Here is a 115,343-nt window from a genome sequence, read left to right as displayed (position 1 = left end):
GTCAGGGTGATCGCGAGCTGGAGCCCGGCCCGCCCCAGCACCGGCCGCACCCCGGACCCCGCGAGCCGGGGCCACAGCCACACCGTGGCCCCGAACACCGCGACCGCCACGAGGACGGCGAGGAACAGCGCCGGAGTGCCCCCGATGTCCCATTTCATGAGTGCGATCCTGCCAGGACCCGGGCGGGCGGGCCCGGCCGGCCGTGACGCGCCGCTCCCGTAGGGGGAACGAAAAACCCGTGGGGGTTACGAGGAAAACTCGTAACCCCCACGGGATCAACAGGGTGAGTGACGGGACTTGAACCCGCGGCCACCTGGACCACAACCAGGTGCTCTACCAACTGAGCTACACCCACCACGAAGGGCGGCGGACCACCCGTTCGATGTGCAAGCACAGCATAGCTGATCAGCGGGGTGCTCCCGCGACGCCTTTTCCGGGGGCCCGGGGGAGGCGACCTGGAGCGCCGGGTCCGGGTGAGGGCGCAGGCAACCCCGCGCCCCGGATCGTCATCACTACCCGTATGGGAACAAACCGACTCACCGGCCTGGACGCCGCCCGCGGCATCGCCGTCCTCGGCATGTTCGCCGTACACGTCGGCCCGCCGCCCTCGCCCGAGGGCCCCGGCTGGCTGCTCGTCGCCGCCGACGGCCGGGCACCCGCCGTCTTCACGCTCATCGCCGGGTTCTCCCTCGCGCTCGCCCGCGCCCGAGCCGCCGGACCGCCACCCCTGCGGGCCACCCTGACCCGCTGCGCGATCCTCGCCGTGCTCGGCCTATGCCTCGCCGCGCTCTCGCCCGGCATTCTCGTGATCCTGGCCTTCTACGCCGTCTACTTCCTGGCCGCCGAACCCTTCACCCGGCTCGGCACCCGCACCCTGGCGGCCGTCGCCGGCGCCTCGGTGGTGCTGGGACCGGTCCTCTCGTACCTCCTGGGCCCGGCGCTCGGGCTGCGCACCGGCGGGCGCGGGGCCACACCGGTCCCCGCCGACCTGGCGAGCTGGGCGGGGGCCGGGGGGATGCTGCGGGAGCTGCTGCTCTCGGGCGCGTACCCGCTGCTCACCTACTTCCCGTACATCCTGGTCGGCATGGCCCTCGGCCGCCTCGCCGACCTGCGGAGCGGGCGGTCGCTGCGGCGGCTGACCGGCTTCGGGGCGGCGGCCGCCGTCGCCGGCTACGGCGCCTCCTGGCTCGCGCTCGGGCCCGGGGGCCGGCGCGGTCCGCTGCTGGAGGCCATCGCACGGGAGCACCCCTGGGCGGCGGCGGAGCCCGACCCGGTCGCGGCGGTGCTGGGCGGGCAGTTCGGTGCCGTCCCCAGCACCTCCTGGGACTGGCTGCTGGTGGCCGGCCCCTACAGCCAGACCCCGCTGGAGACCCTCGGCAACTCCGGGGTCGGGGCGGCCCTCATAGGCCTGCTCGCCCTGGCCGCGCACGGCGCGGGCCGGGCGGCGACGCGGCTGCTGCGGCCGCTCGCCGCGGTCGGGGCGATGGCCCTCACGGTGTACGTGGCGCACGCGCTCGCGCTGGCGGTGTTCCTGCGGGGCTGGAGCGGGTGGGGCGTGCTGGTCGTGTTCTCGGGGGTCGCGGTGATCGGCTGCGTGGCCTGGGGCCACTTCCTGCGCGGTACGGAGCTGCGGCGCGGGCCGCTGGAGTGGGCCCTGCGGGTGGTGACCCCGACGTGACGCGAATCCCTGCGGGGCCGTCCCCTACCCGCCCTTCGCCCGTTCCCCGGGGCTCCGCCCCCGACCCCGCGCCTCAAACGCCGGCGAGGCTGGATTTGCCGCTGCGCGGCAAAATTCAGCCCGTCCGGCGTTTGAGGACCGGGTCCGGGCAGCGCCCGGGGAACGGGCGAAGGGCGGGTGGGGGACTTCGCCCCGCGCAGCGGCAAAGGGCACTGCGGGGACTTCGCCCCGCGAAGCGGTCGGCGCGGCCCCTGCCGTCCGGGGGCGGGGCGCGGGAGGATCGGAGTCATGGACCATGACTCCGATCCCTTCACGACCGCCGACTACGCCGCCCGGATGGACGCCGCAGCGCAGGCCGCCGCCGACGCGGGGCTGGCCGGCCTGCTGGTCGCCCCCGGGCCCGACCTGGCCCACCTCACCGGGTACCGGCCCGTCGACACCGAGCGGATGACCCTGCTCGTCCTCGCCGCCGGGCAGGACCCCGTCCTCGTCGTCCCCGCGCTGGAAGCCCCCGACGCGGCGAAGTCCCCCGGCGCGGGCGCGCTGACCCTGCGGGACTGGGCCGACGGGAAGAACCCGTACGCCGTGGCCTCCCCGCTGCTGGACGTGGCCGGCCGCTTCGGGGTCAGCGACAACGCCTGGGCGCTGCATCTGCTGGGGCTGCAGAGGGAGTTGCCGACGACCTCGTACGTCTCGCTGACCGACGCGCTGCCGATGCTGCGCGCGGTCAAGGACGAGCGCGAGCTGGCCCGGCTCGCGGCGGCCGGCGAGGCGGCGGACGCCGCGTACGCCCAGATCCTCCATGTCCCCTTCGCGGGGCGCCGGGAGAGCGACGTCGCCGCCGACCTGGCCGCGCTGCTGCGCGTGCACGGCCACTCCCAGGTGGACTTCACCGTGGTCGGCTCCGGCCCGAACGGCGCCAACCCGCACCACGAAGCCGGTGACCGGGTCATCCGGCACGGGGACATGGTGGTCCTCGACTTCGGCGGCCTCAAGCACGGTTACGGCTCCGACATCTCCCGTACCGTCCACGTCGGCGAGCCCACGGAGGAGGAGCAGCGCATCCACGACATCGTGCGCGAGGCCCAGTTGGCGGGCGTGGCGGCAGCCCGGCCTGGGGCCGCCTGCCAGGACGTGGACCGGGCGGCCCGCGCGGTGATCACGGAGTTCGGCTACGGCGAGCAGTTCATCCACCGCACGGGCCACGGCATCGGAGTCACCACGCACGAGCCGCCGTACATGGTGGAGGGCGAGGAGCAGGTCCTCGTCCCCGGCATGTGCTTCTCCGTGGAGCCGGGGATCTACCTGCCGGGACGGTTCGGGGTCCGCATCGAGGACATCATCACGGTCACCGAGAACGGCTGCCGCAGCTTCAACAACGCCTCCCGGGAGCTGGCCCTCGTGGAGTAGCCGCACCGGGGCTGGACACCGCGTGATCCTCGCCGGGACTCAGGCGTCCCCGGCGAGGACCAGGCGGTAGCCGTAGTCGACGCATCCCCGCTCCAGCAGGTCGGCGTGGCGCCGCCGCCAGGCCCCCGACCGCAGGTCCTCGCGCAGCCGGGCGATCGCCGGTTCCACGACGGTGGCCGGCAGGCTCGCGAAGGTGGAGCTGGCGGCCCGTACGGCCGGGTCGAGGTACGACTCGGGCCGGCGCCAGAAGGCGGCCCGGAACCCGTCGGTGAAATCGTGCGGGACGGGGAAGGGCAGCACGGTGTGCGCGTCCAGTGCCCCGGTCACCACGGACAGCGGGACGAAGGTCGAGCGCTCCCTCGCCCCGACCTCCGGCAAGTACTCCTCGAAGAACCACAGATCGGGCGTCCGGTGCCCCGGATCCCAGGTGAAGACGGCCTGGCGCCGGGACACCCGTCGCAACTCCGCCAGCCCGCGCGCGGGGTCCGGCCAGTGGTGGACGGTCATCACCGCCATCGCGGCATCGAACTGCCCGTCCCCGAAGGGCAGTTCCTCGGCCCCGGCTTTGACCTTGCGGGTCCCCGGATGCTGGTCGAGCATGACCTGCGACGGATCCACGGCGGTCACCTCAAGACCCTCCGGCTCGTAAGAACCGGCCCCCGCCCCGACGTTGACGACCGTCCGCGCGTCCCCGAGACCCCCCGCGATCAGCGCGGCCAGCCGCGGATCGGGCCGCCGGACCTCCCGGTACCCCACCCCGATCCGGTCGTACTTCGCCGGGCCCGGGCCCGGGCCCGTGTGCGCGTGCGTGTGTCCGCCGCCGACGGTTGATTCGGTCCTCATGACGGAGATCCCACCAGACGGCCAGGGCACGCGCGACCGGGTTTACGGGCCCCGGCCCCCGGACCCTAAGGGCCCAGTACCACCGCCGACTCCGCCGGTACGTGGACCCGGCCGTCGGCGTCCGGGTGCTCGACGGGGCGCCAGGCGGCCAGTACCCGGACGCCGTTGCGGCCGAGCGCGATGGTGGCCGGTTCCCCGGCGAGGTTCACCACCACGCGGACGTCGCCCCGGCGGAACGTCAGCCAGCGGCGCTCCTCGTCGTGGGCGATCCGCAGCGCCGCCAGATCGGGATCGCGCAGGTCGGAGTGGGTGCGGCGGAGCGTGATCAGGGTGCGGTACCAGTCCAGCAGGCGGGCGTGGGCCTCGCGGTCCGGCTCGGCCCAGTCGAGGCAGGAGCGGTTGCGGGTGGCCGGGTCCTGGGGGTCGGGGATCTCCTCCGCCTTCCAGCCGTGCTCCGCGAACTCCCGCCGCCGGCCCACCCGTACGGCCTCGGCGAGCTCCTCGTCGGGATGGTCCGTGAAGTACTGCCACGGTGTGCCGGCGCCCCACTCCTCGCCCATGAACAGCATCGGCACGAACGGCCCCGTCAGCGCCACCGTCGCCGCGCACGCCAGCAGCCCGGGGGACAGGGAGGCCGAGAGCCGGTCGCCCAGCGCGCGGTTGCCGATCTGGTCGTGGGTCTGGGTGTAGCCGAGGAAACGGTGCGCCGGGGTGCGGCCGCGGTCCACCGCGCGGCCGTGGTGGCGGCCCCGGAAGGAGGACCAGGTCCCGTCGTGGAAGAAGGCCCGGGTCATGGTCTTGGCCAGGGCCCCGAGCGGGGCCTCGGCGAAGTCCGCGTAGTACGCCTGGGACTCACCGGTCAGCGCACAGTGCAGGGCGTGGTGGAAGTCGTCGTTCCACTGCGCGTGCAGGCCCAGGCCCCCGGCGGCCCGCGGGGTCGTGGTGCGCGGATCGCAGCGGTCCGACTCCGCGATCAGGAACAGCGGCCGGCCGGTCTCGTCGGCCAGCTCGTCCACGGCCGCGGACAGCTCCTCCAGGAAGGTCAGCGCCCGGTCGTCGGCGAGCGCGTGCACCGCGTCCAGCCGCAGCCCGTCGATCCGGTAGTCGCGCAGCCAGGCCAGCGCGCTGCCCAGGAGGTACGCGCGCACCTCGTCGGAGCCGGGCGCGTCCAGGTTCACCGCCGCGCCCCAGGGGGTGTGGTGGGTCTCGGTGAAGTACGGGCCGAAGACGGGGAGGTGGTTGCCGGAGGGGCCGAGGTGGTTGTGGACCACGTCGAGCACCACGCCGAGCCCGGCGGTGTGCGCGGCCTCCACGAACCGGACCAGCCCGGCCGGGCCCCCGTACGGCTCGTGCACCGCCCAGGGCGCGACCCCGTCGTACCCCCAGCCGTGCCGCCCGGGGAAGGAGCACACCGGCATCAGCTCGACGTGGGTGACGCCGAGGGCGGTGAGGTGGCCGAGGCGGGCGGCGGCCGCGTCGAAGGTGCCCTCGGGGGTGAAGGTGCCGATGTGCAGCTCGTACAGGACGGCGTCCTGCAGCGACACCCGGGGGGAGGGCGCGGGCTCGTCGGGGGTGAGGGAGGCGAAGTCGACCACGGCCGAGAGCCCGTCGGGGCCTTCCGGCAGGCGCCGGCCGCGCGGATCGGGGCGTACGGGGGATCCGTGGCGCGTGTGGTCCGGGTGCTCCGCGTGCTGCCCGGGGTGTACCGGGTCGCGCGGATCGTCCCCGGGAACGCGCGCCTCCGGGCCGCCGCCCAGCTGGAACCCGTAGTGGGATCCGTCCCGCGCCCCGGCCTCCACGACCCACCAGCCGGGCCGCTCCGGATCGCGCTCCATCGCGTACGCGGCCCCGTCGAGCCGCAGCGCGACCCGGTCTGTCAGCGGTGCCCACACCTCGAACTGCACGGACGGTCCCCTCGTCTGGCGGCGCTACCCAACCTGCGTGTCCGGGCCATCATCCCCGCCCGGTCGCGGGAGTTCTGGACACTCTGCCCCCGACAGGCCGACAATCACCTGGTGACGTCGAGTTTCGAGTTCTCCGCTTACCCCGCGCCGCGGCTCTCCGATGCCGAGCGCGACCACGCCCTGGGCCAGCTCAGGGAGGGCGCCGCCGTCGGCAAGCTGTCGCACGACACCTTCCTGCGCCGCATGGAACTCGCCCTCGTCGCCCGCCGCTCCGAGGACCTCGCCGTGCTCACCGCGGACCTGGAGGGCCGGAAGGGCGCGGAGAGCCCGTGGACCCGCCGGCTGTTCGGCTGGGTGGGGCGCGTCTCGGCGGTGTCCGTGGGCGTACGGCGGGCCTGGGCCGTGGAGAAGCTGCCCACGCTGCTCCTCCCGCACCCGGGCGCCGGACCGCTGCGGATCGGCCGCGACCCGGGCAACGGGCTGCGCCTGAGCCACGAGACCGTCTCGCGCGCCCACGCGGAACTGGGCATCCGGGACGGGGTCTGGGTGGTGAAGGACCTCGGCTCGACGAACGGGACCACGGTGAACGGGCGCCGGGTGACGGGCTCGGCGGTCGTGCGGGACGGGGACCAGATCGGCTTCGGACGGATGAGCTTCAGGCTGTCGGGCGGCTGACGGATCCGGGCGGGAGGCCCGGGGCCCGCTGGTCCGGGGGGCCGGAGACACGGGGGTTCGGGGCGCGGGCGGGGAGCGATCGGAGGCCGGTTCCCATCTGGTCTGACCTGCCCCTTCGTTTGTTGTCAGTGGGCGGGGCTAGGTTGTTGGGATGACGAAGACACCGATCGTGGGGGATGCCGGGTATGCCCGGTGGACCTTCCGTGTCCGCGTGTCGTCCACCGCGCTCGCCACCCTGATGGCGGAGTGGGATCGATGCCGGTGGACCTGGAACGAGTGCTGCGCGAAGTCGAAGCAGACGCACCTGTGGAACAAGGGCCGGCCAGAGGGTGTGGACAAGCAGACGTGTGGCCCGGGGCAGCTGGACAAGATGCTGACCGAGTGCCGCAAGACGAACAGCTGGCTCCGTGAGGGCTCCAGCGTTCCGCAGCAGCAGTTGATTCGGGATTTCGGGAAGTCCCGGTCCAAGGCGCAGAAGGACGTCAAGGACCGGTTGCCGGTGCGGCAGCGGGCCGGGATGCCGAAGTGGAAGAAGAAGCGGGGAGCGCTGCCGTCCCTCAACTACACCAAGCGTGGCTTCCGGTTGAAGGACGGCCGCTTGCACCTGGCGGGCGGGATCGTCTTGACGGTGGTGTGGTCGCGGAACCTTCCCGCCGGCCCGTCCAGCGTGCGCGTGTATCAGGACAGTCTCGGGCACTGGTACTGCTCGTTCGTCGTCCCGACCGAAGGCCAGCCGCTCCCGGAGACGGGTGCGGTGATCGGGATCGACTGGGGTGTGAGGGAGACAGCGACCACCACCAGCGACGACCACGACCTCCCGCATGCCGAGCACGGCAAGAAGGCGGCTGCTGGGCTTGCCCGCTATCAGCGGATGATGGCGCGCCGTAAGCCGTTGAGGGGCAAGCCCGGGTCGAGGGGCTACCGGGCGGCGAAGAGGCTGACGGCGAAGCTCTACAAGAAGGTGGTCCGGCAGCGGCAGGACACCGGCCGTAAGTGGGCCAAGCGCGTGGTCCGCGACCACGACGCCCTGGCGGTGGAGGACTTCAAGTCGAAGTTTCTCGCCAAGTCCACCATGGCCAAGAAGGCCGCCGACGCAGCGATCGGCGCCACCAAGACGGCCTTGGTCGAGATGGGCCGAAAGCACGGCCGTGCTGTGTTCCTGGTACACCCCGCGCACACCACGATGGACTGTGCGCAGTGCGGAGCGAGAACCAAGCACGCACTACCTCTCTCGATGCGAACGTATGCCTGCACCGTGTGCGGAGCCGTGTCCCCCAGGGATAAGAACTCCGCGCGCGTGATGCTGGTCCGGGCTGGTCTCAACCCGGCTAGTGCTGATCGTGGAAGACCAGACCAGGCGCTGCCTGGCCTGGCAGCGTGAGCTAGAAATCCCCGATCAACCCTGGAGAGTGCGGAATCCCCCTCCCTTCAGGGAGGGGAGGATTCAATCATGGAACACACGTCTGCCGCCCCCGTCGTACGGCCCGCGCGCCCCGAGGACCTGCCCCGCCTGGTCGAGCTCATGCGCGAGCACATGGCGTACGAGAGGTCCGCGCCCCGCCCGGCCGGTCTCGCCGAGCGGCTCGGCGCGCAGCTGTTCGCCGACGGGGCCCGGCTGTGGGTACTGCTGGCCGAGACCCCGCGGGGCGAGATCGCCGGGTACGCCGCCTGCTCGGCCGAGTTCTCCTTCTGGGAGGCCCGCCACTACCTCCACATGGACTGCCTCTACCTCGCCGAGGAGGCCCGCGGACACGGCCTCGGCGCCGCCCTGGTGGACGGGGTGGCCGCGCTCGCCCGCGAGCTGGGCCTCGGCCACGTCGAGTGGCAGACGCCCGACTGGAACGAGGGCGCGATCCGCTTCTACGACCGGCTCGGGGCCACCGGCAAGCCGAAGCTGCGGTACGCCCTGCCGGTGGAGTAGCCCGCGCCCGCGCCGCGCCCGCTCCGCTTACGGCTACCGGCCCGCCGCCACGAGGCGGTCGTAGGCGGCCAGGACGACCCGGGACTGGTGCTCCACCTGCGTGGCCACCGGGACCCAGCGCGCCTGGAAGCGGTCCGCGAACTCCTCGCACCACCCCGTGACGAGCCGGTCCACGGTCGGCGCCGTCGGCTGCCCCTGGGCGCGCAGCACCCGGAGCAGCATCGCCGCGGCGCGCAGCGAGAGCCGCCGTCCGAAGGCGTCGATGCTCCCGATGTACGCCGCCGTCGCCTCGGCGGGAGCCCCGGGGCCCGTCCACTCGGCGGTGATCCGGGGGATCAGCGCGAGCGTCCAGTCCACGGCGCGCAGCAGGGCCGCGGCGGCCGGGTCCGTACTGTCGGCCGCCCCCTCCCGCAGGGCCGCCACCCGCGCGGCGTCGGCGGTGAGCCGGCCGGCCAGGACGCGCAGGGCGGCGCGGGGGTCGGGGTGCGGGGCCGGGTCGTCCACCAGGTCCGAGGCCCACATGGGGACTTCGACGATCGCGGTGGTGCCCGCGTGGCGGTGGGCGTGGTACCAGGTGCTGAGCCGGGTGTCCTCGGGGTGGAACGGCCCGTCGGCCGCGGACCCGGGTTTGGGCATCACGAAGATCCCCGCTCCCGGCGAGGGCCAGCCCGAGGCGTCGGAGGCGCTGGTCTCGACCGGGATGCGCAGCTCGGCGGCCGATTTGCCGAAGGGCTCGGCGAGGCCGGGTATGTCCCGGGTCAGCTGCACCCAGGAGCCGCCGAGATCGGTGCCGTGCAGGGAGACCTGGAGGGCGGGCCGGAGCTCGTCGATGAGCCGGGTCAGGGCGAGGGTCTCGGGCGGGAGGCGGTCCGGGGGCAGTAAGGACGGCGCCCACTCGGGCTGTTCGGGGCCGGGCGGCCGGAAGAAGTTCCGGTGGTAGTCGAGCAGGGAGTACGGGCGGGGCGTGCGGTGCAGGGCTGCGCCGTCGGGGTCGGCGCAGAGCAGGAAGTGCCAGGTCGTTCCGGCGGCGGGTACGCGGATCAGGTGCCGGGCGAGCGCGAGGACGGTGGCGCCGCCGACGGGCTCGTTGGCGTGGGCGCCGGCGACGACGAGCACGTTCGGAGCGGTTGCGGTTGCGGCAGCGGTTGCGGTAGCGGTCGCGGCCGTCGTCGTGGAGCCCACGGAGAGCAGCCACAGGGGCTCCCCGGACCGGGACGCGCCGATCTGGCGGAGCCGGGCCAGGGCGGGGTGTTCATCGACCAGGGCGCGGGCGGCCAGGGTCAGTTCGTGGGGGGTGGGGTAGCACATGTCACGGATGAGGGTCACCGGATCTCTCCCAGGATGCCCCGGGCTTCAGCCCGGGGAGGAATGGGTCCTTGGTGCGGAGCCGCGTAGCGGCGGAGTTCGTTGCACATCTGCTCTGACCTGCGCTCTCTTTCGTTGTCAGTGGGGGTGGCTAGGGTGGGGGCATGGCGGCAGCAGTGGTGGATGATGGGGATTCCGGGCATGCCCGGTACACCTTCCGGCTGCGTGTGTCGTCTACCGCCCTTGCCCGGCTTGAGGCGGAGTGGGCGCGGTGCCGGTGGGTGTGGAACGAGTGCGTGGCGATGTCCCGCAAGGTCCATGCCCGCAACAAGACGGCCGGCGAGAAGGTGACGTGTGGTCCGTCGCAGCTCGACAAGCTGCTGACCGGGGCCCGGCGCTCGATGGCGTGGCTGCGTGAGGGCGGCAGCGTTCCGCAGCAGCAGATCATCCGCGACTTCGCCAAGTCCCGGGCGAAGGCTCTCAAGGACATCAAGGCCCGGTTGCCGATTCGGCAACGTGCCGGGATGCCGAAGTACAAGAAGAAGTACGCAACGGAGCCCACGCTCAACTACACGCAGCGCGGCTTCCGGTTGAAGGACGGCCGTCTGCATCTGGCCGGGGGTGTCAGCGTGAGCGTGGTGTGGTCGCGGGATCTGCCCGGCCCGCCGTCGTCGGTGCGGGTGTACCGCGACAGCCTCGGGCACTGGTACGCCAGTTTCGTCGTCCCCACGACCACCGAGACGCTTCCCTTGACGGGTGTGGTGATCGGCGTCGACTGGGGGGTGAGGGAGATCGCGACCACCACGTCCGATGATCACGACCTGCCCCACGCCGAGTACGGCAGGAAGGCCGCCGGTCGCCTCGCGCACTACCAGCGCATGATGGCCCGCCGCCGCGCGCCCAGGGGCAAGGTCCAGTCGAAGGGCTACCGTCAAGCGCAGCGGCAGGCCGCGAAGGTGCAGAAGAAGATCGCCCGGCAGCGCCAGGACACCGGCCGCAAGTGGGCCAAGAAGGTGGTCCGCGACCACGACGCCCTCGCGGTGGAGGACTTCAAGGCGAAGTTCCTCGCCAAGTCCACCATGGCCCGTAAAGCGGCAGACGCCGCGATCGGCGCCACGAAGGCGGCCCTGATCCAGATGGGCCGCAAGCACGGCCGTGCCGTGCACCTGGTCCACCCCGCGCACACCACCATGGACTGCGCGCAGTGCGGAGCGAGAACCAAGCACGCACTACCCCTCTCGGAACGAACCTACTCGTGCACCGCGTGCGGAGCCGTGTCCCCCAGGGACAAGAACTCCGCACACGTGATGCTCGTCCGGGCTGGTCTCAACCCGGCTGGTGCTGATCGTGTAAGAGCGTGCGGGCCGCCGGTCCGCAGCCGACGTGAGCCAGGAATCCCCTCCCTTTAGGGAGGGGAGGATTCAAAGGTGATCCCATTCCCGCCGCGAGACTGCCGTAGCCGTGTTCGCCTGGTCCGGGCGGCGCCGGGCCGGCGGGCTGCCGCCGCGCCGCTGCCCGTCGTGCCGCTGTGCTGCCGCCCGCCCGGCGGCAGCCATGGCGGTGCAGGTCCCCCCCCCGGCGGCGTCAGGCCCGGTCCGGGTCCTCCCGTAGCAGGACGGCGACCGGGGAGGCGTCGCCGAGGAGTTCCGTGAGCGGGGCCTCGCCCGTGTACGAGGCTTCGGGTGGGGTCCCGAGGAGTGGGAGGTGTCGCCAGTGTCCCGGCGGCAGGGGCAGGGTCGTGTTCCGCCAGCCCCCGGCCCGGGCCAGGCCGTGCGACAGGCGGGTGGCCACCGCCACCAGCCCGGCGGAGCGGGCGAAGGCCACGCAGTGCTCCGCCGCCGGGCCCCGCGCGAGCAGCGGCGCGTAGCCGGCGAACAGCCCGGGCCGGCTCCGCCGAAGCCGCAGCAGGGCGGCGGTGAGGGCGAGCTTCTCCTCGGCCGTGCCGGACGGCGCGGCCCCCGCGTCCAGTCGGGCCAGGGCCTCCCGGGGGAAGCGGGCGGGCCGCCGGTTGTCCGGGTCTACCAGGGCCCGGTACTCCGTCTCCGCGCCCTGGTAGACCTCGGGGACCCCGGGCATGGCCAGGTGCAGCAGCGCCGCGCCGAGCAGGTTGGCGCGGGCCGCGGCGGCCAGGGGCCCGGACGGCTCGAGCGCGTCTCGCGGGATGTGCTCCCGGACCGTGGCCTCGTACGCGGGGTTCCTCTCGGTCCAGGTGGTGTGCAGGGCGGCTTCGCGGACCGCCTTCAGCAGGGTCTGCCAGAGACGCTCGCGGCGCACCATGGCGTTGCCGCCGCCCCCGAGTCCGAACGCCGTCTGCCAGGCCACCCAGGCGAGTTGGGGATCCGCCCCGGCCGGCTCCGGTACGGATTCCGGGTCCTGCGAGAGCACCGAGATCCGCGCCCGGACGTCCGCGCTGCGCTTCGTGTCGTGCGTGGTCAGCACGGTTCCGGCCCGGGGCCACAGCCCCGCCTGCTCGGCGCAGTACGCGTGGAACTCCGCCACCGTGACCGCCGGAGCCCCCGGGTCACCGCCGACCTCCGTGGCCGACAGCAGCGGGGCGTACCGGTAGAACGCCCTGTCCTCGAGGGACTTGGCGCGCAGGGCGGCCGAGGTCTGGGAGAAGCGGGCCGCGAAGGCCGGGTCCCGCAGCAGCAGTTCGCGTACGCCGGCCACCGGGCCCGCACCCGCCCGTTCGGCGGCCCGCTCCAGGGCCTCGGGCGCGAGCTGCGGATCGCCGGGGTAGGGCCGGTAGACGGGGTAGGCGATGAGCAATTCGCGCACGGCAGAAGCGAGTTCGGGGCCCGCCAGTCGTTCCAGGGTGGCCAGTTCGGCGGCCAGGTCTCCGGTCAGGACCTCCCGGGCGCCCGCCGCCGCCGTCCGCTCCCAGCGGGGCTGCCCGGTCGCCTCGCGGAAGCGGGCGTCGAGCCGCGCGGCCCCGGCCGGGTCGGTCAGCACCCCGTCCACCCGGTACAGCGCGTCGTACCCGGTGGTCCCGGCCACCGGCCAGTCGGGAGCCAGCCGCTCCTCGCGGGCGAGGATCTTCTCGACCACCACCCAGCAGTCCCCGCCGACGGCGTCCCGCAGCCGCCGCAGGTAACCCCCGGGGTCGGCCAGACCGTCCACGTGGTCGATGCGCAGCCCTTCGACGACCCCGTCGCGGACCAGCTCCAGCACCTTGGCGTGGGTGGCGGCGAAGACCTCCGGGTCCTCGACCCGGACCCCGATGAGGTCCGAAATGGTGAAGAACCGGCGGTAGTTGAGCCCGGTGCGGGCCTCCCGCCAGTGCGCCGGCCGGTACCACTGGGCGGCGAGCAGCGCCGCCGGTTCCAGGCCGGCCGTGCCCTCCCGGACCGGGAACTCCAGCTTCCCGATCCGCAGTACGGCCCGGTCGCCCTGCCCGGGGGCGGCCCCCGGCTCGACCGAGACCTCGACGGCCCGCGGATCCAGCGGCTCCGCGAGCACGGGCAGCAGCAGCTGCCCCCCGCCCGCCTCCCAGTCGATGTCGAACCAGCGCGCGTACGGCGAGCCGGGCCCCTCCCTGGCCACCTCCCACAGGGGCCGGTTGAGGCCGAGGGGCGCCGGCAGCGCCATGTGGTTCGGCACGATGTCGAGCACCAGTGCGAGCCCGTGCGTCCGGGCCTCGGCGGCCAGGGCCCGCAGCCCGTCCTCCCCGCCCAGCTCCACCCGGACCCGGGTGTGGTCGGTGACGTCGTACCCGTGGGACGAACCGGGCACCGCCTCCAGTACGGGGGAGAGGTGCAGGTGGGAGACCCCGAGCGAGGCGAGGTACGGTACGACTGCCCGTGCGTGAGCGAAGGTGAACTCGGGCTGCAGCTGGAGGCGGTAGGTCGACGCCGGGGTGAAGGCCGGTGGTACATCGGTTTCCGGACGGTTGAACTCGGGACTCGTGTGACCGGTGCGCGGGGGCAGGCTCATGAGAACGTACGTACCCAGGATGCGGGATTCCGTGCCATTACCCAATGCATCCGGGTGACTGCGCCGGGTTAACGTTGCTCAAGTGTTTGGAACCGTCAACACCTATCGAAAAGTAATTGCCCTGACCGGGCCCCTACTCCCGCTCATTTCCTTCCTCGCCCGACTGCCCGTCGCGATGTCGCAGTTCGGCAGCGTCCTCCTGGTCGCCGAGACCAGTGGCTCCCTCGCCACCGCCGGCATAGTCGGCGGCACCCTCTCCGCCGGACAAGTCGTCTTCGGACCCGTCCTGGGCCGGCTCGCCGACCGTCACGGGCAGCGCTCCGTCGTCCTCGCGGCCGCCGCCGTCAACGCGGTGGCGACCGCCGCCCTGGTGGCCGGGGCGCTCGCCGACCTCGCCACCGTCCCGCTCGCCGCGATCGGCTTCGTCACCGGGGCCTCCGTCCCGCTGATCGGACCGCTCGCCCGTACCCGCTCCGTGGCCCTGGCGCACCGCGCCAAGTCCGACGAGGGCGTCGTGGGCGCCATCCACTCCCTCGAAGGCACCCTGGACGAGGTCTCCTTCGTCTTCGGGCCCGCCCTCGTGGGCCTGGCCACCCTCGCGCTGCACCCGGCCATCGCCCTGGGCGGCGCGGCCGCCCTCGTCGCCGTCTTCGGCACCCTCTACGCGCTGCACCCGACCGCCGCCGTCACGGCCGGAGTGCCCGCCGGAGTCCGCCGGGACAAGGAGCGCACCCGGGTCCGCCCGCCGCGCGTGGTCCTCGCGGTACGGGGATCCCTCGCCCTCCAGGGCGCCATGTTCGGCGCCTGCCAGGCCGGAATCGCCGCCCTGACCCTCCAGTTGGGCGTCCCCGGCCAGGCCGGCATCGTGTACGCGGCCATGGGCGTCGTCAGCGCCGCCGTCGGGCTCTCGCTCGGCGCGCTGCCCGCCCGCTTCGGCCTGCGGCTGCGCTGGCGGGTGGCCACGGCCGCCGCGCTCGTGCTCTCCGTACCGCTGCTCTTCACGCAGACCCTGTGGCCGCTGTACGTGGTCGTCACCGTGCTCGGAGCCGCCTACGCCCCGCACCTGATCACCGCCTTCGCGCTCACCGAGCGGGCGGTGGAGCCTGGCCGGCTCGCCGAGTCGATGGCCTTCGCCGCCAGTTCGCTCGTCGCCGGCCAGGCCGCCTCGCTGGCCGTCTCCGGGCGCCTCGCCGAGTGGTACGGGCCCTGGGCCGCCTTCGCGGTGGCCGTGGGCGCCGCCGCCCTGTGCCTGGTCCTGGCCCTCGTCACCAAGGTGCCCGCGGCCCGTACGCACGCTCCGGTGGCTTCCGGTGGGGGCGCCCGCTCGGACGCCGTCCTGGAAGGCGCCGCCTACGCCGGGCGCTGAAGCACCACCAGACACCTTCCTGTCAGTGTCACCCGGTCCCCGGCCGCGTACTGCGGCCCGGTACCGGGTGTCAGTACCTCCGGCCGTGCCGTGTCCACGACCAGGCGCCACTGCGTTCCGTGCCCGGCCGGGACCGTGAAGTCCTGTGCCTCGGCGCCCGCGTTGAACATCAGCAGGAACGAGTCGTCGGTGATCCGCTCCCCGCGGGTGCCGGGCTCCGAGATCGCCTCCCCGTTCAGGAACACCGTGAGCGCCCGCGCGTGCTGGGCCTGCCAGTCGCGGGCCCGCATCTCCTCGCCGTGCGGGGTGAACCAGGCGATGTCCGAGAGCTCGTCGTGCGTCCCCTCCACCGGCCGGCCGTGGAAGAACCGGCGCCGCCGGAACACCGGGTGCTCCCGCCGCAGCCACACCATCCGCCGGGTGAACTCCAGCAGTGCGGGCGCCGGTTTGCCCGGCTCCGGCCAGGTCACCCACGACAGCTCGTTGTCCTGGCAGTAGGCGTTGTTGTTGCCGCCCTGGGTACGGGCGAACTCGTCCCCGTGGCTGATCATCGGCACGCCCTGCGACAGCATCAGCGTGGCGATGAAGTTGCGCATCTGGCGCTCGCGCAGCTCCACGGTCTCCGGGTCCTCCGTCGGCCCCTCCGTCCCGCAGTTCCAGGACCGGTTGTGGGTCTCGCCGTCCCGATTGCCCTCGCGGTTGGCCTCGTTGTGCTTGTCGTTGTACGAGACCAGGTCGTTCAGGGTGAAACCGTCGTGACAGGTGGTGAAGTTGATCGAGGCCAGCGGCCGCCGGCCGTCGTCCTGGTAGAGGTCGGAGGAGCCCGTCAGCCGCCCCGCGAACTCCGCGAGCGTGCGCGGCTGCCCGCGCCACAAGTCCCGTACGGTGTCCCGGTACTTGCCGTTCCACTCGGTCCACAGCGGCGGGAAGTTGCCCACCTGGTAGCCGCCCTCGCCCAGGTCCCACGGCTCCGCGATCAGCTTGACCTGGCTGACCACCGGATCCTGCTGGACCAGGTCGAAGAACGAGGACAGCCGGTCCACCTCGTGGAACTGGCGGGCCAGCGTGGCCGCCAGGTCGAAGCGGAAGCCGTCCACGTGCATCTCGGTGACCCAGTAGCGCAGCGAGTCCATGATCAGCTGGAGCACGTGCGGGGAACGCATCAGCAGCGAGTTCCCGGTGCCCGTGGTGTCCATGTAGTGCCGGGGATCGTCCGCGAGCCGGTAGTACGAGGCGTTGTCGAGGCCCCGGAAGGACAGCGTCGGCCCCAGGTGGTTGCCCTCGGCGGTGTGGTTGTAGACCACGTCGAGGATCACCTCGATGCCGGCCTCGTGCAGGGCCCGGACGGCCGACTTGAACTCCAGCACCTGCTGGCCGCGGTCGCCCGAGGCGTAGCCGTTGTGCGGGGCGAAGAAGCCGATGGTGTTGTAGCCCCAGTAGTTGCTGAGCCCGTCGTCGACGAGGCGGTGGTCGTTGACGAACTGGTGGACCGGCATCAGTTCCAGCGCCGTCACCCCCAGCTTGGTCAGGTGCCCGATGACCGCCGGGTGCGCGAGGGCCCCGTACGTGCCGCGCAGCTCCTCGGGGAGGTCGGGGTGACGCATGGTCAGGCCCTTCACGTGGGCCTCGTAGAGCACGGTGTGGTGGTACTCGTGGCGCGGCGGCCGGTCGTTGGCCCAGTCGAAGTACGGGTTGACCACGACCGAACTCATGCTCTTGGGCGCGGAGTCCAGATCGTTGCGGGAGTCCGGCCGGCCGAAGTGGTAGCCGTACACCTCCTCGCCCCAGTCCACGCTCCCCGCGACGGCCCGCGCGTACGGGTCCAGGAGCAGCTTCGCCGCGTTGCACCGCCGGCCGCGCTCGGGCTCGTACGGGCCGTGCACCCGGAACCCGTAGCGCTGGCCGGGCATGATGCCCGGCAGGTAGGCGTGCCGGACGAACGCGTCGGTCTCGCGCAGTTCGATCGCGGTCTCCGAACCGTCGTCGTGCAACAGGCACAGTTCGATGCGTCGGGCGGCCTCCGAATAGACCGCGAAATTGGTGCCGGCGCCGTCATACGTGGCGCCGAGCGGATACGCCTGTCCCGGCCAGACCTGCATAGAAAACGACTCTTCCTCTCTGTCCCTCTGTGTAGGGCTGATCCGGCGTGGACCACGTCACTGCCAGATCTTCCCCGAAAGAGGGCTTCCACGCGGGGACTTGGGAGGGTCCTACCGGGTGACCCGGAGAGCTGATAAGAGGGTTCCCGGACCATGGGTAGAGCGGACCATGGGGAGATCGGATGGTCGGCAGAGCGGATAATGAGCCAACGGGCGGCCCGGGTACGGACCGTGAGTCCGCGTCGGGCCCCGGGGCCCGCGCATCGGGCTGCAGGGTGCCGCACGCGCGGAGTACCCTTCCGTGATCACTGGAGACGGGCGTCCAGACGCAGGAGGCGGTGCACGGGTGAGCTCGGGAGGTCTGGAGCTGCCCCCTGGTGACAGCGGTCACGAGGGCGGCCCGGCGGACGCCGCGGGCGGTGCGGCCGGCGGGATCCCCGCCGGGGCCGTGTCGCTGGCCCCGCCGGAGGCCGGTGGGACCGGGAAGGCGCGGGCGGGAGCCGGTGCCGAGCTGGACTGGGGCGCGGACGCCTGGAGCGAGGTCCGGACCCGGGCCCAGCGCGCCGGCCGTGCGTACATCTGGCTGAACCTGATCGAGCAGCGGCTGCGGTCCGTGGTCGGAGCGGTGCTCCGGCCGGTCTACGAACCCGTGCACGGCGGTGACGACTGGGTGGTGGCGGCCGCGGGCCCCGCCGGCCAGGAATGGGTGCAGCGCGCGGTCGCCGTGCGCGAGGTCAGCCGCCGCAAGGGCTACCTGCTGGACTCCGCCGACGACAACGTGCTGAGCTTCCTCACCCTGCCGCAGCTGCGCGAGCTGATGGTCCAGCACTGGCCCTGCTTCGAGCCGTACTTCGACGACCGGCGCGAGATCGAGCAGGCGCTGGACGAGCTGGAGGTCACCCGCAACGTCGTCTCGCGCAACCGGGCCCTGTCCCGGGCGGTCCTGGAACAGGCCGAGCGGGCGTCGGCGCGGCTGCTGGAGGTACTGGGCGGCGGCGCGGGCTCGCCGGCCGCGGACCGGCTGCCCATCGACGCCGTCGAGGACCTGGTCGGCGACCGGTACGCCGACGTCATCTCCGTCCACCCGGACCGGGTGCGCCTGCAGCGCCAGCTCCCGGCGGAGGACCTCTTCGGCGGCGCGCGGCGGCTCGACGCCATCGGCATAGGGCTCAACCTGCTGGTGCAGAACTTCTCGGGCCGAAGACTGGTGCGCCTCGCCGAGGCCGGCTGCCGGGTGCGGCTGCTGTTCCTGAACCCGGCGAGCAGCGCGGTCAAGCGGCGCGAGCGGGAGCTGGGCCTGCGCAAGGGCGAGCTGAGCCGCTCGGTGGAGATGAACATCCTGCACGTGCGGCGGGTCCGGGCCGGCCTGCGCGACGCCTCGGGCTTCGAGATCCACGTCTTCGACGAGACCCCGCGCTTCACCGCGTACCTGGTGGAGGGCGAGTCCTCGGGCATCGCGGTGGTCCAGTCGTACCTGCGCCGCGCCCGGGGCATGGAGGCGCCGGTCCTGGTCCTGCGGGGCGGCGGGCGCGCCGCACGGGATGCCGAGCACGGGCTGTTCCCGACGTACCGGGACGAATTCGAGTCGATCTGGCAGGACTCCCGCCCGGTGTCGTGAGCGGGGCGCCGCGAGCAGGGACGGCAGCCCCCGGCTCCGGGGCTGTCAGTGGCCCGTGGCACGCTGAAAGCCGTTGACGTAGAGGGACCGGTACGGGGGGCACGTGATGGGGGACTGGGCGGGGGACTGGATGGGGGACTGGCACGGCGGGCCGATGGTGGCCTTCGATCTGGAGACCACGGGGACCGACATCGAGTCCGACCGGATCGTGACGGCGGCCGTCGTGACGCTCGGGCCGGACGGGCAGGTGGCGGGTGAGCGGACCTGGCTGGTCGACCCGGGAGTACCCATCCCGGAGCAGGCCTCGGCCATCCACGGCATCTCCACGGACCACGCCCGCTCGCGGGGGATGGCGGCGCCCGAGGCGATCGAGGAGATCACCCGGACGCTCGTGGAGACGCTGAGCTCGGGGACCCCGCTGGTGGTGATGAACGCGCGGTACGACCTGACCCTGCTGGACCGCGAGTGCCGCCGCCACGGGATCCGTCCGCTCGGCGAGCGCTGGCCCGTGAACTCCGCGCCGCCCGTCATCGACCCGCTGGTGCTGGACAAGCACGCGGACCGGTACCGCAAGGGCAGACGGACCCTCCAGGCGCTCTGCGAGCACTACGGCGTGACCCTGGAGGCGGCGCACGACGCGGGCGCGGACGCGCTGGCGGCGGCCCGCGCCGCGCGGCGGATGGGGGCCGTGCACGCGGCGATAGGGACGGTCGCCCTGCCGGACCTGCACGAACTCCAGATCCGCGCGGCGGCCGAGCAGGCGGCCTCGCTGCAGAGCTACCTGCGGCGGACCTCGGACCCCGAGGCGATAGTCGAGCGGGCCTGGCCCGTCGTGCCGTACCGGGTCTGAACGCATTCCGCTGGTCCTTGGTGACGAAACCCAAGCGAACGTGCAGGTTGTGGACAGCATGGGACTGGTTCTGGCATCGGGATGAGCGTTCCAGCGTGGCGCCATAGACCACTGCTAGGTTCCCAAACGTGAGCCAAAGCACCCTGGTCAAGCGGCAGTTCGGGCACCGCTCCCGGCTTGCGCTGTCGCCTTCCCAGGCGCTGAAGTCCGATGGTCAGGCGCACGCGGCCCGCACCATGTGGAACCTGCTGCACGCCTGGTGGCAGATGATGCCGAAAGACAAGCGGACCGTGGCGAACGCGGACGCCGCGATACGGCAGGCCCGCGAGGACATCGGCTTTCTTGCTGTTCTTCCCGCGCAGGCCGCGCAAGCGGTGCTCAAGACGTACGTCCAGGCGTGGAAGAACTGCTGGGACGGCCGCGCTGACGCCCCGAACTTCAAGGGCCGGTTCCGCACGGTGATGTCCGTGGACATCCCGCAGGGTCGTGACCTGAACATCACGCGTGTGCACCGCCGCTGGGGCATGGCCAACCTGCCGAAAATCGGTCGGGTTCGCTTCCGGTGGACCAAGGACCTGCCCGTGGGCAGGCACGCCAACGCGGAGAACCGGATCACGGGGGCCCGGCTGGTCAAGGACGCGCTCGGCTGGCACATCGCATTCCGTGTCCAGGCCCTTGAGGTCCAGCCCGAGCCCCACCAGGGGCCGGAGGTCGGCATCGACGTGGGTGTTACCGTTCCCATCGCCCTGTCGGATGGCACCACCAAGACCCACGGCGAGTGGCTGACCGATCGAGAGAAGGCCAAGCTCCTGCGCCTGGAGCAGCGCGCCGCGCAGCGTAAGCAGCACCACAAGCCCGGCGAGCAGGCCAGCCGTCGGCTGCACCGTACGTACGACCAGATCGCAGGACTCCGCGCGAAAGCCAAGCGCAGGGCACTGGACTGGCAGCACCTGACGACCACCACCATCGCCCGCACTTACGGCACGATCGTGGTCGAAGCACTCGCGATCACGAACATGGTCAAATCCGCCAGGGGCACCGTGGACCAGCCGGGCAGGAACGTCGCCCAGAAATCCGGGCTGAACCGTTCGATCAGCGGGGAGGCATGGGGCCGGACGGTCACCATGCTGACGTACAAGACCGCCCGCAACGGTGGCACCCTGTACAAGGTCCCCGCGTCCGGCACCTCGCAACGCTGCTCCGAGTGTGGTCTCACCACGCCCGGGAGCCGGGAGTCCCAGGCCGTATTCGTGTGCAAGAACCCGGACTGCGGGTGGTCGGGCAACGCCGACCACAACGCGGCCCGCAACGTCTTGCACCTGTACCGGATGGGCCTCGCGCTCATCCCGGCTGCCGGGAGGGCAGTCGTCAGGCGCGCACGCCGCGTCAAGCCCGCTGCCGCAAGGTAAGCAGGAATCTCCCGGCTTCAGCCGAGAGAGCACTTCAACAGACGCACGACGAGTGGGCGGCGGAGACGGCCAACCGGACCGTGCACGGGGTCATGCACATTGGCAATGATCCGCGGCATCGGCCGCGAATAGCAGGCCCGTTCGGGCTCCGGCCGCCCGGCCTGATTCGGGAGGGGTCCTCACGGGTCCGGCCACTGGTCGCGGTAGACGACGTGGAGCCCGCTGCCGCCGTGCCCGGCGATGAGGCCGTCGCCCTGGCCCATCCGGGCACAGTAGTGCGCGTGGTCGGGGTGGGCCTGGACGTAGCCCGGCCCCCGGTGGGCCACGTCGGCGAAGAGCCATGAGGTGTCGGCGAACAGGCCGGCGCTGCCCGTCATGAACAGCGCCCCGGCGTGGACGTGCTGGTGGAACCGGTCCCGGTTCTCCCGGTGGTGCCGATCCGGCCGGCGGCCGGCGCCGCGGCCGGTGCCGCGACCTGCGCCGCGGTCGGCCGAAGGCGGTCCCGGAAGGTCCGCGGTCTGCGGCCGGCCCGGGCCCAGCCGGGCCCGCAGCTCCTTCCAGCGCGAGGGGGCGAACTGCAGCGAGTGGTGCAGGAGGACCAGGTCGAGGCCCGGTTCCCCGGTGTCGGGGTCGGTGCGCCGCAGAGGTACGTGGACCAGCGAGCGCGGGGAGGTGGCCGCGAGCGACCACAGTCCGGCGATGAGCTGCGCGGCCTGTTGGTCGACCTGGATGTCCAGGTACCAGTAGCCGTCCGACAGTGCCGCGCGGGCCGGCGGGCGGGCCGGGCGGATCACCTTGAACTCGGTCGGGCCGAGCCGGGCCCGGTGGATGGTGAGGGGCAATTTCATATGGAGAAAGGGATACGCCACCCCTAGAACGGGTGCCAGCGGATTTCCGGGTCGCCCTCGCGCAGGGAGGCCACCCGGCGGCGGAACTCGGCCAGGGCCTTCGGGTTGGCCGGGGCGTGCTGGGAGACCCAGGCGCAGCTGGCCGTCTCGCGGGCGCCGCGCAGGACCGCGCAGCCCTCCCAGTCGCGCACGTCCCAGCCGTACGCCGCCGTGAACTCCTCGTACGCCGCTCCGGGCAGTCCGTACCGGTCGCGGGAGAGGGCCATCACCACCAGGTCGTGCTCGCGCAGGTCTGCGGAGACCGTCTCCAGGTCGACGAGCACCGGCCCGTCCGGACCCACGTGGACGTTGCGGGGCAGCGCGTCGCCGTGGATCGGGCCCGGCGCGAGGTGTGGGGCGAGGGCGGCGACCTGGGCGGCGTACCCGTCGCGGCGGGCCCGCAGGTACGCCGCGTCCGCCGGATCGATCGCCCCGCCGGCCAGCCGCAGCCAGCGCTCGACCCCGCCCAGCAGATCGCGCGGCGGCAGCGTGAAGGGGGGCGCGGGCAGGGCGTGGATCTGCCGCAGCAGCGCGGCGAGGTCCCCCGGGCCGGCCGGGCGGACCGCGTCGGGGAGCCGGTGCCACAACGTCACCGGGTGCCCGTCGACCAGCCGGGGCTCCGGCTCGGCCGCGCGGACCGCGGGGACCCCGCACTCCGCGAGCCAGGCCGCCACCGCGAGCTCCAGCCGGGCGCGCGGCAGCAGTGCCGCCTCCCGGCCGACCTTGGCGACGAGGCCGTCGTCGAGCGCGAAGACGGCGTTCTCGCCGAGGGCCAGCAGCCGGGGCTCGGACGCCCCGGCCCCGGTCCCGGTGCCCGCCCGTGCCAGGCCCGCCGCCGTCAGGGCTTCCCGGGCGCGTGCCTCGTCCATGCCGTCTCCGCAGTCCGTCCGTTTCCCGGGTGCTCCGGGGCGGCACCGGGCCGTACCCGGGTGCTCATGACCGGACAAGTTTCGCATCCGGCCCGCCTTTCCGGATTCTCCGCATTCCCTCCAGGGTGCACGAGACGTCTCGTCTCGTTATGGTTCCCTCATGACCACGACCGCGAAGCCCGCCCACATCGCCATGTTCTCCATCGCCGCCGCCGGCCACGTGAACCCGAGCATCGAAGTGATCCGCGAACTGGTCGCCCGTGGCCACCGCGTCAGCTACGCCATTCCCGCCGCGTACGCCGACAAGATCGCCGAGACCGGCGCCACCCCGGTGATCTGGAACTCCACCCTCCCCACCGACGAGGACCCCGACGCGTGGGGCACCGAACTCATCGACAACATCGAGCCCTTCCTCGCCGACGCCGTCCAGGCCCTCCCGCAGCTCGCGGCCGCCTTCGAAGGCGACGAGCCGGACCTCGTCCTCCACGACATCACCGCCTACCCCGCGATCGTCCTCGCCCACCGCTGGGGCGTCCCCGCGGTCTCCCTCTCCCCGACCCTGGTCGCCTGGACCGGCTACGAGGAGGAGGTCGCCGAGCCGATGACCGCCGAACTGCGGGCGTCCGAGCGCGGAAAGGCGTACTACGACCGCTTCCGCGCCTGGCTCGACGAGAACGGCATCGACGAGGACAGCGACCGGTTCGTCGGCCGCCCCCGCCGCAGCGTCGTACTCATGCCGCGCGCCCTCCAGCCCCACGCCGACCGGGTCGACGAGGCCGTGTACACCTTCGTCGGCGCCTGCCAGGGCGACCGCAGTGCCACCCAGGGCACCTGGACGCGGCCCGCGGACGCCGAGGGGAAGAAGGTCCTCCTGGTCTCCTTCGGGTCCACCTTCACCAAGCAGCCGGCCTTCTACCGGGCCTGCGCGGAGGCCTTCGGGGACCTGCCCGACTGGCACGTGGTGCTCCAGATCGGGAAGTTCACCGACGAGGCCGGGATCGGCGGGATCCCCGCCAACGTCGAAGTCCACCGCTGGGTTCCCCAGCTGGACATCCTGCGCCAGGCCGACGCCTTCATCACCCACGCGGGCACGGGCGGCTGCCAGGAGGGCCTGGCCACCGGCACCCCGATGGTCGCGGTCCCGCAGGCCGTCGACCAGTTCGGCAACGCCGACATGCTGGCCGCCCTCGGTGTCGCCCGGCACGTCCCGATGGCCGATGCCGACGCCGCGACCCTGCGCGAAGCCGTGCTCGCCCTGGTCGCCGACCCGGAGGTGGCCGCCCGCGCGGACCGGATCCGCCGCGAGATGGCGACGGAGGGCGGCACGCGCCAGGCGGCCGACCTCATCGAGGCCGAACTGCCCGCGTGACCGCGACCACGACCACGACCGCGACCATGACCGGCACTGTCAGGGGCGAGCCCTATCGTGCAGGCATGACCAAGACGACCAAGGCTGCCGGGACGACCAGGGCGAAGTACGCGGCGCTGCTCCGGGGCATCAATGTCGGCGGGAACAAGAAGGTCCCGATGGCCGAGCTGCGCCTGGTCCTGGAGGGACTCGGCCACGAGGACGCGCAGACGTACCTCCAGAGCGGCAACGCCGTCTTCACCACGACGACGGACAAGGCCCCGGCCGCCCTCGCCCGCGACCTGGGGGCAGCCATCGAAGCCCACTTCGGCTTCCGGGTCCCCTGCCTGGTGGCCGACGGCGCCTACCTGCGCGCCGTCGCCGACGCCTGCCCCTTCCCGGCCGCCGACCTCGAAGGCAAACAGCTCCACGCCACCTTCTGCTCCGAGCAGCCCGCCGAGTCCCGCTTCGCCTCCATCGACGCCCCCGCGTTCCTCCCGGAGGAGTACCGCGTGGGCGACCGCGTCATCTACCTCTACGCCCCGAACGGCCTGGGCCGCTCCAAACTCGGCGAGGCCCTCGCCAAGCCGGCGGTGGTCAAGGGCCTGGACGTGACCACCCGCAACTGGAACACGGTCGCCAAGCTGGTGGAGCTCACACAGGACTGACACCGGGTCCGGACCGCGACACGCTGAAGGCCCTGGGGCCCGTGGTGGAAGCGCCGACGGGCCGGACCGGGTGACGCCCGGGTCCGGCCCGTCGTCCGTTTGTCCCTACAGGTCGAGTTGATACTGGACCGTCGTGTGCGTGGGCACGTAGTCGAGGCTGTCGCTGATGTGTCTCATGTGCGTGTTGCTGTCGGCGGTGTCGGTCAGGAGGCCGCCGAGGTCGGGATGGCGCCCGTGGGCCTGTCGGATCGACTCGGCCTTCATCCATCGGCCGAGGCCGTGTCCGCGGTGCTCGGGCAGCACGCCGGTGCCGTAGTGCTGGCCGTCACCCGTGCCGTTGCCGGGGACGACGAGTTCTGTGAACCCGGCGATCGAGTCGTCGGCCGTGTCGATGGCGACGACGGTGTGCAGCTGGTCTCCGCGGTCTTGAACGGCTTTAGCCGCGGCCCGGACCCGGTCCACGTCCCAGATGGTGATGCCGTGGTCGGTGTCTTCCATGGGCATGTCGTCCATGGCGCGGCGTGAGGCGGCGAACGTCTGGGCGAGGTCGTCGGGGACGGTTCCCTGCCATGACGCCAGCCGGTAGCCGGGGTGCGGGCGCTCGATGATCTCGGCGAGGGCGGTGAGGTCCACGTCGGCCAGTGGCAGGCGGGCGAACCGCAAGGTGAGCACCTTGCGGAAGCCGTGGGCCGGCAGGAAGTGACTGCCGGGCGATCCCGCCTCGGCCTGCGCGCTGACACAGCGCCGGGCGTCGTCCCGGGCGGCGGCCACGGCGGCGTCGAGGAGCTGGGAGCCGACGCCCTTGCGACGCTCCGCGGGGTGGACGTGGAGGGTCAGTTCGGCCAGGTGCGCCTGTCCGCCGTCGAACAGGCGCAGAAAGGCCGTACCGACGGGGAGGGAATCGTCGTCGGACGCCAGCCATGCGAGGCGCCGGCTGTGCGCCCCGTGAGCGGGGTCGGTCAGCGGGGTGATGTGGAGCGACAAGGTGTCTCCGTCGTGAGGAGGTGGTGGCAAAGGGCAGTACGCGGGCTCAGGCTCAACTGCTGGGCACTCGTGCGCATGTGCTCCACACCTCCTCGTCGACAGTGCCGGTCCGCAACGACACGGACGGCTCGGGCGAACCTAACCGGCCCACCGATTCCCCGGCAAAGGATTAACCGACGGCCCTGGGCCGTGTGTCGAAGGTGGATCTTGAGCGATGAATGACTGTTTCGCCGATGGCAGCGGAACGGCACCTGGCACCGGATCCTCACCCGGCTCCAGTCCCTGGCCGACGCGAAAGGCACGCTCGCGTGGGACCTGAGCACAACCGCCTCAAGAGAGGCACCGCGCTGTCGCCACCCGGTACGACGAACTCGCGGTCCGCTACGGGACGACCGTGCTGGCCGCAGCCATCAACGAGTGGCTTTGACCGGCACGTGGCCATGTCTCAAGCCCACACCGCTTTGACCACGGCGTGGCCTGCCGAAGCCGCCCGCCCATAGAACTCTTGGAGGTCCCGGTGATGTTCGAGGTGTTCCTGCCTGGTCCAGCCGAGAGCACTGAACCTGGCACCGACGACGTTCCACAGCTCATCGAAAGAGACAGCCGTAAGGAACCGCGCGGCCTGTGACACACCAGCCGGCTCCAGAAGCATCAGCGGGGGATGGGATGGATCAGCATCAGCGCTGTGGGGCACGCGGCGCCCGCCGTAGATCGGCAGTGTCCCGGGCTCGCCGGCGTCTGTGTAGAGGGCATCAGCCGCGGCATAGAGGTCGTTGACAGCGTCCCAACCCTTGTTGATCGACCAGGTGACGCCCGCTGCGCACTCGGCAATGTGGTCTTCCCAAGCTTCAGACATGAACGCAGCGAGCCAGGTGTGGTCGTCCCGAATCTCGGACTCAGCCACGGCGCGAAAGTGCAGGTAGATGCTCACTACGACGAGTCCCCCAGCTCGGCGGCCCATCTGTCGGGCCGACCGGACAGAACCTACTTCAGGGCACTGACAGCCATGTGCAGTCGATATCGACTCGCACCCTCTGGCAGGACTTTCGATACGCGGCCTTAGTCCGCCAGCCCGTTCAGCAGGGTCATCTCGTGCGGGGTCAGGTGGACCGTTGCCGCGTCCAGGTTCTCCGCCAGGTGGTCCGGGGAGCCGGTGCCCGGGGTGGGGCAGAGGACCGGGGAGTGCTGGAGGAGCCAGGCCAGGGCGATCTGGCCGGTGGACGCGCCGTGCTCGCCGGCGACCGCCGTCAGTGCCGCGGCGCTCTCCCGGGTCAGGGCGCCGCTGCCCAGCGGGTAGTAGGGGAGGAAGGCGATGCCCCGGGCCTCGCACAGGGCGAGGAGCTCCGCAGAGGAGCGGTCCAGGAGGTTGTACGGGTTCTGGACCGAGGCCACCGGGACCACGGACAGGGCCTCCTCGAGCTGGTCCGCCGTCACCGTGTTCAGCCCGATGTGGCGGATCTTGCCCTCCGCCCGGAGCTCGGCCAGCGTGCCCAGCTGCTCCGCGGGCGGGACGGCCGGGTCGAAGCGGTGCAGCTGGTAGAGGTCGATCCGGTCCAGGCGGAGCCTGCGCAGGCTCGCCTCGCACATCGAGCGCAGGTCCTCCGGGCGGCCCGCCGCGTGCCACTGATCGGGGCCGGTGCGCACCACCCCGCCCTTGGTGGACACCACCAGCTGCTCCCCGTACGGGTGGAGGGCCTCGGCGACCAGCTCCTCGGCGAGGTGGGGGCCGTAGTTGTCGGCGGTGTCGATCAGGGTGACCCCGCGCGCGACGGCGGTGCGCAGCAGCGCGACCGATGCGGTGCGCGCGGCGCGCGGGCCCCAGTAGCCGGCTCCGACCAGGCCGCCGGTGCCGAGTCCGAGGCGGCGTACGGGAAGGTCCCCGCCGAGGGCGAACGTCTCATCCACGTCAACAGACATGGCCCGACGGTAACCCAGGCCCGCGGATGTGCCAGGCTCGTGGGCATGCGTTACATCATCATCGGCGCCGGAGCGATCGGCGCGACCATCGGCGGACGGCTCTCGGAGTCGGGCAACGAGGTCGTCCTCGTCGCGCGCGGCCCGCACGCGCAGGCCCTGCGGACCGACGGGCTGCGGCTCACCACGGCGGACGGGGAGCGGGTGCACCGGCTCCCCGTCGTCACGGGGCCGGCCGAGCTCGGTGAACTGCGCCCCGACGACGTGCTGTTGCTGACCGTGAAGACCCAGGACGCGCTCGCCGCGCTCGACGCGTGGGCCGACGCGGAGGTCGCGGGCGGCGGTACGGCCGCGCAGCGGCTGCCGGTGCTGTGCGCGCAGAACGGCGTGGAGAGCGAACGCCTCGCCCTACGGCGCTTCGCGCGCGTGTACGGGGTCTGCGTGTGGCTGCCGGCGACCTTCCTCGAGCCGGGCGTGGTCTCGGCGCTCTGCGCCCCGCTGACCGGGATCCTGCACCTCGGAAAGGCCGCCGGAGGCGCCGACGGCCCCGTCCGGCGGATCGCGGCCGACCTGGAGAAGGCCGGGTTCGGGGCGCCGGTCGTCGAGGACGTGATGCGGTGGAAGTACGCGAAGCTGCTGGGCAACCTGGGCAACGCGATCCAGGCGACGACCGGCCCCGAGCCGGAGCCCGCGAAGGCGGCGCTGCTGCTGCGGGCCGTCCGGGAGGCGAAGGCCGCCTTCGCCGCCGCGGGGATCGGCTGGGCTCCGGACGCGGAGCAGTCGGCGGCGCGCGACGGCAAGGTCGAGGTGCCGGCCGGGGTGGTGCGGGGCGGGTCGTCCTGGCAGAGCCTGGCGCGGGGGACGGGGTCGGTGGAAGCCGACTACCTCAACGGGGAGATCGTGCTGCTGGGGCGGCTGCACGGGGTGGCCACACCGGTCAACGACACGCTGCGGCACGCGGCGAACATCTTCGCCCGGGAGGGCCTGCCGCCCGGTGCGATGTCCACCTCGGACCTGACGGCCCTGGCCGACGAGGCGGCCGCCCGGGTGTGACCTCCTCGGTACCGGCACCGGCCCGGGCTCGTCTTCACGAGGACGTGTCCGTCGCCGCGGCGGCATGGTGGCGCGATTCGGCTGGCACTGTGAGGCGTCAGGGGCTGTACTGGTGAACTCCCCTGATTCCAGGGGTGACTTCACTCAGTCAGGCGCAATCAGAGCTCGGTGAACGCGCCATCAGACGGGGGTCTACGTGTCGAACATCGAAGTCATGCTCGGTCAGATCGTGCCGGCCGCGGGAGCGGCGGTGGCCGTGTACGGCGCCGCCGTGCTGCGGCGGGCCGAGGACGAGGCGGCAGGAGCCACCGTACGGCTCGGCCGGCGGCTGCTCGCCCGCATTCGGAGTGGAGCCGCCGATCCGACCGCGATCGACGGGGCCGTGACGGACCTCGCCGCCGATCCCGCCGATCCGGACGCGCTCGTAGCATTGCGCCTACAGATCAGGCGGGCCCTCGCCGCCGACCCCGCGCTCGTCGACGAGATCGCCGCGCTGCTCCCCGCGCCCGGCCCCGCCCTGAGCAGCGGAGCCGGAAGCGTGGCGGTGAGCGGGAACGTCTCGGGAATCGTCTCGAACGGAGACGGCGCGACGAACATCCAGCGCCGGTGACGGGCGACAGCAGGGTGCCGGAGAGGCCGGGCACCCCCTTGTATCCGGCGCGCGAACCCGGCGTCGCCGAGCCGACGGTCGGGGGCACGGTCAGGAGCGATGACCCCACGGCCGCCGGTGGCCGCGTGAAGGCCGGCCATGACCACGCGGACGTCGTCGTGCACGGCGACGTGAAAGGCATAGTCAGCACCGGCTCCCACAGCATCAACGTCATCTACGACGGGAACGCCCTCGTCGAGATCACCAGCCTCCGTGACATCACTCCGCATCAGCCGCCGCTGCTGCCGGCCGCGGGCCGGAGCAAGCTGTTCGGCAGGGGCACGCTGGTGAACGACGTGGTCGCGCAGCTCGACCGCGGCGGCAGCGCGCAGCTGCACGGGAAGCCGGGGGTCGGGAAGAAGGCCCTGGCCGCGGCGGTGCACCGGGAGCTGGCCGCCCAGGGGCGTCGCGGCCACGTCCTGTACCCGCGCACCGGAGCGGAAGACGCGCAGTCGCTGCCGGCGCTGTACGGGCGGCTCGCCGGGGCGTTCTTCGGCACGCATTTCCTGCGGTCCGTCGACGAGACGCAGCTGCGTGCGGCCCTGTCCGCCGCGGACTTCTCCGGTGTGCACGTCACCGTCGTCGACTGCGTCCTGTCGCAGGGCGATCTGACACGGCTCCTCGAGACCTTCTCCGGCTGCACTTTCCTGTTCACGTCCCCCTACGCGACGCTGCCCGACTCCGGCGCGACCCATCTCGTCCGGCCCCTGTCCCGTTCCGCCGCCGTCGAACTGCTCAGTGCCGAAGTGGGGCTCCCGCTCGGCCCGGCGGGGTTGCAGAATCTGCAGTTCGACCACGTGTGGACCGAGTCGGGCGGCGCGCCCCAACGGATCTGCCAGTACGCCCAGTTCATCAAGGGGTTCGACCAGTGGGAGCGGCGCGTCCGCGGGGACGGCGAACCGTGGGACGAGCCGGCTTCCATCGATCCGGCGCTGCTGAGTCCACGGCGCCAGGCGGAAGCGCTGGCCGTCGCCTTGAGCGAGCCCGCGCGTCGCGTACTGCTCGCACTGGCGACGTTCGGCACGGCGCTTCCCGCAGCCTGGATCGCTCCGGTCACCGGCTATCCACAGGACGGCGCCACCGTTTCGGAGCTGGACGATCGGCGCATGGTCAGGCAGTTCGACGGGAGGTACTGGATCACCGAGGACGCCGCCGCGGCCCTCCACAGCCAGGAGTGGGCTCCGGCCGCGGCGACCACGGCGGCGGAGGGCCTGCTCGCGGCGCTGGCGCGCCAGGACGGACCGTCGGGCCCCGGGCCGGACGCGTACCTCTTCCTGACCGTCGCCCGCGCGCTGGTCCGCGAGGAGCAGTGGGCGCTCGCCTCGCGATTCGTGCGGACCGCCGGACCCCGGGCCCTGACCGAAGGGCGCGGGCAGCTGGCGCTACAGCTCTATGGGCTGGGCCGGATGGCGGCCGCGCGGGGCGGCATGAACAAGGACGTCACGTTCCACGACCGGGCCGAGAAGCTGACCCGCGACCTCCTCGACGGCGACAAGGCGGGCACCACCGCGGGCGCCGCGGTGCTGCTCGCCCCGGCGCTCGGGGCGGCCGCGGTCGAGAGCGGGAAGACCTTCGGCTTCTTCGGGAAGATCGTCGCCACCGTCTCCACCAAGGTGGGCGCCTCCGCCGCTGCCGCTGCCGTGGTGGTGGCGGCGACCACGGTGGTCGTGGTGGCGAATTCGAACGACATGCCCGCGGGCTGCGAACCGGCGTACGCGGCGTCGGAGGCGTATGACACCAGTGATCTGCGGACGTATGACGAACTGTCGCAAGAAACCGGGGTGCTGACCTCGGGGCTCAGGGCCGCCGCCGGGGAGGCGTCCGAGGCGGGCATCCGGTCGGAGCTCAACCGGCAGGCGGATGCCCTCGACACCAAGACGGCGGCGGAAGTGCGGGAGAACGAAGAACGGATGAACGGGAAGTACCCCCTGCACCCTGACGCCACCGCGGCCTTCGTGTCCGCCGCCGGGCTGCAGAACGGGATCTCGACCCTGAGGGCGATCACGTCGGTCTGCCCCGCCGAATGACCCGCGAGCGGCGTCCGGGCCCCCCACCGGACGCCGCTCGGACGGTCCCGGCTACGCCGCCAGGGCCGGGATGCGGGCCGGGGACGCGGTGGCCGCGTCGTAGCGGCGCAGCAGCAGGCGGGCCAGTTCCGGGGAAGGGCCCAGGACGGCCGCGATCACGTCGGCGCCCGCGGCTTCGGCGCCCGCCGCGATGCGGTCGGGGAGCCGGCCGGGGGCGATGACGTAGGGGGCCACCGCGATCCGGCGGACGCCCTCCGCGCGCAGTGCGCGTACGGCGTCCTCCGTCCGGGGGAGAGCAGCGGAGGCGAACGCAGGCCGCACGGCGCACCAACCGGTGTGCCGCCACTCCCGCGCGGTTTCAGCGATCACTGCGATCGCCTCCGGGTCCGAGGAACCGGCGGACGCGAGCACCACACCGGTGGTGGCGCGGTCCGCCGGGGTGAGGCCGGCTTCCCACAGCCGGCGCTCCAGGGTCGCCAGCAGCAGCGGCGACGGGCCGAGCACATCCGTGATCCGGACCGAGAGGTCCGGCAGGTGGGACGTGGCTCCGGCGAGCACCGCCGGGATGTCGGACTTCGCGTGGAACGCCCGCGTCAGGAGGAGCGGGAGCGCCACGATCTCGCGTACGCCCGACAGGTAGAGGGAGGCCACCGCCTGGTCGACGGTCGGGGTGTCGAAGTCCAGGAACGCGGTCTCCACGCGCAGCCCCGGCCGCCGCGCCCGTACCCGCCGGGTGAGGGCGTGCACGGTCGCCGCGTGCCGCGGGTCGCGGCTGCCGTGGGCGATGACGAGCAGGGCGGGTGCCTGCGTGGAGTGCGCCGACACGGTGATCAGCTCTTGACCAGCAGGCCGCGGGTGCGCAGCACCCACCGCTCGACGGGGCTGAAGATCAGCAGGTCGATCGCGATGCCGACGACCAGGATCAGGATGATCGCGAGGAACACGCCGGGCAGGTCGATGTTGTTGCGGCCGTTTTCGAGGAGCTGGCCCAGGCCCAGGCCCAGGTCGGGGGAGCTGGCGATGATCTCGGCGGCCATCAGGGAGCGCCAGGAGAAGGCCCAGCCCTGCTTGAGGCCGGCCAGGTAGCCGGGCAGCGCGGCCGGCATGACCACGTGCCAGGCACCGCGCAGGCCGGTGGCGCCCAGGGTGCGGCCGGCCCGGAGGAACAGCGGCGGGATCTGGTCGATGCCGGAGACGAGGCCGTTGGCGATCGACGGGACGGCGCCGAGCAGGATGACGGTGTACATCATCGCGTCGTTGAGCCCGAACCAGAGCACCGCCGGGGGCACCCAGGCGACCGAGGGCAGCGACTGCAGGCCCTGGAGGATCGGGCCGATCGCGGCGCGGATGAACTTCACCCGGGCGACGAGCAGGCCGAGCGGGGTGCCGATGGCCAGGGCCAGCAGGAAGCCGAGCAGACCGCGCGAGACGCTGGTCCAGATGACCTCGAGCAGGGTGCCCTTCGCCCACATGTCGGACAGGCTGTCCACGACGGAGGACAGGGCGGGGAGCTTGGTCTCGTCGGTGACCTTCGCCGCGACGAGGATCTGCCAGATGAGGAGGACCAGGCCGACGGCGACGACCGGCGGCAGGACCTTCTTGACGAGGACCTCGCGGACCGGGGTGCGGTGGGTCTGGACGGCGTCGAGCGCGTCGAGGCCGGCCTCCAGTCCCGCGAGGTCGTCCGTCTTCGCCTTCGTTTCAGTGCTGGCCATGGCGGCGGATCTCCCCACGCAGGTGTTCAGTGATCTCAAGGGACAGCTCCGCGACGTCCGCGTCCTCGATGCGGCGCGGCTGCGGGATGCCCACGGTCCACTCCTTGGCGACCCGGCCGGGGCGCGAGGACAGCAGGACCACGCGCTGTGCGAGCCGTACGGCCTCGCGGACGTTGTGCGTGACGAACAGGACGGACAGGTTCGTCTCTTCCCAGATGCGGGTGAGCTCGCCGTGCAGCACGTCGCGGGTGATGGCGTCGAGCGCGGCGAACGGCTCGTCCATCAGCAGCAGCTGGCTGTCCTGGGCGAGCGCCCGGGCCAGGGCCACGCGCTGGCGCATGCCGCCGGACAGTTCGTGGACCCGCTTGCCGTACGAGCCGCTGAGCCGGACCAGCTCCAGCAGCCGCTCGGCCTCCGGCTTGCGATCGGCCTTGGCCACCCCGCGCAGGCGCAGGGCGAGCTCGATGTTCTTGCCCGCGGTGAGCCACGGGAAGAGGGCGTGCTCCTGGAACATGAGCGACGGACGGCCGCCGGGGGTCTCGATGGACCCCGCGGACGGCTTGTCCAGGCCGGCGACCAGGTTGAGGAGCGTGGACTTTCCACACCCCGAGGCGCCCAGGATGGTGACGAACTCTCCGGGAGCGACATCGAGGCTGATGTCGTCCAGGACGAGCTGCGATCCGGCCGGGCCGGAGAAGGACTTCGAGACGTGCTCGATGCGTGCGGCGTGCGTCTGCACCGCTACCGTGCCCTCGGCAGCCTTGGCGAGCGTGGTGGCCATGGTCGTCACCTCCTGGGTTGCTGGGTTACGGGGTTACTTGGCGCCGAGGCCGGCGTCGGAGACCTCGGGCTGGCCGGCGGCCTTGAGGACCTTGTTCAGGAGCGTCAGGTCGTAGATGCCGCCCAGGTCGGGCTGCTCGATGAGCTTGGCCTTGACGGCCCACTCGGACTGGGTCTTGAGCGTTGCGGCCAGCGGGTCGTTGGTGATGAGGATGCTGGGCCACGCGGGGTCGATGACCTTGGCGTCGAGCGGCTTGCCGCCTTCGGCCGCGAGCTTGGCGTTGGCGGAGGCCTTGGCCTTGTCCGGGTTGGCGTTGATCCACTCGTTGGTCTTGACGGTGCCCGTCAGGACGGCCTCGACGACGTCCGGGTGCTCCTTGAGGAACTTCTGCGACACGATGATGTTCGTGATCACGAACTTCTTGTCGGGCCACAGGGCGGTCTCGTCGAGGAGTACGGTGCCGCCTTCGGAGACGAGCTTGGAGGCGGTGGGCTCGGGGACCCAGGCGCCGTCGATGGAGCCGGACTTGAAGGCGTCGGGGGCGACCTTGTTGTCGGTGCGGACGACGGAGACGTCACCCTTGCCGGACTCCGGGTCGACCGTCCAGCCCTTCTCGGCGATCCAGTTGAGGAACGCGACGTCCTGCGTGTTCCCCTTCTGCGGGGTGGCGATCTTCTTGCCCTTGAGGTCGTCCAGGGTCTTGATCTTCGCCGGGTTCACGACCAGTTTGACGCCGCCGGAGGCGGAGCCGGAGATGATCCGCAGGTTGGAGCCCTTGGACTTCACGTAGGCGTTGATCGACGGGGAGGGGCCGATGAAGCCGATGTCGAGAGAGCCGCCGTTGAGGGCTTCGATCTCGGAGGGGCCCGCGTTGAAGGACTGCGGCTTGATCGCGGTGGCGCCGAGCTCCTTGGCGATCAGGCCTTCCTGAAGACCGACCAGCGCGGTGGCGTGGGTCAGGTTCGGGAAGTAGCCGATGCGGACCTCGGAGGCCGACAGCTTCGTGCCGGCGTCGGCGGCGGTGCTCGCCTTCGGAGCGTCGTCCTTCTTGGCCTCGGAGCCGTAGCCGCACGAGGCGAGGGCGCCGATCAGGAGCGGGAGGGCGGCAGCGGCGACGATGCTGCGGCGAAGGCCGCTACGGGAATTCGCAGAACGGGTGGCACCGATGGCAGGCACGGGAGGGCTTCCTCTCGTAGCGTCGTGTCAGGACGCACGTCTTCGTTTGCTGAGCAAGGGCAGGTACGGCTCGTGGGGGGTGTGGGCGCGCATGCGGTGCGCGTACGTCATCACGCACATCGCCCCACGCCTCCCTGGCCGCTGCCGAGGGAGCCGCTGCCTACACGGCCGCCCTCCTTCGCGAAGGTGGAGTAGATATCGGCAAGCATGATCAGAAGTCCCACCCTTCCTCATCAGCCTGAACGGTGGTCTCGGCGGTCGAGGCGAAGGATTCGCCGACCATGCCGGCCGCCAGCGTCGTGCCGTCCGCGGGGTCGATCAAGAGGAAGGACCCGGTGCGGCGCGAGTCGGCGTACGAGTCGAGCGCGAGCGGCTCGGCGGTACGGACGACGACCCGGCCGATGTCGTTGGCCACCAGCTGCCCGGGGTTCGGGTGCTGGGACAGGTCGTCCAGGGTCAGCCGCGAGGGGATCTCCTTGACGATCGCCTTCACCGTGCGCGTGGTGTGCTTGATCAGCACCCGGGCGCCCACGGCGAGGGGCTGGTCCGCCACGTGGCAGACCGTCGCCACGACGTCCTGCGTGGTGGCGGGGGAGCTCGACGACGGCGCGATCAGGTCGCCGCGCGAGATGTCGATGTCGTCCTTCAGACGCAGGGTCACCGACTGCGGGGCCCACGCGATGTCGACGCTCTCGCCGAGCGCGTCGATGCCCTCGATGACCGAGGTGCGGCCCGACGGCAGGACGGTGACGGCCTCGCCGACCCGCAGCACGCCGGAGGCGATCTGGCCCGCGTAGCCCCGGTAGTCCGGGTGCTCGGCGGTCTGCGGACGGATCACGTACTGCACCGGGAAACGCGCCGGGCAGGCGGTGAGGTCGTGGCTGACCGGGACGGTCTCCAGGTGCTCCAGCACCGTGGGGCCGCCGTACCAGTCCATGTTCGCGGAGGGCTCGACCACGTTGTCGCCGGCCAGGGCGGAGATCGGGATCGCGGTGATCTCCGGGACGCCCAGACCCGTGGCGTACGCGGTGAACTCCTCGGCGATCGACGCGAAGACCGCCTCCTCGTAGCCCACCAGGTCCATCTTGTTGACGGCCAGGACCACGTGCGGGACCCGCAGCAGGGCCGCGACGGCGGCGTGCCGGCGGGTCTGCTCGATCACGCCGTTGCGGGCGTCGACCAGGACCACGGCGAGGTCGGCGGTGGAGGCGCCGGTGACCATGTTCCGGGTGTACTGCACGTGCCCGGGGGTGTCGGCCAGGATGAACCGGCGCCGGGCGGTCGCGAAGTAGCGGTAGGCCACGTCGATGGTGATGCCCTGCTCCCGCTCGGCCCGCAGGCCGTCGGTGAGCAGCGCCAGGTCGGGGGTGTCCTGACCACGGCTGGCCGAGACCCGCTCCACGGCTTCCAGCTGGTCCGTGAGGACCGACTTGGAGTCGTGCAGGAGACGGCCGACCAGGGTGGACTTGCCGTCGTCGACGGAGCCCGCGGTCGCGAAGCGCAGCAGCGTGGTCGCCGACAGGTCGGCGAACTGCTCGGTGGTGGAGGTCATTTTAGAAGTACCCTTCGCGCTTGCGGTCTTCCATCGCGGCCTCGGACAGCTTGTCGTCGGCGCGGGTCGCACCCCGCTCGGTGAGACGGGAGGCGGCGATTTCGGTGATCACGGCGTCCAGCGTGGTGGCGTCGGAGTCGACGGCACCGGTGCAGGACATGTCACCGACGGTGCGGTAGCGGATCAGGCGGGTCTCGGTGGTCTCGCCGTCCTTGGCGCCGCCCCACTCGCCGGCCGTCAGCCACATGCCGTTGCGCTGGAAGACCTCGCGCTCGTGGGCGAAGTAGATCTCCGGCAGTTCGATCTTCTCGCGGGCGATGTACTGCCACACGTCCAGCTCGGTCCAGTTGGACAGCGGGAAGACGCGCACGTGCTCGCCCGGCGCGTGGCGGCCGTTGTAGAGCTGCCACAGCTCGGGGCGCTGGCGGCGCGGGTCCCACTGGGAGAACTCGTCGCGCAGGGAGAAGACGCGCTCCTTGGCGCGGGCCTTCTCCTCGTCGCGGCGGCCGCCGCCGAAGACGGCGTCGAACTTGAGCTGCTGGATCGCCTCCGTGAGGGGGACGGTCTGCAGCGGGTTGCGGACGCCGTCGGGGCGCTCGCGGAGCTTGCCGGCGTCGATGTACTCCTGGACGGAGGCCACGTGCAGGCGCAGGCCGTGCTTGGCGACCGCGCGGTCCCGGTACTCCAGGACCTCGGGGAAGTTGTGGCCGGTGTCCACGTGGAGCAGGGTGAACGGCACCGGCGCCGGCGCGAACGCCTTCAGCGCCAGGTGCAGCATGACGATGGAGTCCTTGCCGCCGGAGAAGAGGATCACCGGCTTCTCGAACTCGCCCGCCACCTCGCGGAAGATGTGCACGGCCTCCGACTCGAGGGCGTCGAGGTGCGACAGCGCGTAGGGCGCGTCCGTCCCTTCGTGGACGTGTGCGACGGTGGCGGTCATGCCAGACCCCTCTCGGTGAGCAGTGCGTGCAGGGCCGAAGCCGACTCCTGTACGGACTGCGTGTGCGACTCGATACGGAGGTCCGGGGACTCCGGTGCCTCGTACGGGTCGTCGACCCCGGTCAGACCGGAGATCTCGCCCGCCGCCTGCTTCGCGTACAGGCCCTTCACGTCACGCTCGGAGCAGACCTCCACCGGAGTGGCCACGTGCACTTCGAGGTAGCTCGTGCCCTCGGCGGCGTGCCGCTTGCGGACGGCCTCACGGCTGTCCGCGAACGGCGCGATCACCGGGACGAGCGCCTTCACGCCGTTGGAGGCGAGGAGTTCGGCGACGAAGCCGATCCGCTGCACGTTGGTGTGCCGGTCCTCGCGGCTGAAACCGAGACCGGCGGAGAGGAACTCGCGGATCTCGTCGCCGTCGAGGACCTCCACGCGGTGGCCCTCGGCGCGCAGCCGCTCGGCCAGCGCGTAGGCGATGGTGGTCTTGCCCGCGCTCGGCAGCCCGGTCAGCCACACCGTGGCGCCCTGGTCGCTCACGCTCATCTGGTTCGTCTCCGTCGGTTCTGTACGTGCAGTGGTTTCGCCGGGGGCCGTGCCGGTGTCCGTGCCGGTGGTGGTCATCAGCCGTGCAGTCCGCACTCGGTCTTGCCGCGCCCGGCCCAGCGGCCGGCGCGGGCGTCCTCGCCCTCCGCCACCCGGCGGGTGCAGGGGGCGCAGCCGACGGAGGCGTAACCGTCCATCAGCAGCGGGTTGGTGAGCACGCCGTGCTCCAGTACGTACGCGTCCACGTCGTCCTGGGTCCAGCGGGCGATCGGCGAGACCTTGACCTTCTGCCGCTTCTCGTCCCAGCCGACCACCGGGGTGTTCGCCCGGGTCGGGGACTCGTCGCGGCGCAGGCCCGTCGCCCAGGCGTCGTACGCGGTCAGGCCCTCTTCGAGCGGCTTGACCTTGCGCAGCGAGCAGCACAGGTCGGGGTCGCGGTCGTGCAGCTTGGGGCCGTACTCGGCGTCCTGCTCGGCCACCGTCTGGCGCGGGGTGAGCGTGATGACGTTGACATCCATCACGGCCTCGACCGCGTCACGGGTGCCGATGGTCTCCTCGAAGTGGTAGCCCGTGTCGAGGAAGACCACGTCCACGCCGGGGAAGGCGCGGGAGGCGAGGTGGGCGACGACCGCGTCCTCCATGGAGGAGGTCACGGCGAACTTCTTGCCGAAGGTCTCGGCCGCCCAGGTGAGGATCTCCAGCGGGGTGGAGTCTTCGAGGTCCCGGCCCGCCTGCTCGGCCACGGCCTTGAGGTTTTTGAGACCCGCGTCCTGAATCGTGGTCATATCTCGTCCCCTCCAGCGTCATTGGACTGAACACCCCGGGCCAGCAGCCCGAGGTACTTCAGCTGGAAGGCTCGATTGCAGGCCCTGCATTCCCAGGCGCCGTGGCCTGTTTCGTTCGGGAACAGGTCCTCGTCGCCGCAGTACGGGCAGTAGAACGGTGCGGCGCGCTCGCTCATGACAGATCCTCGTCCTTGGCACGGGTGACCCAGGCGGCGAAGCGCTCGCCGTCCTCGCGCTGGTCCTCGAAGCGCGAGACGACCCGCTCGACGTAGTCCGGCAGACCGGCCGAGGTGACCTTGAGACCGCGGACCTTGCGGCCGAATCCGGCCTCGAGTCCGAGTGCGCCGCCCAGGTGGACCTGGTAGCCCTCGACCTGGTTGCCCTCGTCGTCCAGGACCAGCTGGCCCTTGAGGCCGATGTCCGCCACCTGGATACGGGCGCAGGCGTTCGGGCAGCCGTTGATGTTGATGGTGAGCGGCTCGGCGAACTCCGGCAGGCGGCGCTCCAGTTCGTCGATCAGCGAGGCGCCGCGCGCCTTCGTCTCGACGATGGCCAGCTTGCAGAACTCGATGCCGGTGCAGGCCATCGTGCCGCGGCGGAACGGGGACGGGTTGACCCGCAGGTCCAGCGCCTCCAGGGCCGCGACGACCGAGTCGACCTGGCCGGCCTCGATGTCGAGCACGATCATCTTCTGCTCGGCGGTGGTGCGCAGCCGGCCGGAACCGTGCTGCTCGGCGACGGCGGCGATCTTCGTCAGGGTGGCACCGTCGACGCGGCCCACGCGGGGCGCGAAGCCGACGTAGAACTTGCCGTCCTGCTGCTGGTGCACGCCGACGTGGTCGCGCCACTGGCCGCTGGGCTGCTCGGGCGCGGGGCCGTCGGTCAGCTTGCGCTTCAGGTACTCGTCCTCCAGGACCTGGCGGAACTTGGCCGGGCCCCAGTCGGCGACGAGGAACTTCAGGCGGGCGCGGGTGCGCAGCCGGCGGTAGCCGTAGTCGCGGAAGATCGAGATGACGCCCTCGTAGATGTCCGGGACCTCGTCGAGCGAGACCCAGGTGCCCAGGCGCACACCCAGCTTCGGGTTGGTGGAGAGGCCGCCGCCGACCCAGACGTCGAAGCCGGGGCCGTGCTCGGGGTGGTTCACGCCCACGAAGGCGATGTCGTTGATCTCGTGCGCCACGTCGAGCAGCGGCGAGCCGGAGATCGCGGACTTGAACTTGCGGGGCAGGTTCGAGAAGTCGGGGTTGCCCACGATGCGGGCGTAGATCTCGTCGATGGCGGGGGTGCCGTCGATGATCTCGTCCAGCGCGATGCCGGCGACGGGCGAGCCCAGGATCACGCGGGGGGTGTCACCGCAGGCCTCGGTGGTCGAGAGGCCGACGGCCTCCAGACGGCGCCAGATCTCCGGGACGTCCTCGATGCGGATCCAGTGGTACTGCACGTTCTGCCGGTCCGTGAGGTCGGCGGTGCCGCGGGCGAACTCCTCGGAGATCTCGCCGATGACGCGCAGCTGCTCGGTGGTCAGCCGACCGCCGTCGATGCGGACGCGCAGCATGAAGTACTTGTCGTCCAGCTCCTCCGGCTCCAGGATCGCGGTCTTGCCGCCGTCGATCCCGGGCTTGCGCTGGGTGTAGAGGCCCCACCAGCGCATACGGCCGCGCAGGTCGTTGGGGTCGATCGAGTCGAAGCCCGCCTTGGAGTAGATGTTCTCGATGCGCGCCCGCACATTGAGACCGTCGTCGTCCTTCTTGAACTGCTCGTTGCCGTTGAGGGGCGTGTGGTGGCCGACGGCCCACTGGCCCTCACCGCGGTGACGGCCGGGCTTGCGGCGCGCGGCGGCGGCGGGTGCGGCGGCTGCGGTCGTATCGGGGGTGGCGGCCATGGCGGTACGTCCTTCTTGGGCGGCTCGAGGCAGGGGCAGGGGGAGCGGCGGCGTGACCCCTGGCGCGCGTGGAGCGGATGTGGCTGTTTCGTCGCCTTTTTGGGGCGACGAGCGGCCTACAGGGGACTGCGGTGGTGTGGCTGACGGCGGGCGGTGTTCGCTTCCGCGGCGACGTCGGTGCGGGGCGCTGTCGCGGCGGTGCTGTGCGTCAGCGCGCCGGACAGATGGCGCTGGACATGCGGCCGAGGTCGACGTGCCGCCGACTCACCAAGGCAATTCCAGCTCCGTTCATGGGGGGAAGCGTGGCATGTGGCGATTGGAGGAGTCCACTACTGTCCACAATCCGGACGAACTCGTCTCGCATCGCGAGATCCCCGTGACGGGGGTCACCTCAGGGGCCCCCTGAGCCCCACCCGTTCCGCTGCGCGGGGGCGCTGTCCCCTACCCGCCCTTCCACCGTTCCCGCCTCAGTCGCCGGCGGGGCTGAAAGATCGCCTCAAACGCCGGCGGGGCTGGATGTTCCAGCCCCGCCGGCGTTTGAGGCGCGGGTCCGGGCGGAGCCCGGGGAACGGTGGAAGGGCGGGTAGGGGACAGGCCCCGCAGGGCCTGCCCTCGACACCGCGGAGCGGCTACGCGCCGGGCCAGGGGCCGGGGGTCGGAGCGGACTCCTTTTCCTCCGTCTCCTCCTTGAAGACCTTGAAGCCGCGCCGCTGGTAGTTCGCCATCGCCGTCGGCCCGTCCTCACTGCACGTGTGCAGCCAGACGCGCCGCGTCGGGGACAGCTCCGGCCAGCGCTCGGCCAGGGACCAGGCTCGCTCGATGCCCACGGTCAGCAGGTGGCCGCCGATGCGCCGCCCCCGGAAATCGGGGAGGAGGCCGAAGTACATGATCTCCACCACACCGTCGGGCTGCGGGTCGAGTTCCACGTACCCCGCGGGGGTGCCCCGGTCGTACGCCACCCACGTCTCCACGCCGGGACGGCCCAGCTGCTCCACCCACTGCGCGCGGGTCAGCGCCAGCCGGTCCGTCCAGTGGATGTCGCCGCCCACCGAGGCGTAGAGGAACCGGCTGAACTCGGGGGAGGGGACCTCCGACCGGACGATCCGGATCTCCGGGCCCGGGACGGCCGCCGGGACGAGATCGGACGGTGCGGTCATTTCCAGGGACCAGGTGGTCAGTGTGATGGTGCTCATGGGCTTCAGGGAATCATGCCGGTCCCGGTCGGGCCCAGCCGGGCGCTGATCACCGCCGGAGCAGTGGAGTGCGGCAGCAGCGCGGCCGGGTTCGAGGGGCGGATCAGCTCCACCTCCACGTCCTGCGCGAAGCGGTACGGGCGGTGGGCGAGCACGCCGCCGAGGTTGCGGCGGACCCGGGAGATCTCCGCGCGGACCGTCACCGTGCGCGTCGGGTCCCCGAACAGTTCCTGCGAGAGTTCCGCCGCCGAGCGCCCCCGGGGGGACTCCGCCAGCAGGAACAGCAGCTCCGCATGGCGCGGGCTCAGCTCCTGCGACCAGCTCCCCGCGGCCCCGTAGACGGTGGCCCGCCAGGCGCCCGGCCGGCTGAGGTCGAGGACGACGCGGGCGGCCGCCCCGGCGGCCGTACGGGCCTCCGTGACGTGCACCAGCCAGCCGCCCGGCAGCGGCTCCACCAGGCAGTCGCCGAGCTGCGGCACCCACACCCTGCCGGGCCCGAAGGATTTGGGCAGCGGGATCCGCTCGACCGGAGCGAGCCCGGTGACGGCCGCCGTCCAGCCGTTGCCGTCCACGGCCAGCGCCCGCCCCGGCACCCGGGCCAGCACCGGGGCCGCCACCGACCGCAGCCGTTCCAGCGACTCGAGGTGGCGCACCCGCAGCTCCCGCTCCGCGAGCCGGGCCACCGAGCTCACCCACGTCAGGGTCGCCGGGTGCATGGTGGCCAGCGGCCCGCTGACGTCGAGGACCCCGAGCAGCGAGCCGTCGCGCGGGTCCCGTACGGGGGCTCCGGCGCAGGTCCAGTCGTGGTGGCTGGAGACGAAGTGCTCCGCCGAGAACACCTGGACCGGTCTGCGGGCCACCAGGGCGGTGCCCACCCCGTTGGTGCCGACCACGGACTCGTCCCAGTGGGCGCCCACGCCGAAGCCGAGGCGGTCCGCGTTGCGCAGGATCGAGGAGTGGCCCTCCCGCCACAGCAGCCGCCCGTCGGCGTCGGCGACGACCATGATGTGCAGGGCCTCGTCCAGCGCGGGCAGCAGCCCTTCGCGCAGGACGGGCAGCAGGTCCCGTAGCGGAGAGGTCTGGCGCCGCTCCTCGGTCTCGGAGAGCGACAGCATCCGCGAACGGCTGTCGCGGTCCGGGTGGACCCCGCCCGCCATCATCCGGCGCCAGGACTCGGCGATCTCCGGGCGGGGCGCCGCCGGCGGCCGGTCCCCGGCCAGCGCCGCCGCCCGTACCCCCTTGAGCAGACGCGCGGCCTCCCGCGCGTCCATGGCCGAGATGCGTGCCGCATCGACCGCGCTGCCTGTGGTGTGGGCCACCGGAACCTCCCCGTGCGGAACAGACGTACGACGGCTCCCGCCCGGCCGGGCCGTCCGGTGCGCGCCGCTTCCAGGCGCGGACCGGACGGCCCGGAGGGCGGTTCCGAGTCAAAGGTTGCAACGTCTTGCAACTCTCGCCAAGTCCCGGTCGCCCGATCGAAACTGTGCGGACGTCGCCGAGCGGCGTGACAGCTCCTTCCTCGGGGCTTCTCGGATCAGGGGTGGTGCCGAGTCGGCGCGGCGCCATCCCTGTTCCAGGTCAACGGGCCCGGATGTCGGCCGGGCGGTTCTGTTCGGAAGGTTGGGGCCTTCCGCCAGACGGCGAGCGGAGGGTTGGGGCCCTCTCTCAGCCCGCGATCCGGGCCCGTTCCACCACGGATCCCAGATCCAGAGTGTGCGGCAGCGTGCCGAAGGCCGCGCCCCAGTCACCGCCCAGGCGCGAGGCGCAGAAGGCGTCGGCGACCTCCGGCGGGGCCCAGCGCACCAGCAGGGATCCCTGCAGCACCAAGGCCATCCGCTCCACGACCCGCCGGGCGCGCGCCTCGATGCCCTCCAGGTCCGCGAGCTCGGTCAGCAGGTTCTTGATGGCCGAATCCAGCCGGTGGTCGGCGCCGCGCGCCAGGCCGACCTCCTGGAGGAAGGCGTTCAGGGCCTGCGGCTCGCGCTGCAGGGCGCGCAGCACGTCGAGGGCCTGGACGTTGCCCGACCCCTCCCAGATGGAGTTCAGCGGGGACTCGCGCAGCAGCCGGGGCATCCCGGACTCCTCGACGTAGCCGTTTCCGCCCAGACACTCCAGTGCCTCCGCCACCATCGGCGTACAGCGCTTGGTCACCCAGTACTTCGCGGCGGGCACCGCGATGCGCAGGAAGGCCCGCTCCTGCTCGTTGCCCGTGCTCTGGACGGCGTCGTACGCGGCCGCGAGGCGGAGCGTGAGGGTGGTGGCGGCCTCCGACTCCAGGGCGAGGTCGGCGAGCACGTTGCGCATCAGGGGCTGGTCGATGAGCGGTGCTCCGAAAGCAGAGCGGTGCTCCGCATGGTGAGCGGCCTGCGTCAGCGCCTGCCGCATCAGCGAGGCCGAACCGATCACGCAGTCCAGCCGGGTCGCCGCGACCATCTCGATGATGGTCCGCACCCCCCGGCCCTCCTCGCCCACCCGCCGCGCCCACGTCCCGTCGAACTCCACCTCGCTCGACGCGTTCGACCGGTTGCCCAGCTTGTCCTTCAGCCGCTGGATCGCGAAGACGTTGCGCGTCCCGTCCGGCAGCACCCGCGGCACCAGGAAACAGGTCAGCCCGCCCGGCGCCTGCGCCAGGACCAGGAACCCGTCGCACATCGGCGCCGAACAGAACCACTTGTGCCCCGTCAGCAGGTACTCGCCCGAGGCGTCCAGCGGCACCGCCGCCGTCGTGTTCGCCCGGACGTCGCTGCCGCCCTGCTTCTCCGTCATGCCCATCCCGAAGAGCACCCCGGCCTTCTGCCCGGCCGGCCGCAGGCCCTCCTCATACACGTGCGAGGTCAGCCGCGGTTCCCATTCGGCCGCCAGCTCCGGATCGGTCCGCAGCGCCGGTACCGCCGCGTGCGTCATCGAGACCGGGCAGCCGTGCCCCGCCTCCGCCTGCGACCACACGAAGAACCCGGCCGCCCGCCGCAGATGCCCCGCCGGCCGCCCCCACGCGTCGGTCAGCCCGGCGCCCACGGCGTGCCCGAGCAGCCGGTGCCACGAGGGATGGAACTCCACCTCGTCGACCCGGTTGCCGTACCTGTCGTGCGTCCGCAGCTTCGGCGGGTTCTCGTTCGCCTGCGTCCCCCAGTCCTGCGCCTGCCGGGACCCCGCCGCGCGCCCCAGCGCCGTGAGTTCTTCCCTTGCCTCCGCGGCGAGTTCGGGCGCGGCGTCCGCGAGGTGCCGCTCGACCCCCTCGCTCAGGACCCGGTCGCTGCCGTAGACGTCGTGGCCCACGAGGGGCGGGGCCTGATTGCTGACTGTGTGGGTGGTGGCTGCCATGCCGATACCGTAAGGACGTGCAGCACGCGAAAGAAACACCCGAGCGGATTCCGGGACGCCTCCACCGGGCCCGCGCCCTCTACCGCAACGTCTCCAAGCGCAAGATGACGTGGCTGCTGCTCAAAGACACCGTGAACTCGTGCATCGAGTACCGGATCCTCGGACTCGCCGCCGAGGCGGCCTTCTTCACCCTGCTCTCGCTGCCCCCGCTCTTCCTCGGCCTGCTGGGCCTCCTCGGGTACGTGGACGGCTGGTCGGGCGGTACGACCGTCGCCAGCATCGAGGAGAACATCCTGCGGGCCGTCGGCACCGTGCTCTCCGACCGGGGCGTCAACGACATCGCCAAACCGATGCTCGACGACGTCACCGGCCGCGGCCGCCCCGACCTCATCTCCCTCGGCTTCGCCTTCGCCCTCTGGTCGGGCTCGCGCGCCGTCAACGTCTTCATCGACACCATCACCGTCATGTACGGGCTCGACGGACACCGCGGCATCGTCAAGACCCGGCTGCTCGCCTTCGTCCTCTACATCGCCGCCCTGCTGATCGGCGCCATCGTGCTGCCGCTGATGGTGGTCGGCCCGGACGCGGTGGTGCGGCTGGTGCCCTGGAGCACCGAGGTGATCGCGGTCATGTACTGGCCCGTCGTCACGCTGCTCTCCATCGCCTTCCTGACCACCCTCTACCACGTCTCCGTCCCGGTCCGCTCGCCCTGGATCGAGGACGTGCCCGGCGCGCTGATCGCCCTCGCCATGTGGGTGCTCGGCTCGTTCCTGCTGCGGATCTACCTCACCAACACGGTGGAGGGCCCGACCATCTACGGATCGCTGGCCGCACCCGTGGCGATCCTGCTGTGGATCGGCATCTCGGCCTTCGCCGTCCTCGTCGGGGCCGCCGTCAACGCCGCGATCGACCGCGTCTGGCCCTCGGTGGCCACCGCCGCGGCCCGCGAGGCGAACGAGCGGGTCCGCGAGGCGGAGGCCGCCCAGCTCGTGGCCCGGGCGGCCGCCTGGCGGGCCCTGGCCGAGGGGGAGTCGGAGGACGACGACGGCGACGAGGACGGGGGCATGCCCTCGGAGTTCCCGGAGCGCTGGTCGAAGTTCCTCCCCCCGGAGGACTACCACTCCCGCCTGCGCAAGCACTGACCGCCGCCGTAGCGTGGTGTCCGTGGAGGATCGCGCGGACGACGCCGTGCCCGGTTCCGGGTATGAGGAACACCCGTCCCGGACGGTCGCCGGAGCGGTGCTCTGGCGGGCCGGCGGGGCCGGCGCCGGCCTGGTGCTGCCCGACGGGTGCATGGACCTGCTGTGGGTGGACGGGCGGCTCCTGGTCGCCGGACCCGACACCGCCGCGCACCCCGCCGGAGAGGTCCCGGGCTCCGGCTTCGCCGGGATCCGGCTGGCCCCCGGCACGGCGCCCGCGCTGCTCGGCGTACCGGCCCGCGTACTGCGGGACCGGCGGGTCGAGCTGGCCGACCTGTGGCCCGCCGCCGAGGTGCGGCGCCTCACCGCGCTCGTGGCCGCGTACGGGGATCCCCGCGCGGGACTGGAGGAGCTGGCCCGGCTCCGCACGGCCGACGGCGGCGCCCCGGACCCCCTCGTCGCGGAGGTGACGGCCCGGCTGCGGGCCGGGCAGGGCGTGGCCGCCGTGGCGGGGGCGGTCGGCCTCGGCGAGCGGCAGCTGCACCGGCGCTCCCTGGACGCCTTCGGCTACGGGCCGCGGACCCTGGGGCGGATCCTGCGCCTCCAGCGGGCCCTCGCGCTGACCCGGCGCGGGCTGCCGCAGGCGGCCGTGGCCGCGGCGGCCGGGTACGCCGACCAGGCCCACTACACCCGCGAGGTGCGCGCCCTGGCGGGGACCACGCCGGGGGCCTACGCGGCGGGGCCGGGGGCCGGGGCCGGTTCCAACGGTGCGAAGAGGGAGATCCCGGAGCCGTCCGGGTCCAGGACGACGGCGTAGCGCTGCCCCCAGAAGGCGTCCCAGGGCTTCAGATGGCCGGTGCTCCCGGCCGCCGTCAGCTCCGCGTACAGCGAGTCGACCTCGGCGGGGGAGTCGCACAGGAACGCGAGCCCCACCCGGCCGTCGCTCGCGGGGCGGGTCCAGGACGGGTCGAAGGAGCGGATGACCTCCTCCGTGTCCCAGCCGATCCGCTGCCCGCCCGGCAGGACGGCTTCGACGTGCGGCTGGGCGTCGGCCCCGGCGGGTACGTCGATGCCGAGGCGGCGGTAGAAGGCGAGCGATGCGGCCATGTCGGAGACGATGATGCCGATCATGTCGAGTCGGGGAGTCATGAACTCACCCTAGGCACGCCCGGCCGGGCCGGTCTTGAACGAATCGGACACCGGCGGACCCGCCCGTGCGGGGCGGCCGGCCGGTCCGGGCCGGGCGGCGCGGTCCGGTCACTCGGGGGCCTCCTCCTGCTCTTGCGGCAGGTGCCGGTAGACCGTGGCCCGGGAGACGCCGAGGGCGGCGGCGATCGCGGTGGCCCCGCTGCCCGCCGCGTGCATCCGGCGGGCGGCCTCGATCATGGCCGGGCTCATGGCGGCGGGCCGCCCGCGCCGTCCCCCCGCCACGGGCCGCGCCGATCCGCCGGGGCCGTTCGGACCCTGCGGTCCCTGCGGTCCGTCGAGCAGGCGTCGTACGCCGTCCAGGACGGCCTCGCGCAGGGCCGGGACGGGGGCGTCGGCGAAGAGCACCACCGGGTCGGAGAGCATCGCGACGGCCTGGGCGGCCCGCACCCGTTCCGCGAAACCGGGATTCGGCCCCGCGACCAGGAAATTGGCGCGGAGTATGGCGTCGCGCAGCCGGGCGAAGGCCGGGCCGGGGGTGGCCAGGGCCATGTCCTGGAGGTTGAGGCGCAGCAGGTTCCGGTGGTCCAGCCAGACGTCGAGCACCCCCTCGATGGCGGCCCAGCGGACCCGGTCCGAGGGTCCGGGCGTGCGGGACGTGCCGGGTCCGTCGGTCGTGCCGGAACCGCCGGCTGTCGCGGCGCGGGCCAGGGCGGCCGCCAGATCACGGAGCATCGGCTCGACGAGGGCGCCGAGGATGTCGGCCTTGCCGGGGAAGTGGTAGAGCACCGCGGGCTTGGAGACGCCCACCTGTTCGGCGATCTCCCGCAGCGAGGTCTCGTGGAAGCCGCGGACTGCGAACAGTTCCTTGGAGACCCCCAGGATCCGTCGCCGGGTGTCGGGAGCCGTCTCGGTCGTCGACGTGTTCCGCGACGCGGTGCGGGCGGTGTACTGCGTCTCGTAAATCGTCTCAGAATCTGCGGTTCCGCTGGTCTCCATGGCGAACAGCTTAATCTCCGAGGTCGACTTGACTGCCGATTTCTCCGGCCGGCCCTGACCGGCGGTAAGTTCGAAACCCGGTTTCAGGCCTCCCGTAAAAGAAGTGGCGCCCGCCCGAGGGCGCTTGTTACGGTGGGGACGTTCCTCCCGCCGATCAGCGCGCGGGACGGATCGTCAGCACGTATGCAGACCCGGAGGTGAGTTCATTGATGACTGTCATGGCGCAGGGCGTTGCCCGCACTCAGAAGACCATCAATGTCACTTCTGTGGTCTCCGGCTGACCTCTCACCTCTTTCGCGCCCGGTAGCGGCGCGCACCGCCGGGGCCACCCTGTGAAGGGTTTCCCTTGTCTCTCCCCGCTTTCTCCGCTTTCTCCGCTTCTCCTTCTTCGTCCTCCTCCTTCTCTTCTTCCTCGGTTCCGCACGCCCTGGCCCCCTACGGCTGGGACGAGGCGTGGGCGGCCGAGTTCGCCCCGTACGCCGGTCAGGGCCTGCTGCCCGGCCGGGTCGTACGCGTCGACCGCGGCCAGTGCGATGTCATGACGGCGGACGGCATCGTCCGCGCCGACACCGCGTTCGTCACCCCGCACGACCCGCTCCGGGTCATCTGCACCGGCGACTGGGCTGTGCTGGAGGCGCACGGCAACCCGCGCTACGTGAAGACGTACCTGCCGCGCCGGACCGCCTTCGTACGGTCCACCTCATCCCAGCGGTCCGAGGGGCAGATCCTCGCCGCGAACGTCGACCACTCGATCATCGCGGTGTCACTGGCCGTCGAACTGGACCTCGGCCGCATCGAGCGGTTCCTCGCGCTCGCCTGGGAATCGGGGGCGCAGCCGCTCGTGGTCCTGACCAAGGCGGACCTGGTCCCGGACCCGGTCACCCTCGGACACCTCGTCGAGGACGTGGAGGCGACGGCCCCCGGGGTCACCGTCCTCACGGTCTCCTCGGTGACCGGGGAGGGCACGGACGTGCTCGCCGCGATCGTCGGGGACGGTACGAGCGTGCTCCTCGGGATCTCCGGCGCGGGCAAGTCCACGCTGGCCAACGCGCTGTTGGGCGAGGAAGTGATGGAGGTCCAGGCGGCGCGTGACGTCGACGGCAAGGGCCGCCACACCACCACGACCCGCAACCTGCTCGCGCTGCCGGGCGGCGGCGTGCTCATCGACACCCCCGGGCTGCGGGGCGTCGGGCTCTTCGACGCGGAGGCGGGCGTCGGGCAGGTCTTCTCGGAGATCGAGGAGTACGCGGAGCGGTGCCGTTTCCACGACTGCGTGCACGAGGCGGAGCCGGGGTGCGCGGTGCGGGCCGCGGTGGCCTCCGGGGAGCTGGCCGAGCGGCGGCTGGAGAGCTACCGCAAGCTGCTGCGGGAGAACCAGCGGATCGTCGCGAAGACCGACGCGCGGCTCCGGGCGGAGATCAAGCGCGACTGGAGGCTCCGCTCGGCGGAGGGCCGCGCGAACTATTCCGCGAAGCGGACCGGTCGGGCCTGACCGCAGCCCGCCCCGGGGGCACACCCCGCGCTGGCCCGGGCCCGACCAGGGCTCGGCCCCGCGCGGGCCCGAGCCCCCACCCGGCCCCGGGTGCGGGTGTGCCGCTGCGCGGGGCGAAGTCCCCTACCCGCCCTTCCACCGTTCCCAGGGCCGGCCCTGACCCGGTCCTCAAGCGCCGGACGGGCTGGAGGGGGGTGCCGGGCTGCGCCCGGACCCCCTGGGGCTCCGCCCCAGACCCCGCTCCTCAAACGCCGGAGGGGCTGGATTTGCCCTGCGGGCAATCCAGCCCCGGCCAGGCAAAATCCAGCCCCTCCGGCGTTTGAGGAGCGGGGGTCCGGGGGCTGGCCCCCGGGAACGGCGCCGCACACGGCAGGGGTCCGGGGCGCAGCTCCGGGGAACGGGCGAAGGGCGGGTAGGGGACGACTCGCCCCGCGCAGGACCGGACCCGCGGCTACGACCACAGCACCGTCCCCACCCACGCCCCCACCACCAGCAGGCACGCGAACAGCTCCACCAGCACGCTCGTCCCCACCGCCCGCATCACCGCCCGTACGGACGTCCACGCCTCCCCGTGGCTGCCCAGGCGGCGCCGCTCGCAGAGGTAGATGCCGCCCACGAAGCCGGGGACCGTGCCCACGACCGGGAGCAGCACGAAGCCCAGTACCGCGCCCACACCCGCGTACACCACCATCCGGCGGGTGACGCCGACCCCCCGGAGCCGCCGCGGGGGCAGCAGCCACTTCACCACCTGCACCACCAGCAGCAGCGCCGTCGCGCCCGCCAGCAGGCCCCAGGCCACCGACGTCCGTTCGTGCAGCGCCCACCACAGGAGGCCGGCCCAGACGAGGAGGGTGCCGGGGGCGCCGGGGACCAGTACCCCGAGCAATCCGAGCACCAGCACCAGCCCCACCAGCAGCAACTGGGGCAGCTGAGGCAGATCCATCTGCTCAGCCTGCCCGGCCCGGGGCTATCGGGCCACCCAGCCCCGTTCGTACGCGTGCCAGCCGAGCTGGAGCCGGGTCGTGACGCCCGACAGCTCCATCAGGCCCTTGACCCGCCGCTGGACCGTCCGCAGGCCCAGTTCCAGATGCTTCGCCACGCTCGCGTCCGTCATCCCCGCCAGGAGGAGGGTGAGGATCTCCAGGTCCGTGGCGTCGGGTCCGCCGTCGGACTCCTCCGGAGCCCCGGTGGAGCCCAGCCGCAGCGGGAGCGACTCCCGCCAGACCGCCTCGAAGAGGCCCATCAGGGACTCCAGGAGTCCCGACGCGTGCACGACCAGCGCCGCCGGCTCCGCGCCGCGCGCCGTCAGCGGGACCATCGCGAGCGACCGGTCCGCGATGACGAGTTTGGTCGGCACCTCGGCCGTCACCCGGATGTGCTCGCCGCGCGCCAGCGCCGTGGACGCCTCGCGGATCCCGGTCGGCAGGGTGAGCACCTCCCGTTCGATGACCACCCGGTACGAGACCCCCCGTACGGCCGCCCGGTCCTCCGCCTCGTTGTCCGTCCCCGTCACCACCTGCGGCCGGCCGCTGACCAGCGCGAGCACCTCCTCCACCGCGCCGAGCTGGAGCTGGTGGAAGCGGTGGGCCACCGCGCTGGCGCCCGTCACCACCTCCACCAGGTCGTGCACGGCGGGCTCGGTGGCCTCCGCCCGGTACTCCTCCGCCAGCAGGGCCGCCGCCAGCTCCGCCTGCTCCAGCTCGTGCCGCTGCTGGGTGAGCAGGGCGCCCAGGGCCACCCCGGGCGGGGCCGCCACCCACCGGCCGGGCCGGGCGGAGGACTGGGCGGCGAGCCCGTGGCGCTCCAGGTGGCGCAGGGTCCGTTCGGTCTGCTGCACCGGCAGCGTCAGCCGGTGCGCGAGGTCCGGTATCTCCGCCGCCCCCAGCGCGACCAGCGCGCGGTAAGCGGACTCCTGTCCTTCGTCGAGTCCTATCGCACTCAGCAACCCGTCCACCCAACCCTCTCAGTGCCGTTCCTGGCGGGAAGCGGCCACGGCGCAAACCCGCCGCGGACATCATCGCCGCACCCCCTGCCCCTCTGCCAAGGTGGCGCCACCGCAGCACCAACATCCGCTGGCCAGAAGCCATTTACGCGGCGTTATCGCCGTGCAATGCAGTAGTTGGCCGGAATTCACCTGGGGAGAGCGATGCGCCCGATATCGCGTACGGCACTGGGAGCGGCCATCGCGGCCGTCCTGGCCGTCACGGCCGTGGGCCCGTCCACGGCACAGCCGAGCGACGGAGCGTCCGGAGCAGGGACCGGCACCGAGAAGAGGCCCCTCACCGGGAGCGAGGCCGCCGCCCGGCAGCCCACCGGACCTGTCACGGTGACCCTGGTCACCGGTGACCGGATCCTGGTGTCCACCGACGCGGCGGGCCGCACCGCCGCCACGGCGATGCCCCGCGCGGACGGCTCGCAGCCGATCGTGCAGACCCGCCAGGCGGGCAAGGACCTCTACGTCTACCCCGAGAGCGCGATCAAGGCGCTCGCCGCGGGCAAGGCCGACGAGGAACTCTTCAACGTCACCGGCCTGATCCGGCAGGGCTACGACGACGCGCACGCCAAGAAGCTCCCGCTGATCGCCGTGTACGAGGGATCCGCGGGCCTGGCGCGCAGCGCCCCGCCCGTTCCGGCCGGCGCCGAGCAGTCGCTGGTCCTCGGCTCCATCGGCGGCGTCGCGCTCGCCGCCGACAAGGAGAAGGCCGCCGACTTCTGGGCCGACGTCACCGGGGCGAACATCAACCCCCACGCACGGTCGGCCGCCACACCCCGGCTGAAGAAGCTGTGGCTGGACGGCAAGGTCCAGGCGAACCTGGAGCGTTCCACGAAGCAGGTGGGCGCCACCGCCGCCTGGGCCGCCGGATTCGACGGCGCGGGCACCAAGGTCGCCGTCCTCGACACCGGCACCGACCTCGAACACCCCGACCTCAAGGGCCGGGTGGCCGAGGCGAAGAACTTCACCGACTCGGACACCGCCGAGGACCGCCAGGGCCACGGCACCCACACGATCTCCACCGTCGGCGGCTCCGGCGCCGAGAGCGGCGGGGCGAAGAAGGGCGTCGCCCCCGGCGCGCAGCTGCTCAGCGGCAAGGTCCTCAACGACTACGGCTACGGCCTGGACTCGTGGATCATCGCGGGCATGCAGTGGGCCGTGGACAGCAAGGCCGACGTGATCTCCATGAGCCTGGGAGACCCCTCCCAGCTCTCCTGCGACGACCCGATGGCCGCGGCCACCGAGGCGCTGGCGCAGAGCAGCAACGCCCTGTTCGTCATCGCCGCCGGCAACTCCGGCCCCGGCAACAACACGGTCTCCTCGCCCGGTTGCGCGCCCAGCGTGCTGACGGTGGGCGCGGTGGACCGCGACGACAAGACGGCCTCCTTCTCCAGCCGCGGTCCGGCGGGCCTGAACCACACCCTCAAGCCCGAGATCGCCGCCCCCGGCGTCCAGATCTCCGCCGCCGCCGCGGGTGGCCGCGGGGTGTACGCCTACCAGTCGATGTCGGGTACCTCGATGGCCACCCCGCACGTCGCGGGCGCCGCCGCCATCGTCAAGCAGCGCCACCCCGACTGGACCCCGCAGCAGATCAAGGCCGCGCTGGTCGGCTCCGCCAATACCGCGGTCCCGGGCGACGTACGGGAGACCGGCGGCGGGCGGCTCGACGTCAAGGCCGCCATCGACACCACCGTCACCGGCGCCCCCGCGCTCCAGGGCGGCACCTTCAACTGGCCGCAGGACCGCAGCGACCGCACCGCGGTCTCGGTCCCGTACACCAACACGGGGACCAAGCCCGTCACGCTGAACCTCTCCGTCGAGAAGGTCACCGGCAACGACGGCTCCGCCGTCCGCAGCCAGGTCGCCCGCCTGGACCAGCGCACCGTGACCGTCCCGGCCGGCGCCACCGTCAAGGTGCCGCTCGCCCTGGATCCCGCCGCGAAGCTGGAGCGCTCCCAGTACGGGGACGTCACCGGCCGCGTCGTCGCCTCGGCGAAGGGCGTGCGCGTCTCCACCCCCTTCTCCCTCTACGTGGAGCCGGAGACGGTCACCCTGCGCGTCAAGCTCCTCGACCGCGCGGGCAAGCCGGCCGCCGGACCGTCCTCCCTGGACGTGATCGGCACCGACGACGCCACCGGTGAGCGCCGCTTCAACGAGGGCGCCGCCGACCAGGTCTACCGGGTCCGCCCGGGCTCGTACTTCCTCTCCGCCTTCGTCGGCACCCCCGACGCCGGCGAGAACCCGGGGATGTACGACTCGCTCAGCTATCTCGGCCGCCCGCAGACCGAGATCAAGAAGGACACGGTGATCGTGCTGGACGCCCGCAAGGCGGCCAGGCTGAACATCGCCACCGACAAGCCCACCGAGGCGCGCGCCACCACCCTCGCCTTCTCCCGCTCCTGGGGCCAGGAGGGCTGGCAGCATGCCGGCACCGCCATGGGCGGCCGCACGATCCGCGGCTACTACGCCTCGGTCGACGGCACGGCCAGGGAGGGCGACTACGAGTTCGGCAGCTACTGGCGGGCGGCGGCTCCGCTGCTCTCCGAGCTGAAGGCGAGCGGCGGTCAGGTGCTGCACCCGATCACCGCCTCCACCGGCAGCGACAACCTCGACGGCGCCGGTAGCGCCCCGCTCGTCGGCGCGGGCTCGGGCACGCCCGAGGAGCTCGCCGCCGTCGCCGCCAAGGGCGCGGTCGTCCTGGTCAAGACGACGGACGAGGGCTCGGCGTACGAGATCGCGGGCAACGCGAAGGCGGCCGGAGCCAAGGCCGTCCTCGTCCACCGCGACGCCCCCGGCCGCTGGCAGGCCTTCACCGGCTACGCGGGCGGCTCCCTCCCGATGCTGACCGTCGAATCGGCCGAGGGCCAGGCCCTGCTGGCCGAGCTCGCCAAGGGCCCGGTCACGCTGAGCTGGAAGGGCAGCGCGAAGAGCCCGTACGTCTACAACCTGGCCCAGATCGAGAAGGGCCGGGTCCACGGGGACCGCACCTACCGGGTGCGCGACCGCGAGCTCGGCGCCGTCGAATCGGCCTACCAGTCGATGGGCGTCGCCGCCGACTTCATCGACGTGACCGGGGCCTTCCGCCCGCTCGGCAACGCCGTGTACTTCGGCTCCATCGACACCGTCGCGGTACCGGGCAAGCGCACCGAGTACTACTCCGCCGGGGACACCGCCTGGGACCACCTGGTCTCCAGCAGCTTCCCGTGGGGCGAGTTCATGACCGACCAGCACCGCACGTACAAGGCGGGCTCCAAGCGCGCCGAGAGCTGGTACGACGGGGTCATCGGCCCGGTGGCGCCGCGCGACACCGCGGGCAAGGAGCAGCTGGCCGCCGAGCGGCAGGGCAACCTGATCGGCTTCGCCTCCGCCATGTGGGGCGACACCGGGCACTACGCGCAACAGGGCTCCTTCGGAGACCTCGGCAACGTCTCGCTCAAGCGCGACGGCGAATCGCTGGGCGACACCGGCTACCCGTTCGGGGTCTTCGAGGTCCCGGCCGGCGAGGCCACGTACGAGATGACCCAGTACCTGGAGAAGTTCGGCCAGCCGGCCCGTACCTGGCAGCGCTCCTCCGGGATCCAGACCACCTGGACCTTCCGCTCGAAGCTGGACGCGGCGCAGTACTCGCAGGCGCTGCCGGTCATCTTCCCGCGGATCTCCGCCCCGCTGGACGGCATGAAGACCCTGGCCGCGGCCAACGGCCAGCAGATCGGACTCGGGGTCAGCGGGCACGCGGGCTACGCGCCGGGCGCGCTCAAGTCGGCCAAGCTGTCGTACTCGTACGACGAGGGCGGCAGCTGGACCGAGGCGAAGGTGAGCGAGCGCGGCGGGCAGTGGACCGCGACCGTGGACCACGCCGGGGCCGCGGGCAAGCAGGTCATGCTCAAGGTCGAGCTGACCGACGCGAAGGGCGCCACCGTCACCCAGATGGTCGCGCGGGCGTACGACATTCGGTAAGTCGTACGACACGGAGCAGGGGGGCCCATCGGACGGCGGTCCGATGGGCCCTCCTTTTTCGCTGCCCTCCCTGCTCTCGCTGCTCTCCCTGCCCTTTTTCCGGCGTTCGCCGGATTTCGGCTGCGCCGGAGCCCGACAATGAGGGCCATGAGTCAGCGGGACGCGGGCGCGGATGACTGGTGGCAGAAGCTCTACGAAGACCCCGACGCGGGACCGGAACCCGACCCCCGGGACACCCTGGAACACCGCTTCCGCTCGGCAGCGGTCCTGGTGGCCCCGACCCCGGTACCCCACCCCCGCAGGGACCCGGTCCCCACGACGCCGGACGCGCCTGAGGTCACGGTGGCTGTGCCGGATTCCGGGGTGACGGCGGAGGCGGGACCTCCGGTCCCCGCACCCCGGCCGGCCCCCGAGGCCACGCTGCCCGTGCCGGACCCTCGGCCGGTGGTGGAGGCCGGTCCGCCGGTTCCGGATCCAGGGCCGGAGGCGGAGCCGTACGCGCCCGCTCCCGGAGCGGTGTCCGCGGCGGAACCGGAGCCGCCCGTGGCGCTCTCCGGACCGGCGGCGGAGCCGGGGGCCTGGCCGGAGAACGCGTACGGCGGCTCGGCGCTGCCGCCTCCCCGGGACCCCCGGGAGGGCGGCCAGACCTGGTACGCGCTCGGCAGCGTCGCCGTCCCGCCCGCGCTGCCCGCCGAGGACTCGGGGGAGCCGTCCGACTGGAGCTGGGGCCTACGGGACGAGACGCCCCCAGCGGCTGCGCCCCCGGAGCCGGCCCCGGCAGGCACCGGCAACGACCCCGACGCCGCGTACACCGAAACCGGCCACCAGGGCCCGGCAGCCCCGGCGGGATCCGGAACGGAACCGGCCACCCCGGCAGGGTCCGGGCCGGCACCGGCGACCCCGGCGGCATCCGGCCCGGCTCCGGCCACCCCGGCAGGGTCCGGGTCGGCACCGGCCACCCCGGCAGGGTTCGGCCCGGCTTCTGGTGCGGGCCGCGAAGGCGATCCGTGGACGGGCCCGGACAGCGACCCACCGCGGGGCCCCGCTTCCGGGTCCGGCCTGGGCTCTGGGCCGGCTCCAGCTTCCGGCCTGGGCTCTGCTCCGGCTCCGAGCTCCGACGTTGGTTCTGCTCCGATTCCGGGGCCGAGGTCCGGCCCCGGCTCAGATCCCAGGTCCGGCCTTGCCGCCGGTCCGGGGTCCGGCCCGGGCTTCGGTCCCGGTCCCGCCCATGACGCCGGCTTCGGCCCTGGGTCCGCCTCCGACACCGGTCCCGCCTCCAGTTCCGGTGCCGGCTACGGCCCCGCCTCAGGTTCCGATCCCGCTTCCGGTTCCGGCCCTGTTCCGGGGCCTGGCTCTGGGCCGGGTTCTGGTCCCGTGCCCGGTTCCGGCCTTGGCGCGGGGCCTGGTGTCGCCTCAGGTCCCCGTTCTGGCCCGGGGGCCGGGTCCGGGTCCGGGGGCAGTCATGGTGACGGCTCAGGGGTTGCTCCGGGGGCCGGGTTGCGGCCCGGGCTTGTTTCGGGTCCTGACCTCGGTACCGGGTTCGCCCTGGGTTCGCATCCCGGGTCCGGGGCGGGCTGGGGTGCCGCTCCCGTGTCCGGGGACGGGGACGGGGACGGCGGCGGGTCGGGCTCCGGGTACGGGGCGCCGGGCGGGGTGGCAGGGGACGACGCCGGTGGCCCGGGAGTCGTCCCGGAGGCACAGCATGGGGCCGGCGGGCCATGGGCAGGCGCCGGGGCCCTGCCGGGCGTCGGCGAGGGTGCCGTTCCGGAGGCCGGGCCGGAGGACAGGGCCGGGGGCGGGGTTTCCGGGGGGCTGCGGCCCGTGGTGGCGCATCTGGGGGACCGGCCGCCCACCTACGCCGCGGAGCCCATCGCGTTGCCCGCCGCCGATCCGGCCGGGCTCGCCGCGCTGACCCCGGACACCGTGCTGGAGGGGGCCCAGTACGGCGGCTACACGCTGCGCGCCGCCTCCGTGCGCGGGGACTCCGCCCGGTTCCGGGGCGAGGCGCGGCGGGACTTCCTGCTCACCGCCCGCTTCGGCACCGGCCCCGACGCGCTGGTCCTGGTCGTGCTCGCCGGTGGGGACCGGGCCGCGCCCGGAGCCGCCGAGGCCGCCGCCGAGGTGTGCCGCTCGGTCGCGGGAGCCGTCGGGCGGAGCCAGGAGCGGCTGTCGCAGGACATCAGGGACGGCCGGCGCGAAGCCCTGCGCTCGGGGCTCCAGCGGCTCACCGACCGCGGTTACGGCCAGCTGCGGGCCCGCGCCGCCGAGCGGGGGCTCCCGGAGGACGGCTACACGGCCGGGCTGCGCGGGCTGCTGCTGCCGGTCGACCCAGGCTGCCGCACCCGGGTCTGCTTCGGCGCGGGCGCGGGCGGGCTGTTCCGCCTCCGGGACGGACAGTGGCGGGACCTGGAGGACCCGGGACCGGCGTCCGGCGACCCGGCCGCGTTCCGCTTCCGGGCCTCCGTGGCCCGCCCCGGGGACACCCTGCTCCTGTGCTCCGGGGGCCTCGCGGACCCCATGCGCGAGGAGGAACCGCTCTCCGCCGAGCTCGCCGACCGCTGGGCCGACGCACCCCCGCCGGGCCTCGCCGCCTTCCTCGCGGACACCCAGCTCCGCCTCAAGGGCTACGCCGACGACCGGACGGCCGCCGCGGTCTGGGAGGCGTAACCCGGCGGATCATGCGTGGATGGGAGGCGCACCTGGCAGAGCCGAACCGGAAAGGGCGCCCCCTCCATGGCCAAGCAGAACGTGGCGGAGCAGTTCATCGACATTCTCGTGCGCGCCGGCGTGCGCCGGATGTACGGAGTCGTCGGGGACAGCCTCAACCCCGTCGTCGACGCGATCCGCCGCACCGGCGGCATCGAGTGGATCCAGGTCCGCCACGAGGAGACCGCCGCCTTCGCGGCCGGCGCGGAAGCCCAGATCACCGGTTCCCTCGCCGCGTGCGCGGGCTCCTGCGGCCCCGGCAACCTCACCTGATCAACGGCCTGTACGACGCCCAGCACTCGACGGCGCTGGTCCTATCCGCTGGGCGTCGTACAGGCCTAAAGCGAGATCGGCCTCGGCTACTTCTACGAGACCCACCGATTCAGCTGCAGCGAGCTGATCTCCAACCGTTCCTGTGCACCGTGCAGGAGCCCTGCACAGCGGCACGCCCCGAACGGTCTTGGGCGCACTGGGTTCCGGCTTTCGCAGTCCGGTCGGCGACACGCATCCTGTGCGTGGTCCATTCCGGGAGGTCCGGTTCCCTAGCGACCTGGCCTGGAGGCACGGCCAGAGGCGACGGGGAGGCCCTGAACCATCTCGCTGGTGGAGCAGGGGCCCCGCACGCTGGCACCGCACCCGGCGTCCCAGATCGCACCAGCGACGTTACCCGACAGGGGGTGACCCCTCGCAAGCCTCCAATCCGACAACCACCCAATCGAGCTAACACCCAGCTGCCGGCCTCGGAGACGTCGGCATGAGCGGGCTGCTCGGCTACGGCGCGGCCTACGAGGCCACCCACGAGTGCGACCTGCTGATCCTGCTCGGCACGGACTTCCCGTACAACGCCTTCCTGCCCGACGACGTCAAGATCGTCCAGGTGGACATCCGGCCCGAGCACCTCGGCCGCCGCACCAAGCTGGACCTCGCGGTCTGGGGCGACGTGCGCGAGACCCTGCGCGCGCTGAACACCCGGGTGAAGGCCAAGACGGACCGCCGGTTCCTCGACCGGATGCTGAAGAAGCACGCGGACGCCCTGGAGGGAGTGGTGAAGGCGTACACGCGCAAGGTGGAGAAGCGCACGCCCATCCACCCCGAGTACGTCGCCGCGGTCCTCGACGAACTCGCCGACGAGGACGCCGTGTTCACCGTGGACACAGGCATGTGCAACGTATGGGCGGCGCGCTATCTTTCCCCGAACGGAAAGCGCCGCATCATCGGCTCCTTCAGCCACGGCTCCATGGCCAACGCCCTACCGCAGGCCATCGGCGCACAGTTCACCGATCGCGGACGTCAAGTGGTGTCGATGTCCGGCGACGGCGGTTTCTCCATGCTGATGGGAGATTTCCTCACCCTGGTGCAGTACGACCTCCCCGTCAAAGTGGTCCTCTTCAACAACTCATCTCTCGGCATGGTCGAGTTGGAGATGTTGGTTTCCGGCCTTCCTTCGTACGGAACGACGAACAAAAACCCCGACTTCGCGGCGATCGCCCGCGCGGCGGGCGCGTACGGGGTCCGGGTGGAGAAGCCCAAGCAGCTCACAGCGGCTTTGAGGGACGCTTTCAAGCACAAGGGACCCGCTCTGGTGGATGTGGTCACGGACCCCAACGCCCTGTCGATTCCACCGAAGATCAGCGCTGAAATGGTGACCGGATTCGCACTTTCGGCCAGCAAGATCGTGCTGGACGGAGGGGTGGGCCGGATGATCCAGATGGCGCGATCCAACCTCCGTAATGTGCCGCGCCCTTGAGGCCGGATGCGTGCGGATTCCCCCCGGGGGCATGCATCCCGTAGGCCTGTTCGACCGGCGGGCCGTCGGGCAGCGGGGACATGTGGGAGGTACATCGCCGTGCGGGTGGGGGCGAAGGCCGGAAAGCTGTGGCGGAGAGGGCGGCCGGTGCCGCGCGAACCATCGGCCGAGGACGGGACGGCGGTGGACGCGTCGGGGATCACCCGGAGCGTGCGCCGGGCCGATCTCAAGGCAGTAGGGGAAGTCCGGAGGGATGTGAGGGAGTTGATGCGCCACCGGTGCAGGGCCGAGGCCGCCGAGGTGGCCGAGCTGCTGATCACCGAACTCGTCACCAACGCCCTCGTCCACACCGATCAGGGAGCCGAGGTCTCCGCGACGCTCGCCGCCGACAGGCTGCGGGTGGAGGTCCGCGACTACGCCGCCCGCCGGCCCCGCCCGCACGTACCGTCCGCCGACGACGGTACGCACGGCAGGGGGCTGGTACTGGTGCAGTCGCTCGCCGACGCCTGGGGCGTGGACGCGCTCGGGCTGTCGCTCGGCGGCGGCAAAGTGGTGTGGTTCGAGCTCGACGGGGCGAAGGGGGCGGAGTCCGCCTGAGTGATCGGGCGGACCCCGCGCAGTGGATCCCGGACGGGGCCGTGCCCGTCAGCGGGTCATCCGAACTGCTGCTCCAGGTCCTTCAGTTTGCGTTCCAGCGAGTCGAGCCGGGGGAGCGTCTGCGTGTCGTCCTCGGCGGTGAGGTCCACCGTCCGAGGGCCGATGGCCGTGTCGGACGTGTCCGCCATGTCAGCCGTGTAGTGGGGTTCGGTTCCGCTCACGGCCTGCAGGGAGGGCCGGCGCCGTAGGGGCAGCTGTCCGGTTTCCGCTATGGCCGGCTCCGCGCCGACCGGCGCGGAGCCCGCTCCGGGGGCCAGCCCCGGCGCCTCGACCTGACGGGCGCGGGCCACGCGCCCGAACGCCCGGTTCTGCCGGCCGAGCGCCTTGATGTGCGCCCGGTCCAGGCGGTGTTGCTCCCGCCGGCGGTGCCGGTCGTTCTCCTTCTCCTTCTTGTCCTCGCGCACCTCGTCCACGGCCTCGTCGAGCGTGCGGACCCCCTCCAGCAGCATCAGCGACCACGCACCGAAGGTCTCCCGCGGTGCCCGCAGCCAGCGGACCATCCGGATCTGCGGCAACGGCCGTGGAATCAGGCCCTGTTCGCGCAGTGCGGCCCGGCGGGTCTGCTTCAGCGCACGGTCGAAGAGCACGGCCGCCGAGAGAGACATGCCGGAGAAGAACTGCGGAGCCCCGTCGTGGCCGAGGCCGCGCGGGGCGTGCACCCAGTTGAACCAGGCGGCGGCTCCCGCGAACAGCCAGACCAGCATGCGCGAACCGAGGGCCGCGTCGCCGTGGCTGGCCTCGCGGACGGCGAGCACCGAACAGAACATGGCGGCGCCGTCGAGACCGAAGGGGACCAGGTACTCCCAGCCTCCGGTGAGGTTGAGGTTCTGCCGGCCGAAGCCGACCAGCCCGTGGAAGGAGAGTGCCGCGGCGACCGCCGCGCAGCAGAAGAGCAGGACGTAGGAGGCGGTCCCGTAGATGGCTTCCTTGCGCCGCCGCCGCTCCTCGCTGCGCTCCCAGCTGTCCTCGGCCACCGCGGCCTTCTCGCCTTCGCGCTTGCCCCGGGCCAGTACCGCCACTGCCGCAAGTACGCCCAGGATCAGCAGGCTGCCGGGCAGCAGCCAGTCCAGCGATATGTCGGTCAGTCTCATGCGGTTGTCCCTTGCCTCGCGTATGCGGCTGTTCGGCTTGTGGCCGGTGCGGCTTTCCGGGCGCCATAGTGGCGCAGCCGGTGAGCCGTACACGCGGGTTTCGGGGCAAGTGGACGCCAACGGGGGGCGGAGCCCGCCGGATAGGGTGTTGCGGATCGAACTCTTGGCCGTGTGGGTCGAGTTGAGTTCGATTTGCGTCAGCCGGACGGGTGGGTTGAGCCGGCGGAGGCGGCGGCGCGGAAACTCGGTGGCGGCCGTACGGCCGGGTGGGTGACACTGACCGACCGTCGGCGCCGAGGCTGCTGCCGCGGTCCGCACCGTCTAGGAGACCCATGGCGAGCAGGTTCACCGAGTTGAGCGTCGACTGCCACGATCCGGGGCGACTCGCGGCCTTCTGGTGCGAGGTCCTGGACGTCAAGGTGATCGACCGGCGCGAGGACATGGTCGAGATCGGCTCCTGGGTGCCGACCGTCGAGGACATCCGGGCCCGTCACATGCCGCCCACCCTGGTGTTCGTCCGGGTGCCCGAGGGCAAGGACGCGAAGAACCGGCTGCACCTCGACGTCAGCCCGATCGACCGCAGTACCGAGGACGAGGTGACCAGGCTGCTCGGCCTCGGCGCCACCCGGGCGGACGTGGGCCAGGGCCCGGACCGGAGCTGGGTGGTCATGGCCGACCCCGAGGGGAACGAGTTCTGCGTACTGCGCACCCTGGCGCCGTAGTGGCCCTGGCGGCGCAGCGCCTCGCCGCAGCGCCTCGCCGTAGCGCCGCAGCGCCGTAGGGCGGGGTCGGGATTCTCAGCCGTCGGCCGTCAGGCGGGCCACGCGGTCCTCGTCGCACGTGCGGGGGCAGGTGACGCAGGTGTCGTCCGGGCGGATCGTGTAGAAGAAGCAGCAGCTCGCCCGGTCACGGGTGGGCAGCTCCCGGCCGTCCGGGGCCTCCAGGGCGCGGAAGCCCGCGCCTCCGGTGTACGGGGCGGTCGCGCCGGGGAAGAGCCGGTCCAGCTCGCGCACGGCCCGCTGCTCCTCGGCTTCGCCGAGCAGGTTGGCCACGTACCAGAGGCTCTCGACCACGTCGTCGGTCACCATGCCCCACAGGGCGCGCCGCCCGCGCCGCATCCGGGGGCCGAAGCCCTCCATGACCGGTTCGAAGTGCTGGGCCACCGCAGCCCGTACCTCTGCGCGCAGCGCGTCCTCGTCGGGCACGACCCGGGCCCCGGGGAGCGCTGCCGCCGGGTCGTCCGGCAGGCAGGCGAAGGAGCGGACGCGTACGGCCATCCGGCCGTCGGTCCGGTGGAAGGACACGGCCTCCGGGGGCAGGAGCGGCACGCGCCGGTCCAGGAACCAGGGGGCCGTGAACAGCAGGCAGGCCTCCCACGCGTACCGGTGCAGTCCGAACCCCGCCACGACGTCCGGCCGGCCCGGGCGCCCGTAGTCGCGGAGGATCTGCGCCTCGTCCCACGCGAGGAACGCCTCCAGGGGCTCGCCGCCCGCCGCGAGCTCGTCCGCACCGACCCACCCCACACCGCGAGGGGAGGGTTCGTGCGGGGCGAGCTCGGTGACGCGCAGGCCGCCGTAGGCCCCGGTCAGCCGCGCGTAGGCGTCCGTCAGGGGAGAGGCGGTCGGGGTGGGGGTGTGTACGGGGCGTGCGAAGCGGACGCTGCCCTCGGCGGGCGCGACGGCCGTGACGGTCATGGCGAACCCCGAATCACGCGATCGTTAACAGGTAAGCCTTACCTTACCTGATCTCCGTGGGGTGTGGGAAGGCGGGCTATCCTTCGGGGCAGGTCGAAACCCGTGGAGGACCGAGTGCGCGATACGGCCCGAGCCCGGGTACCGGAGCAGCAGGACCGCAAAGTGGTACGCCACTCCGTGCGGGGGCAGATCCTCGACGCCCTGCGCGCGGCGCTGGTCGCGGGCGAGCTGGCGCCGGGGGAGATCTACTCGGGGCCGGCCCTGGGGGAGCGCTTCGGGGTCTCCGCGACGCCCGTGCGCGAGGCGATGCAGCAGCTGGCGCTGGAGGGGGTCGTCGAATGCCTCCCGAACCGGGGCTTCCGGGTCCTGACCCGGACCCCGGGGGAGCTGGCGGAACTGGCGGAGGTCAGGGCGCTGCTCGAGGTCCCCGTGATGCTGCGGCTGGCCCGGTCGGTGCCGGCGGGGGCGTGGGCCGCGGTGGTGCCTGCGGCGGCGGAGGCGGAGGCGGCGGCGGCCGCGGGGGATGCGGCGCGGTATGCCGACGCGGACCGGGCGTTTCACCGTGCGGTGCTCGCGCTGGCGGGCAACGGCCAGCTCCTCCTGGTGGCGGAGGGCCTCCACCGCCGCTCCCAGTGGCCCCTGCCGGGGCCCCGGCGCATCCGGCGCACGGACCTCGTCGCGGACGCGGCGCAGCACGTGGCGATCCTCGCGGCCCTCTCCGCGGGCGCCCTCCCGGAGGCGGAATCCCTGATCCACGCCCACTTCACGTCACCCTGACCGACCTGTGGCTGCGGGTGGGGCCGGTGCCGGGGGCGGGGTGGGGTGTCGGCCTGGACTGCATGATTTAGGCGCCCTGTGTGCGGCTTCGACGGTGATGCCTTGTAGCGCGCCACAAATCACGCTTTACGTCCAGGCCAACACCCCACCCCGCCCCCGTCCCCGTCCCGGCGCCGCCGCCAACGTGCCCGACCGGGCGAGAATCCAGCCCCGCCGGTGGTGGGGCTTTCAGGCTCGGGGGCTCTTCAGCCGCCGGGGTTTGATCTTTTAGCCGTCCGGCGTTTGAGGACCAGGGTCTGGGGCGGAGCCCCAGGGGTCCGGGCGTAGCCCGGGGCCCCGCTTTCAGCCCGTCCGGCGTTTGAGGACCGGGTCAGGGCAGAGCCCTGGGAACGGTGGAAGGGCGGGTAGGGGACTTCGCCCCGCAGGGCCGAACCCAGCCGCACCCGCCCACCGGGCCCCTCGACGGGACGGCGGTGGCGATGACCCCGCCCGGCCGCCGCCGGACGGAGTTCGGCGCAGCGGCGTGAAGCCGGTGAGGCCCGCCAGGGCCGCACCGTGCGAGGGGCGCGTCAAGAAGGTACCGGGTGGAGCTGGTCCGCCAGCCAGGTGGGGATGCCGCCCAGGAGGTGGAAGAGGCGGCGGGCCTCCGCGCGGAGGCGGGCGGCCTCCGGTTCCGGTTCGGCTTCGGCCAGGGCCGCGAGCGCCGGGGCGGTGCCGACCAGGAAGCCCAGGTCTTCCCGGATGCGGAGGGACTCCGCGAAGCCCTTGCGGGCCTCGGCGACCTCCCCGTCCCGCAGGGCCAGCGCCGCCAGGTGCCGCCAGGTGAAGGACAGGAGGAGGGTGTCGCCGTGGGCCAGGGCGCCCGCGTGGGCCCGCCGGTACGCCGGCAGGGCGGAGGAAGGCGCGTCCGCCAGGTGCTCGGCCACCAGGCCCCGCCGGAAGTCCAGCAGCGGCCGGGTGCGCGACCCCGGAGACAGCAGCGCCGCCGCCCGGCCGAGCGCCGAACGGGCCTCGTCGGCCCGGTCGCGTACGCCCAGTACGGTCGCCGCGTACGCCAGGTGACCGCGCTCGCACGCGGCCGCGCCCCGGTCGTCGTCGTCCTGGGAGACGGCTTCGGCCACCCGCAGCGCGTCCTCCGCCTCGGCCCAGCCCTGCCCCGTGAAGAGGCAGCGTTCGACCAGCAGTCCGGTCCGCTGCACCGCGGCTCCGGCATCGTGCAGGTGCGGCGTCAGCAGGGCCGCCGCGTCGGTCCAACAGCCGCGCGAGCGCAGCCGCCATATCGCCCGCTGGAGGGGGTCGTCTCCCCCGATAGTTCCGGCACTGGACATGGCGGTATCCGCCACATTGCCCTCCCCAAAGCAACCAAGCAGCACGTCGTTGAGCCCTGGGGCGAAATGAGAGCACGGATCGGCAGGTTCGGCCAAGGGGTCGGGTGAACTCTTTCACAAAGTCCGGACGGATCATCAGTCGCCCCCGCCCGGCCTCCAGTCGGCCTCCACTCGGTCCCGACCGGCCCCCGGCCGGTCGGCGGTGGATCTTCTCAGCTCATCCGCAGTGCCAGGAAGAAATCGAGCTTGTCCTCGAGCCGGGAAAGATCCCGCGCCGTCAACTGCTCGATTCGCCCGACCCGGTACCTCAGCGTGTTGACGTGGAGGTGCAGCCGGGTCGCGCAGCGGGTCCACGAGCCGTCGCAGTCCAGGAAGGCTTCAAGGGTGGGGATGAGCTCCGCCCGGTGGCGGCGGTCGTAGTCCCGCAGCGGGTCCAGCAGCCGGGCCGTGAAGGCGCGGCGGACGTCGTCCGGGACGAACGGGAGCAGCAGGACGTGCGAGGCCAGCTCGTGGTGGCCGGCCGCGCAGACCCGGCCCGGACGGGCCGCCGCGACCCGGCGGGCGTGCCGGGCCTCTTCCAGGGCCCCGCGCAGGCCCTCGGCGGAGGACACGGCCGCGCTGACGCCCAGGGTGAGCCGGCCGTCGTCGGCGAGTCCGGCCGCCAGGGGGTCCCGTACGGCCGCGAGCAGCGTTTCCGCGTGCAGGGCGGTGTCGGGGCCCTTCTCCTCGCCGGGTTCCCCGGCGGGCGCGGGCAGCGGTACGAGGGCGATCGCCTCGTCCCCGGCGTGCGCGACGGCGATCCGGTCCGAGGGTTCCGGCCCGGAGACCGACGGGTCCACGAGGATTTCTTCCAGCAGCGACTGGGCTACGGGGCCGCCGGCGATGTCGCCGCCGTCCCAGTCCACCCGGGCCACGACGACCTGCCAGTGCGGGGCGGTGCCCAGCCCGGGCAGCAGGACCGGCGCGGCCACCCGCAGGCGGGCGGCGATCTCGGCGGGCGGAGCGCCCGTCTGGACCAGCTCCAGGACCTCCTGGGCCAGGCGGCGGCGCACCGTACGGGCCGCGTCGCGGCGGTCCCGCTCGACCGCGATCAGCTGGGTGACGCCCTGGAGCAGGTCGAGCCGCTCGGCCGGCCAGTCGCCGGCGTCGGCCTCGACGGCCAGCAGCCAGTCGGAGAGCACGCTCTCGCGGACGTCCCGGGCCGCCGGACCTGCGGCGCCGCGCCCGTGTCCCCTGATCGGGAAGAGGGAGTAGGTAATACCCTGGAGGGAGATCCGGTGCGGTCCCCTGCGGCCCGTCCGGACCGCCGCGAGGTGCTCGCTCGCCAGTGCCGCGCAGATGCCCGGCGCCAGCGGCTCGCCCGCCCCGGCGATCTGCCGGCCCGTGGGCGAGAGCACCCAGGCCCGGAGATCGAGGTCCGTGGTGAGCAGATCGAGCACCACATCGGGTCCGCCGCCGGCCGGACCGGAGGTCATGAGCCGCCGATGGCGGTCCACGACGGCCGCGAGGTCCCCGGCGCGCTCTCCCGACACCTGCCGCACCACGTACTCGGTGATGGTGGCGAATGCAACGTCTTCGTTTACAGCGAACAACGGCAGACGGTTGCGCAGACACGCCGAGACGAGGTCGTCGGGAATATCACCCAGCTCCGCCTCGCCGGCCGCGAGCCCGGCCACGCCGGCGCTCGCCAGGATTCGTACGAACGGCTCGGAGTCGGCCGAATTTCGTCTCCAGGCCAGGCCAGTGAGGACCAGCTCCCCTCCGGATAGGTATCGGCTGGGATCCCTCAGGTCGGTCGTCATGACCCCGCGGACCGTCCGGTCGAGTTCTTCCTCGCCGCCCAGCAGCCGCAGCCCCAGCGCCTCGGTTTCCAGCAGTGCGCGCAGCCGCATGATGTCGCCGCCGATCTGTCTCGAATGTTGCCGTTGGAAATCGGGCAGGTCGTCGCATCCTGCCTTTCATACGAATCTACAAGACGAGGGAGGTCCCCAGCCAACTCCTTCATGGTTTCGGTGACTGCACCCGGGGGACGGATGGCCGCTGTACTGAGTCCACACCGCGTTAACAGCACGTGAACGACCAGTCGAGGGCCCAACGGCCTCCTGGCTTGAAGTGAACGACACGATGAAGAAGAAGAGAGCCGCACATGGACTTCCTTCGCCCCGCCAGCTGGGAGGAGGCGCTCGCCGCTAAGGCCGAGTTCCCCACAGCTGTGCCGATTGCGGGTGGCACCGATGTGATGGTCGAGATCAACTTCGACCACCGTCGGCCGGAGTACCTCCTGGACCTGAACCGCATCGGTCTCCTGCGGGAGTGGGAGGTCGGCGAGGACGTGGTACGTCTGGGCGCCTCCGTCCCGTACACGCAGATCATGGAGAACCTCCGCACGGAGCTTCCGGGACTCGCGCTCGCCTCGCACACGGTCGCGTCCCCGCAGATCCGTAACCGCGGCGGTGTCGGCGGCAACCTCGGTTGCGCCTCGCCGGCCGGCGACTCGCACCCCGCGCTCCTCGCGGCGGGCGCCGAGGTCGAGGTGGAGTCCGTACGCGGATCCCGCCTGATCCCGATCGACGAGTTCTACACCGGCGTCAAGCGCAACGCGCTGGCCGCCGACGAGCTCATCAAGACCGTCCACGTCAAGAAGGCGGACGGCCCCCAGCAGTACTCCAAGGTCGGCTCCCGCAACGCGATGGTCATCGCCGTCTGCGCGTTCGGCCTGGCGCTGCACCCCGAGACCCGCACGGTCCGCACCGGTATCGGTTCGGCCGCGCCGACCCCGATCCGGGCGAAGGCCGCCGAGGAGTTCCTGAACGCCGCGCTCGAAGAGGGCGGCTTCTGGGAGTCCGGCAACGTCATCACCCCGTCGATCGCCAAGCAGTTCGGTGACCTCGCCTCCGGCGCGGCCAACCCGATCGACGACGTCCGCGGCACGGCGAAGTACCGCCGCCACGCGGTCGGCATCATGGCTCGCCGCCAGCTCGTCTGGACGTGGGAGCAGTACCGCGGTTCGAACAACGGCCGCTCGCTTGAAGGGGCTGCGTAATCATGCGCGTCAATTTCACTGTCAACGGCCGTCAGCAGGAAGCCGACGACGTCTGGGAGGGCGAGTCCCTTCTCTACGTCCTGCGCGAGCGCCTGGGCCTGCCCGGTTCGAAGAACGCCTGTGAGCAGGGCGAGTGCGGTTCCTGCACCGTCCGTCTCGACGGCGTGCCGGTCTGTTCCTGTCTGGTCGCGGCCGGTCAGGTCGAGGGCCGCGACGTCGTGACCGTCGAGGGCCTGGCGGAGTTCGCCAAGCAGCGCGACGAGCACGGCCACGGCGGTGCCTGCGGCACCGGCGGCGGCTGCGGCGGCAAGGGCGGCGTCACCCTGGACGCGGCCAAGCAGTGGCAGGCCAAGCCGGGCGACTCGCAGACCGGCGAGGGCGTCGAACTCTCCACCATCCAGCAGGCGTTCATCGACGCCGGCGCCGTCCAGTGCGGTTTCTGCACCCCGGGCCTCCTGGTCCAGGCGGACGCGCTGCTGGAGGAGAACCCCTCCCCGTCCGACCAGGACATCCGTGAGTCCCTGTCCGGCAACCTCTGCCGCTGCACGGGCTACGAGAAGATCCTCGACGCGGTCCGCCTCGCGGCCGCCCGTCAGTCTGAGGCGGTCTGACCATGGCCCAGAACACGCGCACGGCCCCGGCGGGTACGCCGACCAACGTCACGCAGAAGCACACCAAGGGCGGCATCGGCGAGTCCACGCTGCGCCCGGACGGCACCCTCAAGGTGACCGGAGAGTTCGCGTACTCCTCGGACATGTGGCACGAGGACATGCTGTGGGGCCAGACGCTCCGCAGCCCCGTGGCCCACGCCGAGATCGTCTCGATCGACATCTCCGAGGCCCTGGCGATGCCGGGTGTCTACTCGGTGCTGACGTACGACGACCTGCCGGCCGAGATGAAGAACTACGGCCTCGAGATCCAGGACACCCCGGTTCTCGCCCACGGCCGGGTGCGTCACCACGGTGAGCCGGTCGCCCTCGTGGCCGCCGACCACCCGGAGACCGCCCGCCGCGCGGCCGCCAAGATCAAGATCGACTACCGTGAGCTGCCGCTCGTCACGGACGAGGCCTCCGCCCTCGCCGAGGGCGCGCCGCTGATCCACGAGGGCCGCGACGACCACCACATCGGTCACGTCCCGCACCCGAACATCGTGCACCGCCAGCCGATCATCCGCGGCAACGTGGAAGAGGCCCGCAAGCGCGCCGACGTCATCGTCGAGGGCGAGTACACCTTCGGCATGCAGGACCAGGCCTTCCTCGGCCCGGAGTCCGGCCTGGCCGTGCCGTCCGAGGACGGCGGTGTCGAGCTGTACGTCGCCACCCAGTGGCTGCACTCGGACCTCCAGCAGATCGCCCCGGTCCTGGGCCTGCCGCCGGAGAAGGTCCGCATGACGCTCTCGGGCGTCGGCGGCGCGTTCGGTGGCCGCGAAGACATCTCGATGCAGATCCACGCCTGCCTCCTGGCCCTGGCCACGAACAAGCCGGTCAAGATCGTCTACAACCGCTTCGAGTCCTTCTTCGGCCACGTGCACCGTCACCCGGCGAAGCTGTACTACGAGCACGGCGCCACCAAGGACGGCAAGCTCACGCACATGAAGTGCAAGATCGTCCTGGACGGCGGCGCGTACGCGTCCGCTTCCCCGGCGGTCGTGGGCAACGCCTCCTCCCTCTCGGTCGGTCCGTACGTCCTGGAGGACGTGGATATCGAGGCGATCGCGCTCTACACGAACAACCCGCCCTGTGGCGCGATGCGCGGCTTCGGCGCCGTCCAGGCCTGCTTCGCCTACGAGGCCCAGATGGACAAGCTCGCCGCGAAGCTGGGCATGGACCCGGTCGAGTTCCGTCAGCTCAACGCCATGGAGCAGGGCACGATCATGCCCACCGGCCAGGTCGTGGACGCTCCGGCGCCCGTCGCCGAGCTGCTGCGCCGGGTCAAGGCCCGTCCGCTCCCGCCGGAGCGCCAGTGGGAGACCGCCGGCGAGAGCGCGGACGTCCGCGCGCTGCCCGGTGGTCTGTCGAACACCACCCACGGTGAAGGCGTCGTCCGCGGCGTCGGCTACGCGGTCGGCATCAAGAACGTCGGCTTCTCCGAGGGCTTCGACGACTACTCCACCGCCCGCGTGACCCTCGAGGTCATCAACGGCGAGGCCGTCGCGATGGTCCACACGGCCATGGCGGAGGTCGGCCAGGGCGGCATCACCGTCCACGCGCAGATCGCCCGTACCGAGCTGGGTGTCACGCAGGTGACCATCCACCCGGCCGACACGCAGGTCGGCTCCGCCGGTTCCACGTCCGCCTCGCGGCAGACGTACATGACCGGTGGCGCCGTGAAGAACACCTGTGAGGCCGTCCGCGAGGCGGTCCTGGAGATCGGCCGGCGCAAGAACGGCTCGTACCACCCCGCGTGGGCGACCGCCGAGCTGCTCCTCGAAGGCGGAAAGGTCGTCACGGACGGCGGAGAGGTCCTCGCGGACCTGGCCGACATCCTGGAGGGCGAGGACGCGATCGACATCGAGCTCGAGTTCCGCCACGCCGCGACCGAGCCCTTCGACCTGGTCACCGGCCAGGGCAACGGCCACGTCCAGTACACCTTCGCCGCGCACCGCGCGGTCGTCGAGGTGGACACCGAGCTCGGCCTCGTCAAGGTCGTCGAGCTGGCGACCGCCCAGGACGTCGGCAAGGCCCTGAACATGCTCTCCGTGGTCGGCCAGATCCAGGGTGGTACCACCCAGGGCCTGGGCGTCGCGATCATGGAAGAGATCATCGTGGACCCGAAGACCGCGAAGGTGCGCAACCCCTCCTTCACGGACTACCTGATCCCCACCATCCTCGACACCCCGACCATCCCGGTCGACGTCCTGGAGCTCGCCGACCCGAAGGCCCCGTACGGCCTGCGCGGCATGGGCGAGGCCCCGACCCTCTCGTCCACCCCGGCCGTCATCGCGGCGATCCGGGCGGCGACCGGTCTGGAGATCAACAAGACGCCGATCCGTCCGGAACTGCTCACCGGCACGCTCTAGGACGGCTGGTCCGGGGGCCGCGAGGCCCCCGGACCCCCCCAGATTTCCGGGCGGTGTGACACGGGAACGTCACACTTCCAGCCGCACCGCCCGGAGCACGAAGTCCGGAGTCCTCAGCACCGCACCGCTCGCGGTCAAGTTTTCACCGGAAGTACCCCGATATCACCCCCGGTCACACCACCTACCCCCGGTGTCACCAGCAGTACCAGCCGTACCGCAGAACCCACGCAGTACCCGCAGTACACGCAGTGCACTATTTGCGTCGCCTCGGGCCGTCACCCCGGGTCGTGCAGCCAAACGCGTTTTCCCAAATCCCGTGTCTCCAATCTTTATGCGGGTGCCCCTTTGAACCTTGGGAGTTAGGCACCATGACCCAGTCCTCTGTGGAGCCCAAGACCAGTGCGGAGGAGGCCGGAGACGGCTCTCCGACCCCCGCCGGGCAGTCTTGGCTCGACCGGTACTTTCACATCAGCAAGCGCGGATCCAAGGTCGGCAACGAGGTTCGTGGCGGTATCACGACCTTCATGGCCATGGCCTACATCCTCCTGCTGAACCCCCTGCTCCTTTCGGGCAAGGACGTCGACGGCACCACGATGGCCGCCTCGGCGATCATCACCGCCACGGCGTTCGCCGCGGCCGTCACGACGCTCCTCATGGGCTTCGTCGGCAAGGTCCCGCTCGCGCTCGCCGCCGGCCTCTCCGTGTCCGGCGTGCTGGCCTCGCAGGTGGCCCCCCAGATGACCTGGCCGCAGGCCATGGGCATGTGCGTGGTCTACGGCGTCGTGATCTGTCTCTTGGTCGTCACCGGCCTCCGAGAGATGATCATGAACGCGATACCCCTCGCGCTCAAGCACGCCATCACCATGGGCATCGGCCTCTTCGTCGCCCTGATCGGCTTCGTGAAGGCGGGCTTCGTCGGCAACGGCGGGGAGTTCATGCCCCCCGTCCAGCTCGGCGCGACCGGTGAGCTCTCCGGCTGGCCCGTGCTGCTCTTCGCGGTCACCCTGGTCGCCATCTTCATGCTCCAGGCCCGCAAGGTGCCCGGCGCGATCCTGATCGGCATCGTCGGCGGCACCGTGCTCGCCGCGATCCTCAACGCCATCGTGGACATCGACCCGAAGGCCTGGAAGAACGGCCCGCCGGAGCTCACCGGCTCCGCGGTCTCCGCTCCGGACTTCTCGCTCTTCGGTGACGTCTCCTTCGGCGGCTGGGGCGACGTCGGCTACATGACGGTCGGCATGATCGTCTTCACCCTGGTCCTGGCCGGCTTCTTCGACGCGATGGCCACCATCATCGGCGTCGGCACCGAGGCCAAGCTCGCCGACGACAAGGGCCGCATGCCGGGCCTGTCCAAGGCCCTGTTCATCGACGGTGCCGGTGGCGCCATCGGTGGCATCGCGGGTGGCTCCGGCCAGACCGTGTTCGTCGAGTCCGCCACCGGCGTCGGTGAGGGTGCCCGCACAGGTCTCGCCTCCGTCGTCACCGGCCTCTTCTTCGCCGCCTGCCTCTTCTTCACCCCGATCACGCAGATCGTCCCCGGTGAGGTCGCCTCCGCGGCCCTGGTGGTCATCGGCGCGATGATGATGCAGAACGCCCGCCACGTGGACTGGGCCGACAGCTCGACCGCCATCCCGGTCTTCCTGACCGTCGTGATCATGCCCTTCACGTACTCGATCACCGCCGGTGTCGCCGCGGGTGTCATCTCCTACGTCGCCATCAAGCTGGCGCAGGGCAAGGCCCGCGAGATCGGTGCCTTCATGTGGGCGCTGACCGGAATCTTCCTGGTCTTCTTCGCACTGCACCCGATCGAGGGCTGGCTCGGCGTCGGCTGAGCCGACTGATCCGATCCGTACCGAAAGCCGCACCCTCCACGTATCCGATACTGGAATCTGAACCCCTCCGAGGAGGCCCCTCATGCTGGATATCGCCGAAGAATTGAACCGGTGGGTCGAGCAGGGACGCGATTTCGCCGTCGCCACGGTCGTGGCGGTCGGCGGGAGCGCACCCAGGCAGCCCGGAGCGGCCCTCGCCGTCGACAGTGACGGCACGGCCATCGGTTCGGTCTCCGGTGGATGCGTGGAGGGTGCGGTGTACGAGCTGTGCCAGCAGGCGCTCGAAGACGGCGAGACCGTCCTGGAGCGCTTCGGGTACAGCGATGACGATGCCTTCGCCGTCGGTCTGACCTGCGGCGGAATCATCGACATCCTCGTGACCCCGGTCCACGTGGGCTCTCCCGCACGGGAGGTGTTCGCGGCCTCGCTGGCCGCCGCCGCCCGCGGGGAGGCGGCGGCGGTCGCCCGGATCGCCGAGGGCCCGGCCGAGCTCATGGGCCGCGCCGTACTCGTCAGGGGCGAAGGCTCCCACGAGGGCGGGTTCGGCGGTCACCCCGAGCTGGACCGCGCCATCGCCGACGAGGCGCGGGCCATGCTCGAGGCCGGCAAGACCGGCGTGCTGGAGATCGGTGCCGACGGCCGCCTCTGCGGAGAGCCGCTCAAGGTGCTCGTCGAGTCCAGTGTCCCGCCGCCCCGGATGATCGTCTTCGGGGCCATCGACTTCGCCTCCGCCCTGGTGCGGATCGGCAAGTTCCTCGGCTACCGGGTGACGCTGTGCGACGCCCGGCCCGTGTTCGCCACGAAGAAGCGTTTCCCCGAAGCGGACGAGATCGTGGTCGACTGGCCGCACCGCTATCTGGAGGAGCAGTCCTCCGCCGGTACGGTCGACGCCCGCACCGTCCTGTGCGTCCTCACGCACGACGCCAAGTTCGATGTCCCGCTCCTCGAACTGGCCCTCAGACTTCCCGTCGCCTACGTCGGCGCCATGGGCTCCCGCCGCACCCACGAGGACCGCAACAAGCGGCTCCGCGAGGTCGGTGTGACCGAGCTCGAACTGGCCCGGCTGCGTTCCCCGATCGGCCTGGACCTCGGGGCGCGCTCCCCGGAGGAGACCGCGCTGTCCATCGCCGCCGAGATCGTCGCCAACCGGCGCGGCGGCACCGGCGCGGCCCTGACCGGCGCGCACATCCCGATCCACCCGGACGTCGCGAACACGGTGATCAGCAGGATCGGTTCCGTCGCTTGAAGAGGTGACGGGCTGTAACACGGTGTGGAAGGGCGCAACCCCGTTGGGGGTTGCGCCCTTTCGTTGTTCCGCCTATTTTACCGGCCGGTAACAGCGTCTCCCCTTAACGGAGTTGACCGGATGTTCGCCAGCCGATCGAGTAACCGCCGCGCCCTGCCGGCCCTGGTGGCCGTGGCCGCGCTGGCCCTGGCCGCCCTCGCGACGGGTCCCGCGCCCGCGGCGGGCGCCGGGTCCGCCGGCGCCGGACCGCGCGAGGTCTTGTTCGTGGGCAACAACTGGGAGGGCACCGCCGACGTCCTCGCCTCCACCGGGAACCTGGCCAAGGTGGGCCGGATCAACATGATCCCGGACAAGGAGGAGCGGCTCCGGGAGATCTACCTCAACCCGGTGAAGCTCGCCTACTTCCTGGGCGTACGGGCCACCGCGGGCGAGGGCCACGACCAGTTCGTGGACGACATGTACACCACCCCCGACGGCTCCGCCGTCGTCGCCTCCCGCCCCAGCTTCGCCGACGTCGTCTCCATCGACGTCCGCACCGGCCGGGTCAACTGGCGCTTCCCCGTAGCCGGTTACCGGGCCGACCACATGGCGGTCTCCCCGGACGGCACCCGCGTGGCGGTCTCGGCCTCCACCGCCAACACCGTGCACGTCCTCGACATCGCGAGCGGCCGGCAGGCCGGCTCCTTCACCACCGGCGACAAGCCGCACGAGAACACCTTCACCCGGGACGGCCGTCACCTGTGGAACAGCTCCATCGGTGACGTGACCTCCGCCCTCGACGCGCCCTGGCTGGACTGGACGAAGGGGGACCGCAGGATCACGGTCGCCGACGCGCAGACCCTCCGTCCGGTCCGGGTGATCGACATGCGGGCCCGCCTCGACGCCTTCGGGCGCTCCGACCTGTCCGACGCGGTCCGGCCCATGTCCTTCACCCCGGACGAGTCGAAGATGTACTTCCAGGTGTCGTTCTTCAACGGCTTCGTCGAGTACGACGTGGCCGCCGACCGGATCACCCGGATCAAGACCCTCCCCGAGAACCCCGCCACCAGCACCGACCGCACCACCTGGGTCAACGACTCGCGGCACCACGGCATGTCCATGAGCCCGGACGGATCCAGGCTGTGCATCGCGGGGACCATGGACGGCTACGTGACCGTCGTGGACCGGGCCACCCTGGAGCAGGGGCCGCTCGTGCCCGCCGCCAAGCCCTACTGGGCCACCGTCGACGGTGACGGCTCCGGCTGCGTGATCTCCGAGAGCGGCGCCGACCAGGTCACGGCCATCGACTTCGCGACCGGCACCAAGCGGGTGTCCGTACCCGTCGGTGACCACCCCCAGCGGGTCCGCCTCGGACACGTCCCGGCGGACTGGACGGGGCCCGCGGCGCGCTGAGCGGGAACCGCCCGGGGCGGGAACGCGCCGCCGCGGCGGGAACCCGCCCTTTATGAAGTGACTGGTCCGCCATGACCGATTAGTCTCCGGATCATGGTGGAGATCCGCGAGGTGCCCGAGTCCGACATCGACCGTGCTCTGGAGCTCGCGTACCTGGTCTTCCACGACCGCCCCGAGAAGGAGGGGCGCGAGCGGCACCGCGAGCTGCTCCGCCACTGCTCGCGGATCGGGGCCTACGACGGCGACGCGCTCGTCGGCTTCATGGCCGCGCACGCGTTCCGGCTCTCGGTGCCCGGGGCGGACCTGCCCTGCCCCGGGCTCACCTTCGTCTCCGTCGCCCCCACCCACCGCCGGCGCGGCGTACTGACCGCCCTGATGGGCGAGATGCTGCGCCGGGCGGGGGCGGACGGCAGCCCCGTCGCCGCCCTGTGGGCCTCCGAAGCCGCCATCTACGGGCGCTTCGGCTACGGCAGCGCCACCCAGGGCGCCACCATCGAGATCGACTCCACCCGGCCGCTGGCCCTGCGCATCGAGCCGGACCGGCGGCCGCTGCGGCTGGTCGCCCCCGAGGACGTGATCGCCGTAGTCGGCCCGTACCACGAGGCGGCCCGCGCCGTCCGGGCCGGGCGGCCCACCCGCGACGAGCGGCGCTGGGCCGAGGAGTGGCTCACCGAGCAGGACGAGGAGGACGAGGAGCTCAGCCCTCCCCGGATCATCGTCCTGGGGGAGCCGGGCGAGCCGATCGCCGGCTACGTCCTGTACCGCACGAAGCCCGAGCAGGACTCCGGGGGCGTGCGGACCCCGGGCCTGGTCCGGGTCGACGAACTGGAGGCCGACACCCCGCAGGCCGCCGCCGCCCTGTGGGAGTGCGTGGCCTCCCTCGACCTCACGGGCCGGGTCACCGCGTGGGGCCGGCCGGCCGACGACCCGCTGCTGCACTTCGCCGCCGACCGGGACCAGGTCCGGGTCACCGCCCTGTTCCCGGCGCTCTGGCTCCGGCTGGTCGACGTGGCGGCGGCACTGACCGGGCGCTCGTGGGCCGCGCCGCTGGAACTCGTACTCGAGCTGACCGACGTACGGCTGCCCGCGAACGCGGGGCGGTTCCTCCTGAAGGCCGGGCCGGACGGGGCGACCTGCGAGCCCGCCGCGGACCGGGAGGCGGACCTGACCCTGGACGTACGGGAACTCGCGGCCTGCTACCTCGGCGGGACCCGGGCCGTCGAACTGGCCGCGGCCGCGCTGCTGGTGGAGCACACCCCCGGCGCGGCGGCGGCCCTGGACGCGGGGCTGCGCACCGCGCTGCTGCCGCACACGGCGGACGAGTTCTGAGCCCGGCCGCCCCGCAGCCCCAGCCGCCCCCGCCCGGCGGATTCGGCTCAGCGGGCGGGCAGTGAGATCCGGGCCGCCGACATGCCGAAGCCGGCACTCAGGACGCCGGTGGAGATCCCGTCACCCAGCCGGTGCAGGTCCTCCTCGCGGTAACGCTTCACCTTCTGGTGCCAGTTGAGGATTCCGGCGAGCCAGTCCTGCAACTCCGTCACGTACGCGTCGAGTCCGGCCCGGGCCTGCTCGTCCAGCTTCCAGTCGTCGTAGAGCAGCGGCAGCCGGCTTGCGACAATGTGCTCGAACTCCTCGGTGCGCTGGGTCATCAGCGAGTGGCAGATGTGCAGGGCGTCCTCGTAGCCGATGTCGAAGAAGTTGCGGGTGACGAGTACGTAGTTGTGCACCTCGCCCTCGATCTCCACCTCCTTCTGGTACGAGAAGATGTCGTTCATCAGGCAGGCGGCGTCGGCGGCCGCATTCTCCAAGGAGCGGATGGTCCCGGAGGCGTAGATCTCATCGGGGATGCCCCGGCCCGCCTGGCCGAGCCGGCACAGGTACGTGGTCAGGTACGTGCCGAAGGTGATGCGGCGCATCTCGGAGTAGTCCACCGGGTCCGGGATGCGGTTCTGGATCTGGTTCTCCACCTCCCACACCCAGCTCTCCAGCATGCCCACGAGGGCGGCCCGGAATTCCGTGCGCACCTCGGGAGTCATGTCCCGGCTGGTGCGCACCCACAGGTCACCGAGGGAGCGCTCCATCGCGGTGACCGCCGTCGCCTGCTCGGCGTGGTCCACCGGGACCATGGCGACGAGGCGGGCGGTGGCGGCCTTGGCGGCCGGCAGGTTCTTGGCCTGCGCGAAGACCACCGGGTAGTAGTCGTCCCCGTACGTGCCCCAGGTCAGCCAGCAGGCGTTGAGGGTCAGCGCCTCGGGGGTGGCGTCGGGGTCGAGGCCGGCGGAGCAGAGCGCGAAGTCGTAGCCGCGCAGTTTCTCCTCGGTCCAGATCGCCGAGCCGGGGTCGCCGGGCTGCGGGTGGAGGAGGCCCATCTCCCGTGCCCAGGCCACGGATTCCTCGTGTGCGTGGGAGTGGTGCGGGCTGAGGGTGAGCGGGAACGGCATGTAGATGTCCGGGATGACGGACGGGCCGGTGCGCTCGAAGGGGACGTGGGTGAAGGAGCGCCGGCGCAGTTCCAGGGCGCGGGGCGCGAGGATGGAGCGGAGGTCGAGCGCGGTGGTGCCGAGGCCCGAGGGCATGAACGGCAGGGTGAGCGGCGCGGTGGCCCGGGCCTCCTTGTTCATGTAGCGGCTGGAGACCATGTGCCACTCGTGGCCGCCGGACTGCCAGTCCTGGAGACCCTTGGCGTAGGCGAGGACGGCGGTGATCTCCGCCGGGTTCATGGCGTGGTCGGCGAAGAGCTGGGGGAGTTCGGCGAGGGCGGTCTGCTCGAACTGCTGGAGCCGGGAGGTGAGGAGGTCGTTGGAGGCCTCGGCGGCCTCCTGGGTGGTGCAGTCCAGGAAGGTCTCCAACACCAGGATGGCGTTGGAGAGTTCACCCTCCTCGGAGACCTCGCGCTGGTAGGAGAAGATGTCGTTCCTGATGTGCACGGCGTCGGAGAAGGCGTCGCGCAGCACGCCGAGGGGGCGGGAGTGCGCGACGCGGGCCGGAACCTCCGCGGAGACGTACTCGATGAGACCGGCCGACCAGGGAGCGCCGCCGACCTTGCGGCGCATCTCGATGTATTCGAGGGGGTTGGAGACCCGCCCGATGTTGATGTTGGCGAGCTCCCACATCGACTCGTCGAGGAGGTTCTTGGTGGACAGGGAGAATCGTTCCCGCCAGTCCATCGACATGGCCGGGACGGTACGGGCCCACAGGTCGGCGAGGCCGGCCTCGACGGGGTTGGTGGCCTCGGGGAACCCGTCCGCCAGGTCCATCGGCATGAAGGCGCCGAGCCGGTCGAGGTAGGCCTTGGCGCCCTCGCGGTCCTGGGAGCGCTTGTACATCTCCAGGAAGTGGTCGTCGAAGAAGAACACCCACACGTACCAGTCGGTGACCAGGGACAGCACCTCGCTGCCGCAGTCGGGGTGGGTGTACGAGCAGAGCAGGGCGTAGTCGTGCGAGTCGAGGTCGCGCTCCTCCCAGACGCCGGAACCTTCCAGCATCCCGAAGTCGCGGGCCCACTTCTTGGTGTGGACCCTGGCGTCCTCCAGGTGGGGGTTCAGTCGCGCCGGATAAGGCACATAGAAATCCGGCAGTTGAAACGGCTGCGTCACGGCAGGGTGGGCCTTTCATCTGACTGTCTCGCTGGTTCCTCACGAGATCAGCAGGGCACTACCCGTGTTGCCGGTGGGATAAGGGGGAGTTCACTTCATCAGGTGACGTGTGTGCCGTTCTGCGGCGGATGGGGCGGGCGACCGGTAGGGGGACGGGAGAGGTGTGGCCGGGGAGGTGGCGTGCCCCCTCCCCGGCGCGGGGGCTCAGGCCCCGGCGGACTTCCGCTCGTCGAACGCCGGGTAGAACTTGCGCAGCAGGCCGAAGGTCTCGGGGAAGTCGAGCTGGCCCGGGGCGGAACTGGCTCCGAAGAACGAGTAGGTGATCCGCGACCCGAGGGCGGGGAAGAAGACGCGCGAGACCGCTCCGGCCTCACCCATGGCGATGACGATCAGCCGGGTGTCCTCGGCTCCGGCGCGCAGCAGCAGCGAGGCCAGCCGGCGTACGTCGTCCTCGGACCGGACCATGGTGGACACCTTGACCACATCGGCGCCGGCGCTCTTCGCGTCGTCGATGACGGTCTGGAGTTCCCCGGTGTCCGGGGTGAATTCGAAATTGTGATAGGAGACGAGCGCCACCGTGTCGTTCCGGTGGGCGGCCTCGATCACCTGGGAGAGGATTTCCCCGGAGGAGAGCTCGATGTCCACGGCGTCGACCTGGGGGGCGAGCGCGCGGAACAGTTCGAGCCGCTGTGCCTCGGTGCCCTTCCAGTCGCCGCCTTCGCGGGCGGACCGGATGGTGGCCAGTACGGGAAGTGTCTTGAACGCGTCCACCTGCGCCAGGACATGGGCCGTGTCGGTGGCCGCGTACCGGTCGACGCGCAGTTCGGCCACGTCGACGCCGGCGCTCTTCGCGGCGTGCGCGCGCGGCTCGGTCTCGCTGTCGTCGAAGCTGACGGCCACCAGCGGAATCCCGCCGTCGAGAAGCGCCCGCAGTGAATTCATTTCTTGGTCACAGCCTTTTCGATTCCGATATCCGACGCGAAGTACAGGGTGAACGGGGCGGATTATACGTGGAATCGCCGGGGGTAAGGGGGGCCGCCCGCCCCTTGGGCCGCTCCCTGGCGGGGCCGGTGTCCAGCGCACCCGAAGGTGCGGGTGTCGCACCCTGGGATGTTTGTCCGATTGTTCTAGGTTTGTGCCATCAGTTCATATTTTGGAGTTCCGGGAGGGACACACATGGCGATCGACCTCGACAAGGTGCTGGACAAGGCGTGGGCCGACAAGCCGCTCGCGGAGGTGCTCGCGGCGCCGGTGGCCGCGCTCAAGGGCGTCACCGACAAGGACGGCGAGCTGCTGCTCGAAGCCTTCGGCGTGAAGACCGTCGCCGATTTCGGCCAGCTGAAGTACGCGCGCTGGGCGCAGGCGCTCGTGGCGCTGAACCAGACCACGAAGTAGCAGGACCACCGGGGCGCCCCGGCTGCTACCCGGCGGGCCTCAGGTCCCCGCCGGGGTGGGCCGCGCGCCAGGCCTTGATGGACAGGTCCCAGTCGTCGCCCGTCAGGGCGGTGAGGGACGCGGGGAAGAGGCCGTCCTCCTCCTTCGCGATGTGGTGGTGGAGCTCCTCCACCGCCCGGCGCAGCGCCGCCGTGTCCGCGGGGTCCGCCAGGTCGGCGCCGGCGAGGAACGCCGCCAGTTCGCGGTGTTCCCCGACCAGCGCCGCGATGTACGGGGCGTACTCCGGGTCCTGCTCCATGACGGCGAACAAGCCGTCCTCCTCGCCCTTCCAGTGGGCGAGCAGGACGGCCGTCATCTCCGCGACGAGGGCACGCGCCCTCGGGAGGTCCCCCGCGTCGAGGGCGCGCAGGGCGTCGCCCGCCGCGTTCGTCACCGCCTCGTGCTCGGCGATGAACTCCTTGATCAGGGGGATCTCACGGCAGCCGCAGTAGTGGCACATGCGGCCCAGTCTGATCCAGCCGGTGCCCGGTCAGTCGCTTTCGCCTTCGAGGTTGCCCTCCGTGTCCAGGTACACCTGGCGCAGCGCCTCCAGGACCTGCGGGTCCGGCTTCTCCCACATGCCGCGGGACTCGGCCTCCAGCAGCCGCTCCGCGATCCCGTGCAGGGCCCAGGGGTTGGCCTCCTCCAGGAAGGCTCGGTTCTCCGGGTCCAGGACGTACGTCTCGGTCAGCTTGTCGTACATCCAGTCGGCCACCACGCCGGTCGTGGCGTCGTAGCCGAAGAGGTAGTCGACGGTCGCGGCGAGCTCGAAGGCCCCCTTGTAACCGTGGCGGCGCATCGCCTCGATCCACTTCGGGTTCACGACGCGGGCACGGAAGACGCGGGAGGTCTCCTCGACCAGCGTGCGCGTCTTGACCGTCTCGGGCCGGGTCGAGTCGCCGATGTACGCCTCGGGGGCCGAGCCGCGCAGGGCGCGGACGGTGGCCACCATGCCGCCGTGGTACTGGAAGTAGTCGTCGGAGTCGGCGATGTCGTGCTCACGGGTGTCGGTGTTCTTCGCCGCGACCGTGATCCGCTTGTAGGCGGTCTCCATCTCCTCGCGCGCCGCGCGCCCTTCAAGGCCCCGGCCGTACGCGTACCCGCCCCACACCGTGTAGACCTCCGCGAGGTCGGCGTCGGTGCGCCAGTCGCGGGAGTCGATCAGCTGCAGGATGCCCGCGCCGTACGTGCCCGGGCGCGAGCCGAAGATGCGGGTGGTGGCCCGCCGCTCGTCCCCGTGCACGGCCAGGTCGGCCTGCGCGTGGGCCCGTACGAAGTTGTCCTCGGCGGGCTCCTCCAGCGAGGCGGCCAGCCGTACCGCGTCGTCCAGCAGGCCGATGACGTGCGGGAACGCGTCGCGGAAGAAGCCCGAGATGCGCAGGGTCACGTCGATGCGCGGCCGGCCGAGCTCCGCGAGCGGGATCGGCTCCAGGCCGGTGACGCGGCGCGAGGCCTCGTCCCAGACCGGGCGGACACCGAGCAGCGCCATGGCCTCGGCCACGTCGTCGCCCGAGGTGCGCATCGCGCTCGTGCCCCACAGGGACAGGCCGACGGAGGCGGGCCATTCGCCGTTGTCCGTGCGGTAGCGGGTCAGGAGGGAATCGGCCAGGGCCTGACCGGTCTCCCACGCGAGGCGCGAGGGGACGGCCTTCGGGTCCACCGAGTAGAAGTTGCGGCCGGTCGGCAGCACGTTGACCAGACCGCGCAGCGGGGAACCGGAGGGGCCCGCCGGGACGAATCCGCCGTCCAGGGCGCTGACCACGTGGGTGATCTCGTCGGTGGTGCCGGCCAGGCGCGGGACGACCTCGCGGGCCGCGAAGTCCAGTACGGCCGCCACGTCCGCCGAGTGTCCGGCGGCCACGGAAGTCACCGCCTCCGGAGCCCAGTTCGCGTCCTCCATCGCCTGGACCAGCGCGCGGGCCGTCTCCTCCGCCTCGTCGGCGGTGGTGCGGGTGGCCGCGGACTCGTCGAGGCCGAGCGCCTCGCGCAGACCGGGCAGGGCCGTCGTACCGCCCCAGATCTGGCGGGCGCGCAGGATGGCGAGGACCAGGTTGACGCGGGCGTCGCCGGTCGGGGCGCCGCCCAGGACGTGCAGGCCGTCGCGGATCTGGGCGTCCTTGATCTCGCACAGCCAGCCGTCGACGTGCAGGAGGAAGTCGTCGAAGCCGTCGTCGTCGGGGCGCTGCTCCAGACCCAGGTCGTGGTCCAGCTTCGCGGCCTGGATCAGGGTCCAGATCTGCGCGCGGATGGCCGGCAGCTTCGCCGGGTCCATCGCGGAGATCTGGGCGTACTCGTCGAGGTGCTGCTCCAGGCGCGCGATGTCGCCGTACGACTCCGCGCGCGCCATCGGCGGCACCAGGTGGTCGACCAGCGTGGCGTGCACCCGGCGCTTGGCCTGGGTGCCCTCGCCCGGGTCGTTGACCAGGAACGGGTAGATGAGGGGCAGGTCGCCGAGCGCGGCGTCGGGGGCGCAGGACGCCGACAGGCCGGCGTTCTTGCCCGGCAGCCACTCCAGGTTGCCGTGCTTGCCCAGGTGGATCATCGCGTCGGCGCCGAAACCGCCGTCCTCGGCGCGGGCCTGGATCCAGCGGTACGCGGCCAGGTAGTGGTGCGAGGGCGGCAGGTCCGGGTCGTGGTAGATCGCGATCGGGTTCTCACCGAAGCCGCGCGGCGGCTGGATGAGGATGAGGAGGTTGGCGCGCCGCAGGGCGGCCAGCACGATGTCGCCCTCGGGGTTGGCCGAGCGGTCCACGAACATGTTGCCCGGGGCCTCGCCCCAGTGCCGCTCCACGCTCTCGCGCAGATCGGCGGGCAGTTCGGCGAACCAGCGCTTGTAGTCGGCGGCCGGGATGCGGACCGGGTTGCGGGCGAGCTGCTCCTCGGTGAGCCAGTCCTGGTCGTGGCCGCCGGCCTCGATCAGGGCGCGGATCAGCTCGTCGCCGTCGCCGGAGACCAGGCCCGGGACGTCCTCGACGGGGCCGAAGTCGTACCCGCCCGCGATGAGCGTGCGCAGCAGCTCCACGGCGCTGGCCGGGGTGTCCAGGCCGACCGCGTTGCCGATGCGGGAGTGCTTGGTGGGGTACGCGGAGAGGACCAGGGCGATCTTCTTGTCGCGGCGGTCGATGTGGCGCAGGCGCGCGTGGCGCACGGCGATGCCGGCCACGCGGGCGGCCCGCTCGGGGTCGGCGACGTAGGCGGGCAGACCGTCCTCGTCCAGCTCCTTGAAGGAGAACGGGACGGTGATCAGGCGGCCGTCGAACTCCGGTACGGCGACCTGGGTGGCGGCGTCGAGGGGGGACAGGCCCTCGTCGTTCTCCTCCCAGGCGGACCGGGAGCCCGTCAGGCACAGGGCCTGCAGGATCGGCACGCCGAGGGCGGCCAGGGCGCCGGCGTCCCAGGACTCGTCGTCACCGCCGGCCGAGGCGGTGGCGGGCTTCGTGCCGCCGGCCGCGAGGACCGTGGTGACGATCGCGTCGGCGGACGCCAGCTGCTCGATCAGCTCCGGCTCCGGGGAGCGCAGGGAGGAGACGTAGAGGGGGAGCGCCTGGGCGCCGTGGGCCTCGATCGCCTCGGAGAGGGTGTGCACGAAGGCGGTGTTGCCGCTCATCTGGTGCGCGCGGTAGTAGAGCACCGCGATCCGGGGACCCTCGGTGACCTGCGCAGTGCGCTCCAGCGGGCCCCACGTGGGGGAGGCCGCCGGGGGCTCGAAACCGTGGCCGGTCAGCAGCACGGTGTCGGAGAGGAAGCGGGCGAGCTGCTCCAGGTTGGCCGGGCCGCCGTGGGCGAGGTAGCCGTGCGCCTCGGCGGCGATGCCGATCGGGACGGTCGAGGCTTCCATCAGCTGGGCGTCCGGGGCCTGTTCGCCGGTCAGCACGACCACCGGGCGGGTCTGGCCGGGGGCCAGGAGCAGGTCGAGGCCGTCCTGCCAGGCGCGCAGGCCGCCGAGGAGGCGGACGACGACCAGGGAGACGCCGTCGAGGAGACCCGGAAGGTCGTCGAGGGGAAGGCGGGAGGGGTTCGCGAACCGGTACGGGACGGGAGCGTCCCCGGCGGTCGCTGCGCGGGCGCTGAGCAGATCGGTGTCGGACGTCGACAGCAGCAGGATCATGCGGCGGCAGGCCTTCCTCGGGGTTTCCGCGCCCCGGGCAGTGAGGACGGCGGGAGTTCCTGACTCATCCGGTGCGGCTCGCTGCCGCGCGGATTCACAGTGGCGGGACCGCGCCGGATTCGCACCGGGCTTCCTCCCAAGTCGCCGTCCTCGGCGATGGCGGGCCTGTTGGCCGCCTGGGACTCATCTTAGGGGGCTGGTGGGCGGGGGTCTCGGGCCGGGTCCGGGGCCGGGTCCGGGGACGTGGGCGGGGGCGTGGTCGGGTGCGGCGCCGCTGCCGGGGCTCTGCCCCGGGCCCCGCGCCTCAAACGCCGGCGGGGCTGGATTCGGCGGGGCCGGGAGCGACCGGGGGCCGGACGGTGGCCGGTCGCGGATGGCAGGGACGGCGGCGCGGGTGGTGGTGGTGGTGGTGGTGGGGAACGGCAGGGACGGCGGCGCGGGAGGGGGTGGTGGTGGTGGGCGGGGAACGGCAGGGGCGGCGGCGCGGGAGGGGGTGGTGGTGGTGGGCGGGGAACGGCAGGGGCGCGGGAGGGCGGAGGTGCGGGTGGTGGGGCGGGAGGGGGCGGGTGCCGGTGGGATCGGGTTCGGTTCGGGGTGGCTGGTTCGGGGTGGTGATCGACACAGGGGGTGGGCGCAGAATCGTGGGTATGCTCGCCGCCATGCCCACGCCCCCCTCCGCCACAGCGCGGGACGAACCCGCCATACGGGATCGCGGCGACGCCTGCCCCGGCGCGCTGCGCCTGCATGCGGCCGACGACGGGTACCTGGCGCGGGTCCGGATCCCGGGCGGTCTGCTGACCGGCCGGCAGGCCTCGGTGCTGGCGCTCGCCGCCGACCGGTTCGGGGACGGGCACCTGGAACTCACCTCGCGCGGGAACGTGCAGCTGCGCGGGCTCGCCGAAGGCTGCGGCGCGGTGCTGGCCGAGCTGCTCGACGGGGCCGGGCTGCTGCCCGCCCCCGGCCACGAGCGGATACGGAACATCGTGGCGACCCCGCTGTCCGGGATCCTGAGCCCCGAGCGGCCCCATGTGACGCCCTGGGTGGGGGAGTTGGACCGGCTGCTGTGCGCGAGCACCCGCGCGGCGGCCCTGTCCGGGCGGTTCCTGTTCGCCATCGACGACGGGCGCGGGGACGTCGCCGCGCTCGACCCCGATGTCACCGTGCTCGGCGGACCGCGGGGCCGGGCGCTGGTCCGGCTCGGCGCGGCCCGGGACGCCGTGGAGGTGGACGCCCCCGAGGCCCCCCGGGCGGCGCTGCTCGCGGCCGAGTACTTCCTCGACTCCGCCGACGCCGCCGGCACCCGCGCCTGGCGGGTCTCCGAACTGCCCGCCGTACACGCCCTGGACGCCGGGGAGTTCGCGGTACGGCTCGCGGCGGCCGGCATCGCCGCGGTCCGCGTACCCGAGGTGGCCTGGCCGTACGCGCCGCCGCCCAAGCCCTGGGGGCCCGGTGGCCCCGGTGACCGGACGCCGCTGTGCGTCCTGCCCCCGCTCGGCCGGCTCACCGCCGACCAGTGGCGCGTGCTGGTGAATGTCGCAGCCGCGGGAGAGACCGACGACGGCGAGCTGCGGATCACCCCGTGGCGGAGCATCGTCCTGCCCCGCGCGAGCACCCGGCGGCCCGTCGACGGCTACGCGCGGCTCGAGGCCGCCGGCCTGTCCGTCGCGCCCGACGGCCCCTGGGAGTCCGTCACCGCCTGTACCGGGCAGCCGGGATGCGCCAAAGCACTGTCCGACGTACGCGCCGACGCGCGGGCCGTCGTGGACGCCGGCGGTGGGGCTCCGGCCGGGCCGGCCGGCGCGCCCGTGCACTGGTCCGGGTGCGAGCGCCGGTGCGGGCATCCGCGCGGCGCCGCCTGGATCGACCTCGTCGCCACCCCCGACGGGTACCGGCTCGACGGTCGCCCGGTGCCGTCCAGTGAACTTGCCCAGGCCGTCGCCCACGCGCGCAGCCAACCCCGAGTGTCCGAAGACGCAGTGAAGAAATGAGCGAGTACACCGTGTTCGAGTACGAGAAGGATGGCGCCGAGATCTACCGCCAGTCCTTTGCCACGATCCGCGCCGAGGCGGACCTTTCCGGGCTGCCCGCCTCGGTCGCCCAGGTCGCGGTGCGCATGATTCACGCCTGCGGGATGACCGACCTGACCCGGGACCTGGGCTACTCGCCCGAGGTCGTCCTGCGGGCGCGCGCCGCCCTGGAGGCCGGTGCGCCGATCCTGTGCGACGTGCAGATGGTCGCCAGCGGGGTCACCCGCAAGCGGCTGCCCGCCGACAACCAGGTGATCTGCACCCTCTCCGACCCGGCCGTGCCGGAGCTCGCCGCGAAGATGGGCACGACGCGCAGCGCCGCCGCCCTCGAAGTCTGGCGGGACCGGGGCCTGTTGGAGGGTTCGGTGATCGCCGTCGGGAACGCGCCGACCGCGCTCTTCCGGCTGCTGGAGATGATCGAGGAGGGCGCCCCGCGCCCCGCCGCGGTCATCGGGGTCCCCGTCGGGTTCATCGGCGCCGCCGAGTCCAAGGACGCCCTCGCCGAACACCCCTCCGCACTCGACCACTTGATCGTCCGGGGCCGTCGCGGCGGCAGCGCCATGGCCGCGGCCGCCGTCAACGCCATCGCGAGCGTGGCCGAATGAGCACCGACGAAGCCCGCACCGACGGCGCCCGTGCTGTTCCGGGGCGGCTCTACGGGGTCGGGCTCGGGCCCGGCGATCCCTCGCTGATGACGCTGCGCGCCGTCGAGGTCATCGCGCAGGCCGACGTGGTCGCGTACCACTCGGCCCGCCACGGCCGCTCGATCGCCCGCTCCATCGCCGCGAAGCACCTGCGCGACGACCACGTCGAGGAACCGCTGGTCTACCCGGTCACCACCGAGACCACCGACCACCCCGGCGGCTACCAGGGCGCGATGGACGAGTTCTACGAGGCCTCCGCCGCCCGGCTCGCCGTCCACCTGGACGCCGGCCGCACCGTCGCCGTGCTCGCGGAGGGCGACCCGCTCTTCTACAGCTCGTACATGCACATGCACAAGCGGCTCTCCGACCGGTACGAGACCGAGGTGATCCCCGGGGTGACCTCGGTGAGCGCCGCCGCCGCACGGCTCGGCACCCCGCTCGTGGAGGGCGAGGAGGTGCTGACGATCCTGCCCGGCACCCTCTCCGAGGAGGAGCTCACGGCCCGCCTCGCCGCCACCGACTCGGCGGTCGTGATGAAGCTCGGCCGCACCTTCCCCGCCATCCGGCGGGCCATGGAGAACAGCGGCCGGCTCGCCGAGGCGCGCTACGTGGAGCGCGCGACGATGGCGGGGGAGCGGACCGGCGTCCTGGCGGACACCGACCCCGACTCCGTCCCCTACTTCGCCGTCGCCGTGGTGCCCAGCCGGATCGGAAACCCCGGCAGCGTGCCGTCCGGACCCGGAGAGGTCGCCGTCGTCGGCACCGGCCCGGCCGGGCCGCTGTGGCTCACCGCCGAGACGCGGCGGGTGCTGGCCGACGCCGAGGTGCTGGTCGGGTACACGACGTACCTGGACCGGGTCCCGGTCAAGCCGGGCCAGATCCGGCACGGCTCGGACAACAAGGTCGAGTCGGAGCGCGCCGAGTTCGCCCTCGACCTCGCCCGGCGCGGCAAGCGGGTGGCCGTGGTCTCCGGCGGCGACCCCGGGGTCTTCGCCATGGCCACCGCCGTCCTGGAGGTCGCGGGGCAGCCCGAGTACGCGGACGTGCCCGTACGGGTGCTGCCCGGGGTGACCGCCGCCAACGCGGCGGCGGCCCTGGCCGGTGCGCCGCTCGGCCACGACTACGCCACCATCTCCCTCTCCGACCGGCTCAAGCCCTGGGAGGTCATCGCGGAGCGACTGCGCGCGGCCGCGGCGGCCGATCTCGTACTGGCCCTGTACAACCCGGGCTCGCGCAGCCGGAACTGGCAGGTGGCCCAGGCCCGCGAACTGCTCCTGGAGCTGCGGGCACCGCAGACCCCGGTGGTCGTGGCGCGCGACGTGGGCGGGCCGGAGCAGTCCGTCCGCATCGTCACGCTGGGCGAACTGGAGCCGTCCGAGGTGGACATGCGGACGATCCTGCTGATCGGCTCCTCGCAGACCCAGGTGACCGAGCGGCCCGACGGGTCGCGGGTGACGTGGACGCCGCGCCGGTACGGGTGATCCTGGCTGCCGCCTGACGAGGCGAGGGGTCCGGGGGTGGTCTGCCTCCCCGGGCTCCCGCGCCGGGCGGTGGGCGGGCTGCGGGTGTGCCGCTGCGCGGCGCGGAGTCCCCTACCCGCCCTTCGCCCGTTCCCCGGAGCTCCGCCCCGGACCCGTTCCCGCGCGCGGCGCCGTTCCCGGGGGCCGGCCCCGGACCCCCGCTCCTCAAACGCCGGAGGGGCTGAGATTGCCCTGCGGGCAACCCAGTTCGCCGACGTGCACGTGCAGGCTGGCGCCGGCCGAAATCCAGCCCCGCCGGCGTTTGAGGCGCGGGGTCTGGGGCGGAGCCCCAGGGGGTCCGGGCGCAGCCCGGGGAACGGGGGAAGGGCGGGTAGGGGAACTCCGCCCCGCGCAGCGGTCGAGCCGCAGCCGGGGTCCGGGCCGGGGCCGCAACTGGGGCCGCAGCCGCGGCCAGTCGAGGGCGCCGGCGGCGGGCCGGGTGCCGGCGGTCGCCTCAGGCGGACAGCCAGGCCAGCACGCCGCCGACCGACGGAGTCACCGGTACGCCCTCGGGGACCGGCGGGCGGCGGACGACCAGGACCGGGATGCCGGCCTCGCGGGCGGCGGTGAGCTTGGGGGCGGTGGCGGAGCCGCCGCTGTCCTTGGTGACAAGGAGGTCGATGCGGTGGCGGGCCAGCAGGTCCTGCTCGTCGGCGAGGGTGAACGGGCCTCGGGCCAGCAGGACTTCGAGCCGCGGCGGCGCGGGCGCGGCCGGGGGGTCCACCGAACGCACTAGGAACCAGGGCTCGGTGAGGTGCGAGAAGCTGTGCAGTCCCATCCGGCCGGTGGTCAGGAAGACGCGGGTCCCGAGGTGCGGGAGCAGCGCGGCCGCCTCGGTGAGGGAGTCCGCGAAGTGCCAGTCGTCCCCGGGCCCCGGGGTCCAGCCGGGACGGCGCAGGGCGAGGAGGGGCACACCCGAAAGGGCCGCCCCCTCGGCCGCGTTGAAGCTCATCCGCTCCGCGAAGGGGTGCGTGGCGTCGACCAGGTGGGTGACCCCGTGGGCCGAGATCCAGGCCGCCAGTCCGCCGGGACCGCCGAAGCCGCCGATCCGGGTCTCGCCGGGCGGCAGCACGGGGGACGTGACCCGGCCGGCCAGTGAGGTGGTCACCCGGGGGGAGTCCGGGGCGGCGGCCAGCGCCTCCGCGAGGCGGCGGGCCTCCGTGGTGCCGCCGAGGATCAGGACGTGCGGACCCGGGACGGCCGGATCAGCAGACATGCCGGTCGCGCTCGGCGGAGTACAGGTGGCTGTCGCGGAACTGCTCGGCGCCCAGGGTGCGGCCCACCAGGATGACGGCCGTGCGGACCAGCCCGGCCTCCTTCACCTGGGCGGCGATGTCGGCCAGCGTCCCGCGCAGGATCAGCTCGTCGGGGCGGCTGGCCATCGCGACCACCGCCGCCGGGCACTCGGCCCCGTAGTGCGGCAGGAGTTCGTCCACGACCCGGTCCACGTAGCGGGTGGCCAGGTGCAGCACCAGCAGCGCCCCGCTGCGGCCCAGCGTGGCGAGGTCCTCGCCGGGCGGCATCGGCGTGGCCTGCTGGGAGATCCGGGTCAGGATCACGGTCTGGCCGACGGTGGGGACTGTCAGCTCCCGCTTCAGCGCGGCGGCCGCCGCGGCGAAGGCGGGGACGCCGGGGACCACTTCGTAGGGGATGCCGGCCGCGTCGAGCCGCCGCATCTGCTCCGCGACGGCGCTGAAGACGGAGGGGTCGCCGGAGTGGAGCCGGGCCACGTCCTGGCCGGCCGCGTGTGCGCGTACGCACTCCTCGATGATCTCGTCCAGGTTCAGCTGCGCGGTGTCGATCAGGCGGGCGTCCGCCGGGCATTCGGCGAGGAGTTCGCGGGGGACCAGGCTGCCCGCGTACAGGCAGACGGGGGCGGCGGCCAGCGTCCGGGCGCCGCGCACCGTGATCAGGTCGGCGGCGCCGGGGCCCGCACCGATGAAGTACACGGTCATTGCTTTCTTCTTTCGTGGATACTCCCTGCTTTTGCTGGGAGAGGATACGAATCCTTGACTCGGGGTGCGGAGCGTCGGAGGTCTCTTCGGCTTGCCAGTGCCGGTCAGGTGGTGTCGGTGGGCCCTTCGGGGCGGGTGGTGTAGGCGTAGCCGTCGGCGCGTTGGAGGAGACGGAAGTGTTTGTGTCTGATGCCCTGGATGAGGCCGTGTGCGGTTTTGATGTTGAAACTGCCGGTGGCGCGAACGGCGATCCGCCCGATGTGGGCACCGGCCCTTTTGCCGACGGGGACGACTGCGCGGGCGAGGTCGCCGGTCTGGTAGCCGAAGAACTGCTTTTGCCTGGGCAGGCGGAGGCGGGGGAAGCCGTATTTGTCGGTGCGGGTGCGGGTGTAGGTGCCGCGTCCGGTCGCCGTGACCGAAAGCACCGTGGCTGGGGTACGGGTGATGGTGTCGAGTTCACCGACGCACAGGGCGTCGAGGGTGTGGGTCTTCGGGGTGCCGGTGCGCTGCCGGTTCCATTTCGTGCGGCCACCGGATGCGGCGCGCACCGAGGGGAACGCGGCGTCGAGGGCGCGCCAGAGTGCCCAGCGGGTGGTGTTGACGGCTGCCGCATCGCGGAGCGGGGCTTTGGCCTGGGCGAGGATCCGGGCCAGCACGCGCGGGGACTTCCTGAGGAAGTCTTCGACGGGCTGGTTGGACTTCTTCTCGTTGCAGGGGATGCAGGCGGTCGTCAGGTTGGAAACACGGTCGCTGCCGCCGCGTGAGCGGGGGTGGATGTGGTCGATGTTGAGCGGTACTCCGGTGGCGCCGCAGTAAGCGCAGGCCCTCTCCCACTTGGCGAGGAGGTACTCGCGGACTTCTGTGCCGTGCAGGGTGCCGTGCCGGTACTCGGCCCCCTTCAGCGGTCCGCCGTGGGACATGGCGTGGGTGTCGAACGCGACGCGTTCCACGTGCACCGCGCGGACGGGTGCCCAGCGTGCGAGTCGTGTGGTCCAGGACATGGTGGTGTCCACGCGGTGGCGCAGCGAAGGAGCGAGCCAGACCTTGGGGCGGGTGCGGTTGGAGAAGCGGGGTGCGCGGTAGCGCAGATTCCGGGTGCGCCGGCCGCGCCGGTAGGCGGCACGAGCCGTGAGCTTGTCCCGGATGGCGGAGCCCCGGTGGGTGAGTTCGACCGCGTAGAGGCCACGGCGCTCACCGTCCTTCGCGGTGAAGACAGCGATTCCGGTGTGCTTGGAGCCGGGGTCGATCCCGAGTTCCACACCGTCCACCTGCGATGCGCAGACCGTGCGGTCCTTGAGCCGGATTACGAACGGAGTGTGCCGGGCCACGACCGCACGGCCCTGCTTGAGGAGCTTGCGGGCCCTGGCAGGGCCGGTTGGTTGGAGCGGTGTGCCGTGCTTGTCCAGGACGAACACGACGGGGTGGCCCTCACGGGCCTTCTCTCCAACCAAATGGTTGGGGGTGACGCGCCCGGCGTCAGGTGAAGCGTCGGGCATCTCCCCTCGCACATGTACCGCGCCGGGTGCCTTAGGGCGTTCGGGTCCCGTTTCGTCCCCGATCCGGGGGGTGTCTGCTGACTCGAATTCGAGAGCAAGCTGCTGAGGAAGCACAGTTTGGTCGGTCTTCTGTCCTACGCGGTACGTAGCCAACTTCGTTCACCTCCGCATACGCGTTGGCTGGTGCTGGTAACGGCGCCCCTCAGCCACAGCGGCTGAAAGGCCCTCCTTAAGGAGGGGGATCCCGTTACATCGTCTGATCCACCATCCCAGGGTAGGGCTTGGTGACCGTCCACTGGGTGACGGGCATCGCCTGGCGCCAGCCCGTGAAACCGCCGACCGGTACGGCGTGCGCGACGGCCAGTTTGACGAGTTCGCCGCCGTGGCGGCGGTAGCGGTCGGTGAGGACCGCCTCCGACTCCAGGGTCACCGTGTTGACCACGAGCCGGCCGCCGGGGGCCAGCGCCTCCCAGGCCGCGTCGAGCAGGCCGGGCGCGGTCAGGCCGCCGCCGATGAACACCGCGTCGGGGGCGGGCAGCCCGGCGAGCGCGTCGGGCGCGGAGCCGGTGACCACGCGCAGGCCGGGTACGCCGAGGGCGGTGGCGTTACGGGTGATCCGCGCGGCCCGCTCCGTCACGCGCTCCACGGTCACCGCCCGGCAGGAGGGGTGCGTGCGCATCCACTCGATGCCGATGGAGCCGGAGCCGCCGCCGATGTCCCACAGCAGTTCGCCGGGGGCGGGGGCGAGGGCGCACAGGGTGGCGGCGCGGACGTGGCGCTTGGTGAGCTGGCCGTCGTGCTCGTAGGCGGCGTCGGGCAGGCCGGGGGTCGCGCCGAGCCGGGGGGCTTCGGCGCGGGGGTCGCGGCGGCAGTCGACGGCGATCACGTTGAGGGGGTCGCCGGGCGGGTGTTCCCAGCTCTGGGCGAGGCCCTCGTACGCGTCCTCGTGCTCGGAGCCGAGCTGTTCCAGGACCCGCATCCGGCTGGGGCCGAAGCCCCGCTCTCGAAGCAGAGCGGCGATCTCGTTTGCGGTCAGTGCTCCGGCGCTCAGCACCAGGACCCGGCGGCCTTCATACAGCGCGGCCGCGAGCCGGGCCACCGGGCGGCCGACCACGGTGACCACCTCGGTGTCCTCCACCGGCCAGCCGAGGCGGGCGCAGGCGTAGGAGACGGAGGAGGGGTGCGGCAGGACGTGCAGGGCGCCGGGGCCGAGCTCCTCGGACAGGGCGCGGCCGATCCCGTAGAACATCGGGTCGCCGCTGGCCAGCACCGCGATGCGGCGGCCCGCGTGCTCCGCCATCAGCTTCGGCACGGCCGGGCGCAGCGGGCTGGGCCACGCGACCCGGGCGCCGCCGCATTCCCCGAGGGGGAGCAGGTCCAGCTGCCGGGGCCCGCCGATCAGCACCTCGGCCCCGGCCAGCGCGGCCCGGGCGGGGGCGGTCAGTCCGTCCCAGCCGTCGGCGCCGAGGCCGACGACCGACACGGGTACGGGGGGCGGTGCGGAGCTCACTGGGTGGACCTCGGGGTACGGGAAGCGGGTGGACCCGCAGCCTACTGGGCCCGCCCGGGGTCCCCGGCGGCCGGTCCCCGGGGTCCGGCCCCGGCCGGCCCGAGCCCGGCCCGGGCCCGGCCCCCGGGCATGTGCAGGGCCTGTCCGGCGGATCCTGCCGGGCGGCCCGCCGGCGCGGACCGCCCGGCAGGATCCGCCGGACAAGGAGCCTGGTGGGGCAGGTCGGGCCCGCCGTTAAATGCCTCGACACCGGGCGGGGTGATCGGGGACGCTTCGCGCGATGACAAGAATCGACGACACGCCGCCCGCGTGGGACGAGCGCACCCAGCTCACCACGTTTCTCGACTACACTCGTGCCACCGCCCGCGCCAAGTGTGATGGCGTCTCGGCGGAGAACGCCCGCAAGGCGCTCCTGCCGGGCTCACCGCTGATGACCATGAGCGGATTGATCAACCATCTCCGCTGGGTCGAGTACTACTGGTTCCAGGTGGTCTTCCTCGGCGAGGAGGACCAGGGCCCCTGGACCGATGAGGACCCCGACCGCGAGATGCGCATCGGCGTCGACTTCCCGCTCCCGCAGTTGGTCGACGAATACGCCGAACAGAGCGCCCGTTACCGCGAACTGGTCACCGGGAACGACCTGGACAAGCAGGCCCAGCGACCCATCCGCGACGGCCGCCACGTCGACCTGCGCTGGATCCTCCTCCACCTCACCGAGGAGACGGCCCGCCACAACGGCCACCTGGACATCCTGCGCGAGATGCTCGACGGCACGACCGGCAGCTAGACCGTGTTCTAGAAGTTGCCGGCGCGCCCCGGTGGGGAACGGCACTAGCGTTCAGTCACGGCTGCGAATCCCGTGCACGATCCCGGGCCACGCATGACGAAGGGGTACCTCATCGATGCGCATCCTCCTGATCGGGCCGCCCGGGGCCGGCAAGGGCACGCAGGCAGTGCGCCTTGCCGCGCATCTGTCGATCCAGCACATTTCCACCGGTGACCTGTTTCGCGAGCACATCGACCGGGGCACTGAGCTTGGCCAGAACGCCCACACGCACATACACGCCGGCCTTCTTGTACCGGACGAGGTCACGATCGGGGTGATCAAAGAGCGGCTTGCCCGCCCGGACACCGAGCGCGGATTCCTGCTGGACGGCTTCCCCCGCAATCTCGCCCAGGCGCAGGCGTTGGACGGCATCCTGGCCGACTCGGAATCGAGGCTGGATGCCGTGCTCGACCTGGAGATTCCCGAGGACCAGGTGGTCAGACGGGTCGCTGGACGACGTTTGTGCCGTCAGCACCGCGAACACATCTTTCACGTCGACTACAGCGCACCTGAAGTGGCAGGAATCTGCGACGTCTGCGGCGGTGAGCTGTACCAGCGCGAAGACGACCGCGAGGCAACCGTTCGTAAGCGACTGGAGGTCTACCGCACCGAGACGGCGCCGGTCGTCGACCACTACCAGGCCCTGGTGACCACGATCTCGGCCCACGGCCAAGTCCAGGAGGTCATGGACCGCGCGCTGGACGCAATCGGCCAAGGCCAGGCTGACGCCGCTGGTACGTCGAGCTGACGCCCCTCCGCCGTGAACGTGCGGGCTGCCGTCTTTGAGATCGCCGCCGAGGACTGCAAGATCCTCCTGCCCCAACCGCCCCCTCGGGCCCGTACATCGCCGAGATCTGGAACGTGCTCGCCTCGTGCCGTGATGACCTCGGTGTGGGACGATGGTGCCTGGTCGGCGGTCCTGACCGGGCTGCAGGCCCGGGCGGATGCCGCCGGTTTGATCACTTGGGACGTGAACGTCGACTCCACGATCTGCCGGCCCATCAGCACGCTGCCGGTGCCCGTCGGGACAGCCGAGCCCAGAAGGAACCGCCGGGCCCAGAAGGAACCGCCGGGCGGCAATCGGGCCGAACCCGACGACCACGGCCCGGGCCGGCCCCGCGGTGGCTGGACCACGAAGATTCACCTGGCCTGCGAGCAAGGGCAGAAGCCGTTATCGCTGCTGGTCACAGCAGGTCAGTGAGGAGACAGTCCGCAGTTCACAGCGGTGCTGGAAGCCATCCGGGTGCCCCGTCTCGTGCTGGTCCGACCGCGGGTTCGTCCGTCGCGGGTGCGGGGCGACACGGCGTATTCATCGCGCGCGAACCGTGAGTATCGGCGGTGGCCACCCGGTTCGACAAGCTCGCGGTCCGCTTCGAGGCGACCATCCTCATCGCCGCGATCAACGAATGGCCGTGCATGGCCCAGATCGCCCGGGGTCGGGCCCCGGGCCGTGTCCGGGCTCGGCGCCGGGAGTAGGGTGCGGGGGCCGGTGGGCCGTGGGGCTGCCGGGACGGGAGGAGCTGCCATGGCGGGCTGGAAGGCGAGCCGGATGCCGGATCAGAGCGGGCGTGCGGCCATCGTCACCGGAGGCAACAGCGGGATCGGCTACGCCGCCGCCAGGGAACTCGCCCGCCGCGGCGCCGCGGTGGTGCTGGCCTGCCGGAGCGCGGCCAGGGGGCGGGCCGCCGAGGTGGCTCTGCGGGGTGAAGTACCCGGCGCCGACGTGGAGTTCATGGCGCTGGACCTCGCCGACCTGGCCTCCGTACGGGAGTTCGCGACCGCGTACGGCGGCGCCGGAGCGGCGCCCTTGACCTGCTCGTCAACAACGCCGGCGTGATGGCGCTGCCGTACGGCCGGACCGCCGACGGCTTCGAGACCCAGTTCGGCGTGAACCACCTCGGCCACTTCGCCCTCACCGGGCTGCTGCTGCCCCGGCTCCTCGGCGCCCCGCCCGGGGCCCGGATCGTCAACCTCTCCAGCAGCTTCCACGCCCTCGGGGACGTGGCGCACGACGACCTGAACAGCCAGCGGGATTACCGGCGTTGGATCGCCTACGGCCGCTCCAAGAGTGCGAACCTGCTCTTCACCCACGAGCTCGCCCGCCGCCTGGCGGCCGCCGGATCCGAGCTCGTCGCGGCCGCCGCCCACCCCGGCTACGCCGCCACCAACCTGCACGTCGGGGCGACCCCGCAGGCGGGGATCACCCTCACCTCGCGGTTCACCGCCACCGCCACCGCCCTCGGGAACGTGATCGGCAACACCGTCATCGCGCAGTCCGCCGCCTCCGGCGCGCTGCCGACCCTGTACGCGGCCACCGCGCCCGGGGTGCGGCCCGACGAGTTCATCGGGCCGCGGCTCGGCTGGCGCGGTGCGCCCGCCCGATCCCGGCGGGCGAAATGGACCCTGGACGACAAGTCCGGCGAACGGCTCTGGGGTGCCTCCGAAAAGCTCACCGGAGTCTCGTACACGTCTCTATCGCGCTGATTCCCCGAGGGCTAACTTGCTACTCGCCAGTCACTTCAGGCTGTCGAGTCCGCGTCGCGTCATGCCGCATCCCTGGGAGAGCCATGCGCAGATCCGCCCTGCCCGTGCCCCTGTTGTTCCCGGTGCTCGCCGCCCTGGCCGCGGCCCTCGCCGCGGCGCTGGTGGCCGCTCTGCTCACCGCCCCGACGGCACGGGCCGCCGGGAGCGCCGAGCGCGCGGAGCGGCGTACGCCGGTCGTTCTCGTCCACGGGTTCGGGGACACCGCGGCCTCCCTCGACGGGCTGGAGGACCATTTGCGCGCCCAGGGGTGGCTCTCCAGTGACCTCGCCGAATTCGGCTACGACTGGGCCGCCACCAACGACGCCAACGCCGCCCGGTTCGGCGCCTTCCTCACCGAACGGTTCGGCAGCCGCCCCGTCAACGTGGTCGCTCACAGCATGGGTTCGCTGCTGACCCGCAAGTACCTCAAGGACGGCGGGAGTTCCCGGGTCCGCGCCTGGGTCTCGCTCGGCGGACCCAACCACGGGGCGGGGGACGCCGCGCCCTGCGGCCCCTTCGCCACCTTCTGCGACATCCACGCGGCCTCGCTCGCCGACATGACCCCCGCCAGCCCCTTCCTGAACTCCCTCAACGCGGGGGACGAAACCCCGGGCGCCACCCGCTACACCACCTTCAGCTCCACCTGCGACCAGCAGATCCCGCCCGGCGACAGCCGTGCCCCGCGCTCCACCGAACTGGCCGGAGCCGTGAACCACGTCCTGCCGGTGGGCGACAGCGGCTGCCCCTCGCACTACGGACTGCTCGGCAACGACTGGGTCCGCCGGTAGATCGTCGCCGAGTTCTCCAAAGATCCGGTCGGCCAAGTGGAGCTGAAGATCGGCCCGTTCCGGATCACCGTCGACTCGGCGCGGTTCACCTCCAGCGGCGAGAGCGGGCCCGAACTCTACGACGGGCTCACCCTGACCACCGACGGGACGGCCCGCTCCCTCTGGCACCGCGACCGGTCCGGCGCCACCGCCTTCCCCGACCACGATCCCTGGTTCGGGCTCGACGATTCCAACCGGAGTCAGATTTTCAGCGGTCGGGCCACCGTCACCGCCTACCTCGTCGATGCCGACTACAGCGCCGGGAACAACGACGACGTGATGGCCGCCGGACGCGTCCACTGGGATCCGGCGCTCGGCTTCGGCCGGTTCACCGCCAAGATGGCCGGCGTGGACGGCGGCGAGGCCTCCGTCACCTACACCGTCACCCCGGTGTCGGGCGTCCCCGCCTGCCGGGTCCGCGTGGACCAGGCGGAGCTGACCTACTTCGACGACGGCACGACCCGCCCCGCGCTCTACGGGGACATCGCCGTCCGGACCGGTGACGGTGCCCGCACCGCCGTGTGGTCGCGCTCCGGCTCGGACCCGTCGACCTTCCCCAACCAGGGCAACCGCACCGACCCCGACCCGTACTTCTACCAGCGGGTCGGTTCGGGGACCACGTACGGGCCCGGCCCGTTCGAGATCGGCGTCTTCCTCTGGGACTACGACGCCTCCTCGGCCGACGACCTGGTCGCCCGGGGCACCGTGGCCTGGGATCCGTACACCGATCAGCCGGGTACCCGTACGAGCGAGTTCCGCGGGGACGACGGAGGGCACGTGAAGGTCACCTGGACCGCCCTCTGCCCCTGATCCGGCGGCGGTCCTGACGGGGGCGCGCCCCGTATGAGCCCGTCCGCCCCCGTCGAGCCTCCGGGCGCCCCGTCCAGGCCCTGACCAGGGCGCCCCGTCCGCAGTCACACTCGGCGGCATGGACGACGACGCGACGGACAACCACCTACGCACCACCGGCCCGCAGACCGCTTCGCAGGCCGGCCCGCACGCCGAGGACCCGGCCGATCGCAGTGCCGTGAACCGCGCCGAGGACCGCGCCGAGGACCATGCCGTGGTCCTCGGCGCGGGCATGGCCGGGCTGCTGGCCGCGCGGGTGCTCGCGATGCGGTTCTCCCGGGTCACCGTGATCGAGAAGGACGAACTACCGGAAGGCGAAGCGGTGTTCCGGCCGGGGATACCCCAGTCCCGGCACACGCACGTCCTGTGGGCGCGGGGCATGGAGCTGATCGAGCGGATGCTGCCGGGCATCACCGGCAAGCTCGTGGCAGCGGGGGCCGCCCTCGCCGAGTCGCCGCGCGACTTCCTCTGGCTGAGCCCGGCCGACTGGTTCGGGCCGGTGCCGGGGGCGAAGGTGCTGCTCGCGAGCCGGGAGCTGCTCGACTCGGCCGTGCGCCGGGAGGTGCTCCGCAACCCGCGCGTCCGGATCCGGGCGGGCCGGACGGCCGCCGGACTGGTCGCCGGGCCGGACGGCCGCACGGTGACCGGTGTGCGGCTGCGCGACGGCGAGCGGCTGGCCGCGCGCCTCGTCGTCGACGCGACCGGCCGCACTTCCAAGGCCCCCGCATGGCTGGCGGAGTTCGGCCACCCGGCGCCGGCGGTCACCCGCTACGACTCCCATCTCGGGTACTCCAGCCGCTACTTCGAGATCCCGGACGATCCGGCCCGGCGCTGGCAGGGCGTGTACGTCCAGGGCCGGCCGGACCTTCCGCGCGGCGGGGTGCTGATGCCGCTGGACGGGAACCGCTGGCTGGTCACCCTCGTCGGCAACGGCGAACACGCCCCGCCCGTGCGGGAGGAGGAGTTCCTGCCGTTCGCCCGGAGCCTGCGCAGTCCGGCCCTGTACGACGCCATCCGGGACGCGGTACCGCTCTCCTCGCCCACCGCCTTCCGGAACACGGCGAACGAATGGCGGCACTACGAACGCCTGGAACGCTGGCCCGCCGGATTCGTGGTCCTCGGCGATGCCACCTGCCGCTTCAACCCGGTGTACGGACACGGCATGACCGTCGCCGCGCTCGCCGCGGAGGCCCTGGCCAAGGAGATCCGCACCCTGACCCCGGAGCAGATCGCCGCGGCCTCCCGCCGGATCCAGCGCCGGACCGTCGCGGCGGCCGCCGTGCCCTGGCAGATCGCCACCAGCGAGGACATGCGGTACCCGGTGACGGAGGGGCCGCCGCCGGACCGGGCCACGCGGATCCTGCAGCGCTACATGTCACGGGTGCTGGCGGGAGCCAACACCGATCCGGCGATCGCCTCCCGCTTCTTCGGCGTGCTGTCGCTGACCCGCCCGCCGGGCACGCTCCTGGACCCCGTCACGATGGTCCGCGTCCTGTCCAAGCCGCGGCTCCCGGACACACCGGAAGCCACCGCCTACCCGACCCACCACGGCGCGCCGGCGGGACGGGTCAGGTAGCGCTCGACGGCCTCGCGCGCACGGGCGCTGGAGGCCGCCGCTTCGGCCAGGGACCGGGCCAGGGCCTCGATCCACTCGTCCAGGCCCACCTGGCGGCGGGAGAGCACGATGCCCCGTACCTCGTGGCAGATCTCACCGGTCACCCGGCCCCGGTCCGTCCGCAGCGACAGCCGTTGCTCACCGAGTACGACGTCCAGTGCGGTGACCGCGCCCTCGCGCCCGGCCAGGCGGTCCGCGACCGAACGCCTGCGGTCGACCCGCACGGCGCCGGGCGGCAGCGACTGCGCCAGGTCCGACGCCAGCACTCCGACGTGCAGGCTCAGGTCCGCCTGGTCCGTGCGCAGCGCCGCGGCCAGCAACGCCACGTCCGTCTCCGGCGTCTCCAACATCTCCGGCACCGTGGGGACTTCGGGGAGCCGGGAAGGCTCGGGGGCCTCGGGGACCTCGGGCAGTTCAGTCATCGAGGCCCAGCACCATGGTCGGCCGGTCGATGACGTGGTCGGCGCGCAGCGGGCGCACCGCGGTCCCGATGGCGAAGAACTCGGTGGTGTGCGACCCCCAGCTGTGGGAGTGCTGCTTCAACTGGACCGCCACGATCCCCTCGGCGTCCAGGGCGGACGCCTCGGCCCGCATCCGGCTCATCGCCAACTCGCGCGCGTCGTACAGGGCCTGCGACAGTTTCGTCAGTTCCTGGTTCTTCGTCCACCGGCCGACCTGCATGCCGACGTGGTAGACGGAGGAGCCCAGGACCAGGCCGAGGGGGCGGAAGCCGGCCTCGCGCACCAGCAGGAACTCGTTCACCGACAGGTCCGAGGTGAAGAGCGAGCCCTTTTCCCCCGGCCGGAGCTGCGCCAGCCGCCGCATCGCCTCCTCCGAAATCCCCTGCCCCTCTCCCTGCCCCGCCACTGTCCGCCCCGTTCCCTCGGTCATCTCAGTGCTCGCGTTCCAGTCGCATGATGGTCAGCGGTCGGTGTTCGGCGGGCCGCTCGGAGCGGCCGAACCGGGCGACGGCGGTGCCGACGAGGGCCGCCTCCGCCACGAGATCGCGCTCGTTCCCGAAGGAGGGGCACTCGTTCTCGCGCATCCGGAGCGCGATGTCGTCCACCACCACCCCGTCGGCGCCGTGCCGGGCGGCGCCGTCCGCGAGGTGCTCGTGGGCCTTCCGGCGTACGTGGCCGACCAGTTGGGTGTACCCGTCGATCTCCTGGTTCCCGGCGGTCCAGCGGGTCCGGCCGGAGGTGCGCCAGTCGTCGTGGCGGGTTTCGAGGGCGATGCCGAAGACCAGTGCGGTGGGAATCCATCCGGAGCGCACGAGCCGGGCGAAGTCCTGTCCACCGACGTGCGAGGTGAAGGGCTCGCGCGGACGAACCCGGGAGCGGGCCCGCACCGCGGTGCCGAGCGCCGTGAACTCCACGGTGTGCAAGGTGAATTCATCGACCCGCAGTTTCACCCCGACGGCTCCGTCGCCGCCGAGCGCGCGGCACTCGGTCACCGCCCGGGCGAGTGCCAGCCGGCGGGCCGTGTACAGGGTCCGCGCCAACTGGGCGTAGGGGGTGGTCCATGGGGAGGAGGGAGTCCTGGCGCCGTCCGTGACCGACCAGGCGCCCGGGCAGCCCCAGAGGTCGGTGTCGGCGATGTTGAAGACGGCGGTGCCGACGACCTGTCCGACCGGCTCGAACCCGACGCCCCGGACCGCCGCGAACTCCTTCACCGACAGGGCCGAGTCCCAACCGCCGCCGGAACGGGTCCGCGCCGTCCCGCCGTCAAGGGTCCCCGGCGGGCCGGTGTCTCCTCGGTGTGCCATCGATCCCGTACCGTCCGCCCCTTGGCCGCCATGTGGCTCACGGCGCCCCCCCTCGGCAGCGTATGCCATCCATCCCGGGGTCCACCGGACGTCCTAGGATCGACTTCATGATCGCCGAGATGCAGTGCGTGGTGCTGGACTGTCCCGACCCGGCGGCGCTGGCCGCCTTCTACCAGCGCCTGACCGGTGGTGAGGTCAACCGTCCGGACCGGCGCTGGGCGACCGACGCGACCTGGGCGACCCTGCACCTCCCGGCCGGCCAGGTCCTCGCCTTCCAGTACGCCGAGGACCACCGGCCGCCCCGCTGGCCGGACCCGGCCCGGCCCCAGCAGCTCCACCTGGACTTCGCCGTCGCGGACCTGGACGCGGCCCATGCGGAGGTCATGTCCCTCGGCGCCACCCTGCTGGACGGGGGCAGGGCGGGCGAGGGCTGGCGGGTCTACGCCGATCCGGCCGGGCACCCCTTCTGTCTGGTGCGCCACTGACCGGCGGTCCCCGCCAACCCCCGCGTTCAGCTGCGGCAGGTCACTTCGACGGGCTGAGCTGCACCGTCGTCAGTGCCCCGCCCGCGGCCTCCTTCACCACCGTGAGCCGGGTCCCGGTGTCCGGCACCTTGACCCCGAGCTGCGGCAGTCCCGCGTTCCAGTACGACCCGTGGCGGTCGTCGAAGACCGGTACGCCGCTCCGGGCCGGGATCACGGTCGGTACTCCCGCCTTGTGCAGGACGATCCGGTCGCTCTTCCCGAGGGAGAAGGTGGCGTCGAAGGTCTGCGCACGCGCGCCCAGCAGCGTGCCGTCCGCGTGGGTCAGCGGTTCCGGGCGGGAGTCGACGGGCAGCAGCATGCCGCCGCCGGGGTGCGCCTTGGTGGTGTTGTCGCTGTACGCCGTGTCCCAGAGCCAGATCAGCACGCCCTGCTGGTACGGGTAGAACTCCACCTTGTCGCCCGTGAAGCCGAAGTTGTACGGCCCCGTCCTCAGCAGGCTGCCGTAGCCGGTGTAGCGGCGGTTCTCCACGAAGTACGCGCGCGGGTGCTGCTCGCTGCCCGTCCGGCCCTCCGTACGCGACCACTTGACCGCCGTCCAGCCGTTCGCGCCCTGCTCCGCCCCGTCGCGCAGCAGCTCCCGGCCGTCGGCGCCCGCCGTGACGCGGATGTCGTCGAAGGTGACGCCCTTGCCGTGGGTGTTGCTGTCCGAGGTGACGCGCAGCCTCAACTGAACCGATGTGCCCGCGAATTGGGTCAGCGGGACCGAGAGCTGCGTCCAGCCGGCCGAGGTGCCGGAGACGCCCTTAGCCCCGATCGGCGTGGCGTCCACCGTGCCCGGCAGCGCCGTCCAGGCGGCCCCGCCGTCCGTGGAGGCCTCCACCGTCAGGTAGTCGAAGTCCTGCTCGATGTCGTACCAGACGCGGGCGTCCAGGCCGGCCGGCGTCCCGGCCGCGATCCCCGAGAGGTCGACCGTGCGCGACAGCGTGTTGTCCATGAAGTCACCGGTACCGCTCCACCACTGGCTGGCGCCCTCGTACGGGTCCACCAGCTCGGTCTTGGTCGAAGACGGCGGCAGGTGCACCAACAGGGCCTGCGGATCCTCGGTGTTGTAGCCGGACACCCCGAGCGTCGCCCGCGTCGTGCGGCCCGCGTCGGCCTCCGTGTACTGGAGCCAGCCCAGCTGCAGCTTGCTCCAGGGGTCGAGGTCGCCCGGGAACTCGCCCGTGGAATTGCGGCCCTTGCCCAGGTAGGACGCGGAGGACATCAGCGACCAGAAGTTGACGCTGTTGTCCCCGTCCGAGCTGTACAGGTCCGGCAGGCCCAGGTCGTGCCCGAACTCGTGCGCGAAGAGGCCCGCGCCGCTGTTCTCCCCGCCGGTCAGGTAGTCCCCGGCCCAGATGCCGGTGTCGCCGACCGGGGCGCCGCCCGCCTTGTTGCCCTCCGGGCCCGCGCTGCCGGCCTGGTTCCAGTAGGCGAACCAGCGGTGCGCCCACACGGCGTCCTTGCCCTGCGTACCGCCGCCCCAGGTCTGGTCCTTGCCCGCGTGGACGACGACGAGGTGGTCGAGGTAGCCGTCCGGCTCGTCGAAGTTGCCGTCGTGGTCGGCGTCGTAGCGGTCCCACACGTCGTACTCGGCGAGCTGGGCCTTGATCTGCTCCGGCGTACGGCCCTTCGCGCGCTCGGACTTGTACCAGGAGTCGGTGGCGTCCCGGATCATGTCCCAGTTGGTCCGGCACTGGCCGGACTCGGAGCAGTTGTCCGTGCCGTAACGGGCTTCGTTCCAGGGCAGTTTGACCCAGTCGGTCACCATGCCGTCCATGTCGTACCGGCCGGAGGACTGGAGCCGGTAGTAGGCGCGCAGGGATGCGGACTGCGGGTCGGTGGAGAAGAACTGCTTCTCGTAGAAGGACCGGTCGAAGTCCTTGCGCCACAGGGTGTGGTTGTCGTCCGCGGCCGGCTTGCCGATCGTGTTGTGCGCCGGGCCCGGGGTGCCGCCGAAGCGCGGCTTGCCCTCGAACTGGGTGGTGTTGTCCACCTGGTCGCCGAACTCGGCGAGGATCACGAAGACCTTGTCCTTGCGCTCCCGGGCCAGTTCGACGTAGCGCTTGCCGACCTTGGCCAGGCGCGGCAGCGTGCCGTCTGCCTCGGCGCGCAGGCCCCCTGGGCGGCCGGCGGCCACCTCTTCGAGGGCCTGGCGGCGCAGGGCCTGGCGCTGGAGCTCCAGGGGCGCGGGCGGCGGGGCGGCCCGATCGGCCTGCTGCTGCCCGGCGGGCGTCGGGGGCGGGGTCGGGGGTGCGGTGGCGGCGAGCGCGGGGGCGGCGAGGAGGGCGAGGGATATCGCCGCTCCCACCGCAGCGAGTCTGCGCAACGTAGCTGACCTTTCTGGAGGTTCCGGTCGGTCGGGTTGGCCGGAGCGGGAGTAATATTTCACATGTGACAGGTGATTGATAGATGTGGGGGAGACGGACGACAGGTGCGGGTGGGCCGGGGGCCCGGGGGCGGGGGCGAGGGCGGGTCCGGGGATACGGGGGCCGGGATGGGGGCAGCTGCGGGGGCTGGGTGGGACCGGGACTGAGGGCCCGGGGACCGGGTCCGGGCCCGGGGTCGGGGGTCCGGAGGGCGGCCGTGTGAGGCGAGGGTGCGACCGGACGTGCGGCGGGGAGGTGCCTGGTGGGCCGGACGCGCGGCGGAGAGGCGGCCGAGTGTGGCCGGGGGTGGCCGGCCGTCGGGCGGGTGTGGTCCCGCCGGTGTCCGGGGTCCGTGAACTCGGCGTTCCGAGGGCCCCGTTCGCCGCGCGGCGCTATCGTGCCGAGCGGGGACGACTGTGCGAGGGGGCGGAGCCGCGATGCGATTTCTGTTTGTGCACGGCACGGGGGTGCGGCGCGAGCGGCACGACCAGCTCTTCGCCCTGGTCCGGGACCGGCTGACCGCCCGGTTCCCCAGGGCGACCGTCGACTCCTGCTTCTGGGGGGAGCGGTACGGGGCCACCCTGAGTGCCCAGGGCCGTTCCGTGCCCGGACTGAGCGCTCCCGGCGCTGCCGTCGGCCCGGACGACGAGGAGATCGCCGAGTGGGGGCTGCTGGTCGCCGACCCCCTCTGCGAGCTGCGGGTGCTGGCGGAAGCCGGCTGGGACACCGGAGCCGGCGGCGACCCCGACGGCGATCTCGATGACGACGCCTTCGCCATGCCGGGCGTCCAGTCCGCGGGCGAACGCGTCCTGGAGCTGCTCGCCGAGGTCTCCGGGGTCCCCGACGGCGGCGAACAGGCCGCGTTACTGCTCGGGACCGGCCTCGCCGCCGGATTCCCCGCCGCCCTGAAGACCGTCTCCCGTTCCGCCGAGGCCGCCCGCGCCGGGGCCCGCGCCACCGGCCAGCCGCAGGCCCGGGAACTGGCCAAGGCCCTGGCCCGCGCGGTGACCGCGGCCGCACTCGCCTCGGCCGGAGCCGAAGCCGACTGCACCGGAGCCGAACGCGACCGCCTCGTCGAGCTGATCACCACCCGCCTCGGCGGCGACGCCCGGGTCCCCGGCGCCCGGGCCGCCGCCGTCCTCGGCAGGCTCGCCCTGCGCGTCACCACCCAGCCGCTGCTCAACGCCTGGCGCGGCTCCCTCACCGTCGGGGCCACCCCCGCCCTCGGCGACATCCTGCGCTACCAGGCCCGGGGCGCGGACCTCCGCGCGTTCCTGCACGAGCGGATCACCGCCGAGCCGGGGCCGACCGTACTCATCGGCCACAGCCTCGGCGGCATCGCCCTGGTGGACCTCCTCGCCCTGGCGGCCGCCCGCGGCGAGCCGGTGCCCGGAGTCCAACTGCTCGTCACCGTCGGCTCGCAGGCACCCTTCCTCTACGAACTCGGCGCGCTCGCCGGGATCGTGCCGGGCAGCAGGCTCCCGTACGCCTTCCCGCGCTGGCTCAACGTCTACGACCGCCAGGACGTGCTCTCCTACCTCGCCGAGCCCGTCTTCCCCGGCGACCCGCGCGTCAGCGACCAGGAGATCGGCAGCCGCCAGCCCTTCCCGGCCTGCCACAGCGCCTACTGGAAACAGGACTCCCTCTACGCACGCATCGAACAGGCGGTGGCCGAAGCGGAGATCGGGTGAACTCCCTCGACTCCCTGCCCCACGACCTCGGGCCGCGCACCTTCGCGCTCGTCGCCGGGGTCGAGAGCTACGACGTCAGCCGCCACTGGAACCTGCGCGGCCCGGCCCGCGACGCCCTGCGGTTCGCCCGCTGGCTGACCGGACCGGGAGGGGTGCCGCCGGGACACGTACGGCTGTTGCTGTCTCCGCTCGACGACCCGGACTCGCTCGAATGGTCGGCCTCCGACGGTCTGGAGGCCCTGCGCACCGCGCACCGTCCGGCGACCGAGGCGAACGTGAAATCGGTGCTGTTCGACGAACTCCCGGCGTGCGACGGAGATCTGCTCGTGATCTTCTGGGCCGGACACGGATACACGGAACCGCGCCGCGGTGAACTGATGCTGCCTTCCTCGGACGCCACGCCCGGCCAGATCCGCCACCTCAACCTCGACTCCGCGCTGCGCTGGTGGCGCACCAACCTCGTCAAGCGCGAGCTCTTCCGGTACCAGGCCACCCTGGTGGACGCCTGTCGGGTCGACGCGCCCCGCGACGCCCGGTGGAACTTCGGCAGCAGCGACTACGGCGGCGGTGCGACGGTCCCGGGGCGGCGCCAGTTCCGGCTGTACGCCTCCCGCGAGGGCGAGGCCGCGAAGAACGACGCCGAGCGCGGCGCGGGCCGCTTCACCGAGGAGCTCCTCGCCGAACTCGGCGAACGCCCGTTGCGCGAGGCCGTTTCCGGTCTCGCCGACACCGCCCGCTCCATCCACCGCACCTTCCTGGGCCTGCGCGACCGCGGGGAGGGCTGGCAGCTCCCGCAGTTCGTCGTGGACCGCGACTGGGACGCCTCCTCCTTCCTCGGCTTCCCCGACGACGGGCGCCCCGGGCCGGCGCCGCCGGGCGCGGGCCGCCTCGACCAGGTCGCCTGGGACGGGCTCGGCGAGCTCTTCGAGGACCGCGACCTGCCGCGCTGCGCCTACGAGGCGTACCTGTGGGCGTTCAAGGCGGCCGGCTGCGCGGCCCCCGTCCGGGGCGGCCTGCCCGGGGACACCCTGCTGGAAGTGGTGCAGGACCTCGACGAACGCCACGGCGGGCCGGGCGGGATGCCGCTCCCGGTGCCCTTCGTACGGTTCCTCGGAGAACAGGGCGCGCCGGGCGACGAGCGGTGGGCGGCCCGGCTGTGCGACTGGGTGCGCGCCACCCGCGAACGCCTCGCCCTGCCCGCGCTGCCGCCGCCGCCCCCGCCCGCGCGCAGGACGGACCTGCACGTGCGGCTGGAGACACCGCCGGGCGGGGAGGACGGGTTCCTCGCCCGGATGTGGCTGCGCCGGGAGGCGACCGAGCACATCTGGGAATCGGAGGGCGAGCCGGTGCGGCTGGAGGCGGTACGGGACGCACTCGTACGGCAACTCGTGGCGGCCTCGCGCGTGGGGGGAGCCGAGGAGGCGGAGGCGTGGCGGCTCTCCGGCGCGGTGGAGCGGATCGAGTTCCACGTGCCGTACGAGCTGCTCGACCTGGACTTCGACCAGTGGCCGGTCCCGCGCGGCCCGGGCAGGCGGACCCGGCCCCTGGGGGTGCTCTACCAGGTGGTGGTGCGCTGCCCGCAGGAGCGCGAGTACACCGGCGCCGAATGGCGCGGCAAATGGCGCTGGCTGTGGGCCCAGGGCGGCCGTCACCCGGAGGCGGTCCGGGTGGTGGCCGACGCGGACGCGGACGACGGGCTCGGCATGGAACTGGGAGCGGGCCCGGCGCCCGCGTGCGTGGTGGCGCACACCCGGGCCGGGGCGCGGACGGCGGCGGTGGTGGAGGCGGTACTGGAGGGCGGCGTCCCGGTGGCCCTCTGGCACCGCGGTCCCGCTCCGACGGGCACGGACCGGGCCGGGGCGGCGCAGGCGGCTCCGGGCGGCTTCGCGTACGCCGGGACGGGCCGGGCGGGGAGCACCGCGGAATCCGGGGATACCCGGGGTGCCGGTCCGGGCGGGGCCGCGTACGGCCTGCTCGATCTGCTGGTGCCGGCCGGTGAGGACGGGCGGCCGCCGGACCCCGGCGCACTCGACGTCCTCGCGCTGCCCGCCCGCGTGCGCGCGGTGCGCCGGGCGGCGGCCGTCGCGGACGCGGGCGCCCCCGGCGCCGACCGCCGACAGCCGCCGGGGGGAGACCGGTTGGTCCTCCTGTGGGACGATCCCGACGACACCCTCACCCTCCGGTCCCTGGCTTGAACCCGCTCCCGATGCCGCCGCCGACCCTGATCCCCTCTCCGGCCCCGACCCCGGCCCCGGCCCCGGACCTGGACCCGGGCCCCGGGCCCGCTCCCGACTTCGCATCCGCACCGATCCCGATGACCGCTCGCGGCGACGGCCCGCGACACCGACGATGGAGGCAGAGGCTGTGGTGAAGGACTGGTGGCTGTACCAAGGGACCGGCGAGGCCGCCGAGCGCCGGGCCAGGCTGGAGGCCGGACCGCCACCGCCCTGGCGCGATTTCAAAGGCGTCCCCGACCCGGGGTACACGCCCCCGGGCCGCGAGGGACCCGCCTGGGAGCGCACCTGGCGGCGCGGCGAGGGCTACGTACCCGACGAGTTGGAGAAGGACGTGGTCAACACGGCCCTTCACCTGCGCCGGCCCCTGCTGATCACCGGCAAGCCGGGCGTCGGCAAGTCCACGCTCGCCTCCAGCATCGCGGCCGACCTCGGCCTGGGGCCGGTACTGCACTGGCCGGTCACCAGCCGCACCGTGCTGCGCGACGGCCTGTACCTGTACGACGCGATCGGCCGGCTCCAGGAGGCGGGGCTGGAGCAGATGCGCACACCCGGCGCCGTGCCGCCCGCGGCCCGCGGGCCGGTTCCCGCTCCGGCGGACGGCGGACCGTCCATCGCCCGCTACCTGCGCCTCGGCCCCCTCGGCACGGCCCTCCTGCCCCAGGACCGCCCCCGCGTCCTGCTCGTGGACGAGATCGACAAGAGCGACATCGACCTCCCCGGGGACCTCCTCACCGTCTTCGAGGACGGCGGCTTCGTCATTCCCGAACTCGCCCGGCTCGTCAAGGAGGCCCCCACCGTCGCCATCGGCACCGACGACGACACGGAGGAGGTCGTCCGGATCTCCCAAGGCCGCGTCCAGTGCCGGTACTTCCCCATCGTCGTCCTCACCAGCAACGGCGAACGCGATTTCCCGCCCGCCTTCCTGCGCCGCTGCGTCCGGCTCCACCTGGACCCGCCGGGGCCCGACAAGCTCGCCCGCATCGTGCGCGGCCGGCTCGGCGTCGACATCGAGAACAGCGACGAGTACCGCGATCTCGTCCAGAGCTTCCTGGAACGCGCCGAGGACGGCGACCTCGCCACCGACCAGCTCCTCAACGCCATCCAGCTCCGCCTGGCCGGCGCCTGGTCCGCCCCCGGCGACCGCGAACGCTTCCTCGCCACCGTCATGCACCACCTCACCGGACCCTCCGCGTGATCGAGAGGCTCCTCGCCGCCCTGGCCGAGGGCGCCGAGGACAACGGCCCGCGCCCCGGGGTCGGAGCGGAGGAGATCGCCGACATCCTGTGGCTCGCGACCCGGGTCGACGCGGCCGCCCTCCGCCCGGAGCCTCCCGGGGCGCCCCCGGCGACCGGACCCGAAACGTCCTCCGACGCACCGGAGTTGCCCGCCAAGGCGCGCGGCGGCGCCGTCGAACCGGGAGTCCAGTACTTCACCGCGAACGCGACCGCACCCACCGCAGCCCCCGCGCCCGAGGCCCCCGAGGACCGGGCCGCGGGAGGCGGCCCCGGCGGCGCGCCCGCACCGCCCGCGGCGCCCGTCCCGCCCGCGGCGCGCCGGGGCACCGCCGTGCGGCTGCCGCGCGCCGCCTCCCTCGACGACCCGCTCGCGCTGATGCGCGCCCTGCGCCCGATCGGCCGCCGCGGCATCGGAGGCCCGGGGGAGGAACTGGACGAACAGCTCACCGTCGAGCGCAGCATCGAGCGGATGGTGCTCACCCCGGTCCTGCGCCCCGCCGAGAGCCGCTGGCTGGACGTGGCCCTGGTCGTCGACTCCCACCACTCGATGCTGCTCTGGTCCGACCTGGTGGAGGAGGTGCGCGGGCTCCTCACCCGCAGCGGGGTCTTCCGCGACGTGCGGACCTGGCGGCTCACGGGCACCGGCCCCGGCGGCGTCCCCAGGGTCGCGCACCACCGCGACAGCCCGCCCCGCAACCCCCTGGAGCTGGTCGACCCGGCGGGCCGGCGGCTGATCCTGGTGCTCTCCGACACGGTCGCCGGCGGCTGGCGCGAAGCGCCCCTGCGCGGAGTGCTCCGGCAGTGGTCGGCGCACAACGCGGTGGCCGTACTGAACGTCCTGCCCGAGCGGCTCTGGACGCGCGGGGCGGTCCAGCCGGCCCCCTTCGCCGTGCGCGCGGACCGGCCGGCGGCGGCCACCCGCTCCTGGCAGCGGGTCCCGATCGCCCGGCGGGCCCGCGGGGGCGGGGCGGTGATCCCGGTGGTCGGCATCGCCTCCGGGAGCCTGGCCCGCCTGGTGCGGGTGGTGTCCGGCGACGGCCGCTGGCGGCGGCTCGCGTGCCTGCGCCTCGACGCGGAACCCGCGCGCGGGGGCCCGTACGGGACACAGGGGGCTCCGAAGCTCTTCCCGGACCCCCTGGAGGCGGTGGAGCGCTTCCGCGCGAGCGCCTCGCCGACGGCCCAGCGCCTCGCCGACCACCTGGCCGCCGTACCGCTCACCCTGCCCGTGATGACCCTCGTACGCCGCTCCCTGCTGAGCGAGTCCGAGCACGGCCACCTCGCGGAAGTGGCCCTGGGCGGGCTGCTCGCCCCCTGGGACGGCGAACAGGACGCCGACAGCGCTCAGTTCGAGTTCCTGCCGGGCGTACGGGAGGCCCTGCTCGGGTCGCAGCTGCGCGGTGACGTGGCCGCCGTACGGGAGCTGGTGCGGCGACGGGTGTGGGAGTACATGTCCCACAAGCGCGGCACCGGCCGGGACTTCACGGCGATCCGCCGCGGGCCCCGGGGCGGGGGGCACCGCGAACTGGCGCCGGACGCCATGCCGTTCGCCCTGGCCGCCGGGCCGGTGTCGGGACTGGCCGACCGGGTGGTGCGGGTCCGCTTCGAGTCCCCGCGGGAGCCGCAGGCGGTGGGCGTGCTGTTGTCGCCCCGGCTGGTCCTTACGGTCGGCGAGGCGGCGCAGACCCAGCGGTCGAGCCCCACCGCCTGGGTCCGGGTCGAGGAGCAGGAGTTCCTCTGCTACCACGCCTGGGGGGACGGGGCGGCGCCCCAGGTGCTGCTGCTCGTTTCCGACGTGGACCTCGTCGACCCGGCGGTCTGGACGGAGCCGGCCTGGGCGGAGGGGTTCGCGGCCCCGGGGGAGCGCCTCGTCGTGGACGGCGCGACCGATCAGGGCGAGGCGGTGGCGCTGGCCGCCGAGGTCCTCCCGTACGAGGGGGAGCGCAACGGGGAGCTCGTCCGGCTCTCCGCCGAGCCGGAGGCCTGGACCCACTACGCGGGCGCCCCGGTCTCCCGGGACGGACGGCTGGTGGGCATCGTGCACTCGGTGTTGCCGGAGCGGATGGTGTTCCTCACCGGGCAGGCTCTGCTGGAGCAGCCCGGATTCCGTGCGGTGGTGGCGGCGCACGCCGGCACCGGGAACGAACGCTCGGGTGTCTGCCTGGCGGTACGGATCCAGGTGGAGGAGGGGCCGACCGACCGGTCGGCGACGGAGGAAGTGACCCAAATCCTTCTGCGTGCACAGACGGGCGCAGGCGGGGCCGGCTCGGTGTACTCCAAGGGAGACGGGGTCCTGTTCGTCCCCCTGGAGGATCCAGGCTCCCTCGGAAAGGCCGGCAGGCTGCTGGCCGCACTCCCCCCGGCACTCGAGGCGCTACGGGCGGGTTCGGGCGAATGGGAGATCTCCTTGGTGGTGGGTCTGGCCAGAGGGCGGTTCACGCCCGATCTGCGTGGGCCGGCGGCGGACGAGGCCGGGGCGCTGGTCGGCCGCCTGGTACTTGCAGCGAGGCCGGACGGTTCCCGGGAGCCGGCGACGGTCGTCATCGTGAGGGGCGAATCGATGCGCGGTGTCCCCGGGCTGGAGAACCTCGGGGTCGCAGCACTGGCGAACACGGGGACGGAGCCGCGCAGGTGGAACTGGTCCGACCCCGCCGCCGAGGTGGGGAGGGCACTGATCGATGCCGAGCTGGGGATCGACGTGCCGGCCGTCGGCTGGCCGAGCTGCGGGTACGGCGGCACGCAGGCGGTTCCGGGCGGGTGCATCGGCATCCGTCTGCCGGGCCGCCTGCGCTGTCTCGCCCACGTGGCGGCGGTGGAACGGGCCGAGTACCTCAATGCGCTCCGACCGGGCTCGGACGTGGACCTGCGGGGTACGGCCTTCAGCGACGGGCTGCTCGGCCAGCTGCTGTTCGCTCTGCGGGAGCCGGGGACGGGACAGGTGAGGGCGGGGCGCGTGCTCTTCGACCGGGCGCGCTTCACCGGTGACTGGGCCGTGCCCGGAGGCGAGTTCGAGGGCGGGGCCTCCTTCGACCTGGCGGTCTTCGAAGGCCGGGCGGGGTTCGACACGGTCCGCTTCAAGGGGGGCGCATCCTTCGGGCGGACCGATTTCCGGCGCGGCGCGACCTTCGACGCGGCCGTGTTCGACCGCGAAGCACGTTTCTTCAAAGCCGACTTCAACGGCAACGCCGGATTCACGGAGGCCGTGTTCGCCCAGGGTCTCGACCTGGCCGAGGCCGAGGTGTGGGACAGGGCGCTGATGGACCGGATGCGCGTGCGGGGAGTCACGGACCTCGCGCACACGGTCTTCCACGGCCACAGCACCTGGCAGCGGACCACCTTCCAGGGCCCCGCCGTCTTCGCGTCCACCGTGTGGGGCTCCGGCGCGGTGTTCGACCAGGCCCGCTTCGAGGGCCGGGCCTCCTTCGACCACGCCACCTTCGCCGGACCGGCGTTCTTCAAAGGCGCGTCCTTCGCGGACCGGGTGACCTTCGCCGCGACCGACTTCGCGGATCACGCGGAGTTCATGGACACGGCCTTCGCCGACCCCTCGGGGCTCCCCGAGGCGTGGCGGCCGCTCCTGCCGCCGTCGGGCGCCGCGACGTTCACGCTGGGCGGCGCCCCCGGAGGTTCCGACGTGTCGGGGCCCTGAGCTACCCGCTCCGCCGGAGCAGGAAGAACAGGCTGGGACCGAAGTTGAGGGCGGCCAGCGGGCTCTGGATGCGCTGCTCGACCGCCAGCAGGCGGTCCTCGCCGACGCTGCGCTTGAGCCGGCCGCTGCGCATGTTGGACACCGACAGCTTGTCCTCGACCCGCAGTCCGGCGTCCGCGAACTGCCGCACGACGGTGTCGGGATGGTGGTTGACGAAGGGGATGCTGCCCTCGGCCACCTTCTCGGCGGAGCGGATGTCCACGGGGCTGCGCGGGACACCGCGCAGCCGCTTCGCGTAGCGCAGCTTGTTCAGCATGTGCGCGGAGTTGGCCACCTCGATCAGGGCGCGCCCGCCGGGCTTCAGTACGCGCGCGATCTCGCGCAGCGTGGG

General features: G+C 72.6%; 93 protein-coding genes, 1 tRNA gene, 2 pseudogenes and 1 riboswitch (2 of these 97 running past the window's edge). Of the genes and pseudogenes, 49 read left to right on the top strand and 47 right to left on the bottom strand.

From position 1 onward, the window contains the following. On the bottom strand, positions 1–158 hold the start of the coding sequence (locus ACODT5_RS11860; protein ID WP_422519124.1) for an alpha/beta hydrolase. Its footprint begins 967 nt before the window's first position; only the first 158 of its 1,125 coding nucleotides appear in the window; it begins with the start codon at positions 156–158; its stop codon lies beyond the left edge, outside the window. Between the two features lie 124 nt (positions 159–282). Continuing rightward, positions 283–355 (bottom strand) — tRNA-His (locus ACODT5_RS11855). Positions 356–520: 165 nt separating this feature from the next. Here ACODT5_RS11855 and ACODT5_RS11850 point away from each other — a divergent pair. Together ACODT5_RS11850 and ACODT5_RS11845 are read left to right on the top strand one after the other, a co-directional pair. Next, the gene (locus tag ACODT5_RS11850) at positions 521–1,678 is read left to right on the top strand and encodes a heparan-alpha-glucosaminide N-acetyltransferase domain-containing protein (protein WP_422519123.1); all 1,158 of its coding nucleotides are present in this window, start codon (positions 521–523) and stop codon (positions 1,676–1,678) included. Positions 1,679–1,966: 288 nt separating this feature from the next. After that, the gene (locus ACODT5_RS11845; protein WP_422519122.1) at positions 1,967–3,088 is read left to right on the top strand and encodes a M24 family metallopeptidase; all 1,122 of its coding nucleotides are present in this window, start codon (positions 1,967–1,969) and stop codon (positions 3,086–3,088) included. A gap of 39 nt (positions 3,089–3,127) precedes the next feature. On the opposite strand, the gene ACODT5_RS11840 is transcribed toward ACODT5_RS11845, so the two are convergent. Further along, entirely contained in the window at positions 3,128–3,931 is an 804-nt protein-coding gene (locus tag ACODT5_RS11840; RefSeq protein ID WP_422519121.1) for a class I SAM-dependent methyltransferase, read from the bottom strand. 65 nt (positions 3,932–3,996) lie between these two features. Continuing rightward, the gene (gene treZ / locus ACODT5_RS11835) at positions 3,997–5,835 is read right to left on the bottom strand and encodes a malto-oligosyltrehalose trehalohydrolase (protein WP_422519120.1); all 1,839 of its coding nucleotides are present in this window, start codon (positions 5,833–5,835) and stop codon (positions 3,997–3,999) included. Positions 5,836–5,946: 111 nt separating this feature from the next. On the opposite strand from treZ, the gene ACODT5_RS11830 reads away from it, so the two are divergent. The 3 genes from ACODT5_RS11830 to ACODT5_RS11820 all read left to right on the top strand — a co-directional run bounded on the left by ACODT5_RS11830 (position 5,947) and on the right by ACODT5_RS11820 (position 8,431). Next, complete coding sequence (locus tag ACODT5_RS11830) at positions 5,947–6,510, top strand: FHA domain-containing protein (protein WP_422519119.1); 564 nt, start codon at positions 5,947–5,949, stop codon at positions 6,508–6,510. 151 nt (positions 6,511–6,661) lie between these two features. Further along, positions 6,662–7,891, top strand: coding sequence for an RNA-guided endonuclease InsQ/TnpB family protein (locus tag ACODT5_RS11825; protein WP_422519118.1), 1,230 nt, complete (start codon positions 6,662–6,664; stop codon positions 7,889–7,891). A 69-nt stretch (positions 7,892–7,960) separates the two neighbouring features. After that, on the top strand, positions 7,961–8,431 hold the full coding sequence (locus ACODT5_RS11820) for a GNAT family N-acetyltransferase (protein WP_422519117.1): 471 nt from the start codon (positions 7,961–7,963) through the stop codon (positions 8,429–8,431). A 33-nt stretch (positions 8,432–8,464) separates the two neighbouring features. Here ACODT5_RS11820 and ACODT5_RS11815 read toward each other — a convergent pair whose 3' ends face one another. Then, positions 8,465–9,757 carry a M14 family zinc carboxypeptidase gene (locus ACODT5_RS11815; protein WP_422519116.1) on the bottom strand — a complete coding sequence of 431 codons (1,293 nt, stop codon included), beginning with the start codon at positions 9,755–9,757 and terminating at the stop codon, positions 8,465–8,467. Positions 9,758–9,900: 143 nt separating this feature from the next. On the opposite strand from ACODT5_RS11815, the gene ACODT5_RS11810 reads away from it, so the two are divergent. Continuing rightward, on the top strand, positions 9,901–11,145 hold the full coding sequence (locus ACODT5_RS11810; RefSeq protein WP_422519115.1) for an RNA-guided endonuclease InsQ/TnpB family protein: 1,245 nt from the start codon (positions 9,901–9,903) through the stop codon (positions 11,143–11,145). A gap of 175 nt (positions 11,146–11,320) precedes the next feature. Here ACODT5_RS11810 and treY read toward each other — a convergent pair whose 3' ends face one another. Further along, positions 11,321–13,669, bottom strand: coding sequence for a malto-oligosyltrehalose synthase (gene treY, locus ACODT5_RS11805; RefSeq protein ID WP_422519114.1), 2,349 nt, complete (start codon positions 13,667–13,669; stop codon positions 11,321–11,323). Between the two features lie 82 nt (positions 13,670–13,751). On the opposite strand from treY, the gene ACODT5_RS11800 reads away from it, so the two are divergent. Further along, entirely contained in the window at positions 13,752–15,035 is a 1,284-nt protein-coding gene (locus ACODT5_RS11800) for an MFS transporter (protein ID WP_422519113.1), read from the top strand. Here the strand turns inward: ACODT5_RS11800 and glgX are convergent. Continuing rightward, positions 15,020–17,134, bottom strand: a complete 2,115-nt coding sequence (glgX, locus tag ACODT5_RS11795) for a glycogen debranching protein GlgX (RefSeq protein ID WP_422519112.1) — start codon at positions 17,132–17,134, stop codon at positions 15,020–15,022. The genes ACODT5_RS11800 and glgX overlap by 16 nt on opposite strands. A gap of 346 nt (positions 17,135–17,480) precedes the next feature. Here glgX and ACODT5_RS11790 point away from each other — a divergent pair, with 346 nt between their 5' ends. The 3 genes from ACODT5_RS11790 to ACODT5_RS11780 all read left to right on the top strand — a co-directional run bounded on the left by ACODT5_RS11790 (position 17,481) and on the right by ACODT5_RS11780 (position 21,011). Continuing rightward, entirely contained in the window at positions 17,481–18,752 is a 1,272-nt protein-coding gene (locus tag ACODT5_RS11790; RefSeq protein WP_422519111.1) for an SAV2148 family HEPN domain-containing protein, read from the top strand. Positions 18,753–18,858: 106 nt separating this feature from the next. Then, a complete protein-coding gene (locus ACODT5_RS11785) occupies positions 18,859–19,602 on the top strand; it encodes an exonuclease domain-containing protein (RefSeq protein WP_422519634.1) in 744 nt (247 codons plus the stop codon). 128 nt (positions 19,603–19,730) lie between these two features. After that, on the top strand, positions 19,731–21,011 hold the full coding sequence (locus tag ACODT5_RS11780; RefSeq protein ID WP_422519110.1) for an RNA-guided endonuclease InsQ/TnpB family protein: 1,281 nt from the start codon (positions 19,731–19,733) through the stop codon (positions 21,009–21,011). A 179-nt stretch (positions 21,012–21,190) separates the two neighbouring features. Here ACODT5_RS11780 and ACODT5_RS11775 read toward each other — a convergent pair whose 3' ends face one another. Then, positions 21,191–21,859, bottom strand: coding sequence for a hypothetical protein (locus ACODT5_RS11775; protein WP_422519109.1), 669 nt, complete (start codon positions 21,857–21,859; stop codon positions 21,191–21,193). A 23-nt stretch (positions 21,860–21,882) separates the two neighbouring features. Next, positions 21,883–22,767, bottom strand: a complete 885-nt coding sequence (locus ACODT5_RS11770) for a phosphotransferase enzyme family protein (protein WP_422519108.1) — start codon at positions 22,765–22,767, stop codon at positions 21,883–21,885. 113 nt (positions 22,768–22,880) lie between these two features. On the opposite strand from ACODT5_RS11770, the pseudogene mgt reads away from it, so the two are divergent. Both mgt and ACODT5_RS11760 read left to right on the top strand, forming a co-directional pair. After that, positions 22,881–24,136, top strand: a pseudogene (mgt, locus tag ACODT5_RS11765) (macrolide-inactivating glycosyltransferase). A gap of 65 nt (positions 24,137–24,201) precedes the next feature. Further along, on the top strand, positions 24,202–24,783 hold the full coding sequence (locus ACODT5_RS11760) for a DUF1697 domain-containing protein (RefSeq protein ID WP_422519107.1): 582 nt from the start codon (positions 24,202–24,204) through the stop codon (positions 24,781–24,783). Positions 24,784–24,888: 105 nt separating this feature from the next. Here ACODT5_RS11760 and ACODT5_RS11755 read toward each other — a convergent pair whose 3' ends face one another. The 3 genes from ACODT5_RS11755 to ACODT5_RS11745 all read right to left on the bottom strand — a co-directional run bounded on the left by ACODT5_RS11755 (position 24,889) and on the right by ACODT5_RS11745 (position 27,684). Beyond that, a complete protein-coding gene (locus ACODT5_RS11755; protein ID WP_422519106.1) occupies positions 24,889–25,767 on the bottom strand; it encodes a GNAT family N-acetyltransferase in 879 nt (292 codons plus the stop codon). A 445-nt stretch (positions 25,768–26,212) separates the two neighbouring features. Beyond that, positions 26,213–26,698, bottom strand: coding sequence for a DUF1877 family protein (locus tag ACODT5_RS11750; protein WP_422519105.1), 486 nt, complete (start codon positions 26,696–26,698; stop codon positions 26,213–26,215). A 128-nt stretch (positions 26,699–26,826) separates the two neighbouring features. Next, positions 26,827–27,684, bottom strand: a complete 858-nt coding sequence (locus tag ACODT5_RS11745; RefSeq protein ID WP_422519104.1) for an aldo/keto reductase — start codon at positions 27,682–27,684, stop codon at positions 26,827–26,829. A 45-nt stretch (positions 27,685–27,729) separates the two neighbouring features. Here ACODT5_RS11745 and ACODT5_RS11740 point away from each other — a divergent pair, with 45 nt between their 5' ends. The 3 genes from ACODT5_RS11740 (at position 27,730) to ACODT5_RS11730 (ending at position 31,410) form a co-directional block, all read left to right on the top strand. Next, a complete protein-coding gene (locus ACODT5_RS11740) occupies positions 27,730–28,734 on the top strand; it encodes a ketopantoate reductase family protein (RefSeq protein WP_422519103.1) in 1,005 nt (334 codons plus the stop codon). Positions 28,735–28,930: 196 nt separating this feature from the next. Beyond that, complete coding sequence (locus tag ACODT5_RS11735) at positions 28,931–29,344, top strand: hypothetical protein (protein ID WP_422519102.1); 414 nt, start codon at positions 28,931–28,933, stop codon at positions 29,342–29,344. Beyond that, positions 29,341–31,410 (top strand): hypothetical protein, encoded by a 2,070-nt coding sequence (locus tag ACODT5_RS11730; protein WP_422519101.1) that lies wholly within the window; start codon positions 29,341–29,343, stop codon positions 31,408–31,410. Before ACODT5_RS11735 ends, ACODT5_RS11730 begins: the two co-directional genes overlap by 4 nt. Positions 31,411–31,461: 51 nt before the next feature. Here the strand turns inward: ACODT5_RS11730 and ACODT5_RS11725 are convergent, their stop codons facing one another. From ACODT5_RS11725 to ACODT5_RS11660, 14 genes are all read right to left on the bottom strand, one after another. Continuing rightward, positions 31,462–32,235, bottom strand: coding sequence for a sirohydrochlorin chelatase (locus ACODT5_RS11725; protein ID WP_422519100.1), 774 nt, complete (start codon positions 32,233–32,235; stop codon positions 31,462–31,464). A gap of 5 nt (positions 32,236–32,240) precedes the next feature. Beyond that, entirely contained in the window at positions 32,241–33,125 is an 885-nt protein-coding gene (locus tag ACODT5_RS11720) for an ABC transporter permease (protein ID WP_422519099.1), read from the bottom strand. Then, the gene (locus ACODT5_RS11715) at positions 33,112–33,915 is read right to left on the bottom strand and encodes an ABC transporter ATP-binding protein (RefSeq protein ID WP_422519098.1); all 804 of its coding nucleotides are present in this window, start codon (positions 33,913–33,915) and stop codon (positions 33,112–33,114) included. The genes ACODT5_RS11720 and ACODT5_RS11715 overlap by 14 nt, the downstream gene beginning before the upstream one ends. Positions 33,916–33,939: 24 nt before the next feature. Next, positions 33,940–35,073: an aliphatic sulfonate ABC transporter substrate-binding protein gene (locus ACODT5_RS11710; protein ID WP_422519633.1), complete on the bottom strand. Its 1,134-nt coding sequence runs from the start codon at positions 35,071–35,073 to the stop codon at positions 33,940–33,942. A gap of 220 nt (positions 35,074–35,293) precedes the next feature. Beyond that, positions 35,294–36,634, bottom strand: coding sequence for a sulfate adenylyltransferase subunit 1 (locus tag ACODT5_RS11705; RefSeq protein WP_266885564.1), 1,341 nt, complete (start codon positions 36,632–36,634; stop codon positions 35,294–35,296). A gap of 1 nt (position 36,635) precedes the next feature. Further along, positions 36,636–37,574 carry a sulfate adenylyltransferase subunit CysD gene (gene cysD, locus ACODT5_RS11700; RefSeq protein ID WP_385384147.1) on the bottom strand — a complete coding sequence of 313 codons (939 nt, stop codon included), beginning with the start codon at positions 37,572–37,574 and terminating at the stop codon, positions 36,636–36,638. Beyond that, the gene (gene cysC, locus ACODT5_RS11695) at positions 37,571–38,116 is read right to left on the bottom strand and encodes an adenylyl-sulfate kinase (protein ID WP_215148038.1); all 546 of its coding nucleotides are present in this window, start codon (positions 38,114–38,116) and stop codon (positions 37,571–37,573) included. Before cysC ends, cysD begins: the two co-directional genes overlap by 4 nt. A gap of 77 nt (positions 38,117–38,193) precedes the next feature. Then, positions 38,194–38,901, bottom strand: coding sequence for a phosphoadenylyl-sulfate reductase (locus ACODT5_RS11690; protein ID WP_422519097.1), 708 nt, complete (start codon positions 38,899–38,901; stop codon positions 38,194–38,196). Then, positions 38,898–39,077, bottom strand: coding sequence for a DpnI domain-containing protein (locus tag ACODT5_RS11685; protein WP_214956597.1), 180 nt, complete (start codon positions 39,075–39,077; stop codon positions 38,898–38,900). Before ACODT5_RS11685 ends, ACODT5_RS11690 begins: the two co-directional genes overlap by 4 nt. Then, positions 39,074–40,783, bottom strand: a complete 1,710-nt coding sequence (locus ACODT5_RS11680) for a nitrite/sulfite reductase (RefSeq protein WP_422519096.1) — start codon at positions 40,781–40,783, stop codon at positions 39,074–39,076. The genes ACODT5_RS11685 and ACODT5_RS11680 overlap by 4 nt, the downstream gene beginning before the upstream one ends. Before the next feature lie 208 nt (positions 40,784–40,991). After that, entirely contained in the window at positions 40,992–41,075 is an 84-nt protein-coding gene (locus ACODT5_RS11675) for a putative leader peptide (protein ID WP_312847410.1), read from the bottom strand. A 337-nt stretch (positions 41,076–41,412) separates the two neighbouring features. Beyond that, a complete protein-coding gene (locus ACODT5_RS11670) occupies positions 41,413–41,976 on the bottom strand; it encodes a GNAT family N-acetyltransferase (protein ID WP_422519095.1) in 564 nt (187 codons plus the stop codon). Positions 41,977–41,981: 5 nt separating this feature from the next. Next, positions 41,982–43,247 (bottom strand): helix-turn-helix domain-containing protein, encoded by a 1,266-nt coding sequence (locus ACODT5_RS11665; protein WP_422519632.1) that lies wholly within the window; start codon positions 43,245–43,247, stop codon positions 41,982–41,984. Positions 43,248–43,641: 394 nt separating this feature from the next. Continuing rightward, a complete protein-coding gene (locus ACODT5_RS11660) occupies positions 43,642–45,297 on the bottom strand; it encodes an acyl-CoA dehydrogenase family protein (protein WP_422519094.1) in 1,656 nt (551 codons plus the stop codon). A gap of 17 nt (positions 45,298–45,314) precedes the next feature. Between ACODT5_RS11660 and ACODT5_RS11655 the strand changes: the two genes are divergently transcribed. After that, a complete protein-coding gene (locus ACODT5_RS11655) occupies positions 45,315–46,439 on the top strand; it encodes a YihY/virulence factor BrkB family protein (protein ID WP_422519093.1) in 1,125 nt (374 codons plus the stop codon). 22 nt (positions 46,440–46,461) lie between these two features. Beyond that, complete coding sequence (locus ACODT5_RS11650; protein WP_422519092.1) at positions 46,462–47,253, top strand: helix-turn-helix domain-containing protein; 792 nt, start codon at positions 46,462–46,464, stop codon at positions 47,251–47,253. On the opposite strand, the gene ACODT5_RS11645 is transcribed toward ACODT5_RS11650, so the two are convergent. After that, positions 47,166–47,585, bottom strand: a complete 420-nt coding sequence (locus tag ACODT5_RS11645; protein WP_422519091.1) for a VOC family protein — start codon at positions 47,583–47,585, stop codon at positions 47,166–47,168. The genes ACODT5_RS11650 and ACODT5_RS11645 overlap by 88 nt on opposite strands. 108 nt (positions 47,586–47,693) lie before the next feature. Continuing rightward, positions 47,694–48,581 (bottom strand): TetR family transcriptional regulator, encoded by an 888-nt coding sequence (locus ACODT5_RS11640; protein WP_422519090.1) that lies wholly within the window; start codon positions 48,579–48,581, stop codon positions 47,694–47,696. Positions 48,582–48,927: 346 nt separating this feature from the next. On the opposite strand from ACODT5_RS11640, the gene rsgA reads away from it, so the two are divergent. Beyond that, a complete protein-coding gene (gene rsgA, locus ACODT5_RS11635; protein WP_422519089.1) occupies positions 48,928–50,073 on the top strand; it encodes a ribosome small subunit-dependent GTPase A in 1,146 nt (381 codons plus the stop codon). A gap of 451 nt (positions 50,074–50,524) precedes the next feature. Here the strand turns inward: rsgA and ACODT5_RS11630 are convergent, their stop codons facing one another. Together ACODT5_RS11630 and ACODT5_RS11625 are read right to left on the bottom strand one after the other, a co-directional pair. Next, a complete protein-coding gene (locus ACODT5_RS11630; protein ID WP_422519088.1) occupies positions 50,525–51,016 on the bottom strand; it encodes a DUF456 domain-containing protein in 492 nt (163 codons plus the stop codon). A 24-nt stretch (positions 51,017–51,040) separates the two neighbouring features. Further along, positions 51,041–52,018 (bottom strand): helix-turn-helix domain-containing protein, encoded by a 978-nt coding sequence (locus tag ACODT5_RS11625; protein ID WP_422519087.1) that lies wholly within the window; start codon positions 52,016–52,018, stop codon positions 51,041–51,043. A gap of 201 nt (positions 52,019–52,219) precedes the next feature. Between ACODT5_RS11625 and ACODT5_RS11620 the strand changes: the two genes are divergently transcribed. The 4 genes and pseudogenes from ACODT5_RS11620 to ACODT5_RS11605 all read left to right on the top strand — a co-directional run bounded on the left by ACODT5_RS11620 (position 52,220) and on the right by ACODT5_RS11605 (position 61,073). Further along, positions 52,220–56,023: a S8 family peptidase gene (locus ACODT5_RS11620; RefSeq protein ID WP_422519086.1), complete on the top strand. Its 3,804-nt coding sequence runs from the start codon at positions 52,220–52,222 to the stop codon at positions 56,021–56,023. Between the two features lie 1,821 nt (positions 56,024–57,844). Beyond that, positions 57,845–58,690 carry a protein phosphatase 2C domain-containing protein gene (locus ACODT5_RS11615; protein WP_422519085.1) on the top strand — a complete coding sequence of 282 codons (846 nt, stop codon included), beginning with the start codon at positions 57,845–57,847 and terminating at the stop codon, positions 58,688–58,690. Between the two features lie 66 nt (positions 58,691–58,756). Next, positions 58,757–60,476: pseudogene (locus ACODT5_RS11610) on the top strand (thiamine pyrophosphate-dependent enzyme). 210 nt (positions 60,477–60,686) lie between these two features. Further along, the gene (locus tag ACODT5_RS11605; protein WP_422519631.1) at positions 60,687–61,073 is read left to right on the top strand and encodes an ATP-binding protein; all 387 of its coding nucleotides are present in this window, start codon (positions 60,687–60,689) and stop codon (positions 61,071–61,073) included. A 56-nt stretch (positions 61,074–61,129) separates the two neighbouring features. Here the strand turns inward: ACODT5_RS11605 and ACODT5_RS11600 are convergent, their stop codons facing one another. Further along, positions 61,130–62,224 carry a DUF2637 domain-containing protein gene (locus ACODT5_RS11600; RefSeq protein ID WP_422519084.1) on the bottom strand — a complete coding sequence of 365 codons (1,095 nt, stop codon included), beginning with the start codon at positions 62,222–62,224 and terminating at the stop codon, positions 61,130–61,132. Between the two features lie 332 nt (positions 62,225–62,556). On the opposite strand from ACODT5_RS11600, the gene ACODT5_RS11595 reads away from it, so the two are divergent. Next, the gene (locus ACODT5_RS11595) at positions 62,557–62,946 is read left to right on the top strand and encodes a VOC family protein (protein ID WP_422519083.1); all 390 of its coding nucleotides are present in this window, start codon (positions 62,557–62,559) and stop codon (positions 62,944–62,946) included. Between the two features lie 75 nt (positions 62,947–63,021). Here the strand turns inward: ACODT5_RS11595 and ACODT5_RS11590 are convergent, their stop codons facing one another. Then, positions 63,022–63,918, bottom strand: a complete 897-nt coding sequence (locus ACODT5_RS11590) for a (2Fe-2S)-binding protein (protein WP_422519082.1) — start codon at positions 63,916–63,918, stop codon at positions 63,022–63,024. Positions 63,919–64,020: 102 nt separating this feature from the next. Between ACODT5_RS11590 and ACODT5_RS11585 the strand changes: the two genes are divergently transcribed. Then, positions 64,021–64,695: a GntR family transcriptional regulator gene (locus ACODT5_RS11585; protein ID WP_422519081.1), complete on the top strand. Its 675-nt coding sequence runs from the start codon at positions 64,021–64,023 to the stop codon at positions 64,693–64,695. 569 nt (positions 64,696–65,264) lie between these two features. Here the strand turns inward: ACODT5_RS11585 and ACODT5_RS11580 are convergent. Beyond that, complete coding sequence (locus tag ACODT5_RS11580; protein ID WP_385367682.1) at positions 65,265–66,038, bottom strand: hypothetical protein; 774 nt, start codon at positions 66,036–66,038, stop codon at positions 65,265–65,267. Between the two features lie 197 nt (positions 66,039–66,235). After that, positions 66,236–67,915, bottom strand: a complete 1,680-nt coding sequence (locus ACODT5_RS11575; RefSeq protein ID WP_422519080.1) for a PucR family transcriptional regulator — start codon at positions 67,913–67,915, stop codon at positions 66,236–66,238. A 254-nt stretch (positions 67,916–68,169) separates the two neighbouring features. Here ACODT5_RS11575 and ACODT5_RS11570 point away from each other — a divergent pair, with 254 nt between their 5' ends. The 7 genes from ACODT5_RS11570 (at position 68,170) to ACODT5_RS11540 (ending at position 77,884) form a co-directional block, all read left to right on the top strand. Further along, complete coding sequence (locus ACODT5_RS11570) at positions 68,170–69,066, top strand: FAD binding domain-containing protein (RefSeq protein ID WP_243338754.1); 897 nt, start codon at positions 68,170–68,172, stop codon at positions 69,064–69,066. Between the two features lie 2 nt (positions 69,067–69,068). Then, complete coding sequence (locus ACODT5_RS11565) at positions 69,069–69,677, top strand: (2Fe-2S)-binding protein (protein WP_422519079.1); 609 nt, start codon at positions 69,069–69,071, stop codon at positions 69,675–69,677. Positions 69,678–69,679: 2 nt separating this feature from the next. Next, a complete protein-coding gene (locus ACODT5_RS11560; protein ID WP_422519078.1) occupies positions 69,680–72,085 on the top strand; it encodes a xanthine dehydrogenase family protein molybdopterin-binding subunit in 2,406 nt (801 codons plus the stop codon). A gap of 368 nt (positions 72,086–72,453) precedes the next feature. Next, on the top strand, positions 72,454–73,917 hold the full coding sequence (locus ACODT5_RS11555) for an NCS2 family permease (protein ID WP_422519077.1): 1,464 nt from the start codon (positions 72,454–72,456) through the stop codon (positions 73,915–73,917). Positions 73,918–73,999: 82 nt separating this feature from the next. Beyond that, complete coding sequence (locus ACODT5_RS11550) at positions 74,000–75,163, top strand: XdhC family protein (protein WP_422519076.1); 1,164 nt, start codon at positions 74,000–74,002, stop codon at positions 75,161–75,163. Positions 75,164–75,283: 120 nt separating this feature from the next. Further along, entirely contained in the window at positions 75,284–76,555 is a 1,272-nt protein-coding gene (locus ACODT5_RS11545) for a YncE family protein (RefSeq protein WP_422519075.1), read from the top strand. A 93-nt stretch (positions 76,556–76,648) separates the two neighbouring features. After that, positions 76,649–77,884 carry a GNAT family N-acetyltransferase gene (locus tag ACODT5_RS11540; protein WP_422519074.1) on the top strand — a complete coding sequence of 412 codons (1,236 nt, stop codon included), beginning with the start codon at positions 76,649–76,651 and terminating at the stop codon, positions 77,882–77,884. A 47-nt stretch (positions 77,885–77,931) separates the two neighbouring features. Here ACODT5_RS11540 and ACODT5_RS11535 read toward each other — a convergent pair whose 3' ends face one another. Next, positions 77,932–80,151 (bottom strand): terpene synthase family protein, encoded by a 2,220-nt coding sequence (locus tag ACODT5_RS11535; RefSeq protein ID WP_422519073.1) that lies wholly within the window; start codon positions 80,149–80,151, stop codon positions 77,932–77,934. Between the two features lie 204 nt (positions 80,152–80,355). Further along, the gene (gene aroD, locus ACODT5_RS11530) at positions 80,356–81,093 is read right to left on the bottom strand and encodes a type I 3-dehydroquinate dehydratase (protein ID WP_422519072.1); all 738 of its coding nucleotides are present in this window, start codon (positions 81,091–81,093) and stop codon (positions 80,356–80,358) included. A 234-nt stretch (positions 81,094–81,327) separates the two neighbouring features. Between aroD and ACODT5_RS11525 the strand changes: the two genes are divergently transcribed. Further along, on the top strand, positions 81,328–81,546 hold the full coding sequence (locus ACODT5_RS11525; protein WP_243338778.1) for a hypothetical protein: 219 nt from the start codon (positions 81,328–81,330) through the stop codon (positions 81,544–81,546). A 25-nt stretch (positions 81,547–81,571) separates the two neighbouring features. Here ACODT5_RS11525 and ACODT5_RS11520 read toward each other — a convergent pair whose 3' ends face one another. Both ACODT5_RS11520 and cobN read right to left on the bottom strand, forming a co-directional pair. Further along, a complete protein-coding gene (locus ACODT5_RS11520) occupies positions 81,572–82,045 on the bottom strand; it encodes a hemerythrin domain-containing protein (protein ID WP_422519071.1) in 474 nt (157 codons plus the stop codon). A 30-nt stretch (positions 82,046–82,075) separates the two neighbouring features. Beyond that, positions 82,076–85,693, bottom strand: a complete 3,618-nt coding sequence (gene cobN, locus ACODT5_RS11515; RefSeq protein WP_422519070.1) for a cobaltochelatase subunit CobN — start codon at positions 85,691–85,693, stop codon at positions 82,076–82,078. A gap of 53 nt (positions 85,694–85,746) precedes the next feature. Then, a riboswitch (cobalamin riboswitch) is annotated at positions 85,747–85,850 on the bottom strand. A gap of 502 nt (positions 85,851–86,352) precedes the next feature. Between cobN and cobG the strand changes: the two genes are divergently transcribed. From cobG to ACODT5_RS11500, 3 genes are read left to right on the top strand one after another with little or no spacing between them, the layout of a single operon-like run. Beyond that, the gene (cobG, locus tag ACODT5_RS11510; protein WP_422519069.1) at positions 86,353–87,681 is read left to right on the top strand and encodes a precorrin-3B synthase; all 1,329 of its coding nucleotides are present in this window, start codon (positions 86,353–86,355) and stop codon (positions 87,679–87,681) included. Further along, entirely contained in the window at positions 87,678–88,325 is a 648-nt protein-coding gene (locus ACODT5_RS11505) for a precorrin-8X methylmutase (RefSeq protein ID WP_243338785.1), read from the top strand. The genes cobG and ACODT5_RS11505 overlap by 4 nt, the downstream gene beginning before the upstream one ends. After that, the gene (locus ACODT5_RS11500) at positions 88,322–89,845 is read left to right on the top strand and encodes a precorrin-2 C(20)-methyltransferase (protein ID WP_422519068.1); all 1,524 of its coding nucleotides are present in this window, start codon (positions 88,322–88,324) and stop codon (positions 89,843–89,845) included. The genes ACODT5_RS11505 and ACODT5_RS11500 overlap by 4 nt, the downstream gene beginning before the upstream one ends. 493 nt (positions 89,846–90,338) lie before the next feature. Here the strand turns inward: ACODT5_RS11500 and ACODT5_RS11495 are convergent, their stop codons facing one another. From ACODT5_RS11495 to cbiE, 4 genes are all read right to left on the bottom strand, one after another. Further along, positions 90,339–91,100 carry a cobalt-precorrin-6A reductase gene (locus ACODT5_RS11495; RefSeq protein WP_422519067.1) on the bottom strand — a complete coding sequence of 254 codons (762 nt, stop codon included), beginning with the start codon at positions 91,098–91,100 and terminating at the stop codon, positions 90,339–90,341. Next, the gene (gene cobM / locus ACODT5_RS11490) at positions 91,090–91,839 is read right to left on the bottom strand and encodes a precorrin-4 C(11)-methyltransferase (protein ID WP_422519066.1); all 750 of its coding nucleotides are present in this window, start codon (positions 91,837–91,839) and stop codon (positions 91,090–91,092) included. Before cobM ends, ACODT5_RS11495 begins: the two co-directional genes overlap by 11 nt. A gap of 104 nt (positions 91,840–91,943) precedes the next feature. Next, on the bottom strand, positions 91,944–93,335 hold the full coding sequence (gene iscB / locus ACODT5_RS11485) for an RNA-guided endonuclease IscB (RefSeq protein WP_422519065.1): 1,392 nt from the start codon (positions 93,333–93,335) through the stop codon (positions 91,944–91,946). Positions 93,336–93,582: 247 nt separating this feature from the next. Beyond that, positions 93,583–94,845, bottom strand: coding sequence for a precorrin-6y C5,15-methyltransferase (decarboxylating) subunit CbiE (cbiE, locus tag ACODT5_RS11480; protein WP_422519064.1), 1,263 nt, complete (start codon positions 94,843–94,845; stop codon positions 93,583–93,585). A gap of 280 nt (positions 94,846–95,125) precedes the next feature. On the opposite strand from cbiE, the gene ACODT5_RS11475 reads away from it, so the two are divergent. The 9 genes from ACODT5_RS11475 to ACODT5_RS11435 all read left to right on the top strand — a co-directional run bounded on the left by ACODT5_RS11475 (position 95,126) and on the right by ACODT5_RS11435 (position 101,446). After that, positions 95,126–95,632, top strand: a complete 507-nt coding sequence (locus ACODT5_RS11475; RefSeq protein ID WP_422519063.1) for a DinB family protein — start codon at positions 95,126–95,128, stop codon at positions 95,630–95,632. Positions 95,633–95,747: 115 nt separating this feature from the next. Continuing rightward, positions 95,748–96,419 (top strand): adenylate kinase, encoded by a 672-nt coding sequence (locus tag ACODT5_RS11470; protein WP_422519062.1) that lies wholly within the window; start codon positions 95,748–95,750, stop codon positions 96,417–96,419. 129 nt (positions 96,420–96,548) lie between these two features. Next, complete coding sequence (locus ACODT5_RS11465; RefSeq protein ID WP_422519061.1) at positions 96,549–96,872, top strand: hypothetical protein; 324 nt, start codon at positions 96,549–96,551, stop codon at positions 96,870–96,872. A gap of 137 nt (positions 96,873–97,009) precedes the next feature. Beyond that, positions 97,010–97,147, top strand: a complete 138-nt coding sequence (locus tag ACODT5_RS11460) for a hypothetical protein (protein ID WP_422519060.1) — start codon at positions 97,010–97,012, stop codon at positions 97,145–97,147. 49 nt (positions 97,148–97,196) lie between these two features. Beyond that, complete coding sequence (locus tag ACODT5_RS11455; RefSeq protein ID WP_422519059.1) at positions 97,197–97,508, top strand: SDR family NAD(P)-dependent oxidoreductase; 312 nt, start codon at positions 97,197–97,199, stop codon at positions 97,506–97,508. Continuing rightward, on the top strand, positions 97,508–98,155 hold the full coding sequence (locus ACODT5_RS11450; protein WP_422519630.1) for an SDR family NAD(P)-dependent oxidoreductase: 648 nt from the start codon (positions 97,508–97,510) through the stop codon (positions 98,153–98,155). The genes ACODT5_RS11455 and ACODT5_RS11450 overlap by 1 nt, the downstream gene beginning before the upstream one ends. 83 nt (positions 98,156–98,238) lie before the next feature. Continuing rightward, positions 98,239–98,982 carry an esterase/lipase family protein gene (locus tag ACODT5_RS11445; RefSeq protein ID WP_422519058.1) on the top strand — a complete coding sequence of 248 codons (744 nt, stop codon included), beginning with the start codon at positions 98,239–98,241 and terminating at the stop codon, positions 98,980–98,982. 36 nt (positions 98,983–99,018) lie between these two features. Further along, on the top strand, positions 99,019–99,831 hold the full coding sequence (locus ACODT5_RS11440; RefSeq protein WP_422519057.1) for a hypothetical protein: 813 nt from the start codon (positions 99,019–99,021) through the stop codon (positions 99,829–99,831). A gap of 118 nt (positions 99,832–99,949) precedes the next feature. Further along, a complete protein-coding gene (locus ACODT5_RS11435; protein WP_422519056.1) occupies positions 99,950–101,446 on the top strand; it encodes an FAD-dependent oxidoreductase in 1,497 nt (498 codons plus the stop codon). Here ACODT5_RS11435 and ACODT5_RS11430 read toward each other — a convergent pair. The 3 genes from ACODT5_RS11430 to ACODT5_RS11420 all read right to left on the bottom strand — a co-directional run bounded on the left by ACODT5_RS11430 (position 101,404) and on the right by ACODT5_RS11420 (position 103,250). Then, positions 101,404–101,907 (bottom strand): hypothetical protein, encoded by a 504-nt coding sequence (locus tag ACODT5_RS11430; protein ID WP_422519055.1) that lies wholly within the window; start codon positions 101,905–101,907, stop codon positions 101,404–101,406. The two genes, ACODT5_RS11435 and ACODT5_RS11430, sit on opposite strands and share 43 nt — an antisense overlap. Beyond that, positions 101,900–102,310 (bottom strand): heavy metal-binding domain-containing protein, encoded by a 411-nt coding sequence (locus tag ACODT5_RS11425; RefSeq protein WP_422519054.1) that lies wholly within the window; start codon positions 102,308–102,310, stop codon positions 101,900–101,902. Before ACODT5_RS11425 ends, ACODT5_RS11430 begins: the two co-directional genes overlap by 8 nt. Before the next feature lie 67 nt (positions 102,311–102,377). Then, on the bottom strand, positions 102,378–103,250 hold the full coding sequence (locus ACODT5_RS11420; protein ID WP_422519053.1) for a heavy metal-binding domain-containing protein: 873 nt from the start codon (positions 103,248–103,250) through the stop codon (positions 102,378–102,380). Between the two features lie 107 nt (positions 103,251–103,357). On the opposite strand from ACODT5_RS11420, the gene ACODT5_RS11415 reads away from it, so the two are divergent. After that, positions 103,358–103,735, top strand: coding sequence for a VOC family protein (locus tag ACODT5_RS11415; RefSeq protein WP_422519052.1), 378 nt, complete (start codon positions 103,358–103,360; stop codon positions 103,733–103,735). A gap of 40 nt (positions 103,736–103,775) precedes the next feature. Here the strand turns inward: ACODT5_RS11415 and ACODT5_RS11410 are convergent, their stop codons facing one another. Then, positions 103,776–106,103, bottom strand: a complete 2,328-nt coding sequence (locus tag ACODT5_RS11410) for an immune inhibitor A domain-containing protein (protein ID WP_422519051.1) — start codon at positions 106,101–106,103, stop codon at positions 103,776–103,778. Between the two features lie 477 nt (positions 106,104–106,580). Here ACODT5_RS11410 and ACODT5_RS11405 point away from each other — a divergent pair, with 477 nt between their 5' ends. The 4 genes from ACODT5_RS11405 (at position 106,581) to ACODT5_RS11390 (ending at position 114,952) form a co-directional block, all read left to right on the top strand. After that, on the top strand, positions 106,581–107,834 hold the full coding sequence (locus ACODT5_RS11405; protein WP_422519050.1) for a hypothetical protein: 1,254 nt from the start codon (positions 106,581–106,583) through the stop codon (positions 107,832–107,834). After that, on the top strand, positions 107,831–110,029 hold the full coding sequence (locus ACODT5_RS11400; protein WP_422519049.1) for a VMAP-C domain-containing protein: 2,199 nt from the start codon (positions 107,831–107,833) through the stop codon (positions 110,027–110,029). The genes ACODT5_RS11405 and ACODT5_RS11400 overlap by 4 nt, the downstream gene beginning before the upstream one ends. A gap of 172 nt (positions 110,030–110,201) precedes the next feature. After that, positions 110,202–111,266, top strand: coding sequence for an AAA family ATPase (locus ACODT5_RS11395; protein WP_422519629.1), 1,065 nt, complete (start codon positions 110,202–110,204; stop codon positions 111,264–111,266). Continuing rightward, positions 111,263–114,952, top strand: a complete 3,690-nt coding sequence (locus ACODT5_RS11390) for an SAV_2336 N-terminal domain-related protein (RefSeq protein WP_422519048.1) — start codon at positions 111,263–111,265, stop codon at positions 114,950–114,952. The genes ACODT5_RS11395 and ACODT5_RS11390 overlap by 4 nt, the downstream gene beginning before the upstream one ends. A 1-nt stretch (position 114,953) precedes the next feature. Here the strand turns inward: ACODT5_RS11390 and ACODT5_RS11385 are convergent, their stop codons facing one another. Then, positions 114,954–115,343 carry the 3' portion of a class I SAM-dependent methyltransferase gene (locus ACODT5_RS11385; protein WP_422519047.1) on the bottom strand. It continues 375 nt past the right edge of the window, so 390 of the gene's 765 nt are visible here — the last part of the coding sequence; the start codon falls outside the window, past its right edge; its stop codon occupies positions 114,954–114,956.

The sequence above is a fragment of the Streptomyces tatrensis genome, assembly GCF_049310065.1.
Lineage (GTDB): Bacteria > Actinomycetota > Actinomycetes > Streptomycetales > Streptomycetaceae > Streptomyces.
This window is presented reverse-complemented; position numbering and strand designations above follow the sequence as displayed.

Coding starts and splice junctions, on each gene's coding strand:
- ACODT5_RS11665 (WP_422519632.1), bottom strand. CDS start 43,247: ATGGACGCGCGGGAGGCCGCGCGTCTGCTCAAGGGGGTACGGGCGGCG.
- ACODT5_RS11640 (WP_422519090.1), bottom strand. CDS start 48,581: ATGGAGACCAGCGGAACCGCAGATTCTGAGACGATTTACGAGACGCAG.
- ACODT5_RS11845 (WP_422519122.1), top strand. CDS start 1,967: ATGGACCATGACTCCGATCCCTTCACGACCGCCGACTACGCCGCCCGG.
- cobM (WP_422519066.1), bottom strand. CDS start 91,839: ATGACCGTGTACTTCATCGGTGCGGGCCCCGGCGCCGCCGACCTGATC.
- ACODT5_RS11540 (WP_422519074.1), top strand. CDS start 76,649: ATGGTGGAGATCCGCGAGGTGCCCGAGTCCGACATCGACCGTGCTCTG.
- cysD (WP_385384147.1), bottom strand. CDS start 37,574: ATGACCGCCACCGTCGCACACGTCCACGAAGGGACGGACGCGCCCTAC.
- ACODT5_RS11775 (WP_422519109.1), bottom strand. CDS start 21,859: ATGAAATTGCCCCTCACCATCCACCGGGCCCGGCTCGGCCCGACCGAG.
- ACODT5_RS11850 (WP_422519123.1), top strand. CDS start 521: ATGGGAACAAACCGACTCACCGGCCTGGACGCCGCCCGCGGCATCGCC.
- ACODT5_RS11820 (WP_422519117.1), top strand. CDS start 7,961: ATGGAACACACGTCTGCCGCCCCCGTCGTACGGCCCGCGCGCCCCGAG.
- ACODT5_RS11675 (WP_312847410.1), bottom strand. CDS start 41,075: ATGAACGGAGCTGGAATTGCCTTGGTGAGTCGGCGGCACGTCGACCTC.
- ACODT5_RS11705 (WP_266885564.1), bottom strand. CDS start 36,634: ATGACCTCCACCACCGAGCAGTTCGCCGACCTGTCGGCGACCACGCTG.
- ACODT5_RS11420 (WP_422519053.1), bottom strand. CDS start 103,250: ATGGCACACCGAGGAGACACCGGCCCGCCGGGGACCCTTGACGGCGGG.
- cobN (WP_422519070.1), bottom strand. CDS start 85,693: ATGATCCTGCTGCTGTCGACGTCCGACACCGATCTGCTCAGCGCCCGC.
- ACODT5_RS11670 (WP_422519095.1), bottom strand. CDS start 41,976: ATGAGCACCATCACACTGACCACCTGGTCCCTGGAAATGACCGCACCG.
- ACODT5_RS11810 (WP_422519115.1), top strand. CDS start 9,901: ATGGCGGCAGCAGTGGTGGATGATGGGGATTCCGGGCATGCCCGGTAC.
- ACODT5_RS11550 (WP_422519076.1), top strand. CDS start 74,000: ATGCTGGATATCGCCGAAGAATTGAACCGGTGGGTCGAGCAGGGACGC.
- ACODT5_RS11405 (WP_422519050.1), top strand. CDS start 106,581: ATGCGATTTCTGTTTGTGCACGGCACGGGGGTGCGGCGCGAGCGGCAC.
- cysC (WP_215148038.1), bottom strand. CDS start 38,116: ATGAGCGTGAGCGACCAGGGCGCCACGGTGTGGCTGACCGGGCTGCCG.
- ACODT5_RS11690 (WP_422519097.1), bottom strand. CDS start 38,901: ATGACCACGATTCAGGACGCGGGTCTCAAAAACCTCAAGGCCGTGGCC.
- ACODT5_RS11745 (WP_422519104.1), bottom strand. CDS start 27,684: ATGTCTGTTGACGTGGATGAGACGTTCGCCCTCGGCGGGGACCTTCCC.
- ACODT5_RS11500 (WP_422519068.1), top strand. CDS start 88,322: ATGAGCACCGACGAAGCCCGCACCGACGGCGCCCGTGCTGTTCCGGGG.
- ACODT5_RS11415 (WP_422519052.1), top strand. CDS start 103,358: ATGATCGCCGAGATGCAGTGCGTGGTGCTGGACTGTCCCGACCCGGCG.
- ACODT5_RS11435 (WP_422519056.1), top strand. CDS start 99,950: ATGGACGACGACGCGACGGACAACCACCTACGCACCACCGGCCCGCAG.
- ACODT5_RS11475 (WP_422519063.1), top strand. CDS start 95,126: ATGACAAGAATCGACGACACGCCGCCCGCGTGGGACGAGCGCACCCAG.
- ACODT5_RS11520 (WP_422519071.1), bottom strand. CDS start 82,045: ATGTGCCACTACTGCGGCTGCCGTGAGATCCCCCTGATCAAGGAGTTC.
- aroD (WP_422519072.1), bottom strand. CDS start 81,093: ATGAATTCACTGCGGGCGCTTCTCGACGGCGGGATTCCGCTGGTGGCC.
- ACODT5_RS11660 (WP_422519094.1), bottom strand. CDS start 45,297: ATGGCAGCCACCACCCACACAGTCAGCAATCAGGCCCCGCCCCTCGTG.
- ACODT5_RS11590 (WP_422519082.1), bottom strand. CDS start 63,918: ATGACCGTCACGGCCGTCGCGCCCGCCGAGGGCAGCGTCCGCTTCGCA.
- ACODT5_RS11560 (WP_422519078.1), top strand. CDS start 69,680: ATGGCCCAGAACACGCGCACGGCCCCGGCGGGTACGCCGACCAACGTC.
- ACODT5_RS11685 (WP_214956597.1), bottom strand. CDS start 39,077: ATGAGCGAGCGCGCCGCACCGTTCTACTGCCCGTACTGCGGCGACGAG.
- ACODT5_RS11630 (WP_422519088.1), bottom strand. CDS start 51,016: ATGGATCTGCCTCAGCTGCCCCAGTTGCTGCTGGTGGGGCTGGTGCTG.
- ACODT5_RS11770 (WP_422519108.1), bottom strand. CDS start 22,767: ATGGACGAGGCACGCGCCCGGGAAGCCCTGACGGCGGCGGGCCTGGCA.
- ACODT5_RS11495 (WP_422519067.1), bottom strand. CDS start 91,100: ATGTCTGCTGATCCGGCCGTCCCGGGTCCGCACGTCCTGATCCTCGGC.
- ACODT5_RS11525 (WP_243338778.1), top strand. CDS start 81,328: ATGGCGATCGACCTCGACAAGGTGCTGGACAAGGCGTGGGCCGACAAG.
- ACODT5_RS11825 (WP_422519118.1), top strand. CDS start 6,662: ATGACGAAGACACCGATCGTGGGGGATGCCGGGTATGCCCGGTGGACC.
- ACODT5_RS11760 (WP_422519107.1), top strand. CDS start 24,202: ATGACCAAGACGACCAAGGCTGCCGGGACGACCAGGGCGAAGTACGCG.
- ACODT5_RS11445 (WP_422519058.1), top strand. CDS start 98,239: ATGCGCAGATCCGCCCTGCCCGTGCCCCTGTTGTTCCCGGTGCTCGCC.
- ACODT5_RS11450 (WP_422519630.1), top strand. CDS start 97,508: ATGGCGCTGCCGTACGGCCGGACCGCCGACGGCTTCGAGACCCAGTTC.
- glgX (WP_422519112.1), bottom strand. CDS start 17,134: ATGCAGGTCTGGCCGGGACAGGCGTATCCGCTCGGCGCCACGTATGAC.
- ACODT5_RS11555 (WP_422519077.1), top strand. CDS start 72,454: ATGACCCAGTCCTCTGTGGAGCCCAAGACCAGTGCGGAGGAGGCCGGA.
- ACODT5_RS11575 (WP_422519080.1), bottom strand. CDS start 67,915: ATGCGGCTGCGCGCACTGCTGGAAACCGAGGCGCTGGGGCTGCGGCTG.
- ACODT5_RS11470 (WP_422519062.1), top strand. CDS start 95,748: ATGCGCATCCTCCTGATCGGGCCGCCCGGGGCCGGCAAGGGCACGCAG.
- ACODT5_RS11545 (WP_422519075.1), top strand. CDS start 75,284: ATGTTCGCCAGCCGATCGAGTAACCGCCGCGCCCTGCCGGCCCTGGTG.
- iscB (WP_422519065.1), bottom strand. CDS start 93,335: ATGCCCGACGCTTCACCTGACGCCGGGCGCGTCACCCCCAACCATTTG.
- ACODT5_RS11595 (WP_422519083.1), top strand. CDS start 62,557: ATGGCGAGCAGGTTCACCGAGTTGAGCGTCGACTGCCACGATCCGGGG.
- ACODT5_RS11620 (WP_422519086.1), top strand. CDS start 52,220: ATGCGCCCGATATCGCGTACGGCACTGGGAGCGGCCATCGCGGCCGTC.
- ACODT5_RS11425 (WP_422519054.1), bottom strand. CDS start 102,310: ATGCGGCGGCTGGCGCAGCTCCGGCCGGGGGAAAAGGGCTCGCTCTTC.
- ACODT5_RS11600 (WP_422519084.1), bottom strand. CDS start 62,224: ATGAGACTGACCGACATATCGCTGGACTGGCTGCTGCCCGGCAGCCTG.
- ACODT5_RS11720 (WP_422519099.1), bottom strand. CDS start 33,125: ATGGCCAGCACTGAAACGAAGGCGAAGACGGACGACCTCGCGGGACTG.
- ACODT5_RS11740 (WP_422519103.1), top strand. CDS start 27,730: ATGCGTTACATCATCATCGGCGCCGGAGCGATCGGCGCGACCATCGGC.
- ACODT5_RS11455 (WP_422519059.1), top strand. CDS start 97,197: ATGGCGGGCTGGAAGGCGAGCCGGATGCCGGATCAGAGCGGGCGTGCG.
- ACODT5_RS11570 (WP_243338754.1), top strand. CDS start 68,170: ATGGACTTCCTTCGCCCCGCCAGCTGGGAGGAGGCGCTCGCCGCTAAG.
- ACODT5_RS11430 (WP_422519055.1), bottom strand. CDS start 101,907: ATGACTGAACTGCCCGAGGTCCCCGAGGCCCCCGAGCCTTCCCGGCTC.
- ACODT5_RS11645 (WP_422519091.1), bottom strand. CDS start 47,585: ATGACTCCCCGACTCGACATGATCGGCATCATCGTCTCCGACATGGCC.
- ACODT5_RS11505 (WP_243338785.1), top strand. CDS start 87,678: ATGAGCGAGTACACCGTGTTCGAGTACGAGAAGGATGGCGCCGAGATC.
- ACODT5_RS11680 (WP_422519096.1), bottom strand. CDS start 40,783: ATGGCCGCCACCCCCGATACGACCGCAGCCGCCGCACCCGCCGCCGCC.
- ACODT5_RS11565 (WP_422519079.1), top strand. CDS start 69,069: ATGCGCGTCAATTTCACTGTCAACGGCCGTCAGCAGGAAGCCGACGAC.
- ACODT5_RS11840 (WP_422519121.1), bottom strand. CDS start 3,931: ATGAGGACCGAATCAACCGTCGGCGGCGGACACACGCACGCGCACACG.
- ACODT5_RS11785 (WP_422519634.1), top strand. CDS start 18,859: ATGGGGGACTGGGCGGGGGACTGGATGGGGGACTGGCACGGCGGGCCG.
- treY (WP_422519114.1), bottom strand. CDS start 13,669: ATGAGCCTGCCCCCGCGCACCGGTCACACGAGTCCCGAGTTCAACCGT.
- cobG (WP_422519069.1), top strand. CDS start 86,353: ATGCCCACGCCCCCCTCCGCCACAGCGCGGGACGAACCCGCCATACGG.